Origin of the sequence: Nocardioides panacihumi, assembly GCF_039530925.1 — a bacterium.
Lineage (GTDB): Bacteria > Actinomycetota > Actinomycetes > Propionibacteriales > Nocardioidaceae > Nocardioides > Nocardioides panacihumi.
Window position 1 is genome coordinate 314,770 of the sequence record NZ_BAAAPB010000004.1, and the last position, 109,494, is coordinate 424,263.

At 70.9% G+C, this 109,494-nt stretch carries 121 protein-coding genes (2 of these 121 cut by a window edge); 54 read left to right on the forward strand and 67 right to left on the reverse strand.

Annotated elements, in window-relative coordinates; translation table 11 throughout:
* On the forward strand, positions 1-893 hold the 3' portion of the coding sequence (locus tag ABD205_RS17525; protein ID WP_344047014.1) for an ABC transporter ATP-binding protein. 145 nt of this gene lie to the left of the window's left edge; only the last 893 of its 1,038 coding nucleotides appear in the window; the start codon falls outside the window, past its left edge; its stop codon occupies positions 891-893.
* A gap of 33 nt (positions 894-926) precedes the next feature.
* On the opposite strand, the gene ABD205_RS17530 is transcribed toward ABD205_RS17525, so the two are convergent.
* Both ABD205_RS17530 and ABD205_RS17535 read right to left on the reverse strand, forming a co-directional pair.
* Positions 927-1,544 carry a hypothetical protein gene (locus ABD205_RS17530; protein WP_344047015.1) on the reverse strand — a complete coding sequence of 206 codons (618 nt, stop codon included), beginning with the start codon at positions 1,542-1,544 and terminating at the stop codon, positions 927-929.
* A gap of 188 nt (positions 1,545-1,732) precedes the next feature.
* Complete coding sequence (locus ABD205_RS17535) at positions 1,733-3,313, reverse strand: MFS transporter (protein ID WP_344047016.1); 1,581 nt, start codon at positions 3,311-3,313, stop codon at positions 1,733-1,735.
* Between the two features lie 135 nt (positions 3,314-3,448).
* On the opposite strand from ABD205_RS17535, the gene ABD205_RS17540 reads away from it, so the two are divergent.
* Positions 3,449-4,087: a DUF1707 SHOCT-like domain-containing protein gene (locus ABD205_RS17540; protein WP_344047018.1), complete on the forward strand. Its 639-nt coding sequence runs from the start codon at positions 3,449-3,451 to the stop codon at positions 4,085-4,087.
* Positions 4,088-4,105: 18 nt separating this feature from the next.
* Here the strand turns inward: ABD205_RS17540 and ABD205_RS17545 are convergent, their stop codons facing one another.
* The 4 genes from ABD205_RS17545 to ABD205_RS17560 are packed head-to-tail and all read right to left on the reverse strand — an operon-like array spanning position 4,106 to position 8,427.
* A complete protein-coding gene (locus ABD205_RS17545) occupies positions 4,106-5,299 on the reverse strand; it encodes an ABC transporter ATP-binding protein (RefSeq protein WP_344047020.1) in 1,194 nt (397 codons plus the stop codon).
* 4 nt (positions 5,300-5,303) lie between these two features.
* Positions 5,304-6,179 carry a carbohydrate ABC transporter permease gene (locus ABD205_RS17550; protein ID WP_344047022.1) on the reverse strand — a complete coding sequence of 292 codons (876 nt, stop codon included), beginning with the start codon at positions 6,177-6,179 and terminating at the stop codon, positions 5,304-5,306.
* The gene (locus tag ABD205_RS17555; RefSeq protein ID WP_344047025.1) at positions 6,179-7,135 is read right to left on the reverse strand and encodes a carbohydrate ABC transporter permease; all 957 of its coding nucleotides are present in this window, start codon (positions 7,133-7,135) and stop codon (positions 6,179-6,181) included. The genes ABD205_RS17550 and ABD205_RS17555 overlap by 1 nt, the downstream gene beginning before the upstream one ends.
* Complete coding sequence (locus ABD205_RS17560) at positions 7,132-8,427, reverse strand: extracellular solute-binding protein (protein WP_344047027.1); 1,296 nt, start codon at positions 8,425-8,427, stop codon at positions 7,132-7,134. Before ABD205_RS17560 ends, ABD205_RS17555 begins: the two co-directional genes overlap by 4 nt.
* Before the next feature lie 187 nt (positions 8,428-8,614).
* Here ABD205_RS17560 and ABD205_RS17565 point away from each other — a divergent pair, with 187 nt between their 5' ends.
* Entirely contained in the window at positions 8,615-9,697 is a 1,083-nt protein-coding gene (locus tag ABD205_RS17565) for an ABC transporter ATP-binding protein (RefSeq protein WP_344047029.1), read from the forward strand.
* 119 nt (positions 9,698-9,816) lie between these two features.
* Here ABD205_RS17565 and ABD205_RS17570 read toward each other — a convergent pair whose 3' ends face one another.
* The 7 genes from ABD205_RS17570 to ABD205_RS17600 form a co-directional block, all read right to left on the reverse strand.
* On the reverse strand, positions 9,817-10,716 hold the full coding sequence (locus tag ABD205_RS17570; protein WP_344047031.1) for an alpha/beta fold hydrolase: 900 nt from the start codon (positions 10,714-10,716) through the stop codon (positions 9,817-9,819).
* A 14-nt stretch (positions 10,717-10,730) separates the two neighbouring features.
* A complete protein-coding gene (gene glpX / locus ABD205_RS17575) occupies positions 10,731-11,765 on the reverse strand; it encodes a class II fructose-bisphosphatase (RefSeq protein WP_344047033.1) in 1,035 nt (344 codons plus the stop codon).
* Positions 11,762-12,859: a sulfate/molybdate ABC transporter ATP-binding protein gene (locus ABD205_RS17580; RefSeq protein WP_344047035.1), complete on the reverse strand. Its 1,098-nt coding sequence runs from the start codon at positions 12,857-12,859 to the stop codon at positions 11,762-11,764. Before ABD205_RS17580 ends, glpX begins: the two co-directional genes overlap by 4 nt.
* Positions 12,856-13,671, reverse strand: coding sequence for an ABC transporter permease (locus ABD205_RS17585; protein ID WP_425573080.1), 816 nt, complete (start codon positions 13,669-13,671; stop codon positions 12,856-12,858). Before ABD205_RS17585 ends, ABD205_RS17580 begins: the two co-directional genes overlap by 4 nt.
* Before the next feature lie 4 nt (positions 13,672-13,675).
* Entirely contained in the window at positions 13,676-14,452 is a 777-nt protein-coding gene (modA, locus tag ABD205_RS17590) for a molybdate ABC transporter substrate-binding protein (RefSeq protein WP_344047039.1), read from the reverse strand.
* Positions 14,453-14,845, reverse strand: a complete 393-nt coding sequence (locus ABD205_RS17595) for a TOBE domain-containing protein (protein WP_344047041.1) — start codon at positions 14,843-14,845, stop codon at positions 14,453-14,455.
* A 66-nt stretch (positions 14,846-14,911) separates the two neighbouring features.
* Complete coding sequence (locus ABD205_RS17600) at positions 14,912-16,171, reverse strand: SLC13 family permease (RefSeq protein ID WP_344047043.1); 1,260 nt, start codon at positions 16,169-16,171, stop codon at positions 14,912-14,914.
* A gap of 34 nt (positions 16,172-16,205) precedes the next feature.
* Here ABD205_RS17600 and ABD205_RS17605 point away from each other — a divergent pair, with 34 nt between their 5' ends.
* Positions 16,206-16,769, forward strand: coding sequence for a DUF4245 domain-containing protein (locus ABD205_RS17605; protein ID WP_344047045.1), 564 nt, complete (start codon positions 16,206-16,208; stop codon positions 16,767-16,769).
* Between the two features lie 4 nt (positions 16,770-16,773).
* On the opposite strand, the gene ABD205_RS17610 is transcribed toward ABD205_RS17605, so the two are convergent.
* The 3 genes from ABD205_RS17610 to ABD205_RS17620 are packed head-to-tail and all read right to left on the reverse strand — an operon-like array spanning position 16,774 to position 19,443.
* Positions 16,774-17,010, reverse strand: coding sequence for an exodeoxyribonuclease VII small subunit (locus ABD205_RS17610; protein ID WP_344047047.1), 237 nt, complete (start codon positions 17,008-17,010; stop codon positions 16,774-16,776).
* Positions 17,000-18,226 carry an exodeoxyribonuclease VII large subunit gene (xseA, locus tag ABD205_RS17615; RefSeq protein ID WP_425573081.1) on the reverse strand — a complete coding sequence of 409 codons (1,227 nt, stop codon included), beginning with the start codon at positions 18,224-18,226 and terminating at the stop codon, positions 17,000-17,002. Before xseA ends, ABD205_RS17610 begins: the two co-directional genes overlap by 11 nt.
* A 2-nt stretch (positions 18,227-18,228) precedes the next feature.
* Entirely contained in the window at positions 18,229-19,443 is a 1,215-nt protein-coding gene (locus ABD205_RS17620) for an AAA family ATPase (protein WP_344047051.1), read from the reverse strand.
* Between the two features lie 149 nt (positions 19,444-19,592).
* Here ABD205_RS17620 and ABD205_RS17625 point away from each other — a divergent pair, with 149 nt between their 5' ends.
* The gene (locus ABD205_RS17625) at positions 19,593-20,585 is read left to right on the forward strand and encodes a 4-hydroxy-3-methylbut-2-enyl diphosphate reductase (protein ID WP_344047053.1); all 993 of its coding nucleotides are present in this window, start codon (positions 19,593-19,595) and stop codon (positions 20,583-20,585) included.
* Position 20,586: 1 nt separating this feature from the next.
* Positions 20,587-21,213: an L-threonylcarbamoyladenylate synthase gene (locus ABD205_RS17630; RefSeq protein WP_344047055.1), complete on the forward strand. Its 627-nt coding sequence runs from the start codon at positions 20,587-20,589 to the stop codon at positions 21,211-21,213.
* Here the strand turns inward: ABD205_RS17630 and ABD205_RS17635 are convergent.
* A complete protein-coding gene (locus tag ABD205_RS17635) occupies positions 21,159-21,599 on the reverse strand; it encodes a DUF6542 domain-containing protein (RefSeq protein ID WP_344047057.1) in 441 nt (146 codons plus the stop codon). The two genes, ABD205_RS17630 and ABD205_RS17635, sit on opposite strands and share 55 nt — an antisense overlap.
* Before the next feature lie 102 nt (positions 21,600-21,701).
* Positions 21,702-22,487, reverse strand: a complete 786-nt coding sequence (locus tag ABD205_RS17640; RefSeq protein ID WP_344047059.1) for an exodeoxyribonuclease III — start codon at positions 22,485-22,487, stop codon at positions 21,702-21,704.
* Positions 22,488-22,528: 41 nt separating this feature from the next.
* On the opposite strand from ABD205_RS17640, the gene ABD205_RS17645 reads away from it, so the two are divergent.
* From ABD205_RS17645 to ABD205_RS17655, 3 genes are read left to right on the forward strand one after another with little or no spacing between them, the layout of a single operon-like run.
* Positions 22,529-23,323: an ABC transporter ATP-binding protein gene (locus tag ABD205_RS17645; RefSeq protein ID WP_344047061.1), complete on the forward strand. Its 795-nt coding sequence runs from the start codon at positions 22,529-22,531 to the stop codon at positions 23,321-23,323.
* Positions 23,320-24,093 carry an ABC transporter permease gene (locus ABD205_RS17650; RefSeq protein ID WP_344047063.1) on the forward strand — a complete coding sequence of 258 codons (774 nt, stop codon included), beginning with the start codon at positions 23,320-23,322 and terminating at the stop codon, positions 24,091-24,093. The genes ABD205_RS17645 and ABD205_RS17650 overlap by 4 nt, the downstream gene beginning before the upstream one ends.
* Before the next feature lie 32 nt (positions 24,094-24,125).
* Positions 24,126-25,226, forward strand: coding sequence for an ABC transporter substrate-binding protein (locus ABD205_RS17655; protein WP_344047065.1), 1,101 nt, complete (start codon positions 24,126-24,128; stop codon positions 25,224-25,226).
* A 26-nt stretch (positions 25,227-25,252) separates the two neighbouring features.
* Here ABD205_RS17655 and ABD205_RS17660 read toward each other — a convergent pair whose 3' ends face one another.
* Genes ABD205_RS17660 through ABD205_RS17670 form a run of 3 tightly spaced genes read right to left on the reverse strand, consistent with a single transcriptional unit; the run spans position 25,253 to position 27,668 of the window.
* Positions 25,253-25,660: a VOC family protein gene (locus ABD205_RS17660; protein ID WP_344047067.1), complete on the reverse strand. Its 408-nt coding sequence runs from the start codon at positions 25,658-25,660 to the stop codon at positions 25,253-25,255.
* A gap of 44 nt (positions 25,661-25,704) precedes the next feature.
* Positions 25,705-27,159 carry a PH domain-containing protein gene (locus ABD205_RS17665; protein WP_344047069.1) on the reverse strand — a complete coding sequence of 485 codons (1,455 nt, stop codon included), beginning with the start codon at positions 27,157-27,159 and terminating at the stop codon, positions 25,705-25,707.
* Entirely contained in the window at positions 27,156-27,668 is a 513-nt protein-coding gene (locus ABD205_RS17670) for a PH domain-containing protein (RefSeq protein WP_344047071.1), read from the reverse strand. The genes ABD205_RS17665 and ABD205_RS17670 overlap by 4 nt, the downstream gene beginning before the upstream one ends.
* A 61-nt stretch (positions 27,669-27,729) precedes the next feature.
* Here ABD205_RS17670 and ABD205_RS17675 point away from each other — a divergent pair, with 61 nt between their 5' ends.
* Entirely contained in the window at positions 27,730-28,164 is a 435-nt protein-coding gene (locus ABD205_RS17675) for a hypothetical protein (RefSeq protein WP_344047073.1), read from the forward strand.
* Between the two features lie 11 nt (positions 28,165-28,175).
* Positions 28,176-29,249, forward strand: a complete 1,074-nt coding sequence (gene ychF, locus ABD205_RS17680; RefSeq protein WP_344047075.1) for a redox-regulated ATPase YchF — start codon at positions 28,176-28,178, stop codon at positions 29,247-29,249.
* A gap of 30 nt (positions 29,250-29,279) precedes the next feature.
* Here ychF and ABD205_RS17685 read toward each other — a convergent pair whose 3' ends face one another.
* Together ABD205_RS17685 and ABD205_RS17690 are read right to left on the reverse strand one after the other, a co-directional pair.
* A complete protein-coding gene (locus ABD205_RS17685) occupies positions 29,280-30,389 on the reverse strand; it encodes a tyrosine-type recombinase/integrase (RefSeq protein ID WP_344047077.1) in 1,110 nt (369 codons plus the stop codon).
* A 59-nt stretch (positions 30,390-30,448) separates the two neighbouring features.
* On the reverse strand, positions 30,449-30,688 hold the full coding sequence (locus ABD205_RS17690) for a helix-turn-helix domain-containing protein (protein ID WP_344047079.1): 240 nt from the start codon (positions 30,686-30,688) through the stop codon (positions 30,449-30,451).
* Between the two features lie 132 nt (positions 30,689-30,820).
* Between ABD205_RS17690 and ABD205_RS17695 the strand changes: the two genes are divergently transcribed.
* Positions 30,821-31,351 carry a helix-turn-helix domain-containing protein gene (locus ABD205_RS17695; protein ID WP_344047541.1) on the forward strand — a complete coding sequence of 177 codons (531 nt, stop codon included), beginning with the start codon at positions 30,821-30,823 and terminating at the stop codon, positions 31,349-31,351.
* A gap of 35 nt (positions 31,352-31,386) precedes the next feature.
* On the opposite strand, the gene mobF is transcribed toward ABD205_RS17695, so the two are convergent.
* Together mobF and ABD205_RS17705 are read right to left on the reverse strand one after the other, a co-directional pair.
* On the reverse strand, positions 31,387-34,032 hold the full coding sequence (mobF, locus tag ABD205_RS17700; protein WP_344047081.1) for a MobF family relaxase: 2,646 nt from the start codon (positions 34,030-34,032) through the stop codon (positions 31,387-31,389).
* Between the two features lie 376 nt (positions 34,033-34,408).
* Entirely contained in the window at positions 34,409-34,921 is a 513-nt protein-coding gene (locus ABD205_RS17705) for a hypothetical protein (protein ID WP_344047083.1), read from the reverse strand.
* Between the two features lie 203 nt (positions 34,922-35,124).
* Between ABD205_RS17705 and ABD205_RS17710 the strand changes: the two genes are divergently transcribed.
* The 3 genes from ABD205_RS17710 to ABD205_RS17720 all read left to right on the forward strand — a co-directional run bounded on the left by ABD205_RS17710 (position 35,125) and on the right by ABD205_RS17720 (position 36,206).
* Positions 35,125-35,301 (forward strand): hypothetical protein, encoded by a 177-nt coding sequence (locus tag ABD205_RS17710; RefSeq protein ID WP_344047085.1) that lies wholly within the window; start codon positions 35,125-35,127, stop codon positions 35,299-35,301.
* Positions 35,302-35,418: 117 nt separating this feature from the next.
* The gene (locus ABD205_RS17715) at positions 35,419-35,919 is read left to right on the forward strand and encodes a hemerythrin domain-containing protein (RefSeq protein WP_344047087.1); all 501 of its coding nucleotides are present in this window, start codon (positions 35,419-35,421) and stop codon (positions 35,917-35,919) included.
* A 128-nt stretch (positions 35,920-36,047) separates the two neighbouring features.
* Positions 36,048-36,206 (forward strand): hypothetical protein, encoded by a 159-nt coding sequence (locus ABD205_RS17720; RefSeq protein ID WP_344047089.1) that lies wholly within the window; start codon positions 36,048-36,050, stop codon positions 36,204-36,206.
* 154 nt (positions 36,207-36,360) lie between these two features.
* Here the strand turns inward: ABD205_RS17720 and ABD205_RS17725 are convergent, their stop codons facing one another.
* The 3 genes from ABD205_RS17725 to ABD205_RS17735 are packed head-to-tail and all read right to left on the reverse strand — an operon-like array spanning position 36,361 to position 38,107.
* On the reverse strand, positions 36,361-36,960 hold the full coding sequence (locus ABD205_RS17725; protein ID WP_344047091.1) for a DUF3618 domain-containing protein: 600 nt from the start codon (positions 36,958-36,960) through the stop codon (positions 36,361-36,363).
* On the reverse strand, positions 36,936-37,394 hold the full coding sequence (locus ABD205_RS17730; RefSeq protein WP_344047093.1) for a phage holin family protein: 459 nt from the start codon (positions 37,392-37,394) through the stop codon (positions 36,936-36,938). The genes ABD205_RS17725 and ABD205_RS17730 overlap by 25 nt, the downstream gene beginning before the upstream one ends.
* Positions 37,391-38,107, reverse strand: coding sequence for a hypothetical protein (locus ABD205_RS17735; protein WP_344047095.1), 717 nt, complete (start codon positions 38,105-38,107; stop codon positions 37,391-37,393). Before ABD205_RS17735 ends, ABD205_RS17730 begins: the two co-directional genes overlap by 4 nt.
* 1,237 nt (positions 38,108-39,344) lie before the next feature.
* Here ABD205_RS17735 and ABD205_RS17740 point away from each other — a divergent pair.
* Complete coding sequence (locus tag ABD205_RS17740; RefSeq protein WP_344047097.1) at positions 39,345-39,959, forward strand: flavodoxin family protein; 615 nt, start codon at positions 39,345-39,347, stop codon at positions 39,957-39,959.
* A gap of 7 nt (positions 39,960-39,966) precedes the next feature.
* On the opposite strand, the gene ABD205_RS17745 is transcribed toward ABD205_RS17740, so the two are convergent.
* The 5 genes from ABD205_RS17745 to ABD205_RS17765 form a co-directional block, all read right to left on the reverse strand.
* Positions 39,967-40,914, reverse strand: a complete 948-nt coding sequence (locus ABD205_RS17745) for a TIGR03557 family F420-dependent LLM class oxidoreductase (protein ID WP_344047099.1) — start codon at positions 40,912-40,914, stop codon at positions 39,967-39,969.
* 55 nt (positions 40,915-40,969) lie between these two features.
* A complete protein-coding gene (locus ABD205_RS17750; protein ID WP_344047102.1) occupies positions 40,970-41,185 on the reverse strand; it encodes a DUF7218 family protein in 216 nt (71 codons plus the stop codon).
* Positions 41,186-41,290: 105 nt separating this feature from the next.
* Positions 41,291-42,475 (reverse strand): alcohol dehydrogenase catalytic domain-containing protein, encoded by a 1,185-nt coding sequence (locus ABD205_RS17755; protein WP_344047104.1) that lies wholly within the window; start codon positions 42,473-42,475, stop codon positions 41,291-41,293.
* A gap of 133 nt (positions 42,476-42,608) precedes the next feature.
* The gene (locus ABD205_RS17760) at positions 42,609-43,658 is read right to left on the reverse strand and encodes an NAD-dependent epimerase/dehydratase family protein (protein WP_344047105.1); all 1,050 of its coding nucleotides are present in this window, start codon (positions 43,656-43,658) and stop codon (positions 42,609-42,611) included.
* Positions 43,659-44,839: 1,181 nt separating this feature from the next.
* Complete coding sequence (locus tag ABD205_RS17765; RefSeq protein ID WP_344047107.1) at positions 44,840-45,046, reverse strand: hypothetical protein; 207 nt, start codon at positions 45,044-45,046, stop codon at positions 44,840-44,842.
* Positions 45,047-45,422: 376 nt separating this feature from the next.
* Here ABD205_RS17765 and ABD205_RS17770 point away from each other — a divergent pair, with 376 nt between their 5' ends.
* Positions 45,423-45,584, forward strand: coding sequence for a hypothetical protein (locus ABD205_RS17770; RefSeq protein WP_344047109.1), 162 nt, complete (start codon positions 45,423-45,425; stop codon positions 45,582-45,584).
* Between the two features lie 758 nt (positions 45,585-46,342).
* Positions 46,343-47,464, forward strand: a complete 1,122-nt coding sequence (locus ABD205_RS17775) for a PP2C family protein-serine/threonine phosphatase (protein WP_344047111.1) — start codon at positions 46,343-46,345, stop codon at positions 47,462-47,464.
* A gap of 190 nt (positions 47,465-47,654) precedes the next feature.
* Here the strand turns inward: ABD205_RS17775 and ABD205_RS17780 are convergent, their stop codons facing one another.
* Positions 47,655-47,957, reverse strand: coding sequence for a hypothetical protein (locus tag ABD205_RS17780; RefSeq protein WP_344047113.1), 303 nt, complete (start codon positions 47,955-47,957; stop codon positions 47,655-47,657).
* A gap of 590 nt (positions 47,958-48,547) precedes the next feature.
* Between ABD205_RS17780 and ABD205_RS17785 the strand changes: the two genes are divergently transcribed.
* The 3 genes from ABD205_RS17785 to rnhA are packed head-to-tail and all read left to right on the forward strand — an operon-like array spanning position 48,548 to position 49,703.
* Positions 48,548-48,916: a hypothetical protein gene (locus ABD205_RS17785; RefSeq protein ID WP_344047115.1), complete on the forward strand. Its 369-nt coding sequence runs from the start codon at positions 48,548-48,550 to the stop codon at positions 48,914-48,916.
* A gap of 20 nt (positions 48,917-48,936) precedes the next feature.
* A complete protein-coding gene (locus ABD205_RS17790) occupies positions 48,937-49,209 on the forward strand; it encodes a hypothetical protein (RefSeq protein WP_344047117.1) in 273 nt (90 codons plus the stop codon).
* Positions 49,210-49,223: 14 nt separating this feature from the next.
* Positions 49,224-49,703: a ribonuclease HI gene (rnhA, locus tag ABD205_RS17795; RefSeq protein ID WP_344047119.1), complete on the forward strand. Its 480-nt coding sequence runs from the start codon at positions 49,224-49,226 to the stop codon at positions 49,701-49,703.
* A gap of 14 nt (positions 49,704-49,717) precedes the next feature.
* Here rnhA and ABD205_RS17800 read toward each other — a convergent pair whose 3' ends face one another.
* On the reverse strand, positions 49,718-50,197 hold the full coding sequence (locus tag ABD205_RS17800) for a DinB family protein (protein ID WP_344047121.1): 480 nt from the start codon (positions 50,195-50,197) through the stop codon (positions 49,718-49,720).
* 58 nt (positions 50,198-50,255) lie between these two features.
* On the opposite strand from ABD205_RS17800, the gene ABD205_RS17805 reads away from it, so the two are divergent.
* Positions 50,256-50,684: a truncated hemoglobin gene (locus ABD205_RS17805; protein ID WP_344047123.1), complete on the forward strand. Its 429-nt coding sequence runs from the start codon at positions 50,256-50,258 to the stop codon at positions 50,682-50,684.
* Here the strand turns inward: ABD205_RS17805 and ABD205_RS17810 are convergent.
* Complete coding sequence (locus ABD205_RS17810; protein WP_344047125.1) at positions 50,671-51,105, reverse strand: acyl-CoA thioesterase; 435 nt, start codon at positions 51,103-51,105, stop codon at positions 50,671-50,673. The two genes, ABD205_RS17805 and ABD205_RS17810, sit on opposite strands and share 14 nt — an antisense overlap.
* 84 nt (positions 51,106-51,189) lie before the next feature.
* Here ABD205_RS17810 and ABD205_RS17815 point away from each other — a divergent pair, with 84 nt between their 5' ends.
* From ABD205_RS17815 to ABD205_RS17825, 3 genes are all read left to right on the forward strand, one after another.
* Positions 51,190-51,768, forward strand: coding sequence for a TetR/AcrR family transcriptional regulator (locus ABD205_RS17815; protein ID WP_344047127.1), 579 nt, complete (start codon positions 51,190-51,192; stop codon positions 51,766-51,768).
* A gap of 9 nt (positions 51,769-51,777) precedes the next feature.
* A complete protein-coding gene (locus ABD205_RS17820) occupies positions 51,778-52,272 on the forward strand; it encodes a GNAT family N-acetyltransferase (RefSeq protein ID WP_344047129.1) in 495 nt (164 codons plus the stop codon).
* Positions 52,273-52,413: 141 nt separating this feature from the next.
* Entirely contained in the window at positions 52,414-53,700 is a 1,287-nt protein-coding gene (locus ABD205_RS17825) for an HNH endonuclease signature motif containing protein (protein ID WP_344047131.1), read from the forward strand.
* Positions 53,701-53,705: 5 nt separating this feature from the next.
* Here the strand turns inward: ABD205_RS17825 and ABD205_RS17830 are convergent, their stop codons facing one another.
* The 3 genes from ABD205_RS17830 to ABD205_RS17840 form a co-directional block, all read right to left on the reverse strand.
* Positions 53,706-55,739: a serine hydrolase domain-containing protein gene (locus ABD205_RS17830; RefSeq protein ID WP_344047133.1), complete on the reverse strand. Its 2,034-nt coding sequence runs from the start codon at positions 55,737-55,739 to the stop codon at positions 53,706-53,708.
* 143 nt (positions 55,740-55,882) lie between these two features.
* Positions 55,883-56,254, reverse strand: a complete 372-nt coding sequence (locus ABD205_RS17835) for a GntR family transcriptional regulator (protein WP_344047135.1) — start codon at positions 56,252-56,254, stop codon at positions 55,883-55,885.
* A complete protein-coding gene (locus tag ABD205_RS17840) occupies positions 56,251-57,084 on the reverse strand; it encodes a hypothetical protein (RefSeq protein WP_344047137.1) in 834 nt (277 codons plus the stop codon). Before ABD205_RS17840 ends, ABD205_RS17835 begins: the two co-directional genes overlap by 4 nt.
* A gap of 262 nt (positions 57,085-57,346) precedes the next feature.
* On the opposite strand from ABD205_RS17840, the gene ABD205_RS17845 reads away from it, so the two are divergent.
* Positions 57,347-59,011 (forward strand): FAD-binding dehydrogenase, encoded by a 1,665-nt coding sequence (locus ABD205_RS17845; RefSeq protein ID WP_344047139.1) that lies wholly within the window; start codon positions 57,347-57,349, stop codon positions 59,009-59,011.
* Positions 59,012-59,045: 34 nt separating this feature from the next.
* Here ABD205_RS17845 and ABD205_RS17850 read toward each other — a convergent pair whose 3' ends face one another.
* Positions 59,046-60,053, reverse strand: coding sequence for a lysylphosphatidylglycerol synthase domain-containing protein (locus ABD205_RS17850; protein ID WP_344047140.1), 1,008 nt, complete (start codon positions 60,051-60,053; stop codon positions 59,046-59,048).
* Positions 60,054-60,186: 133 nt separating this feature from the next.
* Positions 60,187-60,516: a DMT family transporter gene (locus ABD205_RS17855; RefSeq protein ID WP_344047141.1), complete on the reverse strand. Its 330-nt coding sequence runs from the start codon at positions 60,514-60,516 to the stop codon at positions 60,187-60,189.
* Positions 60,517-60,598: 82 nt separating this feature from the next.
* On the opposite strand from ABD205_RS17855, the gene ABD205_RS17860 reads away from it, so the two are divergent.
* Positions 60,599-61,162: a TetR/AcrR family transcriptional regulator gene (locus ABD205_RS17860; RefSeq protein WP_344047143.1), complete on the forward strand. Its 564-nt coding sequence runs from the start codon at positions 60,599-60,601 to the stop codon at positions 61,160-61,162.
* 59 nt (positions 61,163-61,221) lie between these two features.
* On the opposite strand, the gene ABD205_RS17865 is transcribed toward ABD205_RS17860, so the two are convergent.
* The 3 genes from ABD205_RS17865 to ABD205_RS17875 form a co-directional block, all read right to left on the reverse strand.
* Complete coding sequence (locus tag ABD205_RS17865) at positions 61,222-63,171, reverse strand: S53 family peptidase (protein ID WP_344047144.1); 1,950 nt, start codon at positions 63,169-63,171, stop codon at positions 61,222-61,224.
* 115 nt (positions 63,172-63,286) lie between these two features.
* Positions 63,287-64,789 (reverse strand): AtzH-like domain-containing protein, encoded by a 1,503-nt coding sequence (locus ABD205_RS17870; protein WP_344047146.1) that lies wholly within the window; start codon positions 64,787-64,789, stop codon positions 63,287-63,289.
* Between the two features lie 35 nt (positions 64,790-64,824).
* Positions 64,825-65,196, reverse strand: coding sequence for a YidH family protein (locus ABD205_RS17875; RefSeq protein ID WP_344047148.1), 372 nt, complete (start codon positions 65,194-65,196; stop codon positions 64,825-64,827).
* 43 nt (positions 65,197-65,239) lie between these two features.
* Here ABD205_RS17875 and ABD205_RS17880 point away from each other — a divergent pair, with 43 nt between their 5' ends.
* The gene (locus tag ABD205_RS17880; RefSeq protein ID WP_344047150.1) at positions 65,240-66,097 is read left to right on the forward strand and encodes a thioesterase family protein; all 858 of its coding nucleotides are present in this window, start codon (positions 65,240-65,242) and stop codon (positions 66,095-66,097) included.
* 18 nt (positions 66,098-66,115) lie between these two features.
* Here the strand turns inward: ABD205_RS17880 and ABD205_RS17885 are convergent, their stop codons facing one another.
* A complete protein-coding gene (locus tag ABD205_RS17885; RefSeq protein ID WP_344047152.1) occupies positions 66,116-67,108 on the reverse strand; it encodes a hypothetical protein in 993 nt (330 codons plus the stop codon).
* Between the two features lie 34 nt (positions 67,109-67,142).
* Between ABD205_RS17885 and ABD205_RS17890 the strand changes: the two genes are divergently transcribed.
* From ABD205_RS17890 to ABD205_RS17905, 4 genes are read left to right on the forward strand one after another with little or no spacing between them, the layout of a single operon-like run.
* Positions 67,143-67,838: a (deoxy)nucleoside triphosphate pyrophosphohydrolase gene (locus ABD205_RS17890; RefSeq protein ID WP_344047154.1), complete on the forward strand. Its 696-nt coding sequence runs from the start codon at positions 67,143-67,145 to the stop codon at positions 67,836-67,838.
* A 9-nt stretch (positions 67,839-67,847) separates the two neighbouring features.
* Positions 67,848-68,768, forward strand: a complete 921-nt coding sequence (gene mshB / locus ABD205_RS17895; RefSeq protein WP_344047156.1) for an N-acetyl-1-D-myo-inositol-2-amino-2-deoxy-alpha-D-glucopyranoside deacetylase — start codon at positions 67,848-67,850, stop codon at positions 68,766-68,768.
* A complete protein-coding gene (locus tag ABD205_RS17900) occupies positions 68,765-69,133 on the forward strand; it encodes a hypothetical protein (protein WP_344047158.1) in 369 nt (122 codons plus the stop codon). The genes mshB and ABD205_RS17900 overlap by 4 nt, the downstream gene beginning before the upstream one ends.
* 11 nt (positions 69,134-69,144) lie before the next feature.
* Positions 69,145-70,956, forward strand: coding sequence for a VanW family protein (locus tag ABD205_RS17905; RefSeq protein WP_344047160.1), 1,812 nt, complete (start codon positions 69,145-69,147; stop codon positions 70,954-70,956).
* A gap of 55 nt (positions 70,957-71,011) precedes the next feature.
* Here ABD205_RS17905 and ABD205_RS17910 read toward each other — a convergent pair whose 3' ends face one another.
* Positions 71,012-71,920, reverse strand: a complete 909-nt coding sequence (locus ABD205_RS17910) for a GNAT family N-acetyltransferase (protein ID WP_344047162.1) — start codon at positions 71,918-71,920, stop codon at positions 71,012-71,014.
* Between the two features lie 54 nt (positions 71,921-71,974).
* Here ABD205_RS17910 and fdxA point away from each other — a divergent pair, with 54 nt between their 5' ends.
* Genes fdxA through ABD205_RS17930 form a run of 4 tightly spaced genes read left to right on the forward strand, consistent with a single transcriptional unit; the run spans position 71,975 to position 75,433 of the window.
* Positions 71,975-72,301, forward strand: coding sequence for a ferredoxin (gene fdxA, locus ABD205_RS17915; protein ID WP_344047164.1), 327 nt, complete (start codon positions 71,975-71,977; stop codon positions 72,299-72,301).
* A gap of 4 nt (positions 72,302-72,305) precedes the next feature.
* A complete protein-coding gene (dapC, locus tag ABD205_RS17920; protein ID WP_425573071.1) occupies positions 72,306-73,412 on the forward strand; it encodes a succinyldiaminopimelate transaminase in 1,107 nt (368 codons plus the stop codon).
* Between the two features lie 18 nt (positions 73,413-73,430).
* Positions 73,431-73,958 (forward strand): hypothetical protein, encoded by a 528-nt coding sequence (locus ABD205_RS17925; RefSeq protein WP_344047166.1) that lies wholly within the window; start codon positions 73,431-73,433, stop codon positions 73,956-73,958.
* Between the two features lie 8 nt (positions 73,959-73,966).
* Positions 73,967-75,433 carry a hypothetical protein gene (locus ABD205_RS17930; RefSeq protein ID WP_344047168.1) on the forward strand — a complete coding sequence of 489 codons (1,467 nt, stop codon included), beginning with the start codon at positions 73,967-73,969 and terminating at the stop codon, positions 75,431-75,433.
* A 15-nt stretch (positions 75,434-75,448) separates the two neighbouring features.
* Here the strand turns inward: ABD205_RS17930 and ABD205_RS17935 are convergent, their stop codons facing one another.
* The 3 genes from ABD205_RS17935 to ABD205_RS17945 form a co-directional block, all read right to left on the reverse strand.
* Complete coding sequence (locus tag ABD205_RS17935; protein ID WP_344047170.1) at positions 75,449-76,270, reverse strand: hypothetical protein; 822 nt, start codon at positions 76,268-76,270, stop codon at positions 75,449-75,451.
* A 2-nt stretch (positions 76,271-76,272) separates the two neighbouring features.
* Positions 76,273-77,196 carry a 2,3,4,5-tetrahydropyridine-2,6-dicarboxylate N-succinyltransferase gene (gene dapD, locus ABD205_RS17940; RefSeq protein WP_344047172.1) on the reverse strand — a complete coding sequence of 308 codons (924 nt, stop codon included), beginning with the start codon at positions 77,194-77,196 and terminating at the stop codon, positions 76,273-76,275.
* A 69-nt stretch (positions 77,197-77,265) separates the two neighbouring features.
* The gene (locus ABD205_RS17945) at positions 77,266-77,832 is read right to left on the reverse strand and encodes a DinB family protein (protein WP_344047174.1); all 567 of its coding nucleotides are present in this window, start codon (positions 77,830-77,832) and stop codon (positions 77,266-77,268) included.
* A 303-nt stretch (positions 77,833-78,135) separates the two neighbouring features.
* Here ABD205_RS17945 and ileS point away from each other — a divergent pair, with 303 nt between their 5' ends.
* The 3 genes from ileS to ABD205_RS17960 are packed head-to-tail and all read left to right on the forward strand — an operon-like array spanning position 78,136 to position 82,408.
* Complete coding sequence (gene ileS / locus ABD205_RS17950; protein WP_344047176.1) at positions 78,136-81,432, forward strand: isoleucine--tRNA ligase; 3,297 nt, start codon at positions 78,136-78,138, stop codon at positions 81,430-81,432.
* The gene (locus tag ABD205_RS17955; RefSeq protein ID WP_344047178.1) at positions 81,432-82,112 is read left to right on the forward strand and encodes an AzlC family ABC transporter permease; all 681 of its coding nucleotides are present in this window, start codon (positions 81,432-81,434) and stop codon (positions 82,110-82,112) included. Before ileS ends, ABD205_RS17955 begins: the two co-directional genes overlap by 1 nt.
* On the forward strand, positions 82,109-82,408 hold the full coding sequence (locus ABD205_RS17960) for an AzlD domain-containing protein (RefSeq protein WP_344047180.1): 300 nt from the start codon (positions 82,109-82,111) through the stop codon (positions 82,406-82,408). Before ABD205_RS17955 ends, ABD205_RS17960 begins: the two co-directional genes overlap by 4 nt.
* A gap of 279 nt (positions 82,409-82,687) precedes the next feature.
* On the opposite strand, the gene ABD205_RS17965 is transcribed toward ABD205_RS17960, so the two are convergent.
* From ABD205_RS17965 to ABD205_RS18000, 8 genes are all read right to left on the reverse strand, one after another.
* Positions 82,688-84,241: a leucyl aminopeptidase family protein gene (locus ABD205_RS17965; RefSeq protein WP_425573072.1), complete on the reverse strand. Its 1,554-nt coding sequence runs from the start codon at positions 84,239-84,241 to the stop codon at positions 82,688-82,690.
* Positions 84,228-84,395, reverse strand: coding sequence for a DUF3117 domain-containing protein (locus ABD205_RS17970; protein WP_182527156.1), 168 nt, complete (start codon positions 84,393-84,395; stop codon positions 84,228-84,230). The genes ABD205_RS17965 and ABD205_RS17970 overlap by 14 nt, the downstream gene beginning before the upstream one ends.
* A 90-nt stretch (positions 84,396-84,485) precedes the next feature.
* Positions 84,486-85,241, reverse strand: a complete 756-nt coding sequence (locus ABD205_RS17975; protein ID WP_344047187.1) for a M14 family zinc carboxypeptidase — start codon at positions 85,239-85,241, stop codon at positions 84,486-84,488.
* 23 nt (positions 85,242-85,264) lie between these two features.
* Positions 85,265-85,675 (reverse strand): hypothetical protein, encoded by a 411-nt coding sequence (locus tag ABD205_RS17980; RefSeq protein ID WP_344047188.1) that lies wholly within the window; start codon positions 85,673-85,675, stop codon positions 85,265-85,267.
* On the reverse strand, positions 85,666-85,935 hold the full coding sequence (locus tag ABD205_RS17985) for a DivIVA domain-containing protein (RefSeq protein ID WP_344047189.1): 270 nt from the start codon (positions 85,933-85,935) through the stop codon (positions 85,666-85,668). The genes ABD205_RS17980 and ABD205_RS17985 overlap by 10 nt, the downstream gene beginning before the upstream one ends.
* The gene (locus ABD205_RS17990; protein ID WP_344047190.1) at positions 85,932-86,657 is read right to left on the reverse strand and encodes an LOG family protein; all 726 of its coding nucleotides are present in this window, start codon (positions 86,655-86,657) and stop codon (positions 85,932-85,934) included. Before ABD205_RS17990 ends, ABD205_RS17985 begins: the two co-directional genes overlap by 4 nt.
* Positions 86,658-86,669: 12 nt before the next feature.
* A complete protein-coding gene (dapE, locus tag ABD205_RS17995) occupies positions 86,670-87,755 on the reverse strand; it encodes a succinyl-diaminopimelate desuccinylase (RefSeq protein WP_344047192.1) in 1,086 nt (361 codons plus the stop codon).
* A 24-nt stretch (positions 87,756-87,779) separates the two neighbouring features.
* On the reverse strand, positions 87,780-88,433 hold the full coding sequence (locus ABD205_RS18000; RefSeq protein WP_344047194.1) for an O-methyltransferase: 654 nt from the start codon (positions 88,431-88,433) through the stop codon (positions 87,780-87,782).
* A gap of 138 nt (positions 88,434-88,571) precedes the next feature.
* Between ABD205_RS18000 and sigE the strand changes: the two genes are divergently transcribed.
* The 3 genes from sigE to ABD205_RS18015 all read left to right on the forward strand — a co-directional run bounded on the left by sigE (position 88,572) and on the right by ABD205_RS18015 (position 90,962).
* Entirely contained in the window at positions 88,572-89,165 is a 594-nt protein-coding gene (gene sigE / locus ABD205_RS18005) for an RNA polymerase sigma factor SigE (protein WP_344047196.1), read from the forward strand.
* Positions 89,162-89,611 carry an anti-sigma factor gene (locus ABD205_RS18010; RefSeq protein ID WP_344047198.1) on the forward strand — a complete coding sequence of 150 codons (450 nt, stop codon included), beginning with the start codon at positions 89,162-89,164 and terminating at the stop codon, positions 89,609-89,611. Before sigE ends, ABD205_RS18010 begins: the two co-directional genes overlap by 4 nt.
* 64 nt (positions 89,612-89,675) lie before the next feature.
* A complete protein-coding gene (locus ABD205_RS18015) occupies positions 89,676-90,962 on the forward strand; it encodes a S1C family serine protease (RefSeq protein ID WP_344047200.1) in 1,287 nt (428 codons plus the stop codon).
* A gap of 5 nt (positions 90,963-90,967) precedes the next feature.
* On the opposite strand, the gene ABD205_RS18020 is transcribed toward ABD205_RS18015, so the two are convergent.
* A complete protein-coding gene (locus ABD205_RS18020) occupies positions 90,968-91,204 on the reverse strand; it encodes a helix-turn-helix domain-containing protein (RefSeq protein ID WP_344047202.1) in 237 nt (78 codons plus the stop codon).
* Positions 91,205-91,359: 155 nt separating this feature from the next.
* Here ABD205_RS18020 and ABD205_RS18025 point away from each other — a divergent pair, with 155 nt between their 5' ends.
* The 3 genes from ABD205_RS18025 to ABD205_RS18035 all read left to right on the forward strand — a co-directional run bounded on the left by ABD205_RS18025 (position 91,360) and on the right by ABD205_RS18035 (position 93,206).
* Entirely contained in the window at positions 91,360-91,983 is a 624-nt protein-coding gene (locus tag ABD205_RS18025) for a hypothetical protein (protein ID WP_344047204.1), read from the forward strand.
* Positions 91,980-92,345 (forward strand): hypothetical protein, encoded by a 366-nt coding sequence (locus ABD205_RS18030; RefSeq protein ID WP_344047206.1) that lies wholly within the window; start codon positions 91,980-91,982, stop codon positions 92,343-92,345. Before ABD205_RS18025 ends, ABD205_RS18030 begins: the two co-directional genes overlap by 4 nt.
* A 63-nt stretch (positions 92,346-92,408) precedes the next feature.
* Positions 92,409-93,206 (forward strand): CpaE/TadZ family protein, encoded by a 798-nt coding sequence (locus tag ABD205_RS18035; protein WP_344047208.1) that lies wholly within the window; start codon positions 92,409-92,411, stop codon positions 93,204-93,206.
* A gap of 124 nt (positions 93,207-93,330) precedes the next feature.
* Here ABD205_RS18035 and ABD205_RS18040 read toward each other — a convergent pair whose 3' ends face one another.
* Together ABD205_RS18040 and ABD205_RS18045 are read right to left on the reverse strand one after the other, a co-directional pair.
* Positions 93,331-94,662, reverse strand: coding sequence for a hypothetical protein (locus ABD205_RS18040; RefSeq protein WP_344047209.1), 1,332 nt, complete (start codon positions 94,660-94,662; stop codon positions 93,331-93,333).
* Between the two features lie 7 nt (positions 94,663-94,669).
* On the reverse strand, positions 94,670-95,041 hold the full coding sequence (locus ABD205_RS18045; protein ID WP_344047211.1) for a hypothetical protein: 372 nt from the start codon (positions 95,039-95,041) through the stop codon (positions 94,670-94,672).
* Between the two features lie 123 nt (positions 95,042-95,164).
* On the opposite strand from ABD205_RS18045, the gene ABD205_RS18050 reads away from it, so the two are divergent.
* The 3 genes from ABD205_RS18050 to ABD205_RS18060 are packed head-to-tail and all read left to right on the forward strand — an operon-like array spanning position 95,165 to position 97,230.
* Complete coding sequence (locus ABD205_RS18050) at positions 95,165-96,619, forward strand: WS/DGAT/MGAT family O-acyltransferase (protein WP_344047213.1); 1,455 nt, start codon at positions 95,165-95,167, stop codon at positions 96,617-96,619.
* Positions 96,619-96,966 (forward strand): DUF6912 family protein, encoded by a 348-nt coding sequence (locus ABD205_RS18055; RefSeq protein WP_344047215.1) that lies wholly within the window; start codon positions 96,619-96,621, stop codon positions 96,964-96,966. Before ABD205_RS18050 ends, ABD205_RS18055 begins: the two co-directional genes overlap by 1 nt.
* 45 nt (positions 96,967-97,011) lie before the next feature.
* Positions 97,012-97,230, forward strand: coding sequence for a hypothetical protein (locus ABD205_RS18060; RefSeq protein ID WP_344047217.1), 219 nt, complete (start codon positions 97,012-97,014; stop codon positions 97,228-97,230).
* Here ABD205_RS18060 and ABD205_RS18065 read toward each other — a convergent pair.
* From ABD205_RS18065 to ABD205_RS18090, 6 genes are all read right to left on the reverse strand, one after another.
* A complete protein-coding gene (locus tag ABD205_RS18065) occupies positions 97,187-97,666 on the reverse strand; it encodes a DUF2505 domain-containing protein (protein ID WP_344047219.1) in 480 nt (159 codons plus the stop codon). The genes ABD205_RS18060 and ABD205_RS18065 overlap by 44 nt on opposite strands.
* 36 nt (positions 97,667-97,702) lie before the next feature.
* Positions 97,703-98,491, reverse strand: coding sequence for a tryptophan 2,3-dioxygenase (gene kynA, locus ABD205_RS18070; RefSeq protein ID WP_344047221.1), 789 nt, complete (start codon positions 98,489-98,491; stop codon positions 97,703-97,705).
* Between the two features lie 2 nt (positions 98,492-98,493).
* Entirely contained in the window at positions 98,494-99,762 is a 1,269-nt protein-coding gene (gene kynU, locus ABD205_RS18075) for a kynureninase (protein WP_344047224.1), read from the reverse strand.
* On the reverse strand, positions 99,759-100,388 hold the full coding sequence (gene kynB, locus ABD205_RS18080; protein ID WP_344047226.1) for an arylformamidase: 630 nt from the start codon (positions 100,386-100,388) through the stop codon (positions 99,759-99,761). The genes kynU and kynB overlap by 4 nt, the downstream gene beginning before the upstream one ends.
* A complete protein-coding gene (gene ku, locus ABD205_RS18085) occupies positions 100,389-101,336 on the reverse strand; it encodes a non-homologous end joining protein Ku (protein WP_344047228.1) in 948 nt (315 codons plus the stop codon).
* A gap of 96 nt (positions 101,337-101,432) precedes the next feature.
* The gene (locus ABD205_RS18090; RefSeq protein WP_344047230.1) at positions 101,433-101,939 is read right to left on the reverse strand and encodes a hypothetical protein; all 507 of its coding nucleotides are present in this window, start codon (positions 101,937-101,939) and stop codon (positions 101,433-101,435) included.
* A 61-nt stretch (positions 101,940-102,000) separates the two neighbouring features.
* On the opposite strand from ABD205_RS18090, the gene ABD205_RS18095 reads away from it, so the two are divergent.
* Complete coding sequence (locus ABD205_RS18095) at positions 102,001-102,474, forward strand: nitroreductase family deazaflavin-dependent oxidoreductase (protein WP_344047232.1); 474 nt, start codon at positions 102,001-102,003, stop codon at positions 102,472-102,474.
* Here the strand turns inward: ABD205_RS18095 and ABD205_RS18100 are convergent.
* Entirely contained in the window at positions 102,471-103,880 is a 1,410-nt protein-coding gene (locus ABD205_RS18100; RefSeq protein WP_344047234.1) for an aminopeptidase P family protein, read from the reverse strand. The genes ABD205_RS18095 and ABD205_RS18100 overlap by 4 nt on opposite strands.
* Positions 103,881-103,922: 42 nt before the next feature.
* On the opposite strand from ABD205_RS18100, the gene ABD205_RS18105 reads away from it, so the two are divergent.
* From ABD205_RS18105 to ABD205_RS18125, 5 genes are all read left to right on the forward strand, one after another.
* Positions 103,923-105,065 (forward strand): PrsW family intramembrane metalloprotease, encoded by a 1,143-nt coding sequence (locus ABD205_RS18105; RefSeq protein WP_344047236.1) that lies wholly within the window; start codon positions 103,923-103,925, stop codon positions 105,063-105,065.
* Positions 105,062-106,867: a dynamin family protein gene (locus ABD205_RS18110; protein ID WP_344047238.1), complete on the forward strand. Its 1,806-nt coding sequence runs from the start codon at positions 105,062-105,064 to the stop codon at positions 106,865-106,867. Before ABD205_RS18105 ends, ABD205_RS18110 begins: the two co-directional genes overlap by 4 nt.
* 55 nt (positions 106,868-106,922) lie before the next feature.
* The gene (locus tag ABD205_RS18115; RefSeq protein ID WP_344047240.1) at positions 106,923-108,575 is read left to right on the forward strand and encodes a YfjP family GTPase; all 1,653 of its coding nucleotides are present in this window, start codon (positions 106,923-106,925) and stop codon (positions 108,573-108,575) included.
* A 79-nt stretch (positions 108,576-108,654) separates the two neighbouring features.
* Positions 108,655-109,176 carry a cysteine dioxygenase gene (locus ABD205_RS18120; protein ID WP_344047242.1) on the forward strand — a complete coding sequence of 174 codons (522 nt, stop codon included), beginning with the start codon at positions 108,655-108,657 and terminating at the stop codon, positions 109,174-109,176.
* On the forward strand, positions 109,173-109,494 hold the 5' portion of the coding sequence (locus ABD205_RS18125; RefSeq protein WP_344047244.1) for a rhodanese-like domain-containing protein. 89 nt of this gene lie beyond the right edge of the window; only the first 322 of its 411 coding nucleotides appear in the window; it begins with the start codon at positions 109,173-109,175; the stop codon falls past the right edge of the window. The genes ABD205_RS18120 and ABD205_RS18125 overlap by 4 nt, the downstream gene beginning before the upstream one ends.

Below are 109,494 nucleotides of genomic sequence, written 5' to 3' on the forward strand. Positions count from 1 at the left end.
CGCTGCGCCTGCTGGCCGGACTCGACGTCGCGACCGCGGGCAGCGTCCGGGTCGCCGGCCGCGACCTGACGCGCGTCCCGGCGAACAAGCGGGACATGGGGATGGTCTTCCAGGCCTACTCGCTCTTCCCGCACCTCACCGTCCTCGACAACGTCGCGTTCGGGCTCAAGCTGCGCGGCCGGTCGGGTGCCGACAGGCGCAGGCGGGCCCACGAGATGCTCGAGCTGGTCGGCCTCGAGGAGCACGCGGTGCGCTACCCGCGGCAGCTCTCCGGCGGTCAGCAGCAGCGTGTGGCCCTCGCCCGGGCCCTCGCCATCGAGCCGTCGGTGCTGCTGCTCGACGAGCCGCTCTCGGCCCTCGACGCGAAGGTGCGCCTGCAGCTGCGCGACGAGATCCGTCGGATCCAGCTCGAGGTCGGCACCACGACGCTCTTCGTCACCCACGACCAGGAGGAGGCGCTCGCGGTCGCCGACCGGGTCGGCGTCATGAACGCCGGCCGGCTCGAGCAGCTCGCCGCGCCGCCGGTCCTCTACGCCGCACCGGCCACGCCGTTCGTCGGGGCGTTCGTCGGGCTCTCCAACCGCATCCCCGCCACGGTCTCGGACGGTACGGCGACGGTGCTCGGCCAGCCGATCCCCGTGCTGCCCGGATCCGCGGCCTCGACCGGCGTCGCGCTGATCCGGCCGGAGTCCGTGTCGGTCACCGCCGACGAGGACGGCCACGCGACCGTCGTCGCGGTGTCGTTCCGCGGACCGATCTCGCAGGTGACGGTCGACGTCGACGGCACGTCCGTGCTGGCACAGGTGGCCAGCACCCGCGCGGCCGTCCTCGAGCCCGGCCGTCGGGTCAGCCTGTCGATCGACCCGGCGCCGGTGCTGGTGGTCGCGGACTGAGCGGGCCGGGCAACGGGGCCCGGCGGCCAGGCGTCACGAGAAGACGTTGACCGCGCGCGCGATGACCAGACCGAGGATCGCCAGCGAGACCAGCGACTGCACGGACATCGCCACCTTCGCCCACGGTGCGAGCGGCATGACGTCGGTCGGGCTGAACGCCGTCGCGTTGGTGAAGCTGAGGTAGAGGTAGTCGACGAACAGCGGCCGCCACCGTGGCGGCGCGATCTCGGGGCTCAGCTGCTGGGGGAAGGCGAGGTCGGGGTAGCGCGGCGCCAGGTACAGGCGGGCCGCGGAGCCTCCGCCGTCCAGGTCCCAGTAGAAGAGGCTGAACGCGATGTTGTTCGACGCCCAGACCACCGCGCCCGTCTCGAGCAGCTTCGAGGCGTCGTTCGCCACCGCGCTCTTGCCCTCGATGAGCTCGTGGATCAGCAGGCCGGTCGCCCACAGCGCGCCCAGGATGAGGACGGTCACCAGGGTGAGCGACGCATACCGGATCCACCTCGTCCGCCGATCGATCCTGCCGGGGTCGCCGAGGATGAGCGCGAGCAGCAGGGCGAGCTCGAGACCCGGCACGAGGAACCGGGGCGCGAAGCGCAGCTCGTGGGGGAGGAGGACGGTGAGGCAGATCGCGGCGAGCAGGGCGGTCACCATCGGCCATCGTGACTCGGCGACGTCCCTGCGCCGAACGGCGCGACGAACCGCCGGACCGGGGTCGGCGCCCTCTCCGTGCGCTTCCGCGGGTCTCGACACAGGCTCCGACCTCCCGATCGACGCTCCTCGAGGTGCGACAAGTCTGACCCGGTCGGGTCGGGCCCGGGTCACCCGGGACGGATGAATGCTCAGGTCGGCTCGGCCGCCTTCGCGTCGGTCTCGTGGTACTCCGCGAGCAGACGTGCCTCCTCGTCCTTGCGCGGGAACAGGAAGTAGACGATCGCGGCGCCGATCAGGATGGCCGCGATCCCCGCGCCGTAGGCCCAGTCCGCACCGTCGAGGAAGGACGACTTCGCCGCGGCCGTGATGGCCGATGCCTGGTCGGGATACTGCTCGGCGAGTGCCTGGGCCGACGAGAACGACTTGAGCAGGGTGGCCTGGGTCGACTGGCTGACGTCGTCGGCCTGCGGGGAGGCCGCGATCTGGGACGCGAACGCCGACGCGTAGCCCGCGGCGAGGAGGGCCCCCAGGATCGACTGCATGATCGCGCCGCCGAGGTCGCGCTGCAGATCGGCCGTGCCGGACGCCATGCCGGCCTTGCTGACGGGGACGGAGCCGGTCAACGAGTGCGACGCCGGCGTACCGGCGAAGCCGACCCCGGCGCCGACGAGGGCGTAGCCCAGTCCGATGGCCCAGTAGCCGACACCTTCGTTCCACAGCAGCAGCATCGTCAGGAACCCGAGGAGGCAGCACCCGTAGCCGATCAGCAGGGTCACCCGGGCTCCCACGGCGTCGACGAGCTTGGCGGAGCGCGGCGCCGCCAGGACCATGAACAGTGCGGCCGGCAGGATGGCTGTGCCCGCCTCGAAGGTCGAGTAGCCCTGCACGTTCTGCAGGAACTGCTGCCCGACGAACATGGCGCCCATCAGCGTGCCGAACACGATGATGCCGGCCAGCGCGGCGACCCAGAAGACGCGGCGCGAGGCCACCCGGAGGTCGTACAGCGGGTAGGCGCAGCGGAGCTGGCGGAGGACGAACCCGATCGCGGCGATGAGGGCGATCGCGGTCAGCTCCAAGGCGAGGGTCGTCTTGTCGGGCACCGGTGCGAAGTTGATCGCCAGGACCACGGCGGCGACCAGGACCACCGAGAGAACGCCGCCGACGTGGTCGACCGGCTCCGTGCCCTCGTTGACGTGGCTCGGCACGAACAGGATCGCCATCACCAGTGCGGCGACCGCGAGCGGGAGGGTCACGATGAACACCGAGCCCCACCAGAAGTGCTCGAGCAGCAGGCCGGACAGCAGTGGTCCGAGCGACGAGATCGCACCGCCCAGGCCGGACCACAGCGCGATCGCCTTGGTCCGGGGCGACCCTGCCCACAGCGCGGTGATCAGTGCCAGGGTCGTCGGGTAGGCCATGCCTGCCGAGAGCCCGCCCAGGACACGCGCGGCGATGAGCACCGTGTCGGAGGGCGCGTACGCCGCCAGCAGGCACGCCGGCACGGAGAGGGAGACGCCGAGCACCAGCATCAGCTTGCGGCCGTACCGGTCGCCGACCCCGCCGAGGTAGATCACCGAGGCGGCCAGGCCGAGGGAGTAGCCGACGGCGACCAGGTCGAGCGTGGTCTGGGTCGAGTCGAACGCCTTGCCGATGTCCGGCAGTGCCACGTTCGCGACGGCGAGGTTGAGGTTCGCGACTGCGGCGACCAGGATCAGCGCGGTCAGAACCATGCCGGACCGCGCCGGTCGGTGGTCGTCGATCGTTTTCACGACGTCCACCCTGCCGCTGGTCCGCCTTGCGCACATCGCCCTCATCGGATGAGTCGCACGAGGACACCGCGGGCGTACGGCGCACCCTCGACCGACCAGGGGTCGGGGTCGGCAGCGCCTCGTTACGCTGGCGACATGAGCTCGCAGGACCCGTCACAGCTGCGGATCTCCGACGACGACCGGCACCAGGTCGCCGAGATCCTCCGCCAGGCCGCCGGTGACGGTCGCATCGACCTGGGCGAGCTCGACGAGCGCCTCGAACAGACCTATGCCGCCAAGACGTACGCCGACCTCGTCCCGATCACCTTCGACCTGCCGGTCACGCCCGGCCAGCCCGGGCTACCGGTCGCGATCCCGGCCGTGGCGGGCGTGCCGACGGCGTACACGAACCAGGGGAGCGCGAGCGAGAGCCACGTCGCCATCCTCAGCGGGCTCGATCGCAAGGGCGTGTGGACCGTGCCGGCGTCGATGACGATCAACTGCCTCATGGGCGGCGCGAACCTCGACCTTCGTCGCGCCGTCTTCTCCTCCCGCGAGGTGGTGATCACCGTCAACGCCTTCATGGGCGGGGCGAGCATCGTCGTCGGCCCGACGACCAACGTCGTCATGGAGGGCATCGGGATCATGGGCGGGTATGCCGGGCCACCGGACCTGGTCGCGTCCGAGCAGGCGCCCGACTCGCCGACTGTGCGGGTACGCGGCATCGCCGTCTGGGGCGGTGTCAGCGTCGAGCGCAAGGCGCTCAAGCCGCCGAGGCGGCTGCGTCGGCGTTAGGTCGGCGTCAGGTCGTCATCAGGTCGTCGTCTGCATCTCCGGGATCGTGCCGGCGTGCTCGGCGTCGACGGTCAGGTTGCGGCCGGTCTCCGGGTCGAAGAGATGGATGCGCGACGCGTCGACCCAGATCTCGGCCTCCTCGCCCTCGCGGATCCGGCTGGATCCCGAGAGCGCGGCGACGAGCTGCGTGTGCAGCGCCTCGCCGTCGAGGTCGCGCTCGAGCTGGCGCAGCTGCTGCTCCACCTCGGGCGGGGCGTCGTAGGGGATGTAGGCGTAGGTCTCGTTGCCGAGCCACTCGACGACCTCGACGGTCGCGCGGAAGGTGGAGCCTCGGGCTCCCTCCCGGGCGCTCGCGTCGTCGAAGTACTCCGGCCGGATCCCGGCCAGCAGCAGGTCGTAGCCCTGCGCGCGCTCGGCCCGCTCGGGTGGCAGCTCGACGGAGCCGAACGGCAGCTTCGCCGTGTTGCCCTCCACCGTCACCGGCAGGAAGTTCATCGGTGGAGAGCCGATGAAGCCCGCGACGAACAGGTTGCCCGGGTTCTCGTAGAGCTCGCGCGGCGTTGCGAGCTGCTGCAGGATGCCGCGCTTGAGGACGGCGACCCGGTCGCCCAACGTCATCGCCTCGGTCTGGTCGTGGGTGACGTAGACCGTGGTGATGCCGAGCCGCTTCTGCAGGCGCGCGATCTCGGTGCGCATCTGGCCACGGAGCTTCGCGTCGAGGTTCGACAGGGGCTCGTCGAACAGGAACGCGTCGGCGTCGCGGACGATCGCACGGCCCATGGCCACGCGCTGGCGCTGGCCGCCGGACAGGTTCCCGGGCTTGCGCTGGAGGTGCTCGTCGAGCTCGAGCGTCTCGGAGGCGCCCTTGACCTTCCGGTCGATCTCGTCGTCGGACGCGCCCGCCAGCCGGAGCGGGAAGGCGATGTTCTCGTAGACGGTGAGGTGCGGGTAGAGGGCGTAGTTCTGGAACACCATGGCGAGGTTGCGGTCACGGGGCGCGAGGTCGTTCACCCGTCGGTCGCCGATCATCATGTCGCCCGAGGTGATGTCCTCCAGGCCGACGATCATCCGGAGGAGCGTCGACTTCCCGCACCCGGACGGGCCGACCAGGATCATGAACTCGCCGTCGGCGATGTCGATGCTGACGTCGTTGACGGCCGGGAAGCCGTCGCCGTACTGCTTGACGATGTTCTTCATGGAGATCGAAGCCATGAGGTCACCCCTTCACCGCGCCGGAGGTGAGTCCGGCCACGATCTTTCGCTGGAACAGCAGGACGATGATGATGATCGGGACCGTGACGACCACCGATGCGGTGGCCAGCAGTCCGTACGGCGGGTTGAACGGATCGGGCCCGACGAAGAAGGACAGTTGCGCGGGCACGGTGCGGGAAGCGGTCGTGGAGGTCAGCGAGATCGCGAGCACGAACTCGTTCCACGCGAAGAAGAACGTCAGGATCGCCGCGGTGAACACCCCCGGTGCGGCCAGCGGCACGATGACCTTGCGGAACGCCTGCCACGAGGTGGCGCCGTCGACCTGGGCGGCCTGTTCCATCTCCCACGGGATCTCCCGGAAGAACGCCGACAGCGTCCAGATCGCCAGCGGCAGCGTGAACACCATGTAGGGGATGATCAGGCCGGGCCAGGTGTTGAACAGACCGACGATGCGCCACAGGTCGAACAGCGGGCCGACCAGCGAGACCACCGGGAACATCGCGATGGCGAGCGCCATCGAGAGCACGAGTCGCTTGCCCTTGAACTCCAGGCGAGCGATCGCGTACGCCGCCAGGGTCGCGAAGATCACCGAGAGGAACGTGGCGATCGCGGCGATGCCGAACGAGTTCCGCAGCGCTGCGAGGAAGTCCGTGTGGGTGCTCTCCTGGCCGGGCGTGACGGAGCCGAAGCCGAGCACGTCGCGGTAGTTCTGGATGGTCCAGCTCTTGGGCAGGAACTGGGGACTGCCGGCGGCGGTCTCGCCGGGTCCCTTGAAGGACAGCGAGAGGATCCACAGGACCGGGAGCAGGCACCAGATCAGAATGATGACGAAGCCGACCCAGGTGCCGATCCTGGTGCGGGCCTCTCTCGACATGGCCATCAGCCCTCACCCCTCGCCTGGGCGAGATCCACCCGGAACAGCTTGACGATCAGCCACGCCAGAAGCAGCACTGCGAGGAAGAGCAGCACCGAGAGCGCCGAGCCGAGCCCGAGCTGGAACTGCTGGATGACCTGGCGATAGGTCAGGAACGACGAGGACTCGGTGTCCTGCGCGCCTCTCGTCATCACGTAGATGTTGTCGAAGATGCGGAAGGCGTCCAGCGCGCGGAACAGCACCGCGACCATGATCGCGGCCCGCATGTTCGGGATGATCACCTTCCACAGCCGCTGCCACCAGGTCGCTCCGTCGACCTGGGCGGCCTCGACCATGTCTTCGGACACCTGGGAGAGCCCGGCCAGCAGGAGCAGCGACATGAACGGCGTGGTCTTCCAGATCTCCGACACGATGATCGCGAACATCGCCGGCCAGTGGCTGCCGAACCAGTTGGTCTCCGGTGCGATCCACGGCAGCCAGGAGAACCAGCTGTTCACCCAGCCGTTGTTGAGGCTGAACGCGAACTGCCACGCGTACGCGGACACCACGGTGATGATCCCGTAGGGGATGAGGATGGCCGTGCGGACCGTCCCGCGGGCGAACACGATGCGGTGCATGACCATGGCGAACGCGAAGCCGATGACGAGCTCGACCCCCACCGTCACCACCATGATGATCACGGTGTTGAGGGTGTCCTGCCAGAAGAGCGAGTCGGTCAGGACGGTCCCGTAGTTGCTCAGCCCGATGAACGTCTTGTCGTCCGGCGAGGTGAGCCGGTAGCGGAACAGCGAGAGGTAGAGCGCCTGGAACATCGGATACGCGGTGACGAGCAGCATCACGATGACTGCGGGTGCCACCAGTCGCTGGCCCAGACGGTTCTCCGCCCTGGACCGGTCGGTCATCTTGGCGCGCTTCTTCGCCGGTGGGGCCGCTGCGGCGGTGGTCGCGGTGGTGGTGCTCACAGCAGGCTCCTTCCGTGGAGCACGTTGTCGATGAACGTCTGCGATGTCGCCGGTGTCGACGAGCTCACGTCCGCCGGTGGGTGCCAGGTCGCTTGGAGGCCACCGGAGATGTCACTCCAGTAGGGCGTCACGGTGCGGGGCGCCGCTTCGTCGAGGCTCTGCTGGAAGAGCTGGAGCAGGGGCGCCGGGTACGTCTTCTGCAGCGCGTTGTTGTTGGCCGCGTAGCCGGCCTGGCTGGCCGGCATGTTGCCGGTGATCTCGGCGTTGACCTCTTGGTTCTCCGGGCTGGTGAGGCACTCGACGGCCTGCATGGCGTCGTCGACGTGGTTGGAGTACTTGCTGACGCCGAGCCCGATGCCGCCGTACGGCGGGCGGGCCTGCTGGCCCTGCACCGTCTGCGGGTAGAGGGCGTAGCCGATGTCCTTGTTGAAGCCCGGGGTGATCGACTCGTAGCTGTTGTAGATGTAGGTCCAGTTGACCATGAAGGCGCCCTGCGGCCCGCCGAAGGTGCTGCCCGCCTGGCCCTCCTGGGCGACCGACATGTCGGCGGGCGCGGCCGACGAGTGCGCGAGCTTCCGGATGACCGCAGCGGCCTTGTCGCCCGCCGGGGAGTTGATCTCGAGCTTCATGTCGAGACCCTTCTGGGTGTCGGTGGCGATCTCGCCGCCGGCGCCGGAGATGAGCGCGTTGATCCAGACGACGTAGCCCTCGTACTTGTTGGACTGGATCGCCACCTTGCCGCCGTTCTTGGCGGCGGCGTCGATGATCTGGTCCCAGGTCACCGGCTGGCTCATGTCGATGCCCGCCTTCTGGGCGAACGACTTCCGGTACCAGAGCACCTGGGTGTTGGACCAGAACGGCGCCACCACCATGTGGCCGTTCCAGGTGGCTGCCGCCGTGGCGCCCTTGAAGGACTGCTGCGTCAGCTTGTCCTGCAGGCTCTGCGGGATCGGGGCCAGGAATCCGGCGTTCGAGAACTCCGCGGTGAACGGCGGGTCGATGCTCATGATGTCGATGCCCGAGTCGTGGGCGGCGAGCCTGCGCGCCAGCTGGATCCGCTGCTCGTTGGCGTCCTGGGGGAGCACCTGGGTGGCGATCTTGTACTTGTCGGTGCTGCAGTTCGCGGCGACCTTCGCCTGTCCCCCCGAGTCGGGGTTGATGTACCAGGTCAGCTGAGTCTCGCCGGACGCCGACGAGCACGCCGTGAGCGCTGCACTTGCGAGGATTCCGGTGACCGCCAGGGCCCAGATCCGTCTGGTCCCTCGACGTGCGAGATGGCCGCTCACGCTCATCGACCCACCCTCCGCTGTGGTCCTTGTCACTCCGGTGTACCCCGTTCGGGGCTCTTTGTCACCTGGTGGCATCTGCGGGAGCGCTCCCGGTTTGCGATCGGTTATGGTGAGCCACGCCACAAGCGTGTGGCGCCACTTCACTACGGATCGTCCGGCACGTACCTGCCGGTGAAGGAGCAGATTCATCATGGCAACAGTGACCTTCGAGAAGGCCCAGCGTTGGTACCCCGGGGCGGATGCCCCCGCGGTCCAGGGCATCGATCTCGAGATCGGCGACGGCGAGTTCATGGTGCTCGTCGGCCCGTCCGGCTGCGGCAAGTCCACGACCCTGCGGATGCTCGCGGGCCTGGAGGAGGTGAACAGCGGCCGCATCCTCATCGGCGACCGCGACGTCACCACCATCCCGCCCAAGGACCGCGACATCGCGATGGTCTTCCAGAACTACGCGCTCTACCCGCACATGAGCGTCGCCGACAACATGGGCTTCGCGCTCAAGATGGCCAAGGTCGACAGCGGCGAGCGTGAGCGCCGTGTCAAGGAGGCCGCGGGCCTCCTCGGTCTGACCGACTACCTCGACCGCAAGCCGAAGGCGCTCTCCGGCGGTCAGCGCCAGCGTGTCGCCATGGGCCGCGCGATCGTGCGTCAGCCGCAGGTCTTCTGCATGGACGAGCCGCTGTCGAACCTCGACGCCAAGATGCGTGTCCAGACGCGTACGGACATCGCGAAGCTCCAGGCCGACCTCGGAGTCACCACCGTCTACGTGACCCACGACCAGGTCGAGGCCATGACGATGGGCGACCGCGTCGCGGTCATGAGCATGGGTGAGCTGCAACAGGTCGACACCCCGCTGAACCTCTACTCCAAGCCGGTCAACCTCTTCGTCGCCGGCTTCATCGGCTCCCCGCAGATGAACCTGCTCAGCGCGAAGTCGGCCGACGGTCAGGCCAAGATCGGCCAGTACCTCGTGCCCGTCGACCCGACCGCCTCCGCCAAGATGAGCGGGGACATCACGGTCGGCGTGCGTCCCGAGGCCTGGCGGCTCGTCTCGTCGGCCGAGGGTGGCCTGCCGGTGAAGGTCACGGTTGTCGAGGAGCTGGGCTCGGACTCGTTCGTCTACGGCACCTCGGACGTCGAGGGCACCCCGTCGAACATCATCGTCCGCGTCCCCGCCCGTGAGCAGGTCCGCAAGGGCGACACGCTCTACGTGACGACCGACCCGCGCGACGTCCACGTCTTCGACACCACCACGGGTTTGCGTCTCAGCGACTGATCGAGTCGGCGCATCCTCGCAGTCTGAGAGGGCCGAGTCGGCGCATCCTCGCAAGAACGACGCGAGGATGCGCCGACTCGGCGTTTCTGGGGTGCGAGGATGCGCCGACTCGGCGAAACCTACGGTCGCGCTCGGTCCGCGTTGCGGCGGACGGCACGGACCAGCGACGGCCACAGGCCCTCGGGGATGTCGTGCCCGAGCCCGTCGATGAGCAGCAGCTCCGACCGCGGGATCGCGAGGGACGTGGCGCGGCCGCCGGAGACGTGCACCATCTTGTCGGAGAGGCCGTGGACGACCAGCGTCGGGACGGTGACGCGGCCCAGGTCGCGGGTGCGGTTGGGCTGGGTGAGCACCGCGAGCATCTGCCGTCCCGTCGCAGCGGCGGACACGCCGCGGTCGAAGGTCTCGGCGGCCCGCCGGCGTACGTCGTCCTCGGTGGCGGGGTAGCCCGGCGATCCGATGATCCGCCACGTCCTGACGGACGCCTCGATGTAGCCGTCGCGGTCGCCGCTGCGGCTGAGGAAGGTCGGCAGCAGCGACGGGTGCTGGAAGCCGACGGAGCGGGCGCCGGTGGTGGACATCATCGACGTGAGGGTGAGCACCCGCTCGGGGTGGGCGACCGCCATCGTCTGGGCGATCATGCCGCCCATCGAGACCCCCCAGACGTGCGCCGCCTCGATCCCGAGCCCGTCCAGCAGCCCGAGGGCGTCGCGGGCCATGTCGTCGAGCGTGTACGCCGTCCGCACCCTGAGACCCAGGAACGCCCTGGTCAGCCGACCCCACGAGACGGGCCCGTCGACCCGGCTCGACCGGCCGACGTCGCGGTTGTCGAAGCGGATGACGTAGAAGCCCTCGTCGGCCAGCATCCGGCACAACCGCGCGTCCCACCAGGTCATCGGCCCGCCGAGGCCCATGACGAGCAGCAGCGGGTCGGCGTCGGGGGAGCCGAAGGTCTGGTAGCAGAGATCGACCCCGTCGGCGACGTGGGCGAACTGCTCCGGCGAGACGGTCGCGACCATGGGCCCTGCGAGCGTCAGCTCTCGAAGTCGATGGCGGCGTAGGCCTTCAGCTTCGACAGCTGGTGGTCGCTGACGATCTTGCGGATCGTGCCGCTGCGCGAGCGCATCACGAGGGATTCGGTGGTGCAGCCACCGGCGCGGTAGTGCACGCCGCGCATGAGGTCGCCGTCGGTGATGCCGGTCGCGACGAAGAAGCAGTCGTCGCCGGTGACGAGGTCGTTGGTGCCGAGCACGAAGTCGGGGTCGAGGTTGTGCCCCGCGTCGAGGGCCTTCTGACGCTCCTCGTCGTCCTTCGGCCACAGGCGGCCCTGGATGGTGCCGCCGAGGGCCTTCATGGCGCAGGCCGTGATGATGCCCTCGGGGGTGCCGCCGATGCCGAGCAGCAGGTCGACACCACTGCCCGCGCGGGCCGCGGCGATGGCGCCGGCGACGTCGCCGTCGGTGATGAACTTGATGCGGGCGCCCGTCGCGCGGATCTCATCGGCCAGCTGCTGGTGGCGCGGCCGGTCGAGCAGGACGACCGTCACGTCGCTGGGCTGGCCACCCTTGGCCTTGGCGACCTGGTGGATGTTCTCGGCGACCGGGAGCCGGATGTCGACGACGTCGGCGGCCTCCGGGCCGGTGGCCAGCTTCTCCATGTAGAAGACGGCGGAGGGGTCGTACATCGAGCCGCGTGGCGCGACAGCGAGCACGGCGATGGCGTTGTTCATGCCCTTCGCGCACAGCGTCGTGCCGTCGATGGGGTCGACCGCGACGTCGACCTCGGGGCCGGTGCCGTCGCCGACCTGCTCGCCGTTGTAGAGCATCGGGGCGTTGTCCTTCTCGCCCTCGCCGATCACCACCGTGCCGTTCATCGCGACGGTCGAGATCATCACGCGCATGGCGTTGACGGCCACGCCGTCGGCGCCGTTCTTGTCGCCACGGCCGACCCAACGGGCCCCGGCCATCGCCGCGGCCTCGGTCACCCGGACCAGCTCCAGCGCGAGGTTGCGGTCGGGCGCCTCGGGGGCGACGTCGAGATGTTGGGGCAGGTGGTTGCCGCTGCTCATGGGCCGACTGTATCGGTCCCGCGTGGTCCCCAGGTCGGCCGGAGAGCGCCGTGGATGGAGACTTCCGTCGCTTTCACGATCAAATTCACGAGGTCGCCCGGCACGAGGCCGAGCTCGGCGACGGCGGCTGCCGTCACCTCCGCCTGCAGCGGCACCGGCTGGCTCGCTCCACCGGCGACGGCTCGCACCCGGAACCGGTCCCCGAGCGGCTCGATCTCGGTGACCGTCGCGGGCAGCGCGTTGCGCGGGCTGCCGCCCGGGGGCTCCCGGAAGACCGACACCGAGGCGGGGGAGAAGACCGCGACCGCCTGCTCGCCCGGGCCCGGCGGATCCTCCGAGGGCAGACCGCGTACGGCGATCCCGCCCTGCGTCACCACCTCGCCGTCCCAGCGCCCGGCGACGAGGTTGAGCCCGGCGATCCGCGCTGCGAAGGCGCTGCGCGGGCGACGCAGCACGTCGGCGGTCGGGCCCTCCTCGACGACCCGGCCAGCCTCGACGACCACGACGCGGTCGGCGAGCAGCAGGGCGTCGAGCGCGTCATGGGTGACGACGATGGCGGTGCGGTCGGCGAGGACCGTCCGCAGCAGGTGCCGCAGCGCCGGCGCGACGTCGACGTCGAGGGCTGCCATCGGCTCGTCGAGCAGGAGCAGCCGCGGCTCGGCCGCCAGTGCCCGCGCGATCGCGACCCGCTGCGCCTGGCCGCCGCTGAGCTGGTGCGGACGGCGGTGGGCGAGCGCGGCCACGCCGACGCGCTCGAGCCAGGCGTGCGCGGCCGCCCGGGCCTCGTGGCGGCCGACGCCGCGGGAGCGCGGTCCGAACGCGACGTTGTCGGCGGCGGTCAGGTGCGGGAAGAGCAGCGGCTCCTGGGCCAGCAGGGCCACCTCCCGCAGGTGGGGTGGTACGCCGGCCAGGTCTCGCCCCCCCACCGAGACCTGGCCGGTCGATGATGGGACGAGCCCGGCGATCACGCCGAGCACCGTCGACTTCCCGGCACCGTTCGGACCGAGCAGGGCGACCGTCTCGCCCTCGTCCACCCGGAGACGCACGGCGACGTCGCGGTCCGTGACCGCGGCGTCGTACAGCAGGTCGCTCACAGCGCGCCCCGTCCGGTCCGCGCGGCCTGCCGGCTCAGCGGGGCGATGACCAGCACCGCGACCACCACGAGCACCAGGGAGAGCGCGACGGCGGCGTCGGGATCGGTCACCCGCTCGAGGTAGATCTGGATCGGCAGCGTCGCGGTCGTGCCCTGCAGGGAGCCGGCGAAGGTGATCGTCGCGCCGAACTCGCCGAGCGACCTGGCGAAGGCAAGCACCGCACCGCTCAGGAGGCCGGGGAGCACCAGCGGGAGGGTCACCCGCCGGAAGACGGTCGACGGCGCGGCGCCGAGGGTCGCGGCGACCACCTCGTAGCGCTGGCCGGCGGTCTCGAGCGCGCCCTCCAGCGAGATCACCAGGAACGGCAGGGCGACGAAGGTCTGAGCCATGATCACGGCGGCGGTGGTGAACGCGACCTCGACGCCGAGCACGTCGAGGGTGTGGCCGAGCAGTCCGCGGCGACCGAACGTGTAGAGCAGCGCGATGCCGCTGACGACCGGCGGGATGACCAGCGGCAGCAGGACGAGCGAGCGGAGCACGCCTCGTCCGGGAATGCGGGCGCGAGCGAGGACGACCGCCATCGGCACGCCGAGCACCACGCACAGGGCCGTGCTGCACGCGCTGGTGCGCAGGCTCAGCCAGAGCGCGTCCCGGGCCGACTGGGAGGTCACGAGGCTGCCGAAGCCGCCCCAGTCGACCCGCAGGACCATGGCGACGAGCGGGAGCAGGACGAACGCAGCGCCGAGAGCGGCCGGGACGAAGAGCCAGCGAGGCAGCCCGACGCGACCGGCAAGGGGCGTGGACGTCACCAGGGCATCATTGCCCACCGTCGGCGCTGCCGAAGCCGGCTGCGGCGAGCACCTTCTGCCCCTGGTCGCCGACCACGAGGTCGACGAACTCCCGGGCCAGGTCCGCATGCGTGCTGTCCTTGACCGTGGCGATCGGGTAGGTGTTCACGACGCTCGACGACTCCGGGAACGTGATGCCCTCGACGCTGGAGCCGGCGCCCTTCACGTCGGTCACGTAGACGATGCCCGCGTCGGCCTCACCGCTGGTCACCTTCCCGAGCACGTCGGTGACCGACTGCTCCTGGCTGACGGGCTTGAGCGCCACGCCGGCGTTCTCGGCGACGGCTGCCGTCGCCGTGCCGCACGGCACCTCGGGCGCGCAGATCACGAGCTTGACGCCGGGCTTGGCGAGGTCGGCGAAGGTCGCGATGGCCGCCGGGTTGCCGGGAGGTACGGCGATCTCGAGCGTGTTCGTCGCGAAGTCCTTGCGGCCCTCGGCGTCGGAGCCGAGCTTGTCCATGTTCTTCGTGTCGGCGGAGGCGAAGACGTCCGCCGGTGCGCCGGACTGGATCTGCTCGACCAGGTCGGACGAGCCGCCGAAGCTGAACTTCACCTTCGTGCCGTCGTGGTCGGCCTCGAACCGCTTGCCGAGCTCGGTGAACGTCTTCGTCAGCGACGCCGCCGCGAAGACCGTGAGGGCCTCGCCCTTGCCTGACGAGCCGCCGGAGTCCGAGCCACCGCAGGCGGCGAGCGAGGAGGCGGCCAGCAGGGCGGCGGCGATCAGCAGGTGCGCTCGACGGGTCATTCAGGGACGCTCCACGACGACGTTGGTGGACTTGACCGAGGCGATGGCACGCACGCCGGGCTCGAGCCCGAGCTCCTCGGCAGCCTCGCTGCTCATCAGCGAGACCAGCCGGTAAGGGCCGCAGATCAGCTCGACCTGCGCCATCACGGTGTCTTTGACCACGCGCGTGACGATGCCGGGCAGACGGTTGCGGGCGCTGACGGAGCCGGCGCGCGGCACGCTCTCCGGGTCGTCGGCCAAGGACACCGCGAGGTCGGCGAGCGCGCGGCCGGGGACCATCGTCCGGCCGCCCTCGTCCGCGGTCTCGAGCCGGCCCGCCTCGATCCAACGACGCACGGTGTCGTCGCTGACGCCGAGGACCTGAGCAGCCTCGGGGATGCGGTACGAGCTCACCGGCGAATCATGGCGCATTCGCGGAGGATCTGTCTGCATTTGTCCGCGAATGCGGGAGTTGAGGCGTCAGGTCAGCGCGAGTGCGGTCACGGCTGCGATCACGGCGACGGGCGTCAGTGTCAGCGACACCCGGTGGAAGGCGAGCGTCCCGAGCATCGGGCCGGCGTCGCCGTGGCGCACCAGCGTCCGGCGCCACAGGAGGTTGGCGAGCGAGCCCGTCCAGGTCAGCCCCGATCCGACGCCGAGGCCGACCAGCGCGGCAAGGATCACGTCGGTCCCGAGCGGCTCGAGCAGCGGCACCAGGAGCAGGGTCGCGGAGAGGTTGGTGAGGAGCGCGGCCGCGACCGTGGCGAGGGCCGCCACCTCCAGCAGCGACGCGTACGACGCGTCGGAGGGCAGCAGTCGCTGGACGGCGTCGCCGAGGAAGCCCTGGGCGAGTCCAGCGACCACCACGCCGAGGGCGAGCACGAAGAGGGCGAACGACGGGTGGGCGGCGTGCGCTGCCGCGGGCCACGATGCGAGCCGGCGGTGACGGGCCCAACCGACCAGCACGGCCGCCGCGACGGCGGACACCCAGGCGGGCTCGACGCCGAGCGGCGAGGCGACCGCGAAGCCGAGCAGCATGAGTGAGACCACGACGACGGGCACCCGCTCCAGCCGTGGCGACTCGACGTCTGGCGGCATCTCGTGGCCGGGCTCGGCGAGCTCGCGCCGGAAGAGGAGGCGCAGGCCGACGTACTCGACGAGGAGGACGGCGGCGAGCGCGGGCGCCATCCGCACCGCGAAGCCGGCGAAGGTGAGGTCGAGGTGCGGCATCGCCAGCAGGTTGGTGAGGTTCGAGACCGGGAGCAGCAGCGACGCGGAGTTGGCCATCCGCAGGCACGCATAGGCGACGGGGCGTGGCGAGGAGCGGATGCCGATGGCCGCCGCCACCGCCACGGGGGTGACGAGCACGACGGTCGCGTCGAGGCTGAGCACGGTCGTCACGATCGCGGCGAGCACGAACGTGCCGGCGAACAAGGAGACGGGCCGGCCGCGGCTGTGCCGGCGTACGAGGTGGGCCGCCGCGTCGAAGACGCCCGCACGCGCGCACATCTCGGCGACGACCAGGATCGTGACGAGGAAGGCGACGACGGGCAGCAGCGGCCGGACCGCCTCCCGGGCCTCGGTCGGGGAGACCAGACCGGAGGCCAGCACGAGGGCGCCTGCCCCGAGCGCGGCGAGTGCTTCGACCCGGGGTCGCGGGTGCCGGTGCGCGACGACCAGCAGGGCCACCAGGGCGACCACCCCGCTCGCGTCCGCGACGGTCGAGCTCAGGGGCGGCACGTGCGCAACCCTAGGCCCCTGAGAGAATGGGCCCGTGAGTGAGCCGCAGTCGGGAGCGAGGCGGTATCCGCGCACCTTCGGGGGTCTGATCGGATCGATGATCGTGCTGGTGCTCGCGGTCGTCGGCTACTACGTCATCCAGAACGTCACCCATGACCAGCCGGAAGGCACGCCGGTGGCGGTCGACTACCTCGGCACCGTGCGCGACGTGCAGGCCGGCGGATACACCGTGGCCTACCCGGCGACGCTGCCGAAGGACTGGCTGGCGACAGCCGTGAACTTCACCCCCGGCGACCGCCCGTCCTGGGGCCTGCCGATGCTCACCGGCGCCGGGAAGTTCGTCGGGATCCAGCAGGAGGACTCCCCGGTGCGCGACCTGCTCGACACGGCGCTGCCCCAAGGGGCCAAGCAGGGCGAGGACGTGAAGATCCCCAGCGCCCTCGCCGGCGACCAGACCTGGTCGTCCTGGTCGGACGGCAAGCGCGACCACGCGTTCTCCCGGCAGGTCGGCAAGGACACCCTGCTGGTCTACGGTTCCGCGCCGGTCGACGACCTGAAGAGGCTGATCGGGCTGCTCACGACGGCGCCCGCCTCCTGAGGCACTAGTCCTCGTCGGCGGCCATCGCGGCGTCGAGCCGCTGTCGTGCTCCCTCGAGCCACTCCTGGCAGATCGTGGCGAGCTTCTCGCCGCGCTCCCAGAGCGCGAGCGACTCCTCGAGGGTCGTCCCACCGGCCTCGAGGGTGCGCACCACCTCGATGAGCTCCTCGCGAGCCTCCTCGTAGGACGGCTTCTCGGTCTCGCCGGCCGTCGTCTGGTCGGCGGTCTTCTCACGGGCCATCGGGCAGCTCCTCGGTTCGGTTGGTGGTGGCATGGAGGCGGCCGTCGGCCACGCGGACGCTGACCTCGGCGCCCGCCGCGACGCCGGCGACGGAGGTCAGCACGTGGCCATCGGCGTCCTGCAGCACCGCGTACCCCCGGCGCAGCGTCTCCAACGGCGACAAGGAGCGGGCGCGGGCACGGTGATGCCCGATGTCGTCGTGGGCACGGTCGAGCAGGTGCGACAGGGTCCGTCGTGCCCGGTCTCGCAGCATCGTGACCTCGTCGACCCGCTCGTCGAGCAGCGAGCGCGGGTCGGCGAGGGCCGGACGGGACCGGACGGAGTCGAGGGCGGCCTGCTCGCGCTGCAGCCAGGACCGCAGCCCGCCCCGCATCCGCTGGCGGGCCGTGGCGACCAGCCGCCGCTCCTCGGCGACGTCGGGCACGACCAGCTTGGCCGCGTCGGTCGGCGTCGAGGCCCGTACGTCGGCCACCAGGTCGAGCAGCGGGCTGTCGGGCTCGTGGCCGATGGCGGAGACGACCGGCGTCGTCAGCCGGTGCACCGCCCGGATCAGCGCCTCGTCGGAGAACGGCAGCAGGTCCTCCACCGAGCCGCCACCCCGGGCGACGACGATGACGTCGACGGTCGGGTCGCGGTCGAGCCGCTCGAGCTTCTCGATGACCTCCGTGACGCAGCGGGGGCCCTGCATGGCGGCGTACGCCACCTCGAACGCGACGGCCGGCCAGCGTCGGCGCCCGTTCTCGAGGACGTCCCGCTCCGCGGCCGAGTTCGGGGCGGTCACGAGCCCGACGCGGCCGGGCAGGAACGGGAGCGGCCGCTTCAGCTCGGCGGCGAACAGGCCCTCCGCCGCGAGCAGCTGTCGGCGCCGCTCGAGCCGGGCGAGCAGCTCGCCGAGGCCGACCATCCTGATGTCGCGGGCGTAGAGCGACAGGGTGCCGCGGTTGGCGTAGAACGACGGCTTGGCGTGCACGACGACGCTGGCGCCCTCGACGAGCGGAGGGTTGAGCCCGTCGAAGAGAGTCCGGCTGCACGTGACGGCGATGGAGATGTCGGCGACGGTGTCGCGCAGCGTGAGGAACACCGTCTGCATGCCCGGCCGCCGGCTCACCTGGGCGACCTGGCCCTCCACCCAGACCGCGCCGAGGCGGTCGATCCAGCCGGCGATCGCGTTGGCGATCTGCCGGACCGGGGCCGGGGACTCCAGCGACGTCTGCATCGTCACTCCGGAACCCCCGGGGTGCGGTCCTGCCCGAGGACGAACTCCTCGAAGCCGGGAATGGTGAAGCGGAGGCGTCCGTAGCCCGCCTCCTCGATGATGCCCTTGACGATCAGGTTGCGGCGCACCATGCTCAGCGCCTCGGTCGTGGTGCTCAGGCGCTCGGCGATCTCGCGGCGGCGCACCACGGGGCCACCGACCTCGGCCATGGCGTGCAGGAACGCGCGCTCGGAGCCTGTCGCCACGGCCCAGCGCGCCTCGAAGATGGACGCCAGGGCCGTCCTCGCCGAGCGGGACCCGATCTCGACGGCTGCGAGGTCGAGCACGGAACCGCGCTCGGGGCGTGCGGCGTCCCAGGTGGCGGCGCCGAGGATCTGGAGCGACTGCGGGTAACCGCGTGCGGTGTCCACGACGACGTCGAGGGCGTCAGGTGCCCAGGAGACCCCGAGGTTGGTGGCAGGCGCCTCGAGCAGGCGAGCCGCATCGGCCGGCCCGAACTCGGCGAGCACGATCTCGTGGCTGCGCTCGCCGAAGGTCGCGGCTCGGGTCAGCAGGGCCTTCGTCTGCGGCAGCCCGGCACCGATGACGCCGACCGGGAGGCCGTCGCGCACGCCGCCCAGGTTCTGGATCGCGTTGAGGAGCACCGCGCCGTGCAGGAGGGCCTCCCGGTCGGGGGCGTACTCCCACTCACGGGTCGACTCCAGCGGTGCGTGGAGCTCGTCGATCATCACGACCAGTCCGGCGCCGCCTCGCTCGCGGACCAGTCGGCCGGCGCGGCCGAGGAGGTCCTCGAGCGGGCCGACCAGGGCGGTCGAGGCCGAGGGCGACGCCGGGCCGCTGTCCAGCCGTGCCCGCACCTTGGCGAACCCGGCGCTGAGCTCGACGTCGACCTCCTTGAGCCGGCGGCCGCCGGGAGCGGTGACATCAGCCTGCTCGAGACTGCGCTCGACACGGTCGACGATCTCGCCCAGGAACGGCTGCTGCTTGACGCAGGAGACCCAGGCCAGCACGAAGCCGTCCGCCTCTGCCTGTCCGGCGACGTCACGGAGAAGGGAGGTCTTGCCGACGCCGCGCGGACCCGTGACGACCGTGAGTGCGCCCATCATCTCGCCGTACGCCGCGACACGGGCGAGCTTGTCCCGGAGCAGGGTGCGCTCGGCGTCGCGGCCGACGAAGACACGAGGGCGATCGCTCGGCGTGTACGGGTTGGGCAGCACGCGACGGCTCCTCCTGTCTCGCGATAGGTCTGTATAGGTCAAGCTATCTATAAGGAACTATAAGCCGACGGGGTCACCCTACGGGCAGGCACCGACAACGCCAGGCGCTGGTGCGGCCCTCCGCACCGGCGGTCCGTAGACTCGTGCCCATGACGGACCTCGCCATGCCCCGCACCCTCTCCGACGCGGAGAAGCAGGTGCTGCTGGCCGCGCCGCGCGGCTACTGCGCCGGCGTCGACCGGGCCGTCGTGACCGTCGAGAAGGCACTCGACCTCTACGGCGCGCCCGTCTACGTCCGCAAGCAGATCGTGCACAACAAGCACGTGGTGTCCGACCTCGAGTCCCGCGGCGCGATCTTCGTCGAGGAGCTCGACCAGGTGCCCGAGGGGGAGACCGTCGTCTTCTCGGCGCACGGCGTCTCCCCGGCGGTCCACGCCGAAGCCGCCGACCGCGGCCTCAAGACGATCGACGCCACGTGCCCGCTCGTCACGAAGGTCCACCACGAGGCGAAGCGGTTCGCCGCCGAGGACTACGACATCCTCCTCATCGGCCACGCCGGTCACGAGGAGGTCGAGGGCACCGCGGGTGAGGCGCCCGAGCACATCCAGCTCGTCCAGGGCCCGCAGGACGTCGACAAGCTCGTCGTCCGCGACCCGGCGAAGGTCGCCTGGCTCTCCCAGACCACGCTCAGCGTCGACGAGACCCTCGAGACGGTCGACGCGATCCGGCAGCGCTTCCCGCTGCTCCTCGACCCGCCGAGCGACGACATCTGCTACGCCACCCAGAACCGCCAGCTCGCGGTCAAGGAGATCGCCAAGGACTCCGACCTGGTCATCGTGGTCGGCTCCGGCAACTCCTCCAACAGCGTCCGGCTGGTCGAAGTGGCGCTCGAGGCCGGCGCCGGGTCGGCGTACCGCGTGGACGACGCCTCGGAGATCGACCCCGCCTGGCTCGACGGCGTCGCGACGGTCAGCGTCACCAGCGGCGCCAGCGTGCCGGAGGAGCTGGTGCAGGGCGTGCTCAGCTTCCTCGCCGAGCGCGGCTACCCGGACGCCCGGGCCGTGCACAGCGCGGAGGAGTCGCTCATCTTCTCGCTCCCCAAGGAGCTGCGCCGCGACCTCAAGGCTGCGGGCGTGCGCTGAGATGGCGCGCTATCTCGACATCCACCCGCAGAACCCGCAGCCGCGACTGCTGCAGCAGGTCGTCGACGCGCTCAACGACGACCAGCTCATCGCCTACCCGACCGACTCGGGGTACGCCCTCGGCAGCCGGGTCGGCAACAAGGACGGCCGTGACCGGATCCTGGCGATCCGCGACCTCGACGAGCGGCACCACTTCACGCTGGTCTGCAAGGACTTCTCCCAGCTCGGGCAGATGGTGCACGTCGACAACAGCGCCTTCCGGGCGATCCGGGCGGCCACGCCGGGGCCGTACACCTTCATCCTGCCCGCGATGCCCGACGTGCCGCGGCGCCTGATGCACCCGAAGAAGCGCACCGTCGGCGTCCGCATCCCCGACAACACGTTCGTGCAGGCACTGCTCGAGGCCCTCGGCGAGCCGCTGCTGTCCTCCACGCTGATCATGCCGGGGGAGACCGAGCCCCGGACGAACGGCTGGGACGTCAAGGACACCCTCGACCACCTGGTCGACATCGTGATCGAGACGGGTGAGGACACCCCGGCCGAGCCGACGACGGTCGTGGACTGGTCGGAGGGCTATCCGGAGGTCGTGCGCGAGGGCGCGGGGGACTGGTCGCGCTTCGTCGCGTGAGCGGCGACCTGCACGTGCCGACGCTGCGCGAGCAGCGCGAGGCACGTCGCGTATCCCAGGCACAGTGCCAGGCTGTGGTGGGCCAGGCCTGAGACGACGGCCTGCGCGACGCTGTCGTCGCGGTGGCCGAGCGCGTCCGCGTTCGCGAACGCCACGAGCACGAACACGGTCAGCATGATGACCGGCGGCAGCACCCCGACCGTGAACAGGTCGCGCGGCGCGACGAGCACCGCCAGAGCCGCGCACAGCACCACGAAGAAGATGTCGAAGACCCAGGTGACGCTGCCGGTCACCAGCGTGTCGAGCACCGCGGCCGTGAGGGCGAGCGCCAGCCCGAGCGCGACGACCTGACGGCCGGGCTCGTGACCGGGATGCCAGCTGCTCATGGGTGTCCTCCGCTCCTCACGGTAGGGGGACGCGCCGACAGCGGGGGTACGACGCGCCGAGCGCCGCCACGGCCCGCTCAGTCGCGGAACAGGACTGCCAGGTCAGTCCTCGAGGTCGACGACCACCGGCGCGTGGTCGGAGGCGCCGACGCCGGCCCGTTCCGCGCGGTCGATGAAGGCGCCCTTCACGCGCGCTGCGACCGACGGGGACGCCAGGACGAAGTCGATCTTCAGGCCGCGGTCGCGCTCGAAGCGCTGCCGGTAGTAGTCCCAGTAGGTGTAGCCAGGCGCGTACGCGCGGGTCACCTCCGCCCAGCCGGTGTCGAGGATCGCCTGGAAGGCGGCGCGCTCGCGCGGCGTGACGTGCGTGGAGTTGCGGAACTGGGCGATGTCGAAGACGTCGTCGTCGGTCGGGCAGATGTTCCAGTCGCCGACCAGGGCCGCGTCCTCCCCGAGCCACGCCTGCGCCGCCTCGCGCAGGCGGGCGAGCCAGTCCAGCTTGTAGACGTAGTGCGGGTCGTCGGGCTTGCGCCCGTTGGGGACGTACAGCGAGGAGATGCGTACGCCGCCCTGCTCCGGCGGCCCGCACACGGCGCTGATCGCGCGAGCCTCGGCGTCCGCCGCGTCCCCCCAGCCGGGCATCCCGTCGAAGCCCACGGACACCTGCTCGAGGCCGACGCGCGAGATCAGCGCGACGCCGTTCCACTGCGAGTGCCCGACGGCGGCGACGTCGTACCCCCGGGCCTCGAGGCCCATGGTCGGCAGCTGGTCGACCTTCGCCTTGGTCTCCTGCACCGCCAGCACGTCGACCTCGTGGCGGTCGAGGAACGCCTCGACCCGGTCGATGCGGGAGCGGATCGAGTTCACGTTCCAGGTCGCGATGCGCACCCCCGGAATCTATCCACCCCCTGTTTGGAAGACTGGACCGCATGACCGGCGCCGCGATCGACCTGCACGGCATCGGCCGCGTCCACGACGACGAGACGCGCGTCGTGGCGCTCGACGGGGTCGACCTGAGCATCCCGGTCGGCCGCTTCGTGAGCGTGATCGGCCCCAGCGGCTGCGGCAAGTCCACGCTCCTGCGCATCGTGGCCGGCCTCGAGGAGCCCGACGCGGGCACGGTGACGGTGTGCGGCACGACTCCCGCCCAGGCGGCGGAGGAGAAGCGGCTGGGGCTGGTGCCGCAGCAGCCGGCGTTGCTGCCCTGGCTGACCGTGCTCGGCAACGTCTCGCTGCCGGCGAAGGTGAACAGGCGGCACAACCGCGAGCCGCTCCCGGACATGCGAGAGCTTCTGCGGCGGGCCGGCCTCGGAGACGCGATGCACCAGCGGCCGGCGCAGCTGTCCGGCGGCATGCGGCAGCGGGTCGCGATCGTGCGCGCCTTCGGGCTCCAGCCCGACGTACTCCTGCTCGACGAGCCGTTCTCCGCGCTCGACGAGTTCACCCGCGAGGCGCAGCAGCAGGAGCTGCTCGACCTCTGGGAGGAGCGCGGGGCGACGGTCCTCTTCGTCACCCACTCGATCCTGGAGGCGGTCAGGCTCTCGGACACGGTCGTCGTCATGGCGCCGCGACCGGGACGCATCGTCGACATCGTCGACATCGACCTGCCGCGGCCGCGGACGCAGGAGCTGATCCGCAGCCCGGAGTTCCACGGCTACGAGCTGACCCTGCGGGAGCGTCTGCGCGACGCCTTCGAGCAGGACGGGCACGAGGTCGCCTCGTGAGCCGGCCGGTGAGGACGAGCGTCGCGCACCCGGCGTACTGGGCGCCCGTGTTGGTGCTGCTCGTCGTGCTCGGCGTGCTGTGGCAGCTCGGGGCCCACCGGATGCCGTACCTGCTGCCGCCGCTGCCGGACGTCTGGTCTGCGCTGAAGGGCGACCCCGGCTACTTCCTGCACAACAGCTGGGTCACCCTCCGCGAGGCGCTCCTCGGTCTCGTCATCGGCTTCGTCGCCGCGTTCAGCCTCGCGATCCTGATCAGCGAGGTGAACATCGCGCGGCGCGCGGTGATGCCGGTCGCCGTCGTCCTCAACGTCACGCCGCTGGTCGCGATCGCGCCGGCGCTCGTCGTCGCCTTCGGCTTCGGGCCGGCGCCCAAGCTGATCCTGACGGCGTTGATCTGCTTCTTCCCGATCCTCATCAACGCCTCGGTCGGTCTGCGGTCGGTCCCGGTCCCAGTGCTGCAGGTGTTCCGCTCGGTCCACGCGTCGCGCTGGGAGGTGCTGCGGCACCTGCGCATCCCGGGCTCGCTGGAGTACGTCTTCGCGGCGCTCCAGATCGTCTTCCCGCTCTCGATCGTGGGGGCCGTCGTGGCCGAGCTGTCGGCCGCCGGATCGGCCGACGGCCTCGGTACCGTGATCCAGGTCGCATCGTCCATGAACCGTCTGGCCACCGTCTGGGCGGCTATCTTCGTGCTGGCCCTGATGGGGTCGCTGCTGTTGCTCCTGGTGACCGTCGTCGAGCGCCGCGCCCTGCGCTGGCACGGATCCCGCTGAGCCTCGAGCCGCTCGCCGACGAGGAGAGATCCATGAAGATCAACCGTTCGCCCGCCACCCGCCCGGTCGTTGTCCTGGCCGTGCTGCTGACTGCGACCCTGGCGCTGGCCGGGTGTGGCGGCAGCGACGGATCGGCCGGGACGACGGGATCCGCGATCTCGGCCAAGCGCTGCGCGCAGAACAAGGCTGCGGGCACCGTCACCTACGTGTCGGGCTACTACTGGCAGGCGTCGGCCTCGATCCTCGAGGTGATCGCCGCCGACCGGCTCGGCTACTTCAAGGACCTGTGCCTCGACGTGAAGCTGCAGCCGGGCTCGGGCGACGTCTCGCAGAACACCAAGCTGCTCGCCAGCGGCCGCGTCCAGGTCGGCGGGCTGTCGCAGCAGGACACCATGACGGCGAACGCCAACGGACTGCGGATCACCGGCATCTCGTCGTACTCCGACGCCGGGCTCGACATCCTCATGACGATGCCGTCGGTCACCGACCTGGCCCAGCTCAAGGGCAAGACGCTCGGCCAGAAGGGCTGGGTGCCCGTCGGTGTCTCGGCGATGCTCGACAAGGCCGGCATCGCGAAGGGGGACGTCAAGGAGGTCAAGGTCGGCTACGACCCGACGATCCTGCCGCGCGGTCAGGTCGACGCTCTGGTCGGCTTCATCTCCAACGAGCCGCTCCAGCTCGCGGCAGCGGGTACGCCGGTCAAGGTCTGGGAGCCGAAGGACTTCGGCGTCCCCGGGTCGCTCGGCGCCTTCGCGGCCAACCCCGACTTCCTCAAGCAGCACCCGACCGCTGCCCAGGACTTCCTGCGGGCGGTCTTCAAGTCCTACCAGTACTGCGCGGCGCCCGCGCACGTCGCGGAGTGCATCGGCTACCAGCACGACAAGGCCGGCGCCGAGTCCGATCCGTCGCACGAGACGGCGGTCTGGAAGAAGGAGACCTCCGTCGTCGCCGGCAGCCCGCTGCCCGGCAAGTTCGGCTCGATCGACACGGACAACGTCGCGAAGCTGGCCGGCGTCGTCACGCAGTACGGCGGGGTGCAGGTCGACCCCGCCGCCGCGGCGACGTGGTTCGACAACTCGTTCAGCGACGCCGTGGTCGGTGCCGACGGATCGGTGACCTGGCCGGCGCCCTGAGCCGGCCGGCGCCCTGAGGCGGGCGGTCAGCCCAGACGCCACGCCTTCGTGCCCGGCGCAGGGCGCTCCGAGGTCGACCGCTCGACGCAGAACTCGTTGCCCTCGGGGTCGGCGAGCGTCACCCAGCCGGTGCCGTCCTCCTTGCGGTGGTCGCCGACCAGCGTCGCGCCCAGGGCGAGTGCCTGCTCGACCTGGGCGTCGCGACCGACGTCGGTCGGCTCGAGGTCGAGGTGGACGCGGTTCTTGGCGGTCTTGCCCTCGGGCACCGGGATGAACAGCAGCGTGGTCGCCCCGTGGGCCGGGAAGTGCGGCGTCACGAGCACCTCGGGGTCGTCGTCGTAGAACACCTGCCAGCCGAGCAGGTTCGCCCAGAACTCCGCGAGCTTGCGCGCGTCCCCGCAGTCGAAGGTGATGTTGTTGATCAAGACGGTCATGCGCACCACCCTGGCCCGTTGGGCGGGGTGACCGCGAGTGTGTTTCAGGCCAGGAACTCCGCGAGCATGCGCGGCGTCGCCGCGGTGGCGACGGCGACCGCCTCGCCCACCGGCACGTCAGGGACCAGGACCTGCTCGTGCCCTGCGGCGGTCGTGGCGACCAGCTGCGCCAACCCGCGCCGGCGGTCCCACCACGACTGGTGCACCCTCCAGCCGACGATGCCGTCGGTCTCGAGCACGGTTCGGGCCGCGGTGAACGTGCCCGTGCAGCTGACCAGGTAGCGGTCGGTCAGCGTGTGGCCCAGCCGCTTGTAGTGCAGCTGCGCCGTCGCCACGGCCACGGGCACCGCGACGACGAGGACCACGACGGGGAGCCACCACGGCAGGGCGAGGCCCCACGAGTCACCCGCTCCGACGACGAGCGCCGCGCCCGCGGCAGCGAGAGCGGCGTCGCGCAGGTTGCGGATGAGGAAGCGCCGGCGCGCCGACGGGCCGTGCGCGGTCACCGCCGCCGCGACAGGAGCGCGCTCGCCGAGGACGTCGGTCGCGACGTCGAGGACGACGTCGAGAGGAGCCGACGGCAGCAGGTGCGTCTCGTTGTCGTCGAGGCCGGTCGTCAGCACGTGCAGCTCGGCGCCTCCGGCGAGGCCGACCAGCGCTCGACGGCGTACGACGGCCCCACGGACCTTCGCCTCCTCGACCGTGGTCGCCCGGTGGGTGAGGGCGCCGTGCACGCGGCGCAGCGTCGGACCCTCCTTGCCCTGCTCGCGGGTGACGCTCAGCCCGAACCACCGCACCGCGTAGCCGAGACACGCCAGCGGCACCCACAGCACGATCGCGGCGACGAGTGCGCCGGCCACGAGGAGCGGGAGGTCGGACCGGCCCAGCCAGTGCCAGACCCTCTCGACCCGACGCTCGTCGATGAGGTTGTCGAACTGGCTCACCAGCGCGCCGAACGCCGCGACCGCGATCGCCAGGTTGCCGACGTTGAGCGGGGCGAACCGCACCCATGACCAGTCGAGCCTGACGACCTCCTCGGGCGGCGTCCCAGCCGTCGGCTCGTCGGTGGCCCTGGAGCCGTGGAGCAACGCGACCCGCAGGCGCTCGGCGTCCTCGGCGCCCAGCGAGTCGAGCTCGAGGCGGCCCTCGTCGACCCCGGTCCCGACGGCCACCTTCGTCACCCCCAGGAAGCGGTGGACGACGTCGGACTCGAGGTCGACGCTGCGCACGCGGTCGAGCCTGGCGGTCACGGTGGTCCGGTTCAGCAGGCCGCGCCGGATCTCGAGATGCGTCGCGGTGACGCGGAACGACGTCGTCAGCCAGGGCAGCGCCCCGATGAGGAGCACGCCGGCGACCGTGATCGGCACGATGATGTTGAAGCCGACCGCCGAGCCTGCGCCGACCAGCCAGGCCAGCGCCGGGATGAGTGCCTTCGCGGCAGTGGCGACCGGCTGGGTGGCGAGCGTGCGAGGGTCGAGCCTCTGCCACTCGTCGGTCACGTGGCGTCCTCCGGTGTCGCCGCGGTGATCGCGACCAGACGCGCCACGACCTGCTGCGCGACGGCGTCGTCGAGGCAGGCGATCGCGACGGTGCCGGCGCTGGAGGCGGTCTGCACGGTCACGGTGCGGAGCCCGAAGGCGCGCATGATCGGTCCCTGGGCCGAGTCGACGGTCTGGACGCGCGACAGCGGCACGATCTCGTCGGTGCGGCTCAGCCATCCGTGCCGCACGTGGACCGCGATGTCGGTGACGTCCCAGCGGTGCACGTCGTAGCGGATCCGCGGTGCGACCGTGAGCCACGGCACCGGGGCGGCTGCGCAGACGACGACGCCGATCCAGAGGAGCGGCCTCCACCAGCCGTCCGGAGCGGCGACGGCCGCCACGAGGAGTGCGACGGCGGCCAGCCAGACCAGGGCGGCGCCGGCGGCCGCGCTGACGCGCCAGTACGACGGCGCCCGCTGCGAGACCCGGTGGGTCGGCTCGCGCAGAGCGAGGGGAGTGAGACTCACGCGCCGAGCCTGGCACACGAAAGGGCAGGTGCTCGTGCCAGGCGTCCGCTTGAATCAGGCCATGCGGCGGACGGTGATGGCGATGCTGGTGGTGGCGATCGGTCTCGACGTCGCCTACTGGGCGATCTGGTTCAGCGCGCGCGACTGGATCGCCAGCGAGCACCGGTCGGCGTACTACGAGTTCGAGAACGCCTTCCCCCTCGCCGACGCCTGGCTCGGCCTGGCCTGCATCTGGGCACTCGTCGCGCTGCTGCGCGGGTCGCCCTCGGCGGCGTTCTGGTGCACCGCCGCGGGCGCCGCTGGTCTGTACCTGTTCGGCATGGACGTCCTCTACGACGTCGAGAACGGCATCTTCGCCAAGGGCGGGGGCGGCGCCTTCGAGGCGGTCATCGTCGCGCTGACATTGGTCTTCTCGCTGACGCTGCTGCGGTACGCCTGGACGAGCAGCGCCGCCGTCCGGCACACGGATGCGGCGCCCCACGACGTACGCACCTAGGATTGCCCGACGTGGCTCTCACCATCGGCATCGTCGGCCTGCCCAACGCCGGCAAGTCCACCCTCTTCAACGCGCTGACGAAGAACAACGTGCTCGCGGCGAACTACCCGTTCGCGACGATCGAGCCGAACGTCGGCGTCGTGGGCGTGCCCGATCCGCGACTGGCCAAGCTCGGCGAGATCTTCACGTCCGAGCGGATCCTGCCCGCGACCGTGGAGTTCGTCGACATCGCCGGCATCGTGCGCGGCGCGTCGCAGGGCGAGGGCCTGGGCAACAAGTTCCTCGCGCACATCCGCGAGTCGGCGGCGATCTGCCAGGTCACCCGAGTGTTCCGCGACGAGGACGTCACCCACGTCGACGGCGAGGTCAACCCCGGCAACGACATCTCCACCATCTCGACCGAGCTGATCCTCGCCGACCTGGAGACCGTCGAGAAGGCGATTCCGCGGCTGGAGAAGGAGGCTCGCAACAAGAAGGAGCTGGCTCCGGTCGTCGAGGCGGCCCACGCGGCCAAGGAGGCGCTGGAGGCCGGTACGCCGATCATCGCGACGACCATCGACCGCGCCCTGATCCGCGAGCTGACGCTGCTGACCGCGAAGCCGTTCATCTACGTCTTCAACTGCGACACCGACGAGCTCGGCGACGAGTCGCTCAAGGCCAAGATGCGCGAGCTCGTCGCTCCGGCCGAGGCGATCTTCCTCGACGCCAAGCTCGAGGCCGAGCTGGTCGAGCTCTCCGACGAGGAGGCCGCGGAGTTCCTCGCCGACGCCGGCGTCGCCGAGCCGGGCCTCGAGGTGCTCGCCCGGGTCGGGTTCGACACTCTCGGCCTGCAGACCTACCTCACGGCCGGACCGAAGGAGGCCCGCGCCTGGACGATCCGCAAGGGCGCGACCGCCCCCGAGGCCGCCGGCGTGATCCACACCGACTTCCAGAAGGGCTTCATCAAGGCCGAGATCGTCTCCTACGACGACCTGGTCTCGGCCGGCTCGATGGTCAAGGCTCGCGAGGCCGGCAAGGTCCGCATGGAGGGCAAGGACTACGTGATGTCCGACGGCGACGTGGTGGAGTTCCGCTTCAACGTCTGAATCGAACTGTTTTCGCAGGTCAGAGCGCTGTCAGGGACCTCCAGTCCGCAAATAGTCCGCAAGATCTCGAGGGACTGACACCTTCATGAGGCGCTGGGCGGCTTTCCGAGTGCGGTCCTCGGCCGTCGGCCACAGGTGGGCGTAGGTGTTCAGCGTGGTCGTCGGCTTGGAGTGTCCGAGGGCGCGTTGGACCGTCACTACGTCACATCCCTCGGCAATCAGGCCGCTGGCGAAGAAGTGCCGCAGGTCGTGGAGCTTGATTCCCGAGAGGTCGGCGTCGCGCAGCGTCTTGCGCCACCAGTACCCGACCGTGTTCTGGTGCGGTGGCTCTCCGGTCGGGCCGGTGAAGAGCCAGCCCTCCGGCCCGACCGGGTGTGCCGCCACATGGGCGGAGAGAAGGGTGATCAGCCCGTCAGGAACGAAGACCACTCGTTCGGAGCCGTACTTCGGTGCACGGACGTCGATGTGGCTCCCGGGTGCGCGTTGCACCTGACGCATGACCCTGAGCTGGCGACCGAGGAAGTTCACGTCGCCGTGCTGGACGCCGGCCGCCTCTCCGAGGCGCAGGCCGGCGAAGGCGCACAGAGCGACAAAGGGTCGGAACCAGGGATCCGCGGCGCTGAGCAGGCGCCCGACCTCGTCCGGGGACGGGATGCGCATGCCGTGCTCGGTGCGCCGGACACGGGGGAGGGGGACTCCTTCGGTCGGATCACGTCCGATGACTCGGTCACGGTGCGCGGCCTTGAAGACCGACCGCACGTTGTTGACCCGAGTCTTGATCGTTCCGGGGGCCAAGCCGGCCGTGTCCATCCGCTTCACCCACGCCTCGACGTGCGAACGCCGGATCGACTTCATTGGCAGGTCGGTGAATCCAGTAGACCCAGCGGCGAGCCTCATGGCCACCACGGTGCCGGGGGCCCAGACCTGCCGCGTCGACCAGTCGTCGTAGAACTGCTGAAAGGTGATTCTGCCGGCCTTGGGGTCGACATAACTATCGGTCACTACCGACGCGGTGACGCCGTCGAGCCATCTCTGGGCATCGACCTTGCGGTCGAAGTGACGCGAGTGTTCCCGGTTGCCCTCGTCGCGGTAGCGCGCTCTCCATCTGCCGTTCGGTCGTTTCGCCATGCTTCCAGCCATGACCTGCTCCTTTCGAGATCTTCTGCATCGTCTCTCTGAGACTCGGTTACGGACCCGTCTCAGCGCGGGTTCTGTGGACCGTTGGTCTGTTCGGTGAGCCAGAGGATGAGGTCGGTCTTCCAGTAGCGGACGTGGCGGCCGATCTTGAAGCTGCGGGGTCCGGCGCCGAGGTGGCGCCAGTAGCGCAGGGTTCCTTCGGGGAGGCGGAGGAAGGCGGCGGCTTCTTGGAGGGTGAGCATCTGGTCGCCGGGGCTGGTGAGGGGGAGTCGGCTGTTCTGGTGTGCGGGCTGGGCCGTCATCGTGGTGCTCCTGAGTGGTGGCGCGACCGGTGGTCGGGGGCAGGACGGTCCTGCCTCAAGAGGCAGGTGTGCAGGCAAATCCAGGGTGGTGACGGAATATCGCCGACTGGCGATACTGGTGGTGTGGAGCGGATGACGATCATCGAGTTGGCTCGACGCAGTGCGGGGTTGACGCAGACGGAGTTGGCGCGTCGGGCGGGGACGACACAGTCGGCGGTGTCGATGTATGAGCGGCGTCGGAAGGTCCCGTTGCTCGATGTCGCCGAGCGGTTGATGCAGGCCGCGGACACGGATTTGGGCATGGTGACGACGGTGGTGTGGGAGGTCGACTTCCTGCCGGGGTTGAAGGAGTTCTGGTACCCGAGTCGGTTGTGGCGGGTGGAGGTGCCGGGCTGCTTCGACAGGGTCCGGATGCCGGACTTGGTGGGTGGCACGGGTCGGGGCGAGTGGGATCTGGCTGACCGGGTTCAGCGGCGGGGTCTGTACGAGAACCTGCTGGTGCGAGGCAGCCAGTACATGATGCAGCGGTGGGTGGATGGGGCCCTTCTGGTCGACCTGTGGGCCGAGCTCACCCTGCCGGCCCAGGTGCGGGAGAGATGGGAGCCCGTGGTTGCGGCAGCGCTGGTGAGCACGAGCTATGACGTCTTCAGCTACGGGGCTTGAGGGGACCTGGCTGGCGTGGTCGAGGTTGCGGCCTCTCATAGGCCGATGCCGGGCTGAGAGACCCCTGGCGCGGGTCGGCGCGGATCGTTGAAGGCAGCCGGTCGCTGGCGTCGTGGCGGGTTGGGGCCGTACCGGTCGATGGCGTCGATGGCGAGGCCTCTGGCGTGGGCGGGTCCGAGGTCGGCGCGGTCTCGGGTGAAGACGTCGATCCACTGTTGACGGGCCTCGGCGATGTCGTCGGCGACCAGGTGGGCGATGTTGGAGTCGCGGCCGCGGGTCATGGCGACGTAGGCCGCGGCGGCGCCGGTGGTCTCAGTGAGGGCGAGGTGAGCGGTCTGGACGGTTTGGCCTTGAGCGCCGTGCACGGTGGTGGCGTAGGCGAGCTCGACGTGGGCTTGGGCGTAGCCGGCGGGAACGACCCGGTCACGCCCGTGTTCGTGGAGCAGGAGGGAGCCGTCGTCGCCGATGCCCGCCACGGTCCAGGTCTGGCGGTTCGCGACACCGAGGTTCGGGTCGTTGTGGCGGGTGGCGACGGTGTCTCCGAGCCCGATCGTCTCCCCGCGCCCGGTCGTGAGCACTCGGCTGTCACTGTCGTTGTCGCTGCTGGTGGCGTCGTCGGATGCGCCCGTCCCTGGGTGGTGTCGGCCGAGGTCGCGGATCGCTGCGTTGAGGTCGGCGACGTGGTCTCGCCGATCGGCGATGATCAGCTCGCCGGCAGCGCCCTTCTCGGCGAGGGCTGCGGTGCGTTCGACCTCGGAGGCGTGGAGGACGATCTGGCCGCGGCGTACCAAGGCGTCGAAGACCTCTCCGGCGTCCTGGCCGGTCCGCATCTTCAGACTCAGGGCGGCGTAGTCGGAGTCGGTGAAGCGGTGCACCCGGTCGAGGTCGAGCCGCGCGGTGGGGTGGGACCAGGTGGCGGCCAGGTCGAGCACTCCGCCTCGGCCGACGGCCGGGAGCTGGTGGCGGTCCCCAACGAGCGCGATGCGGGCTCCCGTTTCGTCGGCGATGGTGAGGAGTGCGCGGGCGGTGTCTTGGTCGAGCATGCCGGCCTCGTCGATCAAGAGCAGGTCACCGGCACGGAGCCGGGCTCCTGGGTGCGGTTGTGGGTTGGGTTGGCGGGTCCAGTTGCCGTCCTCGTCCCATCGCCAGCCGTGTTGGTGGATCAGCCAGGCCGCGGAGTGCCCGTCGGCACCTGTCTCAGCGGCAGCAACCTCGGCGGCCTTCAACGTCGGAGTGACCACCACCAGCCGGTGTCGACGTCGTGCGAGCAGGGCTCGGGTCGCTCGGAATGTGGTGGTCTTCCCCGCCCCGGCGGCTCCTTCGATCACCAGCAGTCCTCCGTCGCCGCCGAGCGCGCCGACGACGCGGGCTTGTATGGGGTCCAGTCCGTTCAACACTCCGGGGCCAAAGCGGAGGCTCCGGGCGGGCCGCTCGGCCCGGCGAGCGAGCCGCTTGATGATCTCGGTCTCGACCTCGAGCACCCGCGTCGAGGTCAGTGCCCGGACGTGCTCGGGCACATCGGCGCGCGCGAGCAGGCGGGTGCAACGTTCGACGGCGCGGGCCGTGACATCCTCGGCGAGCTCGATGCGAACCGAGGAGTCGGTGATCACGCCGAGCTGGATGATGAGGACCTCGACGTGGCCGCGCAGGTCGGCGGCGTTCCAGGCCGAACGCTTGGCCTCAACCTGGCCGATGACCCAGTCCGCGGCCGCGTCGCGGTCGATCCGGCCGATCGGCACCGGATCTACGCTCGCCGACCGCTCGGGGTCGCGGTAGCCCAAGGCGTGCAGCTCTTCGTTCCACCGGGCTACGAGCTCGGCGCCATGGGTGGGGACGATCTTGTCGGGGCGTGCTTCGGCCCACGCCCGTCGTCCCCAGACCTCCCGCAACCGTGGCCCAGGCTCCTCGTCCGGGTGCTCACGACGCCAGCTGGCCTCGTAGCGGTCGATGTTGCGGCCGATCTGCGCGGCGCGGGCGCTGAACGCGCCGACGTGGGGTGCCAGTTGTTCGATGTCGCCGGAGACTGCGTCGAGGGTGTAGCCGTGCGCGGCAAGGACGGCGCGGAAGTGTGGGTCGCTCATGACGGCGGCGTGGCCGATGCCGTTGACCGCCTCGATGCTGTCGCGGATCCCCACCGAATGGACACCTCGCCAGGCGCCTGCGGTCCAGACGCGGGCGTTGATCTGGAGGTGAAGGTGGCGGTGCGGGTCGCCGGCACGGGAGGTGTAGTGCCGGATCACCGCAGCCTCGATCTGCTCCACCGGCACCTGGACCTGCCGGCCACGCGGTCCGACCCGGGTGGTGGCGTGTTGCGCGACCCAGCCGATGATCTGCTCGGCCGCCCGATCCTGTGCGGCATCCAGCGCGGTCGAGATGTCGGGGTGCAAGGCGGCGGCCAGTGACCAGGTCTTCGGGCCGTTGACGACGACCTCGACGAACCGCAAAGCCTTGGCATCATCGCGGAGCCGGCCCTTGGGCTTGCCGGTGTCGACGTCGAGGCCGGCCACCCAGGCCTCGTAGGCATCACCGGTGAGGCTGCCCGCCTGGGCGACATGATCAGCGCCCGCGACGTAGCGGGTGGCAACACCGGTGCCCTCGGCCAGGTAGTAGTCGTCCGCCCGGGACCGATCCCGCTCCACATAGGCCCGCGCCGCCCTCGCCGCGCCTCGGTAGAACTTCACCCCACCATGCACGCCGACCACCCCGAAACCCGAGTCCCCAACGAGTCCGTCGACAACCAACGGATGCCCTAGAAATGCCGCGTGGGCCGCCCGACCACGGGCGACCCATCTACGTCATTCGTAGCATGCGTCCCGACCAATTTGGGAGGTGCTTGGGCAGGCTTCGGAGGGTCGCGGTGCCCACATCTTCGGAGTCGTGAAGAGTCGACGATTGCCAACGGCTGGAGCGAGATCACGCGTGGTGATTACGTGGTCGGTGACCCGGGTCGCGATGACTCGTCGACCGGACCGCCGGACCTGTGGTGGGCCTCCCCGTAACGACGGCGGCGTCAGCGGGCCCGATGTGCCCGGGCTGCGGGGAGCCCGGGCATCGGTGTCACTGATGTGAGGTCGGGATGCTCAGCGAGTCGGTGAACATCTCCTGGTCGTTGGCGCGGAGTCCGTTCGGTTCGGTCGCCGTGCACAACCGCGGCGGATTGCCCGGTCCGGTGGCGGTGCCCGGGCAGACGAACAGGTCCACGGCGCGGGTGTCGCTCCACACCGGGTGTGCCCGTCCGTTCGTCACGGTGAGTCCGGTGTAGTCGCCGTAGAACTGGCCGCCGTTCGGGCCGGGGAACTGGGTCGGCGGCGGCATGGAGCTCGTCGTGACGCGGTCGGTGCCGAAGCGTGTGAGGTCGCGGGTCCCGGAGAGGCTGAGGTCCGAGTAGCCGGTCGTCTCATCCGCGCCGTACTGCCGGTCGTAGTAGTCGACGGCGAGAGTGCCTCCTGAGCTGAACGCCGCCCACTGCCAGAACTGGTCGGTCGTGGACTGCCGGCGCTCCTGCGTCACCGAGGTCGCCGCCCGGGGGTCGGTGGTCGTGCCCGTGAAGGTCGGCCTGGCACGGGACACCCAGCCCTCACGCAGCGTGCCAGGTGTCCCGTGCCGCGCCCCACCATCCCTGCGCCGGGCGTCGGGTTCGCGTCTTTCTGGCATCACTCGCGCCAGCTGCGGGTACCGAGGGCGTGTCGACGGGGCCAGGTGACAGCGACACCGGCGGCGATCCGAACCGTCAAACAGTGGCGTAGTGATCCATCTCTTATCGGGAAACAGTCATGACCACCAGCCACCCGTCCCAGGGCGACCAGCCGCTCGTGCATGAGTACATCCGGCGCTTCGGACGCCGTCCGAGCGCCGCCGAGCTGGAGAAGTTCCGGGCATCCCAGGCCCCCGATCTCGCGGTGCTGGCCAAGATGCGGCACCGCTTGGCGCACCTCATCACGCGGATCTGATCCGCATCTGCTTATCGGGCCGCGTCGCCACGTGAAGCGGTTGCACAGACCGCATTGCGCGAGCCATCCGGGTCGATCGCCGCGTGCCCGCCCTCTCCCCAGACCAGGAGCCATCGCATGTCCACTGACGCCATCGTCATGCTGAAGGATGACCACAAGCAGATCCGGCGCGCATTCCGCGACTTCGAGGACGCCGGCGACGCCGCCCACCAGACCAAGGGCGAGCTCGTCGCGAAGATCATCGAGCTTCTGACCGTGCACACCTACATCGAGAACGAAGTGATGTACCCCCGGGTCCGCGAGCTCGTGCCCGAACTCGAGGACGACGTCTTGGAGTCCTACGAGGAGCACCACGTCGCCGACGTCCTGGTCATGGAGCTGACAGGGATGGACCCCGAAGATGAGCGCTTCACGGCCAAGACCACGGTCCTGATCGAGAACGTTCGGCACCACATCGAGGAAGAGGAGAACGAGTGGTTCCCGCAGGTGCGTGAGGCGCTGGGCCGCAAGGTGCTCCAAGACCTCGGTGCCCAGATGGCGCAAGCGCGCGAGCGGGCACCTCGAAGCCCGGCTCAGCCCAGCGCGCTGAAGAAGGCCGTTGACGCGGTCATCTCCTGAGGACTGCCCCGATGTGCACGATCACCTGGGAGTCGAGCCAACGACGGCTGCGGTTGTCAGGGTGCTGTGAGGCTCAGGACCGGGAAGCAGTCCGGGACGCGCTCGCTGCCTGCGAAGGTGAAGGCCGCGTGCTGATCGTCGACCTGACCGCGGTCACGTCGCTGGCACCTGCGGTGGCTGAGGTCGTGCTCGCCGCACGCGACCGCGGCGAGGGTTGCCGCGTGAACGTGCTCCGCCGTCAAGGTAGTGCTGTGGCGCAGGTACTCGCCGACATCGAGTCACGCTGATGTCTCGGAGTCGAGTCCGGAATCCGGCTCCGCGTCCCCGCCGGCTCTCCGCGCTCCCCAGCGCGGATAGTGCGCAACTGAAGGTGATCGAGCGTGGGGCCCGGCCGCAGATCAGCCGATCCGAGGCCGGGCCCCACTCATCTCCCCGGTGACCTCAGGTTCCCTGGGCGTCGGAGCGGACGTGCTCCGTTGCCGCCTGGCCCTCCTCCTTCATCTGCGCAGCCGAGTCGGCCGCCGTGTTCTTGACCTCGGCGGCGGCCTGGCCGGCGGTCTCCTTGAGGTCCTGGGCGACCTGCTGGCCGACCTGCTTCGCCTCCTCGAGGAGCGGTGCCCCCTGGTCGCGGACGGTGTCCACGACGGTCGAGGCGACCTGGGCCTCCTTCTGCGAGGCCGGGAACAGCCCGGCGAGGACGACACCTGCCCCGAACGCGACCAAGCCGGCCGCGAGCGGGCTGCCCTCGACCCTGTCCGTGGTCGTGCTGACCGCGTCCTGCGCCCGGTCTGCGACGCCATGGGCTGCGTCACCGACGCTGCCAGTGGCGTTCGAGGTCGTCGAGGCTGCGCCCGAGCGCAGGTCGTGAGCGCTGCCCATCACCTTGTCGCGAAGACCGCTGAGCCGGTTCTTCGCGGCCTCCTTGCGGCGCTGGACGATAGCGCCGGGGCTGACCCGGTCCTGGAGCGCGTCGATGTCGGACGCCATCCGGTCCCTGGTGCTCGCGATGTCCGTGGTCAGCTCTTCTGTGCTCGAGCCCATGCTGCGTCCTCCTTGAGTGTCTGCTGCGTCTTGGGCAGCTGCGGGTTGCTGCTGCGAAGTGCCGTCCGCCCAGTGAGGGCGAGGGCGGCGGTGATCACAGCCCAAAGGGCCGTCACGATGAGTGCCGAGAGCCAGAGCGGGAGACTGTTGTCGAGGGCGAAGATGATGGTCAGGGACAGGAACAGCAGGACCATGTGGCCTGCCACGCCTGCGCCGCCGAGCAGTCCGGCGCCCTTCCCGGCCTTCTTCGCCTCGTCCTTCATCTCGGTCTTGGCCAGCTCCATCTCCTGCTTGATCAGCGTGGAGAGGTCGGTCGCGACGTCACTGAAGATCTCCCCGAGTGAGCGCTCGTCGGTGCCGGCGACAGGCCGTCCATCACTGCTGGCGGCGTGCGACCCGACCCAGGTCTGGTCAGGAGGCTGCTGCGCCGTCATCGCAGGTCCCCGCTGCCGCCCAGCTGACCCGGCGTCGAGGGCGCGGTCGGCACGCCCGTGTCGTGCCCGTGGGTGTCGTGGGTCTCGCGCGGGTCGGGCATGTACGGCGACCCGGACGGCGCGCCGCCACTGGTCGGCGCCGCGGTCGGCGCCGCGGTCGGCGTCGTGGTCGCCGGGGTGACGGGTGCGACGCCGGTGATCCCGTTGGCGCGGGTTGCGGCGTCGGCCCGGGTGTCCTCGACCGCCTTCGCGCCGGCGATGCCGTCGGCAGCGCCGCGGGCGAGTCGCCCGACGACGAGGCCGGCTGCGAGCGCGCCGATCAGGAAGGTGCCGGGACGCTGGCGCGCGAACCGGCGTACGTCGTCGAGCAGCTCGCCGGGCTCGCGGCTCTGCAGGTGCTCGCCGACCGACCTGGCGTAGCCGGAGACCTGGCGGGTGAGGTCGGCTGCGAGGCCGGGGGCGGCCTGGGACGTCATCGACTGCAAGTCGTCGCCGAAGGTGCGCAGCGTTCCGGCGAGCCGGTCCTGCTGCTCCTTGGATTGGGCGTTGACCTGGGTCATCGCCTCGTTCATCACGTGGCGTGCCTGAGCCGCCGCCTCGGAGGCGACGTTGCCGGCCTCCTGGTGCGCGACGCCCGCCAGGTGGCGGCCCTCATCGGTCGCGGTGCTGGCCGCGTCCTGTGCTCGTTCCGTGGCCGTGGGACTGCTGGTCATAGGGCTCTCCTTCGATGGGTGTGGCGTGGGGTCTCCAGGGACTCGACGATCGAGAACGAACGCGGAGCGTTGCTAGTACCTGGGCCGCGATGTGTGGGGGGTGTTGGTCCAACTGACGTCGCCGTCACGGGCAAAGCCGCGCCGCGCTGCGTCTGACTTCGCGTCCCTGCCGGACGTCGACGCATGAGTGGTCATGCCTTCTCGCGGGCTCCTGTGTCGGAGACTCGCGCCCTCTTCTTGAGCGCTCCGGCAATGACAGCCGTGCGGCACGGTGCCCAAACACCGTGGACACTAAAACCACGACAGTGGGTGACCGGCACGTCGCGCCCAACTCGGCCCCGAGTCGTTGTAGCCCATCGCGAAGATCTTGGGCACAGCGGCGCTGACTATCGGAACGAAGATTCCCGTAGGCCCGTGCAGCACCCCCCAATGGCGCTCGGTGCGATCCACAGGCGGCACGACCAGGTTGTGGATGTCGACTCGATCCGTGGCTTGGTCGGTGAGGACGGTCGAGAGACCGCAGAACCATATGCGGAGGCCGCCGCCTCGAAGAACCCCGTCGCACTCTGCGCGTCTACCGTGGGAGACGCGCACATCTGCGCGCTTGGACATTGACCGCGGCGATCGTGGCTGCGACAGACGTGAAGTCGACGTCACGCGGCAAAGCGCGTTGCCCGGTCAGGGTCGACTGTGCATTACCCAAAGCCGGGTCGCCGGCCCCCTAGGCCGGCGACCCGCGAGCCTGACGTCTCCATTCGTCGGGCTCTCGCCCAGGATGGCACTTCCGCCCGGTCGTGCCTCAGGACGTTGCCTATGCCGGTACCCACGCCCAGGTCTCTTGACTACCGAGCCCGACTGAACAAGTGCCGCCTCGGGCACAGCTCGCGGGGCTGAGGGCGCTGCAAGCGTTGCGGCGGAATCTGCGTCGTACGTCAGTTGCAGCTACTCGTCGCGGCGTGGCTGAGTACTGGCAGATTGCGCAGCTAGGGGTCGACCGGGCTGGCAAGAAGACGCGTTTGGGTTCTCGGGGTCGACCAGGCAGAGGGCGGCCGAACAGCCGGGCGGCAGCGATCAGATTTGCCGCCCGCAGTTGACCCCGTCGCTGGCTGGGCGGCTCTGCTCCAACGCCATGTTGGGCGACGGCCAACGGCTGGACGACCTTGCCGCTCAGGCGGAGCCCCTGATTGCGAGCATCTGCTCGACGCATGCAGGTAGAGCGAGCGGGAACCGCGTCTGCATGATTGATGCTCCATTGCGCGCGCTGGTCCTGTCCTGCACCCTCAAGCGTTCGCCCGCGGAGTCCAGCTCGGTGCTGTTGGGCGAGCAGGTCCTCCGGCGACTCGAGGAGGAGGGTGTCACCGGCGAGGTCGTCAGGGTCGTCGACCATGACGTGAAGTTCGGGGTCGGCACCGACGAGGGCGACGGTGACGGCTGGCCCGCGATCCGCGCGAAGCTGCTGGCCAGCGACATTCTTGTCATCGCGACGCCGATCTGGATGGGGCAGCCTGCGTCGGTCTGCAAGGTCGTTCTCGAGCGCTTGGACGCCGAGCTCGGCGAGAGCGACGACCAGGGCCGCATGCTGACCGAGGACAAGGTCGCGCTCGTGGCCGTGGTGGGCAACGAGGACGGCGCCCACCACGTGATCGCGGAGTGCCTGCAGGCGCTCAACGACACCGGGTTCAGCATCGCGTCGAACGCCGGCACCTACTGGGTCGGTGAGGCGATGCAGTCCACCGACTACCGCGACCTGGATCCCAGCCCGGAGAAGACCGTGTCAGCGACCGACGGGGCCGTCCACCACGCCGTCCATCTCGCCCGGCTGCTCAGGGACGCTCCCTACCCGCCGTCCTGAGACTGGTCTACCTGAGGTTGGGGAGCACCTCGCGGCCGTAGAACTCGATCATCTCCAGGAAGTGCGGACCCATGTTGGCGACGTACAGCTCGTCGTAGCCGGCGTCGGCGTACTTCCGGATCTGATCGAGGTGCTTCTCGACGTCGGTGCCCGCGACGACCGAGTCCTGGGTCGACTCCATGGTGACCAGCTCGGTGGCCTGCTCGAAGTGCTCCGGGGTGGGGAGCACCTGCGCGAGCTCGCCCGGGAGCCCGGCGTTGGGCCACAGCCGGTGGGCGTGCTCCCACCCCTCCTGCTCGGTGGGCGCGAAGGCGACCTTGGCGCCGGCCTGGGCCGGCTTGCCGCCGGACATCTTCTTGAAGCGACCGACGAGATCGGCGTCCGGGGCCGTGCCGATGTAGCCGTCGGCGATGCGCCCGGCGAGGTCGAGCGCCTTCGGACCGAACGCGGACATGAAGATCTCGGGCGGCGTATCCGGGACGTTGTAGATCCGTGCGTGGTCGACCGCGTAGTGACGCCCGCGCGAGGTCACGACCTCGCCGGTCCACAGCTCGCGGATGAGCGCCACGGCCTCCTCCAGCATCTCCAGGCGGACGTCGGCCGGTGGCCACGGTCCTCCGAGGATGCTCTCGTTCAGGGCCTCGCCGGTGCCGACGCCCAGGGTGAAGCGTCCCTGCAGCAGCTCGGCACAGGTGCCTGCGGCCTGGGCGACGATCGCCGGGTGGACGCGAGTCGTGGGGCAGGTCACCGCTGTGGTGACGTGCAGCTCGCAGACCTGGCTGATGGCGCCGATGACGCTCCACACCAAGGGGCTGTTGCCCTGCTCGTTGTTCCAGGGGTGGAAGTGGTCGCTGATCCACAACCCGGTGAACCCGGCCTTCTCGGCCGCCGCGGCTTGTGCGATGAGCTCAGCGGGGGAGTACTCCTCGGTGGACAGGAAGTAGCCGATGCGCATGGTGCTCCTCAGGCGGGTAGGCGGCGTCTCAGGTCAGTGGCGGATCAATGGCGGGTCAGTGGCTGGATTTGCCGCCCTTGCGGCCTGCCTTCTTCTTCTGGGCCGTGGTCCCGCCCTGGCTGCTGTCGCCGCCCGTGCCCGACTGCTCGCCGCCGTGCTTGGAGGCGTCGGGGGAGTTGGCGATCTTCGCGGCCCGCTCCTTCGACATGCCCTTGTCCTTGAGGGCTTCGTACTGCTTCTCGTTCTTCACGTGTGCGGACTTGCCGGGCATCACTGACCTCCTCGGTCGTCCCATCTGACTTCGGCGCCGGTACCCGCGGTCCTCGGGCGACACGCAGGCCGAACCAGCGACACGCGACCGGGTGAGGGCGAACCCTCAGGGGTTGAAGAGCACCTTGACCATGCCGTTCTTCTTGTCCCGGAAGTCGGCGTACGCCGACGGGGCCGCGTCCAGGGGCAGGTGGTGGGTCGCGAACGACTCGACACCGAGCACGTCCTCGTCCTGGGTCAGCAGGTCCAGGATGTCGTCGCTCCAGCGGCGTACGTTGGCCTGGCCCATCCGCAGGGTCAGCTGCTTGTCGAAGAGCTGCATCATCGGGATCGGGTCGACCGCGCCGCCGTAGACCCCGGAGATCGAGATCGTCCCGCCCCGCCGTATGGCGTCGAAGGCGGTGGAGAGGGCCGCGAGCCGGTCCACGCCAGCCTTCTTGATGAAGGGCTGTGCGATCGCGTCGGGCAGCATGCCCACGACCTTCTGGGTCATCTCGACGACAGGGGAGCCGTGCGCTTCCATGCCGACGGCGTCGATCACGGCGTCGGTGCCGCGGCCGCCGGTGAGCTCCCGCACGCGGTCGGCGAGCTCCTTGCCGGCCTCGTCGATGTTGATGACCTCGGCGCCCCGCGCGGCGACGCGGGCGAGACGTTCGGGCACCCGGTCGGCGACGATCACGCGCACGTCCCGGTGCAGCGCGATCCGTGCCGCCATGTCGCCGATCGGACCGGCGCCGAGGACGAGGAGCGTGTCCCGGGACCCGACGCCGGCGTACTCGACGGCCTGCCAGGCGGTCGGCAGGACGTCGGAGAGGAAGACGAAGCGATCGTCGGGCGGACCCTCGGGGACCTTGATGGCGCCGTACCCCGCGAGTGGGACGCGGAGGTACTCCGCCTGTCCGCCGGCGACCTGGCCGTAGAGCAGGCTGTAGCCGAGCAGGCTCGCGCCGGTGCCGTGCTCGCGGTTCTGGGTCGTCTCGCACTGGCTCTGCAGCCCACGCTGGCACATCCAGCACTCGCCACAGCTGATGTTGAACGGTACGACGACGCGGTCGCCTGGCTGCAGGTTCGTGACGCCCGCGCCGACCTCCTCGACGATGCCCATCGGCTCGTGGCCGACGACGTCCCCGGCGGTCATGAACGGGCTCAACGGGTCGTAGAGGTGGAGGTCGGAGCCGCAGAGCCCGGTCGTGGTGACCCGGATGATGGCGTCGCTCGGATCTTTCAGGATCGGGTCGGGGACCTCCTCCACGCTCATGTGCTTGGGGCCTTGCCAGGTGACGGCGCGCATGGGTCACTCCCTTCGGTTTCGGTCCTAGGGCTTGGTAACCCTCGCTGTGTGTCGCATTCGGTGTCGCCTTCGCCTATCTCCACGTCGATGCCGGACCGGCCGGCAAGGTCACGAAGGTCACGCGTGGGGGTGGTCACGGCTGGGTGCGGCGGCTCACCGGTCCCTGGCGCAGGGCGCGGCGACCGCCGTCGAGGAGTGTGCGGGCCCGGAGCACGGCGCTGGACGAGTGCTCGCTGGAGGCCATGCCCGCGAGCATCTCGGCGAGCACGGATGGAGCGTCATGTCGGGGAGTCCAGCCCAGCACGGTGCGGGCTCGGCTGGCGTCGAGCACGGGAACCTGGAGGGCGAGGTCGATCCAGCCGACGTCGACCGGTTGCAGGTGGGCTCGCCAGGACAGGTCCACGGCTGCACGCAGCAGTGGAGACGGTAAGTGCAGCGGTCGGGCACCTAGCGCCTCGGCGATGGCGTCGCGGTCCAACAAGGGCTCCGTGACGAGATTGAACGCGCCGGGAGTGTGGGTCTCGAGCGCGGCGCTGATCGCGCTGGCGACGTCGTCGGCGTGCACGACCTGAAGGGTGAGCCCCCGATCGAGCGGCAGCACGGGCACGTGGCGCAGCACGGCCGCCGGGACGAGTGCCGGCAGGAAGTAGCGCAGCTGTGAGCTGCCGGCCGTCCGTTGACCGATGATCCCGGGCCGCGTCCGCGTGACGAGGACATCCGTGCGTGCCTCGAACGCGTCGAGCAGCCGTTCGGCGGCCACCTTGTGGCGGCTGTACGCCGAGGTGGGTATCCCGTCAGTCGGCCAGTCCTCATGTACGGGCTCGCTGCCCGTCCGTGGTGAGTAGGCGCCGATCGAGGACTGGTGGACCAGGTGCGGGACACCGGCCGCGGCGGACGCGTCGAGGACCCGACGTGTGCCGCCGACGCCGACGCTCTCCAGGTAGTCGGGACGATGTGTCGGCTGGAAGCCCCAGACGAGGTGCACCACGGCGTCGGAGCCCGCGAATGCCCGAGCGAGCACGTCGTGGCAGTCCGTCGACAGGTCTGCCTCCACCCACGACACCGTGTCGTCGTTCGCCGGTGGCCGACGCGCTACCCCGACGACGTCGTGCCCGTCGGCGAGCAACCGCCGGACCAGGGCGCTGCCGACGTTTCCTGTCGCGCCCGTCACCGAGACCCGCATCTCAGACTCCGTGTGCCTTCGTCATGTGTGTCGGTACCCACGAGAGCGTTGCTCGACGGTCACTCGGCCGACGTCCCCAGGAAGTCGAGGATGGCCGCCGCGACGTGGCCCGGCGCTTGTTCGGCCTGGTGGTGCCCGCTGGTGATGAGGCGATGCTCGAGGCTCCCAGCGACCCAGGGTGCCCAGATCTCCGCTGGGTCACCGTGGATGTCGAGGTCGTCGTCGGCCGACTCCAGGAGCAGCGTCGGACAGGTGATGCGAAGCCCCGCAGCGCTGTCGGCGGCATCGTGGTCAACGATTCACGGCACGAGGCAGCCGCGGCGTGCGAATGAAGCGGGATTGGCCATGACGATCGGCCCGGAGCGCAGCTGTCAGCGGTAGTCAATGCTGCCGCACAGCAAGCATTCGAAGATGCGCACTGACGCGTACTCCTCGAAGTCGACCGACGTCAACGCCCACTCATGGGTATCCGGGCTACCGCACGCGGTGGTGTCGATTGTCGCGGTCATACGAGCCGTCCCCTTCTCCGCGGTCGGAGATGCATGCGTAAGGATCCCGCCCAATGCGTACCCGCGCCGACCGCAATCGATGCTGCGGCGTCGTCGGCTTGAACCCGAACACAAACCGGACGGCTCTGTGGCTTCCCTGGCGGCTATTCGTCGCTCCTTTCTGGGGATACGAGCGTGCATGGTGAGCGTCACATCAGAGAGCCGCCGTCTACCCGGCCTCGTGGCGCCGAGTGCCAGAAGCATCCCGCTCTCACGCTTACGGCGCCCCGTGGCAGCCGAGGGCGCCATCCGCTGCAAGCGATTCCGAGACGCTGATGTTCGACAACGCGATGGGCTCGTGTCGCGGTGGGCGAGTACACGCGTCTCCGTCGAGACATAGTCCGACGCCCGGGCCCGCCGATCACGGGCCCGAGGGGGATTTGGCTCACCCCGTGACAGTGGGGCCACGGACTACGACGACAAACACGTGACAAAATTCACTGCGTGTGGCTTTGAGCCGCCTGCGGTGATGAGGCGACAGTTGCTTTCCTTTACTTTCACCTATCGGCTGCCGACAATCTCTTTGCACAGGCCGCCGACACTGACGTGGGGGGTGTCGGCGGCCGTGCCTCGGCGACCCGGTCCCGACGAGGGGGCCCAGGGACGTCGTCACCGCTGGCAAACTCGGATCGCTCAGTGACGCCGGAGGCGCTGTTCAATTCTGCCCCCCAGCCGCGAGACCTTCACCGCAAGTAGGAAGCACCCAGCGATAACGAGCACGAGCACTGCCTTCTCCGCCGCTCCGGTCGCTGGATCTCCGACGCCAATGACCAATGAGACGGTGAGCGATGCGAGGACGAGGAGCGTCGCCCACCGTGCGAGCCGCACCCAAGCGTTCATCCATCGACGGTACGCCGCGAGCGTGTTTGATAGAAGCCGTCGGTAGCTCGCCTCCTCTCGCGGTTCGCTACCCGTTCGAGTCTCGGAGCGCCCGTGGGGCGCGCGTCGGTCTCCCACTCAGTGGGAGAGTCCGGCACTAGCTTCTTCCGAGCGGGTCGAAGGTCGCCGCTGTTCCAGGGTCCGCGAGTTTCAGTCGGAGTCCGTCGACCTGACGGGCTGTCTCACTGATGCCGCCATCGCTTCGACCGCAGCGGACGCCTTCGCCGGTTCATCCGATTGAACCCGCCCGAGGACCTCGCGACAGCGGGCAGCGCGGTTGTAGCAGGGCGTGGTGGGGAACAGGCCTACTGTGGAGGAGTCACCCATCTTCGCGTCGGTGGAGCGCGACCTCGAGGTTTCATATGAGCTTCTCGCCTTTCCGGGCGGATCTCAGGATGCCGTCGATCGCGTTGCGGTATCCCCTGCCGACGGCGTTTCGGACGTGCAGGCTGCAGAGATCGTCGAGGCGGAGACGTCGATAGGCGATTCAACGACCTGAGCTGGCACGAGCCGAACCCGCCGCGTGCCAGCACCGTGTCGCCGATTGAACGATCGACAGCGCCCAAACGTCGTCAGTCACCTATCCGGTCCGGGCGAGAATCCTCGGCTTTGGAGGCACGCACACGCACCTCGCTTGTCAACGGGACGCTGCGGCCCGGGGAATCCGGGCGCATCCATCGCAGAGGAACACGCTACCTGCGGAGTCGGCTGGCCGGACGCGGATCCGTGGTGGTCGGTCTTGAGGCAGCCGGCACCCCCAAGCGCCGGCTGCCCCGTAGCCTTGGCGTCTCGGGATCGCAAAGGCTGAAGGTAAAGCTGACGGTAAGGACTGCACGACGCTGCGGCGGTCTGTGAATGGAACGGCCAGCGCAACCGCCCTCGCGCGTGCGTTTTCAGTTGGAGATGGACCAGCCTGGGCGAAAGATCCACGTTGCCGGGCGGCTCCACCCCTGCTGAGAACCAACGGAAAAGACATCTCATCTGCTCGAGCGAGACGTCCGTACTGCGCGCGATGTGTCCTGCGCTGGAGAGCCAGTCGATGCCGGGGCAGTGATGAAGTCTCGGCGAGGGAGGGGGACCTCCTGGCCACGTTAGACGTCTGAGTGTTCGACACCGTCGACAGGGCGTAGGACACTGCCAAACGGTCTTCCGCTCGGGCAGAGCGCTGAAGTCCGGCGACATGGCTTGAGCGAACCGATCTCCCACGCGGGACGCCTAGGATCAGCCGCAGCCTCGCTCGAGATTGACGGGTAGAAGATGATTACAAGCAGGACGCGAGATCCTGCGGCGCGCACCGTCACGGTTCTAGCCGTTCTGTGGCTGGCTCTTTTGACTGTCGTCGACGTCCTCCTGCCGGCCAACGTCGTCCCCGACCCTCTGTTCGCGGTCTCGCCACTCATCGCTTGCTCGGTGCTGAGGCCGCGCGCCACCGCCGCGTTCGGCGCGGCGGCCGTTGCTCTCCTAGTGGTGTCGGGCGTGTGGAACGAGACATGGAGCACCGGGCAGCAGTGGGTCCGGCTCGTCGACGTTGTCCTGATCAGCTTGGTTGCCGTCTGGATCTCTGACGTCCGGATGCGTCGCGAACAGCACACACAGCGCATTGTCGCGATCGCAGAAACCGCGCAGCGCGTCATCCTGCCGACGATCCCCACCTCCGTCGACACGCTCGTGACCGCGACCCGCTACGTCTCGGCGGCCCAGGACGCCGTCGTTGGCGGCGACCTCTACGACTACTCCCACACTCCGAGACACACCCGATTCATCGTCGGCGACGTCCGCGGCAGCGGCCTGCCAGCGGTCGAAGAGGCCGCCCGCACCATCCGGGCCTTCCGGCAAGCTGCTGCGGCCGATCAGCCCTTGACCGAGGTCGCTGCCGAGATGGACGCCTACATGAACCAGTTCTTACGCGAGGGCGAGTTCGTGACTGCGCTGCTGATCGATCTGACCGACCGGGAGACGATCACCATCGTCAGCTGCGGCCACCCGCCCCCTCTGCTCGTTCGGCTGGACAAGAGCGCTACCTTCCTCGAATCACCGCCCTCGATGCCGCTCGGCCTGAGCCGACTATTCACGGAAAGTCCCCGTCCGGAGACGGCCACGTTCACGTGGCAGCCCGGTGACCGGCTGCTGCTTTACACCGACGGACTCAGCGAAGCTCGCGACACGGCACGACAGTTCCTGCCGCTACTCGACCTAGCGCCCCATCTCCAGACCGGAACCCTGGAGACGGCGCTCGATGACTTGCTCCTCCGGGTGCGTTCCCACATCCCGGACGGCGCGATGCGCGATGACCTCGCCGTCGTCCTACTGGAACAGCCACCAATCGAAGAGCACACCGCATACTCGGTTAGCAACGCCACAGCTGCGCCACCTCGGTGAGCTGCACATCTCGGTGTCGAAGGAAGCCGTGTCATCCCTGCCACTCGAGGGACACGGCGCGTGAGGACATCCTCGACCCAGAGTGCCCGTGAATGAAGATGACTTGGCTTCTCCTCCGGTCGAGGCCGGACGGACGACTCCGGCGCGCTCCCACCCCGGTTGCATGTCGCAATGACCCGGCCCTCGGCGACTAGGCAGGTCCTACTCGGTTCGCCTTCGGGCCGACAGCGACCTCGCCGCCGGCGACGACGTCACCGCTCGTCACTCCCGGCCGCCTCACCGATCGCGACCCGGACCGCAGCCGCCGAGGAAGTCGACGCCGGGGGATCGTGATCATCGCGCCGCTGGCGTTCGCCGAGAACTTCGGCGTGAAGGGCACCGTCGCTGCGGCCTCGCTCACCTGCGGCGACCCCACCACCAGCAGGGTGGCCACTCCGAGCAGGAGTGCGAGTAGCGAGATCCGGCGCCGCGGACGTCGCGGCGCGCGATGCATTCTGCGCTCCCTCATTTGCGGCGCCCTGTTCGTGCCCTTCCACTGCTGATGCCATTCCCGCTCGTCGGCAGACATCCGGTAACTTGGGAGTGCATCGGCGCGCGGCGAACTGGGCGTCCGAGATCGGCAAGCCGATGTGGATCCGCGAGGGCCGTGAGGGTGCGGCGCATGCCGGAGCGCGGTAGGGGACCGAACTCCGGGAGGTGCCGGTCGCGCCCGGCTCATCAGTCCGCAAATAGTCCGCAACAAGTTCTGCGGGGACCGTTTTCGTCCGTCGGTAGCCAAAAACACCAAAGCACTGTTTCTGCAGGTCAAATGGTACTTATGGGCGCTTCTCGACGACGACCGTCGCCGTCCAATAACCGGCGGAGTCGTTCCGCTTCAACGTCTGAGTCCGTTGTGAAGCCCGGGGTGACCCTAGGGTCACTCCGACTCCTGGTTCCTCTCGGTCGGAGCACTCGAGACGTGACACCCAACAAATTGGGGCTACATCTGAGAGACACCGACCCGCTTCAGCCATGACGCGCGATCGCAACAGTTCTTGCCGCGCGACCTGGCGTACGGTCACGCATCGTGAGGAGCGCTCAGAGATGAACGTCGCGCGCAAGCTTCAGATTCGGCCGGCGATGACGGTGGTGGTGCTCGGCCGCCCGAGCGGTGTCGACCTGGAGATCCCGTCGGAATGCCTGGTCGTGAGCGACCCGGCCGATGCGGCGACGGCGGATGCGGTCGTGGCGTTCGTCGTACGTGCCGAGGACCTGGACACGATCGCCGCGCCGGCGTTGGAGGCGGCCCGCGACGACCGGCTCGCCTGGATCCTCTATCCCAAGAACCGTCAGCTCGGCACCGACGTCAACCGCGACATCCTCGCCGCGCTGGCTGCCGAGCGGGGGGCCCATCCGGTGCGCCAGATCGCGATCGACGCGGTCTGGTCGGCGTTGCGGTTCAGGCCGGCCTGAGCCCTCAGTAGGGTCTGGCCGTGAGCGGTTACTGGTTCAAGCGCAAGCGGTACGGCTGGGGCTGGACACCCGTCACCTGGCAGGGCTGGACGATCGTCGTCGGGCTGGTGGTGGTCGTGGTCGTCGCCGCGATCGGACTCGGCGAGGACCCGAGCCCGGGTGCCCTGGCGGCGTACTTCGTCGTCGTCACCCTCGCCGTGGTGGCCGTCATCCTGCTCTCGATCGCCAAGGGCCCGCGGCCGCGGTGGCGCTGGGGGCGGTCGTCGGAAGACGACCCGACCGAGGATCTCTGACTACCATGCGGGCCATGCCCAGTCCTGAGCGTGCCGATCTCGACGAGCGGCTCGTCACCATCCACACCGACGGCGGGTGCAAGCCCAACCCGGGGCCGGGCGGCTGGGGCGCGGTGCTGCGGTACGGCGACCACCTGCTCGAGATGTTCGGCGGTGAGGCCGAGGCAACGACGAACAACCGGATGGAGCTCACTGCGCCGATCGCAGCGCTCGAGGCCCTGACCAGGCCCGTCCAGGTGCACCTCTACACCGACAGCTCCTACGTCCGTAACGGCATCACGTCCTGGCTGGCGAGCTGGAAGCGCAACGGCTGGAAGACGGCCGGTAAGCAGCCGGTGAAGAACGTCGACCTCTGGCAGCGGCTCGAGCAGGCGTGCGAGCGCCACGAGGTCCAGTGGTTCTGGGTCAAGGGGCACGCAGGCGTGCCCGACAACGAGCTCGCCGACCAGCTGGCGACCCGCGGCCTGCGCGAGGCGATGGGCCCCAGCGCCTGACCGGTGCCGGCGCGTCAGGCGTCGCCGCGCCCGGCGACGATCTGCTCGACCAGGATGTCGCCGTGGCCGGCGTGCCGGGCCAGCTCCTGGATCATGTGCGCGTAGATGAAGCGGAGCGAGACCGGCCCGTGGTGCCAGGGGTACTCGTCGTCCAGCCCGTGGGTCGCGGCGATCCGGCGGGAGCCTTCGCAGGCGGCGGCGTACGCCTCGCGCACCGACGCGACCGTGTCCGAGGGGTCGAGCACGAAGCTCTCGTCGACCGTGTCGGGGATGCCGACCTCGCCCCGCGGCACGCCGGCGACCCGGGAGTGGAACCACACCTTCTCGACGAACGTCGCGTGCTTGACCAGGCCGAGGGGGGTCGTCAGCGACGGCACGAGCCGGCGCCGCGCCTCGTCGTCGTCGAGGTCGTCGAGCAGCCCCGCGATCTCCGTGCGCTGGACGTCGAGCATCCCCTCGAGCAGCTCGCGCTCGCCGGCCAGGTGCAGAGTCATGGGCGAAACGTTAGAGCGCCCTGGGATCGCACCGCCGCTCGGGGAGCATGATGAGCTCGTGACGCTCTATGAGCGCGTCGGAGGGTTCGACGCGATCCTGGCGCTCTGCCGACGCTGGCACGAGCTCTGCTCGGCCGACCCTTTGGCGGGGCACCCGTTCGAGCACATCACCCTGCCTCACCACGACGAGCGGCTGGCCGCCTACCTCGCGGAGGCGCTGGGTGGGCCGCCGCTCTACACGGCCGGCTACGGCGACGAGTCCTTCATGCAGCGCCTGCACGCCGGCAACGGGGACCATCCGGACCTCTACGAGGCATGCCTGGCTCTGTTCGACCGGGCGCTCCTCGACGTCGGGATCGCGAAGCCTGCCGCGGGGGAGGTCTCGGCGTACTTCCGCGCTGCCACCGCCGCGATGGCGGCCTACCACGACAGCATCGACCAGGTGCCGGACGACCTCCCGATGAACCGCGTGGTCAGCGACGGGTGACGCCCTCGCCCAACAGGGGCGTCGCGATCTCCCACATCTCCTCGGTCAGTGGGGCCGGCCGCAGGGTGAGCGGGTCGAGGTTGACCAGGGTGCGGGTGCCCTCCGCGTGCGCGACCGAGCCGTCCGTCGACACGATCCGGAAGGCGTAGGTCACGCTGGTCCGCCCCGCCCGCGCGATCCAGAAGTGCACGTCGACGTCGCCCACCGCGGTGATCGGCAGGTGGTAGGTGAGCGAGAGCTCGCGGATCACCTGCACCGACGTCGTGGGATCGAGGCGCCAGCCGGCCTCGGCCCAGTAGTCGATCACCGCGTGGTCGAAGAGGAGCGCGTAGCGCGCATGGTGCAGCATGCCGAAGCCGTCGAGGTCGTCGAGGTAGACGCGGCGTCGACGGACCACTCCGTCGAAGGTGGTCACTGTCATGGTTCCTCCTAGGCAATACGTCCGATCGGTCGTGAACATTTCCAGAGCCTAGTATGCGACCGATCGGTCGTCTACTGTGTTTCCATGAACGACGGCAGACGCGCACGCGGCGACCTGACCCGGCGTACGGCGGCCCGGCGGGCGGCCATGGTCGCGACCGTCTCGGGGCTCGACGCGATCACTGTCGGCGGGCTCGCCGCCGACACAGGCCTGAGCAAGAGCGGGATCCTCACCGTCTTCCCCAACCGCGAGGCGATCCAGCTCGCGGCCGTCGCCGAGGCGCGGCGGATCTACGTCGAGACCGTCATCCGGCCGGCCTGGGGTCTGCCTGCGGGGCGGGAGCGCCTGCGCGGCCTCCTGGACAGCTGGGTCGACTACGTCCGCGCCGAGACGTTCCCGGGCGGGTGCTTCCTGACCACGTCGTCGGTGGAGTTCGGCCATCGCGACGGCGCGGTCGCGGACGCCGTACGTGCCCTCAAACGCGAGTGGCTCGACCTCCTGGAGGGCGAGCTGCGCACGGCCGGGGCCGACGACCCCGAGGAGGACGCGTTCCGGATCGACGCCTTCCTGACGGCCGCCGTCACCCGGCTGCAGCTGCTCGGCGACGACTCGTGCCTCGATCGCGCGCGACGGCTGGCCGAGGGCGTCATCTCCGGCCACTAGGTTCTCGGCATGCCCGTGCGCCTGCGCCCCGTGACCGAGACTGACCTGCCCGCGCTCGACGGTGCGGAGTCACCGTACGAGAACTTCGGCCCGCGGGCTCCGCGATCCGCCGCCCATGACCCGTCGCTGAACGCGGACCTCGGCGGGCTGGCCGTGGTCGACGACAGCGGCGCCCTGCTCGGGAACGTGAGCTGGGTGTGGCAGCGATGGGGCCCGAACGCGCAGTCTCGCAACCCGATGATCGGCATCTGGCTCACCTCGGCCGCGCGGGGGAGGGGCGCCGGGACGGAGGCGCAGCGCCAGCTCGTCGACCTCTTCTTCCTGCACACGGCCGTCAACCGCATCGAGGCGCACACCGACGTCGAGAATCTCGCCGAGCAGCGCGCCCTGGAGAAGGTGGGCTTCCAGCGGGAGGGGGTGATTCGCGGCGCGCAGTGGCGCGAGGGTGCCTACCGCGACGGCTACCTCTACTCGATCCTGCGTGCCGAGTCGGGCGCACGCTGACGGGCGCGCTGGTCGCGACCAGGCCGGTCGTCGTGAACATCGCCGCCTGAACTGCCTTCTTCCACAGGTGTCGGGACTCCGCTTGTGCGCAGTATTCGAACGTGTATACGATCTGACATCACCGCACGATCGGAGCCGCCCATGACCGCAGCAGACGCCGAGCCGCCCCGTCGGCCTGCCGCGACGCGGCGGCACGTGATGCACCGGTTCCTCGGCCGGCTGCACGAAGTGTTCGAGGAGGTGTCGACGGACACCGCATGGGCGTTGACGCCGGAAGAGCTGGCCGAGTGCCTGTGCGAGGCGTACGCGGCCCAGGGCCGGCTCGCCGCGTTGACGCTGGGTCTGGTGGCCCAGGCCGACCGCTCCGGCCTCCCCGCGTATGACGGCGAGGTGAGCTTGGTGGCGTGGCTGCGGGATCGGGTCCGGCTCGCCCCTGCCGAGGCCAAGCGGCAGATCCGCCTCGCTTCCCGGCTCGAGCACCACGACGTCACCCGGCGGGCGCTGGGATCGGGGGCGTTCCCGGTCGCGTCCGCTGCGGTGATCATGCAGGCGCTGGACGCGCTGCCGGCCGACGTCGATCCGACGGTGATCGAGGAGGCCGAGGCCTATCTGGCCGGGGAGGCCCACGCCCACGACTCCCAGGCGCTGCGGCGTCTGGCGGCGCACCTGCACGAGGTGATCGACCCCGATGGCGCCGATCAGCGGCTTGCCGAGCAGCTGGCGAGAGCCGAGGCCGAGGCTGCCCGCCAGTGCTTCCTGCAGCTGCGGCACGACGAAGGGACCGCGACCAGTGAGGGCACCTTCCGGATCCCGCTGCTGCAGGGCGTGAAGCTGCAACGGATGCTCGAAAGCCTGACCAACCCCGGCCGGCCCGACCCCATCGAGTCGGTCGACCCGGAGACCGGGGTGCAGGTCTCGGCTGAGGAGCGCCGCGGGCGCGCGTTCCTCGAGCTGATCGACCGGATCCCGACCAAGAAGCTGCCCGAGCTCGGCGGCAGTGATCCGACCGTCGTGGTCACCATGGAGCTCGGCACCCTGCTCGGCGGCCCGCAGGCCGCGCAGCTGGACACCCGGCACGCGATCAGCCCCGGACTTGCCCGCAGGCTGGCGGCCCAGGCCGGTGTGATCCCCGCGGTTCTGGGCTCCAGCAGCGAGGTGCTGGACCTGGGCCGCCAAGTTCGCTTCCACCGGCCGAAGCAACGGCTCGCCATGGCGGTCACCCAGGGTGGCACCTGCGCCGTCCACACCTGCACCCGCTCAGCGGTCGGGGCGGACGCCCACCACCTCATCCCGTGGCACGAGGGCGGCCCCACGAACACGGCAGACGGGGTGCTCATCTGCCCCCGCCACCACACCTTCGCCGACCACCCCGACCACCAAGTGATCCGACTCCGACCCGGCCGCATCCAGATCCACCGAAGGTGCTGAGCCGGTCAGGTGAGCCCCCACCCGACCAGCTGCCAGGCGACCAGCTGGGAGGTCACGGCCACGGCGGCGGCGCTCAACGCAATGTACGAGACCAGGGCCGCGCTCGGCCACCAGTGCCGCACCCAGCCTGCGGCGGTGAGCGCTGCCGTGCAACCCGCCAGCACGGCCAGGGCAAGCGGTAGGTGCAGCAGCAGGCGCGCGGCCAGTGGGAGTTCGAGCCAGCCGAGGAACCCGGAATCGACCAGGCCGGGCGCCCACATGATCAGCGCCGCGTTCCCGAGAACGAGCACGGCGGTCAGGACGGCCGCGGTCGCGGCGACCCGGCGCCAACCGCGCGGCCCCGAGGAGCGCTGGTACGACGGGCGCCGCGCGCGCCGACGTCCCGACCTGATCGCCGCGGCAACCAGCCACGCCACGGACGCCAGGGTCGCGATCCCGAGAACGACCCACTGCCACGCCGCCGGGCCATCCGCGACACCGACGAGTCGGAACCCCCGCCATCGCGGATCGCTGCCGCTGAGGTCGAGCGTCTCCCCGTTGTCGGCGAGGAAGACGCCCCTCGAGACCTCCACCAGGCGGTGCCGCACGGGTGAGTCGGTCTCGTCGACCTCCTGGGTCTCGAAGAATGGGATCCCGTTGTCGAGGAGGAACCTCTCCGGTGGCTCGAAGGGGTTGAGCACGTTCCAGTCCGGTGCCCGGTAGGCACCGCTGTAGCCGGCCCACCGGGCGGCCTGGTCCGCCGTCGGCGGCATCGCGGCGCCGCCCACGAGGTCGGCCATGTCCGCCGGCAACCGTAGCCACTGCGGCTCGGTGACCGGCGGGCGCGACGGGAGCGCGGCCAACCGGTCGTGGTAGACGCCCGGCTCCGCCACCAGGTCGTCGAGGATCGACAGCGGCAGGTTCACCTGCAGCTCGTGGTCGTCGGAGTTGGTCAGCATGCCCACCCCGAGCCCCAGCTGGGGCGCCCACCACAGGTCGGACATGAAGCCGGTTCCCCCGCCGGCGTGGTTGAAGAGTGCCGGCCGCTGGGCCCACAGGTTCCAGCGGGTACGGGACACGCCGAGCGCGTAGCCCGCCTGCTCGCCGGCGAACGGCGCAGGGATGGTACGCATCTCCCTCATCGAGTCCTGGCCCAGGACGGCACGGCCGTCGAGGGTGCCCTCACCGAGCTGGAAGCGCAGGAAGCGGGCCAGGTCGTCAGCACTCGAGTAGAGGCCGCCGGCGGCGGTCGCCGGCTCGTAGATAGGCGGATCCGCGTAGTACTTGACGTGCGGGACGGCACGGTTGTCGTCGGCCCGGATCGCTGCCCGGTCGAACGTGCTGCGGTCCATGCCCAGCGGGCCGAGCAGGGAGTCGTGCATCAGGTCTGCGAACGGCTTGCCCTCGACGCGCTCGAGGATGTAGCCGGCGAGGTCGATCCCGAGGTTCGAGTAGGCGAACCCGGAGCCGACCGGGAAGCGGAGCCAGGTGTCGGAGATGCTGCGGACGTGCTCGTCGAAGGTCCCGGGGTCCAGCTCGTTGCTGTTGCCGACCGGTGCCTCATGGGTGAGGCCGGCGGTGTGGCTCAGCAGCATCCGGAGCGTGATCCTGCGCTCGGGATGCGCCTCGAAGGCCGAGTGCACGGTGAAGTCGGGCAGGTACGTCGTGATCGGCTCATCGAGATCCAGTCGGCCAGCCTGGACCGCCTGCATCACTGCCGTGGCGGTGAACAGCTTCGACATGGACTGCACGCTGAAGATCGTGTCTGGCGTGACCGGGTCGCCGTGGTCGTCCCGGTTGCCGAAGCCCTCGGTCCACAACACCCGGTGGCGGTCGACGACCGCGATGGCCAGGCCCGGAACGTGCTGCTCGGCCATCAGCTCGGGGATCCGCTGGCGGTACGTCGCGATCATGGTCGCCACCACGTCATCCCCCGACGCGGCCGCCGGCGCGGCAGCCGATGCCGCACCGACCGGAAGGAGTGGCGCGGCGAGTGCGAGGGCGAACGCGATCACCCCGAGGCGGCGATAGCGCAGGCACGACGTTCCGGAGACCGCCATGCCTTCAGTCTCAACGGGCGGAGTCAAGGTCCGTAGAGGCCAAAGCCCCGTCCGCACGGGCCAGCCGTCCCTGCCCCGGCGGCAGGGCGATCAGTCCTTCCGCGCTGTTCGTCGCAGTCTTGCCGGGCGCGAGGTCGCGCCTTTCAGCGGAGTTGGCGATCCAGGGCCACGACGATCTCCTCATCGGTGAAGCCCAAACCCCGGGCACGGGTCACCAGCTCCGCCACCATGCCGCCGAGCAGTTGCCGGCGGTCCCTGGTGGGCACTCGTCCGCCCGAAGCAACACGGGTGCCGCCGCCACGACGCGAGGTGAGCAATCCTTCTTGCTCGAGCTCGCGATAGGTGCGCGCAACCGTGCCGACGGCCACGCCCAGGTCGCCGGCGAGCTGGCGCAGTGGCGGAAGCCGGTCGTCCGGCCTCAGCTGACCCGCCGCGATGAGGTCGGCAAGCTGGCGGCGAAGTTGCTCGTACGGCGGGGTCGGGTCCCCGGGGTCGAGGGACAGGACGAGGGTCACGCTGCCGCCGCAGGCCGTGTGAGCGAGGCCCGACCGAGCCCACCGGGCGTGACGATCCGGCCGATGGACCAGCCAAGCAGGAGCAGGGCTACCGGCACGCTCGCCAGGAGCACCGAACCGACGGGGGCCATCCAGGCGTCTTGGCAATCCATCCGGTGAAGCGCCGCTCCCGCGAAGAATGCGACGCCCGCGTGGCTGGCAGCCACAGCCGCTCCCGCCGCAGCCACCACCCTGGTCGCGGATCGGCGGCGCAGGACGTCGTCGCCCATGTCGTCGGGTGCGAAACCGCGTGGCCGACGAACGACCGTCATCAACGCAGCAGCCGTGAGCACGCCGATGACCCCGAGCAGCGCGATCAGTGGGACCGAGTAGAAGCTGCCCGGATAAGGAGACGCGGCGCTGCCGATGTCGCCGCACTGGGCTGCAACACGTCGTCCGGCGCGTCCCACGTCATCGGTGGAAGCAGTGGCCGTCGTCAGCGCCAGTGTCGCAAGATGCAGCGCGGTCATCGCGGCGACCGCGGTGGCGAGTGCCTGTGGCACGTAGTCGGCCACACGTCGCGGAGCCAACGATGCGCTCCTGGGGCCGGTCGGCCGCGGCGGTCGCACGACGGTCTCCCCGAGTCCGACGCCGGCGACGACGAACAAGCCCAGAACGGTGGGGACCAACATCGTGCCCCGGCCCAGGTCGAGGCCGTCCTGGATCAGCCATGCCGCGATGCCGCCGATGACGAGGGCGGCAAGCCAGGTGGCCCGAACCGACGTCCACTCGCGGCGCGTGTCGACTCGTTCGCGGGTCAAGGACAGTGCTGTGATCGCGAGAACAGCCAACACCAGCGGCCCGCCGACGAGGACGAGCAGAACGACAAGAGACATCGGACCCTCGGGTTATTTGTGTCATACGATTGAGACAAGGCTCAGAATGGTTCGCGATGATGTTTGTGTCAAGACCTAGGCACAAACGGGCGCCGTAACCATTGTTGGCGCGAGCTGTCGGAGCCGCATGGTGCTCAACAAGCACCACATGAGTCGGGGCCAGGTCGATCGCGCTGACCCCGTTCCCGGCGGCCCTACTCGCCGGTACGCTCCGGCCATGACTGCAGAGCGGGCTGACATCATCGTCGTCGGGCACGGACTGGCAGGTCTCGTCGCGGCCGCGGAGGCGGCCGACGCCGGGAAGCAGGTGCTGCTCGTCGACCAGGAGCCCGAGCAGAGCCTCGGCGGGCAGGCCTTCTGGAGCCTGGGCGGCCTCTTCTTCGTCAACAGCCCCGAGCAGCGCCGGATGGGCATCAAGGACTCCCACGAGCTGGCCCTGCAGGACTGGATGGGGAGTGCGCAGTTCGACCGCGACGAGGACCTCTGGCCCCGCCGCTGGGCCGAGGCGTACGTCGACTTCGCCGCCGGTGAGAAGCGTGCCTGGCTGCGCGAGATGGGCCACCGCGTGTTCCCGATCGTCGGCTGGGCCGAGCGCGGCGACGGCCGCGCGGACGGCCACGGCAACTCCGTCCCCCGGTTCCACCTCACGTGGGGCACCGGCCCGGGCATCGTCGAGCCGTTCGAGCGGCGGGTGCGTGAGCATGTCGCGACCGGTCGGGTCCGGTTCGCGTTCCGGCACCGGGTGGACGAGGTCGTCGTCGAGCAGGGCGCGGTGGTCGGCGTACGGGGCAAGGTGCTCGAGCCGAGCGCGATCGAGCGCGGCCAGGCATCCTCCCGCGTCGAGACCGGCGACTTCGAGTTGCGTGCGCAGGCGGTGATCGTCACGAGCGGCGGCATCGGTGGCGACCACGACCTCGTGCGCAAGGCCTGGCCGGCGCGCCTCGGCGAGCCGCCGGCGTCGATGGTCAGCGGTGTGCCCGCCCACGTCGATGGCCGGATGATCCGGATCACCCGCGATGCCGGGGCGCGGATCATCAACGACGACCGGATGTGGCACTACGTCGAGGGCATCCGCAACTGGGACCCGATCTGGGCCAACCACGGCATCCGGATCCTGCCGGGTCCGAGCTCGCTGTGGCTGGACGCGGCCGGGCGCCGGCTGCCGGCGCCGTACTTCCCCGGCTTCGACACCCTCGGCACCCTCAAGCACCTGCGCGCCACCGGCTACGACTACTCATGGTTCGTGCTGACGAAGTCGATCATCGACAAGGAGTTCGCGCTGTCGGGGTCGGAGCAGAACCCCGACATGACCGGCAAGTCGGTCCGTGGAGTCATCGACCGCGCGCGCAAGGGCCCCGGTCCGGTGCACGCGTTCATGGAGCACGGCGAGGACTTCGTGGTCGCCGACACGCTGGCCGAGCTGGTCGCCGGCATGAACCGGCTCGCCGACGTCGAGCCCACGGGCCCGCAGATCGACGAGGCCGGGCTGCGCGAGATCATCGAGCGACGCGACCGCGAGATAGCGAACCCCTACACCAAGGACGCCCAGCTCACCGCGGTCTACGCCGCCCGCCACTACCGCGGCGACAAGCTCTCCCGCGTCGCCAAGCCGCACCGCATCCTGGACCCCGGCCACGGACCGCTGGTCGCGGTGAAGCTGCACATCCTGTCGCGCAAGACGCTCGGCGGCCTCGAGACCGACCTGTCCGGGCGCTGCCTCACGAGCGCCGGCGTCCCTCTGCCGGGTCTCTACGCTGCAGGTGAGGTCAGCGGGTTCGGAGGTGGCGGGATGATGGGCTACAACGCTCTCGAGGGGACCTTCCTCGGAGGCTGCCTCTTCAGCGGGCGGGCCGCGGGACGCGCGGCGGCCGCCGCGCTCTGAGCTCGGCCAGCGCTCTGAGCTCGACGCGGGACGGTCAGGTCGTCGCGGCGCTCTCGCGGGTCGTCGTACGCCGCCAGAGCGCGACCGCGCCCAGGCCCAGCAGGACCGGCACGCCCACGGTGAAGATCCGCCACACCATCAGGGCCGCCACCGCCGGTGCCTCGATCGCGGTGCCGCCGGCCTCGACGAGCCCCGCCACGATGAGCGAGTCGACGATGCCGATCCCGGAGAACGGGAAGAACGTGAGCGGGTAGGCGAACAGGTAGGCGATCGCGATCTCGGCCAGGTCGACCTCCGACGCCGAGACCCCCACGAAGCGCAGGCACAGGACGAGGATCGTCAGGTCGGCGATCAGCATGCCGACGACGCCGGCGAGGGAGCGTGGGAAGCCGTACCGGAACCGTGCTGCGATGTGGCCGCGGAAGTCGGTGCACGACCGCGCCCACGACTCCGGGTCCACGCTGTGCCGGAAGCGGTGGACCAGACGCCCGCTCCTCAGCCCGACGGTGTGGGCCAGGGAGTCGCTGTGGAGCACCAGCATCAGGCCCACGGCGATCGCCGCGGCGATCGCGACGCTGATCAGGTCGGCCCAGCGGTACGACCAGTCCCCGCCGACCGCGATCACGAGTGCGAAACCTGCCAGCGGCGTCGAGAACCGTGCGATGTAGAACGTCATGGTGTTCATCGACGCGCCCGCCAGTCCGCGCGCGGCCGGGATCCCCCAGGAGGCGAACATCGTCACGCGCATCGCGTAGTCGGCCGGCGGCGGCGCGATCATCGCCATGAGGATCGCGCCCAGGTCGTTCATCGTCGCGCGGCGGACCGACAGGCCCTCGATGTAGAAGTGGAGCGGGATCGCGTTCAGGACCTGACGGATCAGCACGACGACCAGGAGGACCAGCGGCTGCCACCAGCTCAGGTGCCGCAGCGCGTCCCAGACCGCGTCCCAGTCGATGCGGCCGACCCGATCGATGACGACCGCCGCGATCACCAGCGCCACGACGAGCAGCACCAGCCGCCCGAGCCAACGCCGTCCGCGCATCGCAGCTCCTCGGCGGTCGGCCGGCCCGCGCCGCTCGGTCGACGCGGGCCGTCTGTACTCCGTCGGATCCCCCTGCCAGGGCAGCGTGGCAGTGCCGCCGGTCGCGGACGTCACCCGAACCGGGTGAAGGGGCTCAGGCCTGGGCGCTGCCGGCGAGGTTCAGCCCGACCACGCCGACCACGATGAGGCCGAGGCAGAAGGCCTTGAGCCAGCTCATCGACTCGCCCAGCCACAGGTAGCCGATGAGGGCGACGGCCGCCGTGCCCACTCCCGACCAGATGGCATAGGCGATCGACACGGGCAACGTCTTGACGACCAGCGAGAGCAGCCAGATGGACAGGGCGTAACCGGCCACCACCGCCAGCGACCACGTGGGGTCGTGGAACCCACGGGTGCGGGGCAGCGAGGCGGTCGCTGCGACCTCGATCCCGATCGCGCTGAGCAGGAGCAGGGCGGCGTACATGGTGGTCTCCGGACGTGACAGGTGTAGCAGTCGCTACATCTGTCAATGTAGCACTCGCTACGCGACGGTGCACAATGACGACGTGTCCCGTCGCGACGAGCTGCTCGACCTGGTCACCGACCACGTCCTCGAGCACGGCCTGATCGGCCTCACCCTGCGCCCCGTGGCCGCTGCCGTGGGCACGAGCGACCGGATGCTGCTCTACCACTTCGGCAGCCGCGACGACCTCGTGACGGCCGTCGTGACCCGCGCCGAGGAGCGTGCCGTCGCAGGCATCGACGCGCTGCCGGCCGCGGACGGCGTGCGAGCGGGCGTCAACCGGCTCTGGGAGGCCTACCAGAGCGATCCGTTGCACGGCTGCCTCGACATCTACGTCCAGGCGGCGGCGACCGGGCTGATCGGGCAGGAGCCGTACCGCTCGGCCGTCCGCGAGTCCAACAAGCGCTGGATCCGCGCGCTCCAGGCCTACCTGGTCCGCTGCGGCGCGGCCGAGGACAGGGTCGAGCGCATCGTCACGCTGATCGACTCCAGCCTCTTCGGCTTCCAGCTCGACCTGGCGACCGACCGGCCCGAGGAGCTCGCCCGCGGCGTCGACGACCTGGCGGCGGCCGCGGAGGCACTGGATGCCCGACACGGCCGCGCCTGACACGACGGCGCCCACCGGGAACGAGTCCCGATGGGCGCCGTGCGTGAGGCGCGGTGGTGCTACTTGCCGGCGACCGCCTGCAGCCAGGCCTGGCCGTTCGGCGAGCCCACGCCCGTGACGTTGTCGTAGCCGTCACGCACGTGGATGGTCAGCGGCTCGTCCTGGTCGAAGGTCCGCTCGATGTACGAGTAGCCGTCGGCCGCGTCGAAGCCGTTGTTGAAGTTGACCCGCACCGTGCCCGGGTACGTCGCCCGGGCGGCCTTGGTGATGTCGACCGAGGTCGAACGTGCCGCGTACAGCGTCGGGTTCGCCAGGCCGAACGAGTGCCCGGCCCGCTGCACCGCGAGCGCCAGCATGCCGGCGTAGAGCGGCGAGGAGAGGCTGGTGCCGCCGATGCGGTACTCGTCGTAGGCCTGCGAGCCGTCGGGCATGGTCTGGGTCTCCCCGACGAGCAGGCCCGTGTTCGGGTCGCCCAGGGCGCTCACGTCGGGCACGGCGCGCATCGGGCTGCCGCCGTACGTCTGCGAGATCGTCGACGGGACGACGCCGGCCTGGTACGACGGCTGTGCGAAGAGCCGGCTGGTGCCGCCGCCCGAGCCGTAGAGGTACGTCGGAGTCGGGAACGTGCCGTTCGTGAGCGTCGACGTGCCCGACTCCCAGCCGAGCTCGAAGACACGGTGACCGTCGGCGCCGATGCCGAGCGCGGTGCCGCCGACCGCGGTGACGAGCGGGCTCGTGGCCGGCCAGTCGGGGGTCGGGGTGGCACCGGCGACGCCGCCGGTCTCATCACCGTCGTCGCCGCTGGAGTAGAGCAGCGACATGCCCTCGGCCGCGGCCTGGGCCTGGATGTCCAGGTACGGCTTGATGAAGCCGGTCGGAAGCGCCTCGGAGCTCCACCCGTAGGAGTTGGTCACGATGTCGGCGGCGTGGTCGTCGACGACCTTGTTGAGGACCGCGTCGAGGTCCTGGAAGTTGTTCGGCGCCCCGTAGTAGACGATGTCGGCGCCCGGAGCCATCGTGTGGACGGCCTCGATGTCCAGGCTCTCCTCGCCGGCCCAGCCCTGCGGATCCTGCTTCTTGGACTCCGGCTTGTTGTAGACGCCCGGAGGGACGACCTGGCTGAAGTGTCCCTTGATCGAGGGCAGCCCGTGGCGCGCCGAGTAGGTCTCGACGTCGGAGGCGATGGTGGGTGAGGCATAGGCGTCGATGACGGCGACGGTGACGCCGGTGCCGTCGTTGCCCGAGGCGATGGCGCCGGACATGCCGTACACGTTCTGCAGCTGGGCACCCGCGTAGCCGCACGGCGCGAACGGCGGGGCGTTGGGCGGGAGGACCGTCCCGTCGGGCGTCGGCGTGTTCTGAGGGGTCTTCTCGCCCCAGTACGCCGAGCACGGCTGTGCGTTGTGGTAGACCGCCGGGCCGGGCGTCACCTTGTCGCTGACGGCCAGGGTCTGCGACTCGTCGAGACCCACGACGGCCTCGACGGCCGGCAGTCCGCTCGGGACGGACAGTGCACTGGTGTTGCTGCGCACCTGCTTGCCGGCGACGGAGTACTCGGCGAAGGACGTCGAGAACGCGCTCGCCGCCTGGGCGGCGGTGCCGGTGGCCTCGACGTACTTCTGGTTCGCCGGCACCCCGGTGACCTTGAAGCCCTGGCCGGCGAGCCACTTCTTGACGGCGTTCACGTCGGCGGTGGACGGCGCGAACTGCGCGCGGAACTGCGCTGGCGTCAGGAACTTGCCGTAGTTCGCGCTGCCCGGCGTGGAGACCGAGAGCGCCAGCTGCTGAGCGGCGTCGCCGCCCCGCAGCCCCAGGTACACACGGAAGTCGACGGCGGTGGAGCCAGGGACGGTGCCGGCCTTGTGGGCTGCGTCGGCCCAGGACGGCACGCTGCCGGCGAGGGTGGTGCGGCCACTGGCGGCATCGGCTGGGCCCGTGCCGGCGAGAGCGGCGGCGGTGAGTGCGGCGGCCGCGGCGGTGGCCAGGGCCGGTCGTACGAGTCGGTTCACGGATCCTCCCGAGATCCTGGGGTGTCGCCGTCCGATCGGTCGGCTGGAAGGAAACTAAGCCTCCCTATGCATGGCGTCCAGAGGCAGATTTTGCCAAGCGCCTCCGACACGGCCCTCAGGCGAGGCGTGTCGCCAGGTCGAGCAGATCCCGATCGCGCCCCTGCGCCGCGACCAGGCAGACGCCGGTCGGCAGGCCCTCGGCGGTGCGCAGCGGGATGCTCACCGCCGGCAGGCCACCGAGGCTCGCCAGGCACGTGATCCGCAGCGTCGCCTGGCGTGCGGCCTCGAGGTCGGCCGGGTCCGCGCCCGCCGGCGGCGCGACGGACGACGCGCTGGGAAGGACGAGGATCCTGTCGCCGACGAGCTCGCGGACGCTCCGCCCGGCGGCGGCCGCGGTCCGGGCGGCCTCGGCAGCCTGATCCGAGCCGATCCGCGAGGCCTCCTCGAAACGGCCGCGCACCTCCGCGCCCAGGGTGTCCAGCCGCGGTGCGAGCCACTCGCCGTGGGTCTCCCAGGCCTGAGCGCCCTGGTGGGTGCGGAACGCCGTGACCCACTCGTCGAGCGCGTCGAGCGGCCAGTGCTCCTCGCGGGTGAGGCGGGGGAGCCAGGCGCGGATCGCCGCCGCGACGTCGGGCGTGGCCAGGTCCAGGAGCGCCGGCACGACGACCAGGGTCTCGTGGGCACCGGAGGCCTGATCGGGGAGGAGCACGTCGCCGACCGCGCGCAGGAGGAACGCGGAGCGGGCGAGCCAGCCGACGGCGTCGTACGCCGGGGCGAGCGGGAGCAGCCCGTCCGTCGGCACGACGCCGTGCGTCGTGCGGATGCCGTACAGGCCTTGGTACGCCGCCGGCACACGGATCGAGCCGGCCGTGTCCGTGCCGAGGCCGATGCTCGCGTGACCGAGGCTGACGGCGCTCGCCGGGCCGCTCGTCGAGCCGCCGGGGAGTCGGTGCGGTGCGCGCGGGTTCGGCGGGGTGCCGTGGTGCGGGTTGGCTCCGCCGAGGCCGTAGGCGAGCTCGACGGTCCTCGCGATCCCGCGGATCTCGGCCCCCGCGTCGAGCAGGAGACGTACGACGGCCGCGTGCTGCGTCTCGACGGGCGCGTGCTGCAGCCACTCGGGATGGCCGGCACCGATGCGCTGCCCGGCGACCGCGAAGACGTCCTTGACCGCGACGGTCTCCCCGGCGAGCGTGCCGTCCGGGTCGGTGCAGGGGACCAGCGGGTCGCCGACGATGCGCCAGATGCTGCCGTCCAGCGGGGGCGACGGGGCCGAGACGTGCGCGGCGGTGATCCGCCAACCCTCGTCCAGGCGAGCCCACAGCTGCGTCTGCTGGCCGCGGCCGCCGGCGGCGAGCTCGGTGACCGCGACGACCAGCGCGTGGTCCTCGTCGATGGTCTGGACGTGCGTCTGGACGAGGCGCCGCTGCGCCCCTGCGCCGGTGTCCCGGGCGATCGCCTCGTAGCCGACCGAAAGCCCGTTCGCGTCACCTCGCAGGGTCGTGCTGCCCGGAGCGAACAGCGCCGCGACGGCGCTGCTGTCACCGGCCGCCTGGGCCTGCTCGAACGCGCGGAACGCCTCGACGAGGCCGGCCGGTGGCTGCGGGTTCCGCGCGGTCATGGCCCGACCCTACGGAACGTGGGCGGAACGCGGGATCACAGCAACGCGAACGCCACCGCCAGCAGCACGGCGACGACCACGATCCCGCCGGAGAACACCCAGACGGATCCGAAGCCGGGCAACGGCTCCTGCAGCCGCATCGCGCGCTCCGTGCGGGCCCAGCGGGTCGCCGCGGTCATGGCGACGAGACAGGCGATCGCGAGCAGCGCGACCACCAGCACCTGCCGCACCCAGACCGTTTCGGGCAGCTTCAGGGAGTGGAGGGCGACGGCGCCCGCGATGACCGCGAGCGAGGTCCTCACCCAGGCGAGGAACGTCCTCTCGTTGGCCAGGCTGAACCGTGGGTCGGGCTCCTGTCCGACGTCGTAGACGCGGTGCGGTCGACGCGGGGCCCGTTCGTGGTGCATACCCGCAGCATGGCCGATGCGGGTGACCGATAGGTTGCGAACCATGGTTACCAATGAGTACGACGCTCATATCGCCGTCACTCCGGCACCCGGTGACCCCGCCGGTGACCGCGCCGGTGACCCTGGGCGTGACGCCGGGCGGGCGACGTTCGCGGCCGAGCTCGACGGCGGTTGGATCGTCGGCGGCGGCGTCAACGGCGGCTACCTCCTCGCGACGCTCGGCAACGCGATCCGTGCGACGGTCCCGGACAAGCCCGACCCGCTCTCGATCAGCGCCTACTACCTCAGCGCCAGCGTCCCCGGGCCGGCCTCGGTGACGACCGAGATCAAGCGCGACGGCGGTTCCGTCGCAACCGTCGCGGCCGAGCTGTGGCAGGGGGACCGGGCGAGGATCACCGCCCTGGCGACGTACGGCGACCTGAGTGCCCTGCCCGACGACGTGGCGACCACCGCGGCGGAGCCGGACCTGCCCCCGCGCGACCGGTGCGTGCCCAACACGATGGCGCCCGACGACGTCCGCCGGATCGCGCCGATGATGGACCGCTTCGAGATGCTCTTCCACCCCGAGCACGTCGGCTGGGCCGTCGGGCAGCCGTCGGGCAACGGCGTGATCAGCGCGTGGTTCCGCCTCAAGGACGGGCGCGAGCCCGACCCCATCAGCCTGCTCACCGTGGTCGACCTGCTGCCCCCGGTGACCTTCGACCTCGGCAGGCCGGGCTGGGCGCCGACGCTCGAGCTGACCGCCCACATCCGCGCGCGGCCGGCAGCGGGCTGGCTGAAGGTGCGCCACGCGACGCGCAACGTCGCGGGCGGCATGTTCGAGGAGGACTGCGAGGTCTGGGACTCCGCCGGCCGCCTGGTCGCGCAGAGCCGACAGCTGGCGCGCCTCCCGCGGGAGTAGCCGCCGAGCCGGGTCCGGCTAGGGCGAGAAGTACGAACGCTCCATCGCGAAGACCCATCGCCGCCCGGGATGCTCGCTGACCGACCAGAACATGTCCGTCGACGCGTGGTAGCAGAGGTCCTCCGGCCCCATCGGGGTCGCCCACCGGTGGTGCCGGAAGGAGCCCGGGAGCCCGGTCATCACCGAGCCGAGCCCCCACGGACCGTGCGAGACGGTCACGAAGTAGCGCCCGTCGACCACGGAGGCTCCCTGCATCCGGGCCTGCCCCGACTCGTCGATGCGCAGCGGCCGCGTGATGCCGTCGGGCCCGGCGGCGAGCGTCCCCGTCACGGCGTCGAGGCCGAAGCGGGCCAGTCGCCGGCTCTGGCTGGCCGAGCCGTACTCGCCGACCACCAGCGCCGGCTCGGGGCCCGAACGGTCGAGCGAGAGGAACGAGTAGCGCAGCCGCTCGGTGCCGTCCAGCGCATCGGCCTCGTAGGCGTAGCGCACGGGCAGCAGGTAGCGGTGGCCGTGCGTCTCGCGCGTGTCGAGCAGCAGGTCGTCGAGACGGAAGGTCAGCACGCCGCGCGCGGTCGCCGCGACGTGCAGGTACGGCCCCTGCCAGACGATCCCGCCCGCGTGCACCCGCACCGGTGTCACGTCCCCGGAGGCGCTCGGCGCGACCAGCAGCACGTGGCGGTAGCGATGCGTCACCAGGTCGAGGACCGAGATGCGGGCGCCGAGGCCGGTCTTGGAGTACCACGACACCATCAGGACCTCGCGGGTCACCTCGGTGCGGTAGGAGTTCGTGACGCCCTGCGGGAACCACGTCGGGTCGTCGGCGTCCGCACGCTCCCAGGTCAGGGTGCGGGCGACCGCGCGACCGGGTGCGACCGAGCGGCGCAGGCGCTGCGGCAGGTCGGCGAGCAGTGGCGCCAGGCCGACGCGCCCGCCGCCGTACGACGCCAGGGCGCTCCCCAGCGCCTCGATCTCGGCCGCGTTCTCGGCGGTGCGGGTCAGCTGCAGGCTCACGAACCCGATCCTGCCCCGACTACCCTCACCCGTCATGGATCAGCTCGTCGTCGGCGCAGCCGTGCTCCGCGCCGGCCGCGTGCTCGCCGCCCGTCGGACCAGGCCACCCGCGACGGCCGGCGGCTGGGAGTTCCCGGGCGGGAAGGTCGAGGCGGGGGAGTCGCCCGACGCCGCGGTCGTCCGCGAGATCGCCGAGGAGCTCGGCTGCACGGTGGAGGTCACCGGCTGGCTGACCCCGGCGGTCCCGGTCAGCGACAGCCTCGTGCTGCGCGTGGCGACGGCCCGCCTGGTCGAGGGGGAGCCTTCGCCGGTCGAGCACGACCCGACCCATGACGTCCTGCGGTGGCTCGGTGTCGACGAGCTCGACGACGTCGCCTGGCTCGACACGGACCGGCCGTTCCTGCCCGAGCTCGACTCCTTGCTCACCGAACGGGGCAAGCGCTCGCGCGGCATCTTCTTCGAGGAGGGCGACGCGGTCGCCGTCGCCGGCCGGCTGCTCGCCGACGGTTGGGACGCCGAGATCGTGCGTGAGCGCTACCAGGGCGAGGACGACGACGAGGACCACCCGTGGGCGGTCGTGAGCGACGCCCCGGACCTGATCCTCGAGCAGCTCGTCGACGAGCGCGACGGCTGGCTGGACGTCGTCGACACGGACCCGGCCCTGGGGGCGACGTACGCGCCGCTGGACCTGCCGGCGGCTCCGAAGCGGATCAAGCGACCCCCTCAGTAGGCTGGCCGGGTGCCTGAAGAGCGACTCCTCCTGGTCCATGCCCACCCCGACGACGAGACGATCGGCACCGGCGCCACGATGGCCAAGTACGTGGCCGAGGGACGCGGCGTCACCCTGGTCACGTGCACTGCCGGCGAGATGGGCGAGGTCCTCGTCCCCGACCTCGAGCATCTGGCCGCCCACCGCGACGACAGGCTCGGCGAGCATCGGCGGGGCGAGCTCGACGCGGCGATGGCCACGCTCGGCGTGACCGACCACCGCTACCTCGGCGGATTCGGCACCTACCGCGACTCCGGCATGCAGTGGCACGAGGACGGCTACGCCATCCCCGCTGACACGATCCACGACAACGCCTTCTGGCGCGCCGACCTCACCGAGGCCGCGGACCACCTCGTCCAGATCATCCGCGAGGTCCGCCCCCAGGTGCTCGTGACCTACGACCAGTTCGGCAACTACGGCCACCCCGACCACATCCAGGCCCACCGTGTGGCGACGTACGCCGCGGCGCTGGCCGCCGTGCCGTCCTACCGCGCCGCATCGATCGAGGACGGGGGCCTGGGCGAGCCGTGGGACATCGCCAAGGTCTACTGGACCGCGCTGTCGGAGAGCCGGATGCGCGAAGGCCTGAGGCGGCTGCGCGAGTCCGGTGACAAGACGGCGTTCGAGGGCATGGACCCTGACGGGCCGCTCCCGATGACGACGCCCGACAGCGACCTCTCCGCGGTGGTCGACGGCAACGACCACGTCGAGCGGAAGCTCGGCGCGATGCGCGCCCACGCCACCCAGATCACCACCGACGGACCGTTCTTCGCGCTCTCCAACAACGTGGGCAGCCAGGTGTGGGGCGTGGAGTTCTTCCGGATCGCCAAGGGTGAGCGCGGACCCGTCGGCGACGACGGCCTCGAGACCGACCTCTTCGCCGGCCTGTGAGAGGACCGGCCGCGACAGCGCTCTGCGCCGGGGCACTCCTGCTGTTCGGGGCCCTCGTCGGACTGTCGGCCGTGTGGACGCACGGCCGATGGTGGGCGCTGGCGCTGGGTGCGGCCGCGACCATCGCGGCCGAGCTGGCGACGCCCCGCGGCCTCCTCCGCATCGCGTACGCCGGGGGCTGGATCGCCGCGACGGCGTACTTCCTGCTCGCCCGACCCGAGGGCGACTTCGTCGTGGCGTCCGACGCGCACGGCTACACCTTCCTCGGACTGGCCCTGCTCGTGCTCGCGCTCGCCGTCGCGACCGTCCCGCCACGCGGACGGACTCGGCCGACGATGGGCGCCGCGGCTGGGCCGACCGCATAGGCTCTGCGTCCGTGAGCACCCAGGACCAACGGCCCCGGCCGGACGACACCGCTGAGCGCCCTGCCGTGCGCACGGGCGCGGCAACGACCGGTGCGACCGGCAAGGTGAAGCGTGAGCGGGCCGGGTTCGGCGTGGTCCTGGCGGTCGTCCTGGTGCTGGCGCTCCTGGTCGGCGGCGGCTGGGCCACGGCGTACGCGATGGCCGGCGACAAGCTGCCGAACGGCACCAGCGTCGCCGGCGTCGGGATCGGCAACCTCACCCCGAACGCCGCGGAGCGACGGCTGCGCGCCCGGCTGGCCGGCCGGGTCGCGCGACCGATCACCGTGACCGCCGGAGGCAGCAGCGCTCGGATCAAGCCTGCTGACGCCGGGGTGAGCATCGACTATGCGGCGACCGTCGCCGAGGCCGGCGCCGCCCGCAGCTGGGACCCGCGTGACCTGTGGGACCACTACACGGGCGGCGGCAAGGTCGATCCCGTCGTGGAGGTCGACGAAGCGGCATTCACGAAGGCGAAGGCCACGCTCGACCGTGAGCTGGGCACGCCGGCCAAGGACGGCGCGGTCACCCTCGGCAGGGATGGCGTGAAGACCTCGGCCGCGGTCGTCGGCGCCGAGCTCGACGCCGACGCACTGCGGCAGGGCCTGGTCTCCACGGTGAGCGGCGCGTCGCGCACCCTCGACCTCGCCCTCGGCGACGTGCAGCCGGCGATCGACGACGCCGACGTGCAGCAGGCGGTCGACACGTTCGCCAACCCGGCGATGTCGGGCCCCGTGACGCTGATCTTCGGCAAGTCGCCGGTCGTGCTGCGGCCGACCCAGTTCGGCCCCGCGATCAAGCTGACGCCCCAGGACGGCACGCTGCAGCCCACGCTCGACGACAAGGCCCTGGACGCCCTGGTCCGGGCCGGCATCGCCCAGCGGTCGGACGCCCCGGTCGACGCGACCGTCAAGCTGGTCGGCGGCAAGCCGCGGGTCATCCCGGCCAAGCCCGGTGTCAGCTTCGACCCGAAGCAGGTCGCCGCCGCGTTCCTCGGACTCGTCACCAAGCCCGAGGGCCAGCGCCAGCAGGCCGTCAGCGCCACGGTCGCGAACCCGGCCATCTCCACCGCGCAGGCGCAGTCGTGGAAGATCACCGAGAAGGTGTCCACCTTCACGACGTACTTCCCCTACGCCGCCTACCGCAACACCAACATCGGCCGTGCCGCCCATCTCGTGAACGGGACGATCCTCAAGCCGGGCGACACGTTCTCGCTGAACGACACGGTGGGGGAGCGGACCCGCGAGAACGGCTTCACCGAGGGCTGGACGATCCAGAACGGCGTGTTCTTCTCCGATCTCGGCGGCGGCGTCTCACAGATGGCGACGACGACCTTCAACGCGATGTTCTTCGCGGGCCTGCAGGACGTCGAGCACAAGGCGCACTCGCTCTACATCTCGCGCTACCCCGTCGGCCGCGAGGCCACCGTCGCCTGGGGATCGGTCGACCTGAAGTTCAAGGACGACACCCCCTACGGCGTCCTGATCCACACCAACTTCAAGCCCGCGACGCCGTCCTCCCAGGGCTCCGTCACGGTGTCGATGTGGTCGACGAAGACGTGGGACATCACCACCAAGACCGGCAGCCGCTACAACCAGAAGCCGTTCACGAAGCGCGTCATCCACAAGACCAACTGCGAGGCGACCGTGGGCGCGCCGGGCTTCGACATCGACGTGTGGCGCTACTTCCACACGCCGGGGTCGAGCGCCGTGGCGAAGACCGAGAAGTTCCACACCCACTACATCCCGCAGGACGAGGTGACCTGCAAGGCGCCGAAGCAGGGCTGAGCCGCTCGGCCTACCCTCTGGGCCGACACCGCCTCGAGCCTGCCGTGGATCCGCCTCAGAGTGCCGATGCCGGCTCGAGGTAGCGGCAGCTGTGGTGCGTCGCGAACCCCAGCCCGTCGTAGAGCGCCAGGGCCGGCTCGTTGTCGGTCTGGACGTGGAGCCACGCCGTCGTCGCGCCCTGCTCCGCGCCCCAGCCCACCAGCTCGCGGAGCGCGGCCCGCGCCAGACCGCGACGGCGGTACGCCGGATCGACGACGAGGTTGTGGATGCCGAGCCAGTCGCCGTCGATGCCGGCCTCGCCCCGCGAGACGCCGCCGATCACCACCGCGACCCGCGGCCCGTCCTCCTCGACGTGAGGAGTGTGCGGCGTGTCCGGCGCACCGGCGCCCAGCAGCCGGCTCACCCGGGCCAGCGAGGCGATCAGGAAGTGCGAGTCGCGACCTGGGACGGGCACCCAGCCGAGTGCGCGCAGCGCGTCCTCGGTGTCGGAGTCGAGCTCGACCTGGATGCGCGGCGGCCGATCGCGCTCGCGGTAGAACGCGGCCACCAGGTCGGCCGCCTCCGCCAGGGAGCGGTCAGGGTCGCCGACGCCCAGGCAGGAGTTGAACCGGTTGCGGACCCGCCCGACCGGCGCCGGCTCGAAGCGCAGCTGCCACTCGCCGAGCGGCGTGGTCTCGATGCCGACGAGAGCGGCGGTGTGCAGCTCGGCGTCGCGCACCGACACCCGCAGACGCGGCGAGGGTCGCGGGGGGACGGGCTTGCCGGAGACGATGAGCGCCAGGGGGATCGACACGGCGTCGCCGGTGTCGGGCTGCACGACGCAGAGGCCGTCGGCCCAGGACGTACAGATCCCGAGGACGTCGGTGAAGGCCGGTCCGCCGGTCGGGCCGCTCTCGCCCGGGACGAGGCGGCGCACCACGACGCGCGTCCCGACGACATCCGGACCTAGGGAATGGGGATGCACCGGCAGATACTAGGCTGACCCGCATCGACTTCCCTTGCTCCCAGGAGGATCCGGATGACCTACGTCATCGCCCAGCCGTGTGTCGACGTCAAGGACCGCGCGTGCGTCGACGAGTGTCCGGTCGACTGCATCTACGAGGGCAAGCGGATGCTCTACATCCACCCCGACGAGTGCGTCGACTGCGGCGCGTGCGAGCCGGTCTGCCCGGTCGAGGCGATCTTCTACGAGGACGACACGCCGGAGCAGTGGAAGGGCTACTACGACGCGAACGTGAAGTTCTTCGACGACCTCGGCTCGCCGGGTGGCGCGGCCAAGATGGGCGTCATCGACAAGGACGAGGCGTCGATCGCCGAGCTTCCGCCGCAGAACCAGGATCACTGAGGCCGTGCTGGGAGTCTCCCAGCGGCTGCCCGACTTCCCCTGGGACAAGCTGACGTCGTACGCCGAGACGGCGGGTGCCCACCCGGACGGGATCGTCGACCTGTCCGTCGGCACGCCGGTCGACCCGACGCCCGAGGTCGTGCAGCGGGCCCTGCGCGACGCCGCGAACTCGCCGGGCTACCCGGTCACGATCGGCAACCGGGCGACGCGGCAGGCGGCGATCGACTGGCTCGCCCGGTCGCACGGCGTCGAGGGGCTCGGTCTCGACGCCGTGCTCCCGGTGATCGGCTCCAAGGAGCTCATCGCCTCGATGCCGCTGCACCTCGGCATCGGGCAGGGCGACCTGCTCGTCCACCCCGAGCTCGCCTACCCGACGTACGAGGTGTCCGCGGCACTCGTGGGCGCCCGTGCCCGGGCGACCGACTCGCTGACGTCGCTCGGCCCCGAGGTGCCGAAGCTGCTCTGGCTCAACAGCCCCTCCAACCCGACCGGCCGGGTGCTGCCCGTCGAGCACCTGCGCAAGGTCGTCGAGTGGTGTCGCGAGCGCGGCACGATCCTCGTCTCGGACGAGTGCTACATCGAGTGCTTCTGGGAGGGCGAGAAGCCCGTCTCGGTGCTGCACCCGTCGGTGAGCGGGGGCTCGTTCGAGGGCATCCTCGCCGTCCACTCGCTGTCGAAGCGGTCCAACCTCGCCGGCTACCGATGCGCCTTCGTCGCCGGCGACCCGAGCCTGGTGGGCGAGCTGCTCGCCGTCCGCAAGAACCTCGGTCTCCAGATGCCGGGACCGCAGCAGGTCGCCATGGTGGCGGCGCTCGACGACGACGAGCACGCACGCGAGCAGCACGCGCGCTACGCCGCCCGTCGCGCCAAGCTGCGCGAGGCGCTGCAGGCGGCCGGCTTCGCGATCGACCACTCCGAGGCGTCGCTCTACCTGTGGGGCACCCGCGGTGAGGACTGCTGGAAGACGGTCGGCTGGCTGGCCGAGCACGGCATCCTGGTGGCTCCCGGCGAGTTCTACGGCGTGGCGGGCCGCTCGCACGTGCGGGTCGGCTTCACCGCCACCGACGAGCGCATCGATGCTGCCGTGGCCCGGCTCACCGCTTCCCTCTGACCCCGTAGGCTGATCGGCGTGACGGCGTGGGTTCGGGAGCACGCTCGAGGCCTCGCGGTGGCTGTCGGTGTGCTGGTCCTGGCGGTGATCGTGGCGATCAGCCCGTCGCGTGGCCGGGCGTCGCCGCTCGGGATCTACCGACCGCCCGTCCCCACCGAGACGCTGGCGTCGAAGTGCTTCCCGCTGCCGGACGGGGTGAGGCTCGACTTCCCGCACCAGGTCCGCTCCGACGCGAGCGTCGGCCACGGCAGACGGCGGCTCGTCGTGCAGTACGACCTCGTCGGCGCGGCCACGGTCGTGGCACGCCTCACCGACGCGCTCACGACGGCCGGGTTCACCGCCGTGCCGGGCTCGGTCGGCGGCGGTCTCCGCTTCGACCGTGGCGACGTCGGCCCGGTCGAGGCCACCGTCGAGCCCTACCAGCACCTCCCCGGCGGCTCCATCGTGCGCGGTCAGGTGGTGCTCGACCTGCCGGTGACACCCGTGGGCAGCGCCTCGCGGCAGTGCGCCGACCCGGGCGTGACCAAGCGGGGTGCGGGCGGGTGACGATCGTCGTGTCCCCAGCGATCCCGACCCGCGTACGCCGGATCGCGCGCGCCGACCTGGTGCTCGCCGTGCTCCTGCTGGCCCAGCTGGTCCTGCGCGTCCTGCTCTACCCGCGCGTCCAGGACGTGCACTACATCGGGGACGAGAAGGCCTACGTCGACGCCGCACGGGCGCTGTCCAACCTGGTGCGCGACGTGGTCGGGCCGACCCCGGTCGACCTCGGCGAGGTGCGGCGCAACGTCGTGGCCAGCGGATGGTTCATGCCGGGCATGTCGGTGCTGCTCACCCCGCTGCTCCTCGTCGAGCCGCACGCGTCGATCCCGCTCGTGCGCGGCTACCTCGACGTCGCCACGGGCGTGCTGTTCCTCCTGGCCGTGCTGGACGTCCGCCGTGTCCTCGGGCCCTGGTACGCCGTCGTGCTGGCCGTCTTCGGGCTCGTGCCGATGTGGCTGCTCTTCGCGGCCACCGCGTACGGCGACCTGACGGCCGGCCTCGTGCTGGTGCTGCTGATGACCCGGCTCGTCGCGGCGCTTCGCCGGGTGCGCCTCGGCACCCTGGCGCCGCTCAACGGCGTCGGGCTGGGCCTCCTGGCGATCGCCGTCCTCTACCTGCGCCCCAGCGCGATGCCTCTCGCGATCGGGCTGCTGCTCCTGCTCCTGCTCTGTGCCGTGTGGCTGTCCCGCGGCCGGGCGCGCCTGCGCAGCGTCGCCGCCGCACTGATCGCGGTCGCCGTCTTCGGTGCCGTCCTGCTCCCGTGGTCGGTGCTGGCCTCGCAGACGCTCGGCGGCCGGGTGCTGACCACGACGTCGGTGCCCCTCGGCCTCGGCGCCACGTTCGGCGACAGGGACAAGCGCTGCTTCGGCCCGTGCGACCCCGACGCCTCGCTCTGGTACGGGCCGGTGCGCTACGGCCGCGAGGTCGCCCGGGCGACCGGGCGCAGCGAGGTCACCGTGCAGCAGCAGGCGGCGCGGTACGCGATGCAGGACGTGACGACCGGCAGCTATGCCCGCGACGTCCTGGCGGACTTCGACCGCTACCTGCACGAGCCGGCCCACTACTCGGTGGCCTACCACCCGCCGGGGAAGAGCGACGACTCGGTGCAGCGGGCTGTGGTCACGTGGACCGAGCGGATGTTCCGCCTGCTCATGCTCGGCGGCGCCGCCGTGCTGCTCCTCGTCCGACGCCGCGACTTCACCGACCAGGCACTGAGCGTGGTCGCCAAGGTCGCGCTGGCCGGTCTCCTGTTCCAGCCCTTCGTCCACGTGTCCGGGGCGCGCTACTGGCCGACCGCGGCGCCGGTCGCCGCGCTGGGGCTCGCGATGCTCGGGTCGGCGCTGCTCGCCCTCCGGCCGGGGGCCGCCGCTCCGGCGCGGGTGGGCGACGCGGCGCCCGTGCGGCTGTTCACGGTCCTCCAGGCGTGCTGCGCCGTCACGGTGGTCGCCGTCTGGGTGGCGTTGCACGTCCTGGCCGGCTGAGCCGTCGGCCCGCTGTCAGCCCGCCAGGTCGACGCGGACCTGGCGGCTGACCGAGGAGCCGGACGTCGTCCACTTCTCGTCGCGGGCCCAGACCCGGCCGGCGTACGAGACGCGGCGGATGCCGAGCCGCTGCGACTGCGCGACCAGGTAGTGCGCGAGCGCCCAGCCGGTCGCCCGCGCGGGCACACCGACGGTGAGGGTCCGTCCGGTCACCACCGGCGTGGAGACGAGGCCGCCGAAGACGCCGGTCACCTCGTCGCGGACGGTGGCGGGACGGCCGGGGCCGACGCTGGCGACGCGGCAGGCGAACGCGTGGCCCGACTGGCCGGTCAACGCCGAGGCCAGGGCGCGGGCGGCGGGCTCGTGGGAGGCGTACGCCTCCGGATAGCCGCTGTGCTGCACCCGCTGTGCGGCCTCGGTGATCCGCATGCCCTCGTAGCCGTTGATCCGCACGAGGGCGTCGTAGAACCGGCCGATCGCGTAGACCGGGTCCTTGATCTGCTTGCGCGTGCCCCAGCCCTGCGACGGACGCTGCTGGAAGAGCCCGACCGAGTCGCGGTCGCCGTAGTCGAGGTTGTAGAGCTTCGACTCCTGGTAGGCGGTGGCCAACGCGATCGTGGCAGCACGCGCGGGCAGCCCGCGGCGTACGGCGATCGCGGTGATGAGCCCCGCGTTCTGAGCCTGCTCCAGGTCGAGGCTCGCGTCGAGGGAGCCGACCGTGGCGACGCACTCGTCCGGAAGCAGCGTCTTGACCTTGTCGGTGACGTGCCGCCAGCCGATCGTCGCCGCCGCCCCGATGAGGACCAGGGCGACCAGGGTCGCCCCGAGTCTCTTCATCGTCAGTTCGCGTGGAGCGCCTCGTTGAGGACGATGCCGTCGCCGTGCCACGGCACCGCCTCGACCACGCCGGTGGTGCTGTTGCGGCGGAACAGGACGTGGGAGGCGCCCGAGAGCTCGACCGCCTTCCGGGTGCTGCCGTCCTGCATCGTCACCTTCGTGCCCGCGGTGACGTAGAGGCCGGCCTCGACCACGCAGTCGTCGCCGAGCGAGATGCCGAGGCCGGAGTTCGCGCCGAGCAGGCAGCGCTCGCCGACGGAGATGACCTGCTTGCCACCGCCCGAGAGCGTGCCCATGATCGACGCGCCGCCACCGACGTCGGAGCCGTTGCCGACGACGACGCCACCGGTGATGCGGCCCTCGACCATGCTCGCGCCGAGCGTGCCGGCGTTGAAGTTCACGAACCCCTCGTGCATCACCGTGGTGCCCTCGGCCAGGTGGGCGCCGAGGCGGACACGGTCGGCGTCGGCGATCCGCACCCCGGACGGCAGGACGTAGTCGGTCATGCGCGGGAACTTGTCGACGCCGTACACGGCGACCGGCTTGCCGGCCGCCTTGAGCCGCGCGCGGGTCAGCTCGAAGCCGCCGACCGCGCACGGGCCCTCGGAGGTCCACACGACGTTGGTGAGCAGGCCGAAGACGCCGTCGAGGTTCTGGCCGTGCGGCTGCACGAGACGGTGCGAGAGCAGGTGCAGCCGGAGCCAGACGTCCTGGGTGCTCGCGGGCGCGGCCTCGAGGTCGATCTCGACGAGCTCGACCCGCTTCTCGACGCGGCGCAGGGCGTCGGAGCCCTCGAGCGCCTTCAGCTCGGCCGCAGGCGCCGCGTCCTCGGGCCTCTCGCCGAGCGTGGGGGTCGGGAACCACACGTCGAGGACAGACTCGTCGGCGGCGTACGTGGTCAGGCCGAAGCCCCAGGCAGCAGTCACGTGGACCGATTCTAGGGGGCGTGTGAAGCCCGGCGTGACCCAGCGGTCACCGTGGGCCTCACACGCGCGTCACTGGCCGATGCGGCCGTCGATGCACTCTCTGATCAGGTCGGCGTGGCCGCAGTGACGGGCGTACTCCTCGACCATGTGCACCAGGATGTCGCGGACCGTGGTCGTGTCGCCGCCGCTGTTGTAGACGAGCGAGGTCGCCATGGACTCGTCGGACTGCTCGTGCAGCCAGTCCTCGGCGCGCGCGATCTGGCGCTTCCACTCCTCGAACGCCTCGTCGACGCACTCCTGCGTGCCGACCGCGCCGGTGAACTCGATGTCCGGGTCGCCAGGGTCGGTGTAGGGCCGCTGCTCGTCGAGGTTGGCCTGCAGAGCACGCTGGAACCACGTGTGCTCGACGTGGGCCATGTGGCGCACCAGGCCGAGCAGGCTGAGGTTGCTCGGCGGCACCGAACGCGTCGCGAGCTGCTCCGGCGTCAGGTCGGCGCACTTGAGCTCGAGGGTGAGCCTGTAGTTGCGCAGGTAGTCGCGGTACGTCGCCAGCTCGCCGACCGGCTTGCTGTCGAAGCGCGGGTCCTGGTCGGAGGGGAGCCAGTTGCCGGCGTAGCCGGTGGGGGAGGTGCTCATGTCGCCAGCCAACTCTGCTGCCCTGCGGAGACGCAACCGGGATTGTCGGCCGTGCCGGGTCGGTCGATCCTGATCTGGTTGGCGGGGCGCCGTGCCGACGCCGTAGGCTGGGCCCACAGGCGTTCGAGCCGTCATCAGCGGCGAGCCCCGGGAAGAAAGCTCACCAGCAAGTAGACCCCGGCGGGTAGGCCCGTCACAGCCGTCACGAGTGGTTCCTCGATCCTGGGGAGCAAGCAGGGTGGTACCGCGGCGAGAGTCGTCCTTGCAGGACCGACGACACCGACCGCAGGAGCCTGAGAGCCGATGACCTATCCCAAGGTCACCACCGACCCGACGTCAGCGCCCGACCAGCGAGGCGTGCCCGCCAGGCCCCGGTTCCCCGGCATCGAGGAGCGCGTCCTCGCCTACTGGGCCGAGGACGGCACCTTCCAGGCGAGCATCGACAACCGCGACCCCGGCGTGAACGGCAGCAACGAGTTCGTCTTCTACGACGGGCCGCCGTTCGCCAACGGCCTGCCGCACTACGGCCACCTGCTCACCGGCTACGTCAAGGACATCGTCCCGCGCTACCAGACGATGCGCGGCAAGCGCGTCGAGCGACGCTTCGGCTGGGACACGCACGGTCTGCCCGCCGAGCTCGAGGCGATGCGGCTGGGCGGCATCAAGACGACCGACGAGATCCTCGAGATGGGGATCGACAAGTTCAACGAGGCCTGCCGCGCCTCGGTGCTCAAGTACACCGGCGACTGGCGCGAGTACGTCACCCGCCAGGCGCGCTGGGTCGACTTCGACAACGACTACAAGACCATGAACCCCGAGTTCATGGAGTCGGTCATCTGGGCGTTCAAGAGCCTCTTCGACAAGGGCCTGGTGTACGAGGGCTTCCGCGTCCTGCCGTACTGCTGGAACGACGAGACGCCGCTGTCCAACCACGAGCTCCGGATGGACGACGACGTGTACCAGCAGCGCCAGGACCCGGCGGTCACGGTGGGCTACACGCTCTCGGACCTGGGGACCGACCCGGTGCTCGACGGCGCGCACATCCTGATCTGGACCACGACGCCGTGGACCCTCCCGTCGAACCTCGCCGTGATGGTCGGCTCCGAGATCGACTACGTCGTCGTGGAGGCCGCGGTCCCCGGCACCGACCGGACCGCGCGGTACGTGCTGGCCGAGGCCCGGCTGGCGTCGTACGCCCGGGAGCTGGCGGACGCCGACGGTGAGCTCACCGTCCTCGGTCGGTACACCGGCGCGCAGCTGGTCGGCCGCACCTACACCCCGCCGTTCTCCTACTACGCGGGCCATGAGAATGCCTTCCGCGTCGTCGCGGCCGACGACGCGGTGACGACCACCGACGGCACGGGCGTCGTGCACACCGCCGGCGCGTTCGGTGAGGTCGACAAGGAGATCACCGACCGCGAGAACATCGAGGCGGTCATGCCGGTCGGCAAGGACGGCCGGTTCACCCACCCCGTCGACGAGTACGCCGGCATGCTGGTCTTCGACGCCAACCTCCACATCATCGACGACCTGAAGGCGGTGACCCGTGGTGGGACCGGCGGCTCGGTCACGCCGGGCACGATCCTGCTGCGTCGCGAGTCCTACGAGCACTCCTACCCGCACTGCTGGCGCTGCCGCGAGCCGCTGATCTACAAGGGCGTCTCGTCGTGGTTCGTCGAGGTGACGAAGTTCAAGGACCGGATGCTCGAGCTGAACGAGGAGATCGGCTGGACGCCGGACCACATCAAGCACGGCCAGTTCGGCAAGTGGCTGGAGAACGCCCGCGACTGGTCGATCACCCGCAACCGGTTCTGGGGCAGCCCGGTGCCGGTGTGGAAGAGCGACGACCCGGCGTACCCCCGCATCGACGTGTACGGCTCTTTCGAGGAGCTCGAGCGTGACTTCGGTCGGCTGCCGCGCGACAAGGACGGCAACCGCGACCTGCACCGGCCGTTCGTCGACGAGTTGACCCGGCCCAACCCGGACGATCCGACGGGCCGCTCGACCATGCGCCGCGTCGCCGACGTGCTCGACGTGTGGTTCGACTCCGGCTCGATGAGCTTCGCCCAGGTCCACTATCCCTTCGAGAACGCCGACTGGTTCGCGGGATCAGAGGGCGGCTCCGCCGCGGGGCACTTCCCGGCCGACTTCATCGTCGAGTACATCGGCCAGACGCGCGGCTGGTTCTACACGCTGCACGTCCTGGCGACCGCGCTCTTCGACCGTCCGGCGTTCAGCTCCTGCATCAGCCACGGCATCGTGCTGGGCAGCGACGGCAACAAGATGTCGAAGTCACTGCGCAACTACCCGGACGTCTCGGAGGTCTTCGACCGCGACGGCGCCGACGCGATGCGCTGGTTCCTGATGTCCTCGCCGATCCTGCGCGGCGGCAACCTGGTGGTCACCGAGCAGGGCATCCGCGACTCGGTGCGCCAGGTGATGATCCCGCTCTGGAACAGCTGGTACTTCTTCCAGCTCTACGCCAACGCGGCCGGCATCGAGGCGTCCTGGTCGACGGCGTCGCAGGACCCGCTGGACCGTTATGTCCTCGCCAAGACGCGGGAGTACGTCGCCGCGATGACCGAGGCGATGGACGGCTATCACATTGCCGACGCGTGCGAGACGACGCAGCGCTTCCTCGACGTCCTCACGAACTGGTACATCCGCCGCTCGCGCGACCGGTTCTGGGCCGACGACCGAGGCGCGTTCGACACGCTCTACACGGTCCTCGAGATCACCTGCCGCGTCGTCGCGCCGCTGCTGCCGCTGACCACGGAGGAGGTCTGGCGGGGGCTCACCGGCGGGCGGTCGGTGCACCTGACCGACTGGCCCTCCGTCGACGACCTGCCCGCCGACCACGCCCTGGTCGTCGCGATGGACACGGTCCGCGACGTCTGCTCGGCCACCTCGGCGCTGCGCAAGGGGCGCCAGCTGCGCAACCGCCTGCCGCTGTCGTCGCTGACGATCGTCGGCGCGGCGACCCCGCCTGCCTCCCTGGCGGGCTTCGAGCCGGTCGTGGCCGACGAGGTCAACGTCAAGCAGGTGCGCCTGCTCGACGCGGACAGCGACGAGGCGGCGACCTACGGCATCGCGCAGAAGCTCACCGTCAACGCACGAGCGGCCGGCCCGCGGCTCGGCAAGGACGTCCAGATCGCGATCAAGGGCTCCAAGACCGGGGACTGGTCGGTGGCCCCCGACGGCACCGTCACCGCTGGTGGTCTGGCGCTGGTCGAGGGGGAGTTCACCCTGGAGACCGTCGCTGGCGCCGCGTCCGACGACGTCGCGGTCGGGATGCTGCCGGGAGGAGGCTTCGTCGTGCTCGACACGGTGGTCACCCCCGAGCTCGCGTCCGAGGGCCTCGCCCGGGACCTGATCCGGGCGGTGCAGCAGGCGCGCAAGGACGCCGGGCTCGACGTCTCCGACCGGATCGAGCTGGTGCTCGGCGGGTCCGCCGGCACGCTCGCGGCGGCCGACGAGCACGAGCAGCTCATCGCGCGGGAGACGCTCGCGACGGCGTACTCGCTGGCGGAGACGATGACGGGCACCGAGCTGGCGCTCAGCGACGGCGAGGTGGCCACGATCTCCGTGGCGAAGGCCTGATGCCGGCGCCGGGCCGGTCGGTCAAGGCCGACTCGCTCGGCGTCGGGGTCGCGACCGGCGCGTACGGCGTCTCCTTCGGCGCCCTCGCGACCGCCTCCGGCCTCGACGTCTGGCAGGCGTGCGCGTTGTCGCTGCTGGTCTTCACCGGCGCGTCGCAGTTCGCGTTCGTCGGCGTGGTCGCGGCCGGCGGCGTACCGCTGGCGGGTGCGGCGACCTCGATCCTGCTCGGCAGTCGCAACCTGTTCTACGGGATCGGACTGGCCCCGGTCCTGCGGCTGCGCGGGTGGCGGCGGGTGCTCGGCGCGCAGCTCGTCATCGACGAGTCGACGGCCATGGCACTGGGCCAGTCCGACCGTGACGAGGCACGGCTGGCGTTCCGCCTCACCGGTGTCTCGGTCTTCGTGCTCTGGAACCTGATGACGCTCGCCGGCGCTCTCGCCGGCACCGCCATCGGCGACCCGCGCACGTTCGGCCTGGACGCGGCCGTCGGCGGCGCGTTCCTGGCGCTGCTGTGGCCGCGACTCACGGCCTTCCCGCAGCGGGTCGTGGCCATCGTCGGCGCCGCCGTCGCGACCGGCCTGGTGCCGTTCACCGCCGCTGGCCTGCCGATCATCCTCGGGGGCGCCGCCGCGGTCGCCGTGGGCCTGGCGCTGCCCTCCGGGAAGCGGGGAAGCGGATGATCTGGGCCGGCATCATCGTCACGGCGATCGGCTGCTACGCGCTCAAGCTCATCGGCCTCTCCGTGCCCGACCGGGTGCTGACCCGTCCGCTCACCCAGCGCGTGGCCGCCCTCATCCCGCCGGCACTGCTGGGCGCCCTCGTCGCGGTCCAGGTGCTCGCGGAGGGTCAGCGGCTGGTCATCGATGCGCGGCTGGCCGGCCTGGCCGCGGCCGTCGTCCTGCTGCTCCTGCGCGCGCCGTTCCTCGTCGTGGTCGCGGGCGCCGCCGTCACAGCCGCGGTGCTGCGCCTGCTCTGACGTGCCGAGTCGGCGCGTCCTGGCGCAGTGGGGGTGCCGAGTCGGCGCGTCCTGACGCTGTGGGGGCGCCGAGTCGGCGCGTCCTGGCGCTGTGGAGGTGCCGAGTCGGCGCGTCCTGACAGACAACTTGCGAGTTTGCGCCGACTCGACCCTGTGGGAGTGCGAGGTTGCGCCGACTCGACCCTGTGGGAGTGCGAGTTTGCGCCGACTCGACCCTGTGGGAGTGCGAGTTTGCGCCGACTCGACCCTGTGGGAGTGCGAGTTTGCGCCGACTCGCGGTCAGACGACCCCAGCGAGCGGTTCGGGGGAGCCGAGCCACGTCAGCAGGGTGCGTGCGCCCCAGCCGCTCGGGCCCTTCGTCCACTCGTCGCGGTCCTCGGGCGTGTCGCCGACCGACGCGAGGTCGAGGTGCGCCCACGGAAGGCCACCGGCGAAGTGCTGCAGGAACAGCGCGGCCGTGATCGCCTGGGGGGTGCCGGCGCTGTTGTCGGCGTCGGCGATCGGGGACGCGAGCTTGTCCTCGTACGTCGAGCTCAGCGGCATCCGCCACAGCGGCTCACCGGTCGCCTCGGCCGCGCCCTCGAGGATGGCGGCGAGCACGTCGTGGTTGGCGAACAGTCCGCCGACCTGCTGGCCGAGCGCGACCTTGATCGCGCCGGTGAGGGTGGCGACATCGACGATGACGTCGGGCTTCACCTGAGCGACGGCGTACGCCATCGCGTCCGCGAGGACGAGTCGCCCCTCGGCGTCGGTGTTCGTGACCTCCGAGGTGCGGGCGGTCTTGTCGCCGGGAAAGTGGCGGAGCACGTCGCCGGGCCGCATCGACGAGCCCGAGACGGCGTTCTCGGCGGCGGCGACCAGGCCGACGACACGGACCGGGCAGCCGACGGCGGCGAGCGCGGCCATGGTCGACAGCACGATCGCGCCGCCGGTCATGTCGCGCTTCATGGTGGTCATCGAGTCGCCGGGCTTGAGGTTGAGGCCGCCGGTGTCGAAGGTGATGCCCTTGCCGACCAGCGCGACGGTCGGCGTCTTGCGTGACGCCTTCGGTGGGGCGTAGTCGAGCCGGATCAGCCTGGGCGGCGTCGGCGATCCGCTGCCGACGCCGAGCAGGCCGCCGAAGCCCTCCTTGGCGAGCTGCTGCTCGTCCCAGACCTTCACCTTCAGCCCGGAGGCGTCCGCGATCGTCAGGGCCTGCTCGGCGAGCCAGGCGGGGTTCTTGATGTTGGACGGGACGGTCGCGAGGAACCGCGAGCGCCAGCCGGCGGTCGCGACGGCGACGGAGCGGCTCAGCGACCCGTCGTACGCCGACCCGAGCTCGGCCAGCACGACCGACCCGACCGGGCGGTGCACCGGACCGGACGCGCGCCAGTCGAACGAGAAGGACGCCAGCGTGACGCCGACGACGAAGGGCTCGACGGCGACGTCCGGGTCGAGCGCCGGGATGGTCGTCGCGACCGTCGACAGGTCACGGGTCGCCCGTGCGACGGCGACGCCGGCGCGCCGGAAGTCGACCGGCCGCTGGGCGCCGACGCCGACGAGCAGGATGCGCCGCAGTGCCTTGTTGCCTCGTACGCCGCCGGGGACGACGTACGAGACGACCTCGCCGGCCTTGCCGGAGGCGTGCTCCGCCTCCAGGATGCCGAGCAGGTCCAGGTCGCTCGCCGCGTCAGCGAGCGCAGCAGCACCCGGACCGAGCATGAGGGACTCGCCCGGCAACACGGGCAATGCGATGACCTCTGCCCCTGCGACGGCGTGGGGGACTCGCTCGTCGAGGGTGACGGCAGGCGGACTGACCTGCGGCGGGAGGGTGATGGCGTCAGCCAACGACATCCTTGAGGGCGTTACCGAGGGCGCCTGCCTCGTCGGCGTTCAACTCGACCACCAAGCGGCCACCGCCTTCCAGAGGGACGCGCATCACGATGCCGCGCCCTTCCTTGGTGACCTCCAGCGGACCGTCTCCCGTCCGCGGCTTCATCGCCGCCATGCGGCACCTCTTCCTCTATGGCGTCACGTGAACCGCTGGCGGGCCCACTAGTTGCTCGAGTCATTATCCCCTATGCGACGCCGCCGTGGGTCAGCGGTGGGCGTGGAACAGTCCCAGCAGGCGTCGTACGACGGGCCCGCGCAGGTTGCTGCGCGACGGGCTGGTCCCGAACTCGGCCGTCACGGCCTGTCCACGGAAGTGCTTGTTGAACCACATCGTCATGGTCCCGTGGCAGCCACCGTTGCAGCTGAACCGCTTCACCGGCAGCCGCAGCGCCCGGGCGAGCCGCTGGGAGAACGCCGGGTGCTTGGTGAGCGTGTCGACCCCGTAGAGCGGCTGGTGGAAGCTGACCACGTACGCCGGCCGCACGCGGCTCAGGAAGCCCATCATGGCGCGCGTCTCCGGTTCGGACGCCGGCCCGGTCCCGGAGTCGTAGCGGCCGGTCACGCGCCGCCAGGACGTCGGGTAGTTGCGGTTGAGGTCGACGCCGTGGGCGTTCTGGCGGCGGTGCCGCGCCTTCCCGTCCGGGTTGTAGGTCGGGACGACCCAGAGGTCCACTCCGGTCACCGGCCTCCCGTCGCGCAGCGAGGTCAGGATGTCGGAGACCTTCGACTCGTCGCCGTGCATCGTGGAGATCAGCACGACCTTCGTGGCACCCGGCGTGCCGAGGTGCCATGCCCGGATCGGACGGCCGCTCACGGAGTGGCCGATCACCCGGACGCCGATCACGGCCGGTCGGGTCACCTGCCGGGTCGGCGTCGGTGCGGCCTCGGCGTGCGCGGGGCCGCCGAGGACCGGGAGGGCCAGGACGAGCGTCAATGTGCTCGTGAGGAGGGTGCGTCGCATCGAGCATGCTCCTTTCGACGACGTCAGATCGCGCTGATGGCGTATGCCCAGGTGAACCACGAGACGCCCAGCAGCATCCCGACGTGGGCGAGCACGGACAGCCACGGACTCTCGGTCCAGGAGTCGGCGGCGGCGACCGTGTCGGCCGCGCGCTTGCCGCGGTTGCGGCTCGGCAGCCAGCGGACGAGCAGCATCAGCCCGGTCGCGGTCACGACCCACCAGAAGGCGAGGGCGATCACGCCGACCAGCGAGCCGCCGAGGAACGAGGCCTCGGGGAAGATCAGGAAGAGCAGCCAGAGCACGACGGCGACCGCGCCGGCACCCGTGTGCGCGGCGAGTGGCCAGCCGGCGTGGCTGTTGCGCAGACGCAGCCGGGTGAGCACCACGGCGAGTGCGCCGAGGAAGGTGAGGATGTACGCGACGATCATGGACATGGCGTGTCACCTTCCCGGGCGTCCTCGAGCTCGGTGCCGAGCCGTGCCAGGAGGGCGTCCACCTCCGACATCCGGTAGCCGCGCAGCGCCACCGAGAAGCGCACCTTCCGCAGGTCCGCGGCGGTGAGGGGCCGGTCCGCCGGGACGAGGGCGTCGGGTCGGTCGTCGTACGCCGGGGCCATCGGCTCGCCGCGGCCCGCGGCGACCACGGCGACCCCGCCGAGGACGATCACGACCACGATCGCGAAGACCCACATCATCGGGCGTCCCGCGCCTTCACCATCAGGTCGACGACCTCGTCGACATCGTCGGTCAGGGTGAGCATGTCGAGGTCGCTCTCCTTGATCCTCGCGTCGGAGAGCATGGACTGACGCATCCAGGCGATCAGCCCGCTCCAGTGCTCGACGCCCATGAGGACGATCGGGAACTGAGTGATCTTCTGCGTCTGGACCAGCGTCATCGCCTCGAACAGCTCGTCGAGGGTGCCGAGACCGCCGGGGAGGACGACGTAGCCCTGGGCGTACTTCACGAACATCGTCTTGCGGACGAAGAAGTAGCGGAAGTTCAGGCCGAAGGTGACGTACGGGTTGAGGCTCGCCTCCCAGGGCAGCTCGATGCCGAGCCCGATGCTCTGGCCCCCGGCCTCCGCCGCACCCTTGTTGGCGGCCTCCATGGCGCCCGGGCCGCCGCCCGTGATGACGGCGAAGCCGGCCTGGGCCAGGGCGGCGCCCACCTTCACGCCCATCTCGTACGACCTGTGCCCGGCCGGCGTCCGGGCCGATCCGAAGACGGAGATCGCGGGACCTATCTCGGCGAGGTCGTTGAAGCCCTCGACGAACTCGGCCTGGATCTTGAGCACTCGCCACGGATCGGTGTGCACCCAGTCGCTGGGCCCGCGCGTGTCGAGGAGTCGCTGGTCGTTGGTGCTGCCGTCCGGCCGGCCGGCGGTGGGTCGCGGCGAGCTGCCGCTTCGCTTCGTCATCTGCGTCCTGTCCTAGTCGCGTGCGAGCCAGGCGCGCAGCACACGCTCGCAGTGCTCGATCTCCGAGACTGCCACCTGCTCGTCCTGCTTGTGCGCGAACGTCGGGTCGCCGGGCCCGAAGTTGACGGCGGGCACGCCCAGCGTGGTGAACCGGGCGACGTCGGTCCAGCCGAACTTCGGCCCCACCTCGCCACCCACGGCATCGACGAACTCCTTGGCCGCCGGCCGGTCCAGGCCGGGCAACGCGCCGGGCGCCGAGTCGGTGAGGGTGACGTCGTAGCCGTCGAAGAACTCCCGGACGAACGCCAGCGCCTCCTCCTCGGTCCGGTCGGGGGCGAAGCGGTGGTTCACGGTCACCACGCACTCGTCGGGGATGACGTTGCCGGCGACGCCGCCCGAGACCAGAACCGCGTTGAGACCCTCGTGGTAGGTCAGGCCGTCGATGACCGGCTGCCGGGCGACGTACTCCTCGAGGCGGCGCAGCACGTCGCCGGCGGCGTGGATGGCGTTCGAGCCCATCCAGCTGCGCGCCGAGTGGGCGCGCTCGCCGTGGGTCCGCACCTCGACCCGGAGGGTGCCCTGGCAGCCGGCCTCGACGCCCGCGTTCGACGGCTCCATGAGGATCGCGAAGTCGGCGGCCAGGAGGTCGGGGTGCGACTGCGACAGCTTGTTCAGCCCGTTGCGCGCCGCGTCGACCTCCTCGCAGTCGTAGAGCACGTAGGTCACGTCGCGCGTCGGCCGCTCGAGGGTCGCAGCGAGCCGCAGGATGACGGCGTCCCCGCCCTTCATGTCGCAGCTGCCCAGCCCGTGCAGCACGCCGCCCTCCAGCCTGCTCGGCAGGTTGCCGTTGACCGGCACGGTGTCGATGTGACCGGCCAGGACCACCCGCTCGGACAGCCCGTACGACGTCCGGGCGACGATCGTGTGGCCGAACCGCTCCACGGACAGGTGGGGGAGCGCTCGCAGTGCGGCCTCGACCGCGTCGGCGATGACCGCCTCCTCGCCGCTCACGGACTCGATGTCGACGAGCTGCCGCGTCAGGGTGACGACGTCGGCGGTGAGGTCCAGCGTGAGGTCCAGCGCGGCATCGGACGGCATGCGGCCAGTCTCCCAGACGGTCCGTCAGACCTCTGGGGTCCACTCTTTCTTGGCGACGAGCAGCCCGTCGCCGACCGGGAGCAGCAGCGGGACCAGGCCGTCGTGGCCGGCGATCGTGCGGCCGACGTCGCGGATGACGGTGGTCTCCTCGTCGCGTCGCGACGGGTCGGCCACCCGGTCGTGCCACAACGCGTTGTCGAACGCCACGACGCCGCCGGGACGCAGCAACCGGAGCGCCTCGGTCAGGTAGTCGGCGTACTCACGCTTGTCGCCGTCGAGGAAGACCAGGTCGTAGTGGCCGTCCGTGAGCCGGGGGAGCACGTCGAGCGCAGCGCCGGAGATGGTGCGGGCGCGTGGCGTCGGGATCCCGGCCTCGGTGAAGGTCTGCCGGGCGAGCCGCTGGTGCTCGGTCTCGATGTCGACGGTGGTGAGCACGCCGTCCGAGCGCATGCCGCGCAGCAGCCAGAGGCCGGAGACACCGGTCCCTGTGCCGACCTCGACGACGGCGCGGGCGTCGAGGACCGAGGCGAGGAAGCGCAGCGCGGCGCCGCTGCCCGGCCCGATCGGGACGACGCCCACCTCGGCCGCGCGTGCTCGTGCGGCGGCAAGGATCTCGTCCTCGGCCACGAACTCCTCGGCGTAGGTCCAGCTCGTGGCGTTGATCGGCTCCGTGGTCACGGGAGAAACCTAACGCGACCGCGCCCGCGGTGGGGGAACGAAACCCCTGTGCTCGGCGTTGGACACACCACAGACTCACAGGCTGCCTTCAGGTTGCGCACCTAGCCTGGGATTCCGCGAGATGAGGGAGCGACCCACATGGGCGACGAGACGACGACCGAACAGGCGACCGGCGTGCCGACCTGGGACGAGATCGTCGAGCAGCACTCCGACCGTGTCTATCGGCTGGCGTACCGGCTCACCGGCAACCCTCACGACGCGGAGGACCTCACCCAGGAGGTCTTCGTCCGTGTCTTCCGCTCCCTGGACTCCTACACCCCGGGCACGTTCTCGGGCTGGCTGCACCGGATCACCACGAACCTCTTCCTCGACCAGGCGCGCCGCAAGCAGCGGATCCGCTTCGACGCGCTGTCCGACGAGCGGGCCGACCGGCTCAGCAGCAGCCAGCCGACGCCCGACATCGCCTACACCGACCAGCGCTTCGACGACGACGTGGAGCGGGCGCTTCAGGCGCTGCCACCGGACTTCCGGGCGGCCGTGGTGCTGTGCGACGTCGAGGGTCTGACGTACGAGGAGATCGCCGAGATCCTCGGCGCCAAGCTCGGCACGGTCCGCTCCCGGATCCACCGCGGCCGGGCGATGCTGCGCGAGGGCCTCGCGCACCGGGCGCCGAAGTCGGGCCGGATGCGCTACTCCGGCCCCAAGGTGCTGGGTTGGGCGACACGAGGATGAGCCTGCTCAACGGCCACCTGGGCAACCGGACCAGCGCGCTGCTCGACGGTCAGCTCCCCGCGGACGAGGCCGAGCGCGCGTGGGCGCACGTCCAGCAGTGCCACACCTGCCGCGACCGGGTCGAGCGGGAGGGCTGGGTCAAGCGCCGTCTCGCCGGCCTCTCGTACGACGCCGGGGCGACAGCGTCCGACCGGCTCAAGGGCTCGTTGCTGGGCGCCTCGGAGCTGACTCCGGGCGAGTGCTTCCTCGGCGCCGACCACCATCGGCGCAACGTGACCCTGGCCGCGGTCGGTGGAGGGGCCGTCGGCGCCGCCGTCATAGGCGTCCTCGCGCTCGGCGCGGCTCCCGCCTCGGCGCCCACGACCGAGCGGCCGATGCCGGTCGTGTCGCTCACAGGCTCCGGCACCACGCTCGCGGTGCATCGCGAGCGCACCCCCTCGCCCTGACGCACCCGCCTCCCCGCTGAGCAAGGGATGCTCCAGGTCTGGCCGGCCCTGACAGAATGGCCGGGTGAGCACCGACGAGCCGTCCGGCGAGCCCACCCAGCCACTGGGCTGGGACCGACCCGCTCCGCCGCCGGGTCCGGCGTTCCCGCCACCCGGGATCCGGCCGAGCGACTCCTGGCTGCCGCCGCTCACCCAGCCCCTGACCGAGCCGCTGCCCGGTCGGACGCCCGAGTCGGACCCGGCCACGCGGGCCCGACCGAGCCGCTGGACGTGGCCGGTCGTCGCGGTCCTCGCGCTCATCATCGGGGCCCTGAGCGGCGTCGGTGGCGCAGCGCTGTGGGACGGGCTCGACGACGACAACCCGACGGCGTACACGTCCTCGGGCGGCTTCGGAAGCACGACCGTCAACCAGGCGCCGATCAAGCCGGGTGACGCGAGCGTGGTCGCCGTGGCCGATGCACTGCTGCCCTCGACCGTGCAGATCCAGGCGGAGTACGCCGGCAAGGAGAACGGCGCGACCGGGTCGGGCTTCGTCCTCGACGCGAAGGGCGACATCGTCACCAACAACCACGTCGTCGCCGACGCGGCCAAGAACCACGGGCCGATCTGGGTCGTCGACACCCAGGGGCGACGATCGAAGGCCACCGTCGTCGGCCGTAGTCCCGTCTACGACCTGGCGGTCATCAGTGCACCGGACGCGAAGGGGCTCAAGCCTGCCTCCCTCGGCGCGGCGAAGGCCCTCCGGGTGGGTGAGCAGGTCGTCGCGATCGGCTCGCCGCTCGGGCTCAGCTCGACGGTGACGGCGGGCATCGTCAGCGCGCTCGACCGGCCGGTGACGACGGGCGACTCGGCCGACGACACGTCCTACATCAACGCCGTGCAGACCGATGCGGCCATCAACCCCGGCAACTCGGGCGGACCGCTGGTCAACCTGCTCGGCCAGGTCGTCGGCGTGAACTCCGCGATCGCCACGACCGGCGGGATCCAGGACGAGGCCGGCAGCATCGGCGTCGGCTTCGCGATCCCGATCGAGCAGGTGCGCACGACCGCCGCGCAGATCCTCGACACGGGCAAGGCGAGCTACCCGATCATCGGGGCGAAGGTGCAGACCGCCGACGACAGCGGTGACGGCGCCGAGATCAGCTCGGTCGACGACGGGACGCCTGCGGCGAACGCCGGGCTGAAGAAGGGCGACATCATCAAGGCCGTCGACGGCCAGCGGGTCTCCGACGGCATCGGCCTCATCGTCGCGATCCGGACCCACCAGCCCGGCGAGAAGATCACGTTCACGGTCAACCACGCCGGCAAGGACCGCCAGGTCGAGGTCACCCTCGCCGGCGAGGTCGGCTAGTCCGATCAGTCCTGCGACTCCTGGTCGACGAAAGGGTGCTCGGAGACGAACTCCTCCGTGTCCTTGTAGAGCTGCTGGATGAACTCCTCGAGCTTGCTCGCCTCGATCCGCCACTGACCGCGGCCGCCGAGCTTGATCGCGGGCAGCTCTCCGCGGCGCACCAGCGCATAGACCTGGGCGCTCGAGGTGTTGAGCAGCTCGGCGACGTCGGCGAGCGTCAGGAAACGGGGGGTCTCCGGCATTCCGACATGATCCCATCACCCTGGTGATCGTGCGCAGGTGCGTCCAACTGGTTGTGGATAGAATCCGGTGAACGCCTGCCTGTGGAGAACCGGATGACGCCGAGGTCCGTCCGGTCCATGATGTGCCGGTGAATCTCGGGCTCGACAGTTCCTCCTTGGGTGCGTCTGCGGGCAGCGCGCCCGCCGCGCAGCGTGTGCAGCGTGCCGGCTGGCGCGACCCCCGCCTCTGGGTCGGCGTCGCGATCGTCGCCGCGTCGGTCGTCGTCGGCGCGCGGGTGCTGGCGTCGGCCGATGACACCGTCCCGGTCTGGACTGCTGTCGGTGACCTGGCCGCGGGCGCTCCGTTGGCGGCCGGCGACCTCGAGCAGCACCGGGTGCGGTTCGCCGACGCCGACGTGCTTCGCGACTACTACAGCGGGACGGCGTCGCCGCCCCGAGGTGTGTTGCTGCGCGGGCTGGGCGCCGGCGAGTTGCTGCCCCGCGCAGCCGTGGGCACCGCGACGCAGAGCGGGACGGTGCAGGTGCCGCTGGCGGTCGACCCCGAGCAGGTGCCGCCATCCGTCGGCGCGGGCAGCGTGGTCGACGTGTACCTCCTCGGCGACGCCGAGCCGGCACTGGCCGCCGCCAGCGTGGTCGACGCCCCCGACGTCCAGGACAGCTTCGTCGTGTCGGGCAAGCGACAGCTGGTGCTCGCGGTGCCCGAGGACGATGCCCGTCGGTTCTTCGGACTCCTCGGCGCGGCGGACTCGCCGACCCTGACCGTCGTCCGGCGCGCATGACGTGCGTCGTCCTGCTCGCCGCGGCCGGAGCCGGGTGGGAGCCGGCCGCGCTGAGCCTGCTCGAGCGGACGGCCGACGTCGTCGTCCTCAAGCGCTGCGTCGACCTCGACGACCTGCTCGCGGCCGCTGCGTCGGGCCAGGCCGACTGCGCGGTCCTCGCCGCCGACCTGCCCGGACTCGACGCCACCTCGGTCGACCAGCTGCGCCGTCACGGGGTCCGCGCCGTCGCCGTCGTGCCAGCCGGACCGGCGGGCGACCCTGCCGGTGCGCGGGCCTCCCGGGCGGGCCTGTCGCGGATCGTCGCCGAGGATGCGCTCGGTCGGCTGCCGGACGCCCTCACCTCGGCCGAGCAGCCGGACTAGGAGGGTGGGCCCGACGAGCCCGCCACCGCGTCGAGTCCGCCGGGTCGTGGACGGGTGGTCGCGGTGTGGGGGCCTGCGGGCGCTCCGGGTCGTACGACGGTCGCGGCCGCCGTGGCCGCAGAGCTGGCCCGGCGACGATATCCGACGGTCCTCGTCGACGCCGACCCGCACGGCGGCGCGGTCGCCCCTCTGCTCGGCGTGCTCGACGAGGTGTCCGGACTCCTGGCCGCGGGCCGGCTCTCCGTGGGCGGAGAGCTGTCCGAGCGCTTCGTGACCGCGTTGCGGGCCTACGGGCCGCAGCTCGACGTGCTGACCGGCCTGCCGCGCGCCGAGCGCTGGGCCGAGCTGCGCCCGGGCCTCGTCGGCGAGATCGCCGAGTGCGGGCGCAGGAGCGGCTCTGTGGTGATCGACACCGGCTTCAGCCTCGAGGACGACGGCGCCGAGATGCAGGGTCGCTCCGGGCGCAACCAGCTCACCATCGACGCGCTCGACGCCGCCGACGAGGTCATCGTCGTGGGGACGCCCGATCCGGTCGGGCTCTCCCGGCTCGCGCGCGGGCTCGTCGACCTGCGCGAGCGGACCAGCGAGCCGCCGTACGTCCTGGTCAACCGGATGCGGCCGACCATCGGGTGGTCCGAGCGCGAGGTCGTCGGGATGCTCGCCGGTGTGGTGCGCAGCGCGGACGTGTGGTTCCTGCCGGACGACCGGGCGAGCGTCGACAAGACGTCGGTCGCCGGACGCACGCTCCTCGAGACCGCTCCGGACGCGGCGCTGCCGAGGGCGATCGCGCGGTTCGTCGACGAGCTCGCACCGCCTCCGCCCGCAGCGGGGCGGCGGGCCCGACGCGTCCGCGCCCGTTGAGTGGCGCGGAGATCGGGGCCCGGTGATCAGGCCGCGGTGATCAGGCCGCGGTGATCAGGCCGCGGTGATCAGGCCGCGGTGATCAGGCCGCGGTGATCAGGCCGCGGTGATCAGGCCGCGGTGATCAGGCCGAGAAGAGCAGCCACAGGCCGCCGATGGTGAAGGCCACCATCGCGAACAGCAGCGGGAGCTGCCCGGTGAGCTGGTGACGGCGCGGGAGCAGCTTGACCGCCCGGTCGTGGGCAGCGATCACACCGACCACGTGGCCGCAGACGACTGCCAGCACCTTGATGTTCGCCAGCATCGTGGGGTGGTAGGCGAAGTAGTAGTCGACCTTCCAGTTCGCCGTGCCGAACCAGTTCGAGCCGTTGGAGAACGGGTCGCTCGCCTTGATCAGGGTCGCCTCACCCGCCTCGAGCAGGTAGGAGAGGTAGTGCGCGATGATGTAGCCCACGATGATCGGCACGATCGAGTGCGCGAAGAGGCCCGGCAGGGTCCGTCTCCGGAAGCCCGGCTCGACGCCGGTGAGCATGGTGCCGGCGGCGAAGATCGCACCGACCGCGAGACAGAAGCCGAGCAGGGCGAGGTTGTTGACGAGCGTCGGCGCCCAGCTGTGGTTGTTGATGTAGTCGCTGCCCTGGAGGAACGTCACCCAGTGCGTCGAGTCCTTGAACGAGTCGAACGCCGTCGAGCCGAACAGGACCGCCGTCACCGCGACGAGGCCCGCACGGGGGGTGACCGTGTCGAGGTTGGCGAGCGGGCTGCGCACGAGGAGCGCGCCGTCGCGGCGGCCCCACACCGACAGCTTCGCGACGAGGGAGCTGTAGACCTCGAACGGGTCGGCCCGCTCGTAGAAGACGTTGCCGAAGAGCGCGCCGCCGATGAGCATCAGGGCGACGTACACGGCACACCAGAGCCGGACAGGGCCGAGCTCGGTGGAGTAGGGGTAGACGAGCTCCATCCAGACGAACGCGTACAGCCCGATCGCGGCCGGCCAGTGGCCGAGCCACTCGGGGTAGCGGTAGACGCCGGTCTCCGGGTCGCCGCCGGAGAGCTTCGCGAAGATCAGGTTGATGGTGCGGACCGGGCTGATCGCACGCCACACCCGACCGAACAGCAGCGACAGCGGGACGAGGGCGACCCACCACCACACGTAGAAGATGCCGAACAGTGGGTTGGTGAGCAGGTCCTTGCCGAACACCGCGACCATCGCGGTGTAGAGGAACAGGACGAACCCGACGGCCCGCCACAGGACGCGCCACCACGTCGAGTCGACGATGCCCACGATCCAGGCCGGTGCCGGGCGCCCGGACGTCGCGGCGTCGTAGCGCGGCGTACGCCACGCGACCGCCAGGACGGTGAAGGAGATGGTGAGTGCGGCGACCGCGCCGGCGATGGCGAGCTCAGGCGAGATCGGAAGGTCTCGAGCGCCCCCGATCCCGTGGGCGGAGATCACCGGACGATCACTTGACTTCGAGCTGGACGATGGTCTTCTCGAGCGAGTGCGACTCCACCTCGATGATGCCGGCCGTCTTGAAGCTGCCGAGGTCGAGGATGGTCGTGCCGGTGCCGTACTCGAGCTGCTTCTCCGGCGAGGAGTGGACGTGGATCTCGCCAGGAGCGTCGGCGGTGACGACGAACTTCACCTCTTGGCCGATCGCGACGTTGACGCGCTCGCCGTTCGGTGTGACGCTCTTGCCCTCGAACTTGATGTCGATGGTCTTGGTCGACGGCTGGCTGGATGCGGGCGCCTGCCCGTCGCTGCCGCACGCGGTGAGGAACAGGGCGCCGGCGAGCACGGCGAGTACGGCGATGAGGTGGCGCAGCTTGCGCATCGTTGCCTCTCTCGAGTGGGTTCGACACACGGAAGACGACGGGCGGTCCACGCCCGTCGCACCTCTGGAAGAATCCCATGTGAAACTGAGAGGGGCCCAAGAGGCCCCGGAGAGGGGCGTCACATGGGGGACCGCCTCAGACCGCGTGATCTGGCGTTCCTGAGCGAGGAGAGCGCCACGGCGCCGCGCCACAACGCGACGGTCGAGGTCTTCGAGCCCGGCCCGGGCGGCTTCGACTACAAGGCCCTGCTCGCGCTCATCGCCGACCGGATCTCCTTCGTCCCGCGTTACCGGCAGAAGGTCCAGGTCGTCCCGGGTCGGCTGGCCAACCCGGTCTGGGTCGACGACCCGACCTTCGACCTCGAATACCACGTACGACGCTCCGCGCTCCCGCGTCCCGGCAACGCCGACCAGCTGCGCGACCTGGTCGCGCGGATCGTGTCCCGGCCGCTCGACCGCGGCCGGCCGCTGTGGGAGATGTACTTCGTCGAGGGTCTCGAGGGCGGCCGGGTCGCGATCCTCACCAAGGCCCACCAGGCGCTGGTCGACGGTGTCCACACCGTCGACCTCGGACAGGTGCTGCTCGACGTCAGCCCCGACACCAGGATCCTCGACCCCGACGAGCACGACACCTGGCGGCCGGGGCGTCCGGCGACGCCCGCCGGGCTGCTGGTCGACGCCGTCCGCGACGCCATCGCCGAGCCCGACACCGTCCTCGCCAGGGCACGCAGCACCAGCACCCGGTTCGTCCGCCGGGCGCGCGGGTTCGCGCGTCAGGGCATCGGCACGGCCGAGATGGTCGTGCGGGGTCGCCCCGACCGGCCGACCCCGCTCAACGGCCGGCTGTCGCAGCAGCGCCGGTTCGTCACGCTCGATGCACGGCTCGAGGACCTGCGCGCGATCCGGGCCGCACACGGCGGGACGATCAACGACGTCGTGCTGACCATCGTCGCGGGCGGCCTGCGCGCCTGGCTGATGGCACGGGCGGAGTCGCTCGGCGGGATCCGACAGGTCCGTGCCGTCGTCCCGGTCTCGGTGATCGACGAGAACGAGGAGACGACGTCGCTGGGCTCCCAGATCGCCGTGCACTTCGTCGACCTGCCGGTCGGCGAGGCGAGCCCCGTCGTACGTCTGCACCAGGTGTCGTACTCCTTCGAGTCGCACAAGGCGACCGGACGCGGCGTGGCCGCCAGCCGGCTCGCGGGCATCGCGGGCTTCGCGCCGACGACGTTCCACGCGGTGGGGTCGCGAGCGGCTGCGGCGCAGCCCGATCGCAGCTACCAGCTCTCCGTCACGAACGTCCCCGGGCCTCAGTCGCCCCGCTATGCGGCGGGCGCCCGGATGGTGGCGAGCTACGCCGTGCCGCCGTTGGTGCCCGGACACGCGCTCGCGATCGGCGTGACGTCCTTCGACGGCGGGGTGTTCTTCGGCATGACGGTCGACCGCGACATGGTCCCCGACACCGACATCCTCAGCCAGTGCTTCGCCGACGCCCTCGTCGAGCTTCTGGACACCTCGAACGGCGGGCGGGAGCGGGCTCCACGCGGGCGGCGCCGGCCCGAGAAGGAGAGCACCTGATGCGGCTCTACGTGCCCGCCACGATCGACCTGCTCGGCACGTGGCACGCGGCCGGCGAGGTGCCGGTGGAGGACCCGGGGCTGCTCGGCGCGTTCCAGGCGCCCGACGACACCGAGGAGGGGGAGTACTCCGCGCTGATGTCGGCCGCGGACGCGTCCGCCGAGCTGCTCGCCGGCCCCGGTCGGCGCGTCGTCATCGTCGTCGAGGCCGCGTGGTCCGGTGGCGCCGTCCGGGCTCGGGACTGGCGGGCCGTGCACGCCGACCTCGCCGAGCGGCCCGCCGGTGCCGACCCCGACGAGGACCTCGGCTGGTTCGGCACGCAGGAGATCCCCGACCTGCTCCGGTGACGGCCCGGCTGCCAGGACGCGGGCGACCCGATCTAACCTGGACGCATGTCCCCCGAGATCGTGGCGCTCCACCTGGGTGCGCTGCATCCCCACGAGAGGGCGCTGACGCTGCTGCTCGCGTTCGGGCCGTTCGTGGTGCTGGGGATCGTGGTCGCCGTACGGCGCCGGCACGACCTGGCCGAGGAGCGGGCCGAGGCAGGCGCCCGGCCCGACGCCGGGCTCAGCGAGCCAGCCACTCCCGGCCGACCTGGTTCTCCTTCTTGAAGGCTCTGACGAGGACGTCCTGGATCAGCCGCTCGACCTTGCCTCCGACGAGTGGCACGTTGACCCGGATCTCGACCGCCACCCGCTCGACCGTGACGCCGCCGGACTCGGTGAGCGTGACGGTGCCCGACGTCTCGCCGGGCTTGCCGGGGATGACGATGTCCACGGTGGCGCGGTTGTCGCTCCACTCCTCGCGCTGGACGATGTCGATGGTGTCGCCGACGATCTTCCTCGCGAACGACGGGATGCCCGAGGCGGCCTGCGAGTACTCGATCGACACGCTCCCGCTCTCGGTCGTCCCGGTGACCGTCACGCTGCGCGAGAGTGCGCGTTGGGCGTCGCAGACGGCCTTGCGGAACTCGGGGTCGGACAGCATGCGTGCCACGTCGGCCACAGGGGCGTCGTAGGTCAGCTCGTAGGTGAGGGACGTGCTCATGGGCTCATCATGCCGGGCCGTGGTCGCGAGCGCGGGCTACAGGGCCGTGCGCAGCCGCCACAGCTCCGGGAAGAGCACCACGTCGAGCATCGACCGGAGGTAGCCGACGCCGTTGGTGCCGCCCGTGCCCGACTTGAAGCCGATGATCCTCTCCACCGTCGTGACGTGGCGGAAGCGCCAGAGGCGGAACGCGTCCTCGAGGTCGGTGAGCTCCTCGCCGAGCTGGTAGAGGTCCCAGTGCTTCTCGGGGGCGCGGTAGACCTCGAGCCAGGCCTGCTCAACCTGTTCGCTGGCCTGGTAGGGCTGTGTCCAGTCCCGCTCGACGTGGTCGGCCGGCACGGACAGCCCGCGGCGGGCGAGCAGCCGGAGGGCCTCGTCGTACAGCGACGGCGCGACGAACGCCGCCTCGACGGGCGCCAACCGGTCCGGGTTGTGCTCGTGGGGACGGAGCATCGCGGCCTTCTTGTTGCCGAGCCGGAACTCCAGGACGCGGTACTGCCAGCTCTGGAAGCCGCTGCTCTGTCCGAGGAACGGCCGGATCGCGCTGTACTCCGGCGGCGTCATCGTCGCCAGCACGTCCCACGCGTGCACGAGCTGCTCCATGATCCGCGACACCCGCGCGGTCATCTTGAAGGCCGCCGGCAGCCGGTCCTCGGCGACGGCGGTGATGGCGGCGTCGAGCTCGTGCAGCATCAGCCTGAGCCAGAGCTCCGTCGTCTGGTGCTGGACGATGAAGAGCATCTCGTCGTGGTGCGGCGAGAGGGGGTGCTGGGCCGCGAGCACCTCGTCGAGGTGCAGGTAGTCGCCGTAGTCCATGTCGCTCATGGTCAGGTCACCGCCAGCCGCTGGGAGAAGCGCTCGTCGCGCCACTCGTCGCTCTCCATCACCTGACGCAGGTGCTCGACCGAGTCCCACACGTCCACGAAGCGGGTGTAGAGCGGTGTGACGCCGAAGCGCAGGATGTCGGGCAGGCCGCTCTGGCCGGCGCGGAAGTCGCCGATGACCCCGCGGGCGATGAGCGCCTGGACGATCGCGTAGGCGCCCTCGGGCCGGGTCAGGCTGACCTGGCTGCCGCGTTGCTCGTCGTCGCGGGGCGACTCGATGTCGAAGCCGCTGACACGCTCGTCGACGAGGTCGGCGAAGAGCCGGGTGAGGGCGAGCGACTTCTCGCGGAGCGCGACCATGCCGCCGTACGGCTCGGCGGCGAGGAGCGTGTCGACCCCGCACTCGAGCGCGGCCGTGCCGATCACCGCCGGCGTGCCCGAGACGTAGCGTGCGATGCCGGGCGCCGGCTCGTAGTCGGTCGTGAACGCGAAGGGCGCAGCGTGTCCCATCCAGCCCGACAGCGGCTGGGCGAAGCGGTCGGCGTGCCGCGGGCTGACCCAGACGTACGCCGGCGAGCCCGGCCCGCCGTTGAGGAACTTGTAGCCGCAGCCGATCGCGAAGTCGGCCGCCGCGCCGGTCAGGTCGACCGGGACCGCGCCGGCCGAGTGGCACAGGTCCCAGACCGTCACGATGCCGCGTTCGTGGGCCTGTGCAGTGATGCCGGCCATGTCCCACATGCGGCCGGTGCGGTAGTTGACGTGGGTGAGCATGAGGACCGCGACGCGGTCGTCGAGGCGGTCGGCCGGATCCTCGTCGGGCTCGATGAGCACGAGCTCGCAGCCGTGCTCACGCGCGACCGACTGGGCGACGTAGAGATCCGTGGGGAAGTTGGTGCGCTCGCTGAGGATCACGTTGCGTCCCGGGGCGTCAGCGGCGGCGATCGCGAGCGCCGCCTTGAGCACCTTGTAGACGTTGACGCTCGTGGAGTCGGCGACGACCAGCTCGCCGGGGCCGGCCCCGACCAGGCGCGCGATCTTGTCGCCGACCCGGTGCGGGAGGTCGATCCAACCCGCGCTGTTCCAGCTGCCGATCAGCCCGGCGCCCCACTCGCGGGTGACGACCTCCTGGACCCGGGCCGCCGTGGCGCGGGGGAGTGCGCCGAGCGAGTTGCCGTCGAGGTAGATCGTCCCGGCGGGGAGGTCGAAGAGGTCGCGCAGCGGTGCCAACGGGTCCTGCGCGTCCCACTTCGCCAGGTCCTCGCGCGTGGTCATGCGAGCTCCCGGAGAACCGCGCGCACGGGTGCCGCGTCCGCGGTCGTCAGCTTGAGCGGAAGGGCGATCAGCTCGTAGTCACCCTCGGGAACGTCGTCGAGCAAGAGATTCTCCAGGATCCGTAGGTCGTGCCGGTGGGCCGCGTGGTGGGCGGCCAGGGCCTTGCTGTCAGGAGGGTCGAGGCTCGCCGCGTCCGTGCCGACCAGCACGGCGCCGCGCGCCCCCAGCTCGTCCAGGAGCGCCGGGTCGAGCGCGGCGAAGGCCTCGTCCCACGCCGTTGGCTGGCGATCGTAGGTCCTGACCAGCAGGCGCGGTGGGAGGGGGTCGTGCAGCGCGTGCGCGACATGGTCCAGGGTGACGAGCGGCCTGGCGGAGGTCGCGTGGACGACCCGGCAGGGCCCGAGGTACGCCGCCAGGTCGAGCCCGCCGGCCGGCGTACCGTCCGGGGCGTAGTGCAGCGGTGCGTCCGCGTGCGCTCCGGTGTGGGGCGACAGGGTCAGCCGCGCGACGTTGACGGGGCAGCCCGGACCGATCCGGAACGTCCAGTCGGCGGCGTACCGCTGGTCACCCGGGAAGACGGGGGAGGTCACGTCGACGGGCGGCGTGATGTCCCACAGCCTGGCCAATCAGCTGGCCCTCTTCTTGGCGGCGGTCTTCTTGGCGGCGGTCTTCTTGGCCGGCGCCTTCTTCGTCGTGGCCTTCTTCGCAGCCGTCTTCCTCGCGCCCGCCTTCGAGGCGCCGCCCTTCCCGGCGGACTCCTCCTCGGCCTCGTCGGGGACGTCCTCGCCACGGTCCTTCTTGGCGGCGGCCACCGAGCGCTGCAGTGCGGCCAGCAGGTCGACGACCTCGCCGGCGGACTTGGTCGACGTCTCCGTCCGGGTGACGTCGCCACCCTCGACCTTGGTCTTGACGAGCGTCTCGACCGCCTCGGCGTAGTCGTCCTCGAACTCGCTGGGGTCGAAGTCGCCGGCAAGGGTGTCGACGAGCATGCGTGCCATCTTCACCTCCGCCGGCTTGACCTCGCCGTCGACGTCGACGGCGAAGTCGGGGACGCGGACCTCGTCGGGCCACATCATCGTCTGCAGCACGATCACGTCCCCGCGCTCGGTCTCGCGGACCCGCAGCACCGCGACGGTGGTCCGATTGCGCAGCGCGACGGTGACCACGGCCATCCTGTCGGCCTCGCGAAGTGCCTCCCGGAGGAGCGCGTACGGCTTCTTGCCGGTGTTCTCGGGCTCGAGGAAGTAGGACTTCTCGAACAGCATCGGGTCGATCTGGTCGCTCGGCACGAACTTCTCGACCGAGATCTCACGACTCGATGCCGACGGCAGGGCCGCCATGTCGTCGTCGGTGAGGATGACCATCTCGCCGTCCTCGGTCTCGTAGCCCTTCGCGATGTCGGAGTAGGGCACCTCCTCGCCATCGACGGAGCAGATCCGCTGGTAGCGGATGCGCCCTCCGTCGGTCACGTGGACCTGACGGAACGACACGTCGTGTGACTCGGTCGCCGCGTACAGCTTGACCGGCACGTTCACCAGGCCGAAGGAGACGGCGCCCTTCCAGATCGCTCGCATGCGGCCCAGTATCCCGCGAGGCCCCGACATCCGGCAGGGGCACGATGGCGGGCGGGGGCGGAGGGGCGCTTTCCGAGGCGCCGAAGCCGACGTCGGTCACCCCTCGTGCTCGGCGAGTCGTCCGAGGTTGAGCAGCTGACGGCGCGCCATGACGAGGTCGCCGATCGAGAGCACCGGGGCGACCCAGCGGCCGGTCCGTGCCACGACCTTGAGGAGGAGGCGCGTCGGACCCGGGTCACCGGGCACGACGACGTACGACAGGAACGCGCCCATGATCGTGGCCGTCAGCTGTCGCTCCGCGCCGTCGGCATCGACCGAGACGATCCGGCCCCGAGGCCGACCGAGCGCGACGGTGAACGGGTCACCGGCCCGCGGGACCGGCACGGCGGCGAGGGAGCGCGGGGAGCGCCGGCCGAGGTTGTCGAGCCAGTCGTAGGAGTACGGCGCCAGCCTGATCTGGACCACGCAGCGCCACACCGTCCCGGCGTCGGCCGCGACATCGACGCCCCGCCAGGCCTGCAGCGTCGGCTCGGCGACGAGATCGTCGCAGGCGTAGTGGCGGCGCACCTCGGGGTCCGTCACTCCCCATCGGTCGCCGATCACGGGCCCATCATGCCGAGATAGCGTTGAAGCATCGATCGCCGTCCTCTCGGAGGAGGAAGCCATGACGTTCACGCATCCTCACGGCACCCACGGCCGCAGGCAGCCGCGCGGGCCGCTCATGCGCTGGGGCAACAGCATGATGAGCCGCCGCGTCCGCAAGGCCCGCGGCACGACGATGATGGGCATGCACCTGCTGGTGCTCCACACCGTCGGTGCCAAGAGCGGCGAGCCGCGGCAGACGCCTGTGGCCTGGTTCCCCGGACCGGACGGCAGCCGACACGTCGTCGCCTCGGCCAACGGGTCGATCGGCAACCCGGCCTGGTATCACAACCTCGCCGCGCACCCGGACCGGGTCTGGGTCGAGGTCGACGGTCAGCGGGTCGACGTGACGCCCGAGCAACTGCAGGGCGCCGAGCGTGCCGAGGCGTGGGCGGGCGTCGTGGCGGCCGCACCGCGGTTCGGCGAGTACGAGCACAAGACCGACCGCGAGATGCCGATCGTGCGGCTGCGGCCGAAGCCCTCGCCGAGCGACTAGCCGATCAGCGAGCCCATCCAGGCCTCGACGTCACCCGACGAGCGGGGGAGCGAGGCGGAGAGGTTCTGCGGGCCGTCGGCGCGGACAAGGATGTCGTCCTCGATCCGGATGCCGATCCCGCGCAGCTCCTCCGGGACGAGCAGGTCGTCCTCCTGGAAGTACAGACCGGGCTCGACGGTGAGCACCATGTTCTCCGCGATCGTGCCCTCGGCGTACGACTCCTTCGACGCGGCGCCGCAGTCGTGCACGTCCATGCCGAGCATGTGGCTGACCCCGTGCAGGGTCCACCGCGAGTAGACCTTGCTGTCCTCGTCGAGGGCCTCCTCGACCGACACCGGCAGCAGGCCGAGGTCGCCGAGACCGTGCGCCAGCACCTCGACGGCCGCGTTGTGGGCGGCACGGAACGGCGCGCCGGGTCGTACGGCGGCGATGCCGGCGTCCTGCGCCCGGTGGACCAGGTCGTAGAGGTCGCGCTGCAGCGCCGTGTAGGTGCCCGAGACCGGCAGCGTCCGGGTCACGTCGGCGGTGTAGAGGTTGCGCTGCTCGACGCCCATGTCGAGCAGCACCAGCGTGCCAGGCACGATCGGGCCGGTGTTGTCGATCCAGTGCAGCGTCGTCGCGTGCGAACCGCCGCCGACGATCGAGTCGTAGCCGATGTCGTTGCCCATCGCGCGGGCGCGGCGGAAGAACGTGCCCTCGATCCAGCGCTCGCCGAACTCGAGCACCCGCGGCCACTCGCGCACCGAGTCCTCGAACCCGAGCGCCGTGATGTCGCACGCCTCCTGGAGCTGGGCGACCTCCCACTCGTCCTTGACGAGCCGCATCTCCGAGACCACGCGGGCGAAGTCGTCGTCGAGGGCCTCGTCAGGGGTGACCAGCCCGTCGACGTAGGACGAGCGACCGCGCAGCACGCGGGTCTTCACGCCGACTCGGAGCGCGTCCGGGAGCGTGTCGACGTGGCGCACCTCGATGCCGAGGGAGTCCGAGATCTCGCGGGCGGACGGCCGGCGACCTGCCCAGAGCTCGCCGTAGACGCGGTCACGGAAGAACTCGTCGGTCTCCCGCGACGACCGGGGGCGCGCGTACAGGATCGGGGACCCGTCGGGCTCGATGACGAGCACGGCGTCGGAGGTCTGGTTGCCGGTGAAGTAGGTGTGCGCCGTGTCGGGTCGGAACCGGTAGTCGGTGTCGTACGAGCGCACCTTGTAGCCGCCGGACGGGACCACCAGTCGCTCGCCCGGGAACGCGTCGGCGAGTCGCGCGCGGCGCGCTGCGGCGTACGACGTGATCGAGTGCGGCGGGAGGTCGAGCTCCCGATCGCCCCACCCCTGGCGCATGAACGTCGACCACGCCTCCGGAACGGAGGGGTCGTGTGACTCGGTAGCCGGCTTGGTCTCCTCACCCATGGCACTCACTCTATGACCCGACAGCGCCGATAGGGTGACCGCATGGGGGGCGGAGCTCGGGCGGGGACCGGAACCAGGCGGAGCGGCGCCTTCTTCACCGTCGCCGTCTCGATCGTGGTCGTGCTCGCCGCGCTCCCGATGCTCCTGCTGATCGCGTTCTCCGGGGCTCCGAGGACGCTCGTGGTCGCGACCGTGCTGGCCGCACTGCCGGTCGCTCCGCTCGTCGGCTGCTACCTCTGGCTCGACCGCTACGAGCCCGAGCCGCGCGGCCTGCTCGCCCTCGGCCTCCTGTGGGGCGCGTTCGTCGCCTGCTTCGCCGCCGTGGTCCTCGAAGGCGTGGGCGGCGTGGTCGCCGGCGTGACGGGGGATGCGGGCAGCGCCGTCCTCGCGCCGGTCATCGAGGAGGCATGCAAGGGCGCCTTCCTGCTGGCACTGCTGTGGTGGAGGCGCGACGAGCTCGACGGCATCCTCGACGGCATCGTGTACGCCGGCATGGTGGGCATCGGCTTCGCCTTCACCGAGAACATCCTCTACCTCGCGGCCGCGTACGACGGGACGGACGGGATCGGTCCCGGCGGGACCGACGCACTCACCCAGACGTTCCTGGTCCGCTGTCTGGCCAGCCCGTTCGCACACCCGCTCTTCACCGCGTTCACCGGTGTCGGGGTCGGCATCGCGGTCGGCGCACGCTCGGGGACGGTGCGGCTCCTCGCGCCGCTCGCGGGCTATGCCTGCGCCGTGGCCGCCCACTCGATCTGGAACTCCGCGACCGTCTACGGCTTCGGCGGCTTCTTCACGGTCTACGCCGTCCTGATGGTGCCGGCCTTCTGCGGGATCGGCGCCCTCGCGCTGTGGGCCCGCTCGTCCGAGCAGCGGATGCTCGCGAGCGCGCTCGGCGACGCCGCGGCCCGTGGTCTGCTGCCCGCGACGGACATCGGCTGGGTGGTCGACCTCGGCGCCCGCCGTCGTGCGCGTGGCTATGCGCGAGAGCGCGGCGGCGAGGCCGGCGAGCGTGCGATGCGCGACTATCAGCAGGCCGCGATCGAGCTCGGCTACCTGCACTATCGCTACCTGCGGGGCACGCCGCCCCCCGACTTCGCGGAGCGGGGTCAGGAGTATGTCGCGAGAATAGGTAGGGTCAGGCCGACCATCGCATTTCCCGGACAGGTGGTGCCCACGCGATGACGACCCCTCAGGGTTCGAATCAGGGTTCGAGCGCGAACCCCACCCCCGGCGGCGCCGCCGTCGGGGCCACTGGCGCTGCCGACGTCGGGACGGCGACCACGCGGATGGTGACCGCGCTGGTGCGACTGCGCCAGGCGCTCACCGACGTCGTCCTGCCCCTCGACCTGCCCGGCGCCGCGGAGCAGCGCGCGAGCCAGACCGAGCTGGTGGCTCAGCTCGAGGACTACGTCATCCCACGGATGACGACGATCGAGGCGCCGCTGCTGGCCGTGGTCGGCGGCTCCACGGGTGCCGGGAAGTCCACCCTCGTCAACTCGATCGTCGGCTCGCGCGTGACCACGCCCGGGCTGCTTCGCCCGACGACCCGCTCGCCCGTCCTGGTGCACAACCCCGCGGACGCGCAGTGGTTCGGGCAGGACCGGCTCCTGCCGGACCTGGAGCGCGTCTCGCACTCCACCAACGACCCCAAGGCGCTGCAGCTCGTCGCCTCCGAGAGCTTCCCGGTCGGGCTCGCGGTGCTCGACGCGCCCGACGTCGACTCGGTCGAGGAGCAGAACCGGCTGCTCGCAGCCCAGCTCCTGGCCGCCGCCGACCTGTGGATCTTCGTCACCTCCGCCGCGAGGTACGCCGACCAGGTGCCGTGGAGCTTCCTGCGCGCCGCCGCCGAGCGCTCGACGGCGGTCGCCGTGGTGCTCGACCGCACGCCCGCCGACGCCGTCCAGACGGTCGCCACCCACCTGGCCCGGATGCTCGCTTCGCGCGGCCTCAAGGACAGCCCCCTCTTCATCGTCCACGAGGGCACGGTCTCCGACGAGGGGCTGCTGCCGGCCGACAACGTCGCCGAGGTCCGCGGCTGGCTCGACATGCTCGCGGCCGACAGCGGGGCCCGCCAGGCGGTCGTGCGGCAGACGCTCGAGGGCGCCGTCCGCACCGTCTCGCGCCGGGCACACCCGGTCGCGGACGCCTCCGTCGCCCAGGCGCAGGCCGTGACGCGGCTGCGGCACGACGCCGTGGCGGCGTACGACGAGGGTCTGCGCGCGGTGCTCGAGGCGACGGCCGACGGCACACTGCTGCGCGGCGAGGTGCTCGCGCGCTGGCAGGAGTTCGTCGGCACCGGCGAGCTGCTGCGCTCGCTGGAGTCGAAGGTCAGCAAGCTGCGGGACCGGATCGTCAACGCGGTCAAGGGCAAGCCCCAGCAGGCCGAGCACGTCCAGGTCGCTGTCGAGTCGGGGCTCGAGCTGCTCATCCTCGAGCACGCCGAGCACGCCGCTGAGCGTGCCGAGGCGGCCTGGCTCCAGCTCGAGGCGGGCCGCGGGCTCCTCCAGTCCTCGCCGAGCGACCTGGGCCGCGCCTCCCGCGACCTGCGCCGCAAGGCCGAGCGCGCCGTGCGCGACTGGCAGCAGGACGTGCTCGACATGGTGCGCAGCGAGGGCGAGGACAAGCGGTCGACCGCCCGGTTCCTGGCGTTCGGCGTCAACGGCCTCGCGGTGTCGCTCATGGTCGTCGTGTTCGCGAACACGGCCGGGCTCACGGGTGCCGAGGTCGGCATCGCCGGCGGCTCTGCGGTGGTGGGACAGAAGCTCCTCGAAGCCGTCTTCGGTGACCAGGCCGTGCGGTCGCTGGCCGAGCGGGCGCGCAAGTCGCTCGAGGTCCGCGTCCGCACGCTGTTCGCCGACGAGGAGGTGCGCTACCTCGACGTGCTCGACAACCTGCGCATCGACCCGGAGGCCGCGGAGAAGCTGCGTCAGGCCGCACGCCGCGTGGACGACGCCCGGTACGCCGCCCGCATCGCGGGGTCGTAGCAGAGGGACCCCTCTCGCTGCACGCTCCCGGACGTACCTCATCTAGGGTGACGCCATGACCTCGCTGCTCCAGAGTGCGAAGAAGAGCCTGGTCTCTTCCGGATCTGACATCGGCGAGCGCATCGACGGACTGGCGACCGCTGTCGATGCGGCCGGCGGCCGCCTCAGCGACGAGCTCGTGGACGAGGCTCGGACGACGGTCGAGCGCGCCCAGGGTCGGCTCAAGCTCTCCGCCGACCACACCGTCGTCGGCATCGCGGGTGCCACCGGCTCGGGCAAGTCGTCGACCTTCAACGCGCTCACCGGTCTGGAGCTGTCGGCGGTCGGCGTACGCCGCCCGACCACGTCGTGGGCGACGGCGTGCGTCTGGGGCACCCAGGGCGCCCGAGAGCTGCTGGAGTGGCTCGGGATCCCCGACCGCCACCAGACGACGCGCGACTCGATGCTCGACACCCGTCGCGAGGGTCAGGACCTCGACGGCGTCGTGCTCCTCGACCTGCCCGACCACGACTCGACCGAGGTCTCGCACCACCTCGAGGTCGACCGGCTCGTGGTCCTCGTCGACATGCTGGTGTGGGTGCTCGACCCGCAGAAGTACGCCGATGCCGCGATCCACGACCGCTACCTGACCCCGCTGCGCAGCCACGACGAGGTGATGGTCGTCGTGCTCAACCACATCGACACCGTGCCCGAGGAGCGGCGCGAGTCGATGGTCGAGGACGTCCGACGTCTGCTCGACAACGACGGTCTGCACCAGGTGCCGGTCATCCCGGTCAGCGCCAAGCTCGGGTGGGGCATCCCCGAGCTCAAGGCGGAGATCGCGAAGCGCGTCTCGGAGAAGAAGGCGACCCGTGCCCGGCTCGAGGCCGACATCCGGACCGTCGCGGGCAAGATCGAGGCGGAGTCCGGCTCCGCGAAGCCCCGCTCGCTGGCGCCCGCCCGGGTCGAGGCGCTGGACGACGCGATCGCGCAGGCCGCCGGTGTCCCGACGATCGTCGACGCGGTCGACCGTGCCACCCGGATGCGGGCCAACCGCGCGACCGGCTGGCCGCTCCTCTCCTGGGTGTCGGCGCTGAAGCCGGACCCGCTCAAGCGTCTCCACCTCGACCTCGGCTCCGCGGGCAAGGAGCTGACCGGTCGCGCTCGGACATCCGTGCCGGCCCCGACAGCCGTGCAGCGCGCCCGCGTCGACAGCGAGGTCCGTGCCCTGGCCGACGACGCCTCGACGGGCCTCGGCAAGGCCTGGCAGGAGTCGGTGCGCCAGGCGTCCGTCACGCACATCGACGACCTGAACGACCGGCTGGACGCGGCGCTGGGCGACACCGACCTCGGGGCCTCCCGGCTTCCGGTCTGGGCCGGGCTGATCCGCGTGCTCCAGTGGCTGCTCATCCTCGCTGCCGTCGGTGGCGGGGTGTGGACCCTGGCCGCCTATGTCTCCGGGACGCTGGACGACTCCTCGACGCCGCACGTCGGCGGCATCTCGGTGCCGATCCTGCTCGCCCTCGGCGGAGTCGTGCTCGGCATCGTGCTCGCACTGGTCTGCCGCATCCTCGTCGCTGGCACGGCTCGCTCGCGGGCCCGTCGTGCCGACGACCGGCTCCGCTCGGCCGTCTCGGAGGTCGCGCAGGACCTGGTCGTTGCTCCGGTGCAGCAGGAGCTGGCGGCGTACTCGGCCGTACGCCACGGGCTCGACCGCGCCCTGGCATAGGTCCCAGCGTCGCCGTCGCGACGCGCCCAGGTGTTGGACTTTGTAAGTCTACTAATTAAAGTGAGTTTAAATAGGTGCCATGAGCACCCAGCCCGTCCGCGCCGCGCTGACCCTCGACGAGCTCGCCGCGACGACACGCCGCTTCGCCGACGAGGTCGCCGCGGGTCGGCACGAGGTCCGGGCCGACCCGTCGCACCGGTGGCACGTCCGCATCCATGCCGACGAGCAGGTCGACGTCTGGCTGATCAGCTGGACGACCGAGCAGGGCACCCAGCTGCACGACCACGGCGGCTCGGCAGGGGCGTTCACCGTCGTCGACGGCGAGCTGACCGAGTCGGTGTGGGCCGGCACCAGGGCTGCCGGGTCGCTCGACGAGCAGCCGCGGGAGGCGGGGGAGACCGTCGTGTTCGGAACTCACTACGTGCACGATGTCATCAACCGCGCGGTGGGTACTGCGGTGAGCGTGCACGCTTACTCACCGCCGTTGAAGGTCATGCACTACTACGATGTCGACGGAGACCGGCTGGTGCGACGTGCATCCAGCTGGACCGACGACCCCGAGGCGCCGGCGCCGGCGCGTGAGGAGCGGGCGGCATCGTGATCTTCGGGAGCGTTGACGAGATGCTCGAGGCGGCACGCGAGGGCCTGACCCGGCTGGCGCCCGACGAGGCCGCGGAGGCGGTGGCGTCAGGTGCCCTGATCGTCGACATCCGGCCAGAGTGGCAGCGCCGCGAGCTCGGGGAGATCCCGGGCTCGCTCGTCGTCGAGCGCAACCACCTCGAGTGGCGGCTGCACCCGGGCTCGGACGCGCGCCTGCCGCAGGCCGACACCCGGCGCCGCTGGATCATCGTCTGCACCGAGGGCTACACCTCGTCGCTCGCGGCGCACTCACTGCGCTCGCTCGGGCTCGACGCGGCGG

Excerpts from the sequence above, each read along its gene's own strand:
- ABD205_RS17530 (WP_344047015.1), bottom strand. The coding sequence starts at position 1,544 with ATGGTGACCGCCCTGCTCGCCGCGATCTGCCTCACCGTCCTCCTCCCC.
- ABD205_RS17540 (WP_344047018.1), top strand. The coding sequence starts at position 3,449 with ATGAGCTCGCAGGACCCGTCACAGCTGCGGATCTCCGACGACGACCGG.
- ABD205_RS17545 (WP_344047020.1), bottom strand. The coding sequence starts at position 5,299 with ATGGCTTCGATCTCCATGAAGAACATCGTCAAGCAGTACGGCGACGGC.
- ABD205_RS17550 (WP_344047022.1), bottom strand. The coding sequence starts at position 6,179 with ATGGCCATGTCGAGAGAGGCCCGCACCAGGATCGGCACCTGGGTCGGC.
- ABD205_RS17560 (WP_344047027.1), bottom strand. The coding sequence starts at position 8,427 with ATGAGCGTGAGCGGCCATCTCGCACGTCGAGGGACCAGACGGATCTGG.
- ABD205_RS17565 (WP_344047029.1), top strand. The coding sequence starts at position 8,615 with ATGGCAACAGTGACCTTCGAGAAGGCCCAGCGTTGGTACCCCGGGGCG.
- ABD205_RS17570 (WP_344047031.1), bottom strand. The coding sequence starts at position 10,716 with ATGGTCGCGACCGTCTCGCCGGAGCAGTTCGCCCACGTCGCCGACGGG.
- glpX (WP_344047033.1), bottom strand. The coding sequence starts at position 11,765 with ATGAGCAGCGGCAACCACCTGCCCCAACATCTCGACGTCGCCCCCGAG.
- modA (WP_344047039.1), bottom strand. The coding sequence starts at position 14,452 with ATGACCCGTCGAGCGCACCTGCTGATCGCCGCCGCCCTGCTGGCCGCC.
- ABD205_RS17610 (WP_344047047.1), bottom strand. The coding sequence starts at position 17,010 with ATGGCCCGTGAGAAGACCGCCGACCAGACGACGGCCGGCGAGACCGAG.
- xseA (WP_425573081.1), bottom strand. The coding sequence starts at position 18,226 with ATGCAGACGTCGCTGGAGTCCCCGGCCCCGGTCCGGCAGATCGCCAAC.
- ABD205_RS17625 (WP_344047053.1), top strand. The coding sequence starts at position 19,593 with ATGACGGACCTCGCCATGCCCCGCACCCTCTCCGACGCGGAGAAGCAG.
- ABD205_RS17630 (WP_344047055.1), top strand. The coding sequence starts at position 20,587 with ATGGCGCGCTATCTCGACATCCACCCGCAGAACCCGCAGCCGCGACTG.
- ABD205_RS17635 (WP_344047057.1), bottom strand. The coding sequence starts at position 21,599 with ATGAGCAGCTGGCATCCCGGTCACGAGCCCGGCCGTCAGGTCGTCGCG.
- ABD205_RS17645 (WP_344047061.1), top strand. The coding sequence starts at position 22,529 with ATGACCGGCGCCGCGATCGACCTGCACGGCATCGGCCGCGTCCACGAC.
- ABD205_RS17655 (WP_344047065.1), top strand. The coding sequence starts at position 24,126 with ATGAAGATCAACCGTTCGCCCGCCACCCGCCCGGTCGTTGTCCTGGCC.
- ABD205_RS17660 (WP_344047067.1), bottom strand. The coding sequence starts at position 25,660 with ATGACCGTCTTGATCAACAACATCACCTTCGACTGCGGGGACGCGCGC.
- ABD205_RS17675 (WP_344047073.1), top strand. The coding sequence starts at position 27,730 with ATGCGGCGGACGGTGATGGCGATGCTGGTGGTGGCGATCGGTCTCGAC.
- ABD205_RS17685 (WP_344047077.1), bottom strand. The coding sequence starts at position 30,389 with ATGGCTGGAAGCATGGCGAAACGACCGAACGGCAGATGGAGAGCGCGC.
- ABD205_RS17690 (WP_344047079.1), bottom strand. The coding sequence starts at position 30,688 with ATGACGGCCCAGCCCGCACACCAGAACAGCCGACTCCCCCTCACCAGC.
- ABD205_RS17695 (WP_344047541.1), top strand. The coding sequence starts at position 30,821 with ATGACGATCATCGAGTTGGCTCGACGCAGTGCGGGGTTGACGCAGACG.
- ABD205_RS17710 (WP_344047085.1), top strand. The coding sequence starts at position 35,125 with ATGACCACCAGCCACCCGTCCCAGGGCGACCAGCCGCTCGTGCATGAG.
- ABD205_RS17715 (WP_344047087.1), top strand. The coding sequence starts at position 35,419 with ATGTCCACTGACGCCATCGTCATGCTGAAGGATGACCACAAGCAGATC.
- ABD205_RS17725 (WP_344047091.1), bottom strand. The coding sequence starts at position 36,960 with ATGGGCTCGAGCACAGAAGAGCTGACCACGGACATCGCGAGCACCAGG.
- ABD205_RS17730 (WP_344047093.1), bottom strand. The coding sequence starts at position 37,394 with ATGACGGCGCAGCAGCCTCCTGACCAGACCTGGGTCGGGTCGCACGCC.
- ABD205_RS17735 (WP_344047095.1), bottom strand. The coding sequence starts at position 38,107 with ATGACCAGCAGTCCCACGGCCACGGAACGAGCACAGGACGCGGCCAGC.
- ABD205_RS17740 (WP_344047097.1), top strand. The coding sequence starts at position 39,345 with ATGATTGATGCTCCATTGCGCGCGCTGGTCCTGTCCTGCACCCTCAAG.
- ABD205_RS17745 (WP_344047099.1), bottom strand. The coding sequence starts at position 40,914 with ATGCGCATCGGCTACTTCCTGTCCACCGAGGAGTACTCCCCCGCTGAG.
- ABD205_RS17750 (WP_344047102.1), bottom strand. The coding sequence starts at position 41,185 with ATGCCCGGCAAGTCCGCACACGTGAAGAACGAGAAGCAGTACGAAGCC.
- ABD205_RS17755 (WP_344047104.1), bottom strand. The coding sequence starts at position 42,475 with ATGCGCGCCGTCACCTGGCAAGGCCCCAAGCACATGAGCGTGGAGGAG.
- ABD205_RS17760 (WP_344047105.1), bottom strand. The coding sequence starts at position 43,658 with ATGCGGGTCTCGGTGACGGGCGCGACAGGAAACGTCGGCAGCGCCCTG.
- ABD205_RS17765 (WP_344047107.1), bottom strand. The coding sequence starts at position 45,046 with ATGAACGCTTGGGTGCGGCTCGCACGGTGGGCGACGCTCCTCGTCCTC.
- ABD205_RS17775 (WP_344047111.1), top strand. The coding sequence starts at position 46,343 with ATGATTACAAGCAGGACGCGAGATCCTGCGGCGCGCACCGTCACGGTT.
- ABD205_RS17780 (WP_344047113.1), bottom strand. The coding sequence starts at position 47,957 with ATGCATCGCGCGCCGCGACGTCCGCGGCGCCGGATCTCGCTACTCGCA.
- ABD205_RS17785 (WP_344047115.1), top strand. The coding sequence starts at position 48,548 with ATGAACGTCGCGCGCAAGCTTCAGATTCGGCCGGCGATGACGGTGGTG.
- rnhA (WP_344047119.1), top strand. The coding sequence starts at position 49,224 with ATGCCCAGTCCTGAGCGTGCCGATCTCGACGAGCGGCTCGTCACCATC.
- ABD205_RS17800 (WP_344047121.1), bottom strand. The coding sequence starts at position 50,197 with ATGACTCTGCACCTGGCCGGCGAGCGCGAGCTGCTCGAGGGGATGCTC.
- ABD205_RS17810 (WP_344047125.1), bottom strand. The coding sequence starts at position 51,105 with ATGACAGTGACCACCTTCGACGGAGTGGTCCGTCGACGCCGCGTCTAC.
- ABD205_RS17815 (WP_344047127.1), top strand. The coding sequence starts at position 51,190 with ATGAACGACGGCAGACGCGCACGCGGCGACCTGACCCGGCGTACGGCG.
- ABD205_RS17820 (WP_344047129.1), top strand. The coding sequence starts at position 51,778 with ATGCCCGTGCGCCTGCGCCCCGTGACCGAGACTGACCTGCCCGCGCTC.
- ABD205_RS17825 (WP_344047131.1), top strand. The coding sequence starts at position 52,414 with ATGACCGCAGCAGACGCCGAGCCGCCCCGTCGGCCTGCCGCGACGCGG.
- ABD205_RS17830 (WP_344047133.1), bottom strand. The coding sequence starts at position 55,739 with ATGGCGGTCTCCGGAACGTCGTGCCTGCGCTATCGCCGCCTCGGGGTG.
- ABD205_RS17845 (WP_344047139.1), top strand. The coding sequence starts at position 57,347 with ATGACTGCAGAGCGGGCTGACATCATCGTCGTCGGGCACGGACTGGCA.
- ABD205_RS17850 (WP_344047140.1), bottom strand. The coding sequence starts at position 60,053 with ATGCGCGGACGGCGTTGGCTCGGGCGGCTGGTGCTGCTCGTCGTGGCG.
- ABD205_RS17855 (WP_344047141.1), bottom strand. The coding sequence starts at position 60,516 with ATGTACGCCGCCCTGCTCCTGCTCAGCGCGATCGGGATCGAGGTCGCA.
- ABD205_RS17870 (WP_344047146.1), bottom strand. The coding sequence starts at position 64,789 with ATGACCGCGCGGAACCCGCAGCCACCGGCCGGCCTCGTCGAGGCGTTC.
- ABD205_RS17875 (WP_344047148.1), bottom strand. The coding sequence starts at position 65,196 with ATGCACCACGAACGGGCCCCGCGTCGACCGCACCGCGTCTACGACGTC.
- ABD205_RS17880 (WP_344047150.1), top strand. The coding sequence starts at position 65,240 with ATGGTTACCAATGAGTACGACGCTCATATCGCCGTCACTCCGGCACCC.
- ABD205_RS17890 (WP_344047154.1), top strand. The coding sequence starts at position 67,143 with ATGGATCAGCTCGTCGTCGGCGCAGCCGTGCTCCGCGCCGGCCGCGTG.
- fdxA (WP_344047164.1), top strand. The coding sequence starts at position 71,975 with ATGACCTACGTCATCGCCCAGCCGTGTGTCGACGTCAAGGACCGCGCG.
- ABD205_RS17935 (WP_344047170.1), bottom strand. The coding sequence starts at position 76,270 with ATGAAGAGACTCGGGGCGACCCTGGTCGCCCTGGTCCTCATCGGGGCG.
- ABD205_RS17945 (WP_344047174.1), bottom strand. The coding sequence starts at position 77,832 with ATGAGCACCTCCCCCACCGGCTACGCCGGCAACTGGCTCCCCTCCGAC.
- ileS (WP_344047176.1), top strand. The coding sequence starts at position 78,136 with ATGACCTATCCCAAGGTCACCACCGACCCGACGTCAGCGCCCGACCAG.
- ABD205_RS17955 (WP_344047178.1), top strand. The coding sequence starts at position 81,432 with ATGCCGGCGCCGGGCCGGTCGGTCAAGGCCGACTCGCTCGGCGTCGGG.
- ABD205_RS17960 (WP_344047180.1), top strand. The coding sequence starts at position 82,109 with ATGATCTGGGCCGGCATCATCGTCACGGCGATCGGCTGCTACGCGCTC.
- ABD205_RS17965 (WP_425573072.1), bottom strand. The coding sequence starts at position 84,241 with ATGTCGTTGGCTGACGCCATCACCCTCCCGCCGCAGGTCAGTCCGCCT.
- ABD205_RS17970 (WP_182527156.1), bottom strand. The coding sequence starts at position 84,395 with ATGGCGGCGATGAAGCCGCGGACGGGAGACGGTCCGCTGGAGGTCACC.
- ABD205_RS17975 (WP_344047187.1), bottom strand. The coding sequence starts at position 85,241 with ATGCGACGCACCCTCCTCACGAGCACATTGACGCTCGTCCTGGCCCTC.
- ABD205_RS17980 (WP_344047188.1), bottom strand. The coding sequence starts at position 85,675 with ATGTCCATGATCGTCGCGTACATCCTCACCTTCCTCGGCGCACTCGCC.
- ABD205_RS17985 (WP_344047189.1), bottom strand. The coding sequence starts at position 85,935 with ATGATGTGGGTCTTCGCGATCGTGGTCGTGATCGTCCTCGGCGGGGTC.
- ABD205_RS17990 (WP_344047190.1), bottom strand. The coding sequence starts at position 86,657 with ATGACGAAGCGAAGCGGCAGCTCGCCGCGACCCACCGCCGGCCGGCCG.
- dapE (WP_344047192.1), bottom strand. The coding sequence starts at position 87,755 with ATGCCGTCCGATGCCGCGCTGGACCTCACGCTGGACCTCACCGCCGAC.
- sigE (WP_344047196.1), top strand. The coding sequence starts at position 88,572 with ATGGGCGACGAGACGACGACCGAACAGGCGACCGGCGTGCCGACCTGG.
- ABD205_RS18010 (WP_344047198.1), top strand. The coding sequence starts at position 89,162 with ATGAGCCTGCTCAACGGCCACCTGGGCAACCGGACCAGCGCGCTGCTC.
- ABD205_RS18020 (WP_344047202.1), bottom strand. The coding sequence starts at position 91,204 with ATGCCGGAGACCCCCCGTTTCCTGACGCTCGCCGACGTCGCCGAGCTG.
- ABD205_RS18030 (WP_344047206.1), top strand. The coding sequence starts at position 91,980 with ATGACGTGCGTCGTCCTGCTCGCCGCGGCCGGAGCCGGGTGGGAGCCG.
- ABD205_RS18045 (WP_344047211.1), bottom strand. The coding sequence starts at position 95,041 with ATGCGCAAGCTGCGCCACCTCATCGCCGTACTCGCCGTGCTCGCCGGC.
- ABD205_RS18050 (WP_344047213.1), top strand. The coding sequence starts at position 95,165 with ATGGGGGACCGCCTCAGACCGCGTGATCTGGCGTTCCTGAGCGAGGAG.
- ABD205_RS18055 (WP_344047215.1), top strand. The coding sequence starts at position 96,619 with ATGCGGCTCTACGTGCCCGCCACGATCGACCTGCTCGGCACGTGGCAC.
- ABD205_RS18060 (WP_344047217.1), top strand. The coding sequence starts at position 97,012 with ATGTCCCCCGAGATCGTGGCGCTCCACCTGGGTGCGCTGCATCCCCAC.
- ABD205_RS18065 (WP_344047219.1), bottom strand. The coding sequence starts at position 97,666 with ATGAGCACGTCCCTCACCTACGAGCTGACCTACGACGCCCCTGTGGCC.
- kynA (WP_344047221.1), bottom strand. The coding sequence starts at position 98,491 with ATGAGCGACATGGACTACGGCGACTACCTGCACCTCGACGAGGTGCTC.
- kynU (WP_344047224.1), bottom strand. The coding sequence starts at position 99,762 with ATGACCACGCGCGAGGACCTGGCGAAGTGGGACGCGCAGGACCCGTTG.
- ku (WP_344047228.1), bottom strand. The coding sequence starts at position 101,336 with ATGCGAGCGATCTGGAAGGGCGCCGTCTCCTTCGGCCTGGTGAACGTG.
- ABD205_RS18095 (WP_344047232.1), top strand. The coding sequence starts at position 102,001 with ATGACGTTCACGCATCCTCACGGCACCCACGGCCGCAGGCAGCCGCGC.
- ABD205_RS18100 (WP_344047234.1), bottom strand. The coding sequence starts at position 103,880 with ATGGGTGAGGAGACCAAGCCGGCTACCGAGTCACACGACCCCTCCGTT.
- ABD205_RS18105 (WP_344047236.1), top strand. The coding sequence starts at position 103,923 with ATGGGGGGCGGAGCTCGGGCGGGGACCGGAACCAGGCGGAGCGGCGCC.
- ABD205_RS18110 (WP_344047238.1), top strand. The coding sequence starts at position 105,062 with ATGACGACCCCTCAGGGTTCGAATCAGGGTTCGAGCGCGAACCCCACC.
- ABD205_RS18115 (WP_344047240.1), top strand. The coding sequence starts at position 106,923 with ATGACCTCGCTGCTCCAGAGTGCGAAGAAGAGCCTGGTCTCTTCCGGA.
- ABD205_RS18120 (WP_344047242.1), top strand. The coding sequence starts at position 108,655 with ATGAGCACCCAGCCCGTCCGCGCCGCGCTGACCCTCGACGAGCTCGCC.